The organism is Paraburkholderia sp. 22098 (assembly GCF_052045935.1).
In the GTDB taxonomy this organism is placed as follows: Bacteria; Pseudomonadota; Gammaproteobacteria; order Burkholderiales; family Burkholderiaceae; genus Paraburkholderia; species Paraburkholderia caledonica.
Window position 1 is genome coordinate 57,672 of the sequence record NZ_JBQEPV010000013.1, and the last position, 115,343, is coordinate 173,014.

92 protein-coding genes (2 of these 92 cut by a window edge) are annotated in these 115,343 nt (G+C 62.6%); 67 read left to right on the top strand and 25 right to left on the bottom strand.

Annotation, left to right across the window (positions count from 1 at the left end; all coding sequences use genetic code 11):
• The 3 genes from ACTJLB_RS24680 to ACTJLB_RS24690 form a co-directional block, all read left to right on the top strand.
• Positions 1-1,185: the 3' portion of a 3-(methylthio)propionyl-CoA ligase gene (locus tag ACTJLB_RS24680; protein ID WP_020065921.1), read on the top strand. 501 nt of this gene lie to the left of the window's left edge; the window shows 1,185 of its 1,686 coding nt (coding positions 502-1,686); its start codon lies beyond the left edge, outside the window; the stop codon is at positions 1,183-1,185.
• Positions 1,186-1,369: 184 nt separating this feature from the next.
• Positions 1,370-3,454: a 3-hydroxyacyl-CoA dehydrogenase NAD-binding domain-containing protein gene (locus ACTJLB_RS24685; RefSeq protein WP_440784771.1), complete on the top strand. Its 2,085-nt coding sequence runs from the start codon at positions 1,370-1,372 to the stop codon at positions 3,452-3,454.
• Between the two features lie 126 nt (positions 3,455-3,580).
• Positions 3,581-4,759 (top strand): acetyl-CoA C-acyltransferase, encoded by a 1,179-nt coding sequence (locus tag ACTJLB_RS24690; protein WP_131319717.1) that lies wholly within the window; start codon positions 3,581-3,583, stop codon positions 4,757-4,759.
• A gap of 24 nt (positions 4,760-4,783) precedes the next feature.
• On the opposite strand, the gene ACTJLB_RS24695 is transcribed toward ACTJLB_RS24690, so the two are convergent.
• Positions 4,784-5,299 (bottom strand): LEA type 2 family protein, encoded by a 516-nt coding sequence (locus tag ACTJLB_RS24695; RefSeq protein ID WP_020065924.1) that lies wholly within the window; start codon positions 5,297-5,299, stop codon positions 4,784-4,786.
• 139 nt (positions 5,300-5,438) lie between these two features.
• Positions 5,439-5,795 (bottom strand): hypothetical protein, encoded by a 357-nt coding sequence (locus tag ACTJLB_RS24700; protein ID WP_440784772.1) that lies wholly within the window; start codon positions 5,793-5,795, stop codon positions 5,439-5,441.
• A gap of 226 nt (positions 5,796-6,021) precedes the next feature.
• Here ACTJLB_RS24700 and ACTJLB_RS24705 point away from each other — a divergent pair, with 226 nt between their 5' ends.
• The 5 genes from ACTJLB_RS24705 to ACTJLB_RS24725 all read left to right on the top strand — a co-directional run bounded on the left by ACTJLB_RS24705 (position 6,022) and on the right by ACTJLB_RS24725 (position 11,446).
• Positions 6,022-7,533 (top strand): PLP-dependent aminotransferase family protein, encoded by a 1,512-nt coding sequence (locus ACTJLB_RS24705; RefSeq protein ID WP_440784830.1) that lies wholly within the window; start codon positions 6,022-6,024, stop codon positions 7,531-7,533.
• A gap of 255 nt (positions 7,534-7,788) precedes the next feature.
• Positions 7,789-8,274 (top strand): PaaI family thioesterase, encoded by a 486-nt coding sequence (locus tag ACTJLB_RS24710; RefSeq protein ID WP_020065928.1) that lies wholly within the window; start codon positions 7,789-7,791, stop codon positions 8,272-8,274.
• 138 nt (positions 8,275-8,412) lie between these two features.
• Positions 8,413-9,411, top strand: a complete 999-nt coding sequence (locus tag ACTJLB_RS24715; RefSeq protein ID WP_440784773.1) for an NADP-dependent oxidoreductase — start codon at positions 8,413-8,415, stop codon at positions 9,409-9,411.
• 97 nt (positions 9,412-9,508) lie between these two features.
• Complete coding sequence (locus ACTJLB_RS24720; protein ID WP_440784774.1) at positions 9,509-10,402, top strand: SDR family oxidoreductase; 894 nt, start codon at positions 9,509-9,511, stop codon at positions 10,400-10,402.
• Positions 10,403-10,489: 87 nt separating this feature from the next.
• The gene (locus ACTJLB_RS24725) at positions 10,490-11,446 is read left to right on the top strand and encodes an alpha/beta hydrolase (protein ID WP_440784775.1); all 957 of its coding nucleotides are present in this window, start codon (positions 10,490-10,492) and stop codon (positions 11,444-11,446) included.
• A gap of 13 nt (positions 11,447-11,459) precedes the next feature.
• On the opposite strand, the gene ACTJLB_RS24730 is transcribed toward ACTJLB_RS24725, so the two are convergent.
• Complete coding sequence (locus tag ACTJLB_RS24730; RefSeq protein WP_440784776.1) at positions 11,460-12,329, bottom strand: NRDE family protein; 870 nt, start codon at positions 12,327-12,329, stop codon at positions 11,460-11,462.
• 121 nt (positions 12,330-12,450) lie between these two features.
• Positions 12,451-13,575: a CAF17-like 4Fe-4S cluster assembly/insertion protein YgfZ gene (gene ygfZ, locus ACTJLB_RS24735; RefSeq protein ID WP_440784777.1), complete on the bottom strand. Its 1,125-nt coding sequence runs from the start codon at positions 13,573-13,575 to the stop codon at positions 12,451-12,453.
• 77 nt (positions 13,576-13,652) lie between these two features.
• On the opposite strand from ygfZ, the gene mltG reads away from it, so the two are divergent.
• The 11 genes from mltG to ACTJLB_RS24790 all read left to right on the top strand — a co-directional run bounded on the left by mltG (position 13,653) and on the right by ACTJLB_RS24790 (position 24,959).
• The gene (gene mltG / locus ACTJLB_RS24740; RefSeq protein ID WP_131319728.1) at positions 13,653-14,663 is read left to right on the top strand and encodes an endolytic transglycosylase MltG; all 1,011 of its coding nucleotides are present in this window, start codon (positions 13,653-13,655) and stop codon (positions 14,661-14,663) included.
• On the top strand, positions 14,663-15,283 hold the full coding sequence (gene tmk / locus ACTJLB_RS24745; protein ID WP_440784779.1) for a dTMP kinase: 621 nt from the start codon (positions 14,663-14,665) through the stop codon (positions 15,281-15,283). The genes mltG and tmk overlap by 1 nt, the downstream gene beginning before the upstream one ends.
• Positions 15,284-15,377: 94 nt before the next feature.
• On the top strand, positions 15,378-16,412 hold the full coding sequence (locus tag ACTJLB_RS24750) for a DNA polymerase III subunit delta' (RefSeq protein ID WP_214879523.1): 1,035 nt from the start codon (positions 15,378-15,380) through the stop codon (positions 16,410-16,412).
• Between the two features lie 93 nt (positions 16,413-16,505).
• Entirely contained in the window at positions 16,506-17,030 is a 525-nt protein-coding gene (locus tag ACTJLB_RS24755) for a GNAT family N-acetyltransferase (RefSeq protein WP_408189814.1), read from the top strand.
• A gap of 69 nt (positions 17,031-17,099) precedes the next feature.
• Positions 17,100-17,894 carry a TatD family hydrolase gene (locus ACTJLB_RS24760; RefSeq protein WP_020065938.1) on the top strand — a complete coding sequence of 265 codons (795 nt, stop codon included), beginning with the start codon at positions 17,100-17,102 and terminating at the stop codon, positions 17,892-17,894.
• A 46-nt stretch (positions 17,895-17,940) separates the two neighbouring features.
• Positions 17,941-18,681, top strand: a complete 741-nt coding sequence (locus tag ACTJLB_RS24765) for an ankyrin repeat domain-containing protein (RefSeq protein WP_440784780.1) — start codon at positions 17,941-17,943, stop codon at positions 18,679-18,681.
• 176 nt (positions 18,682-18,857) lie between these two features.
• On the top strand, positions 18,858-19,214 hold the full coding sequence (locus ACTJLB_RS24770; protein ID WP_006048979.1) for a Rap1a/Tai family immunity protein: 357 nt from the start codon (positions 18,858-18,860) through the stop codon (positions 19,212-19,214).
• Positions 19,215-19,475: 261 nt separating this feature from the next.
• Positions 19,476-20,711, top strand: coding sequence for a mechanosensitive ion channel family protein (locus ACTJLB_RS24775; protein WP_087754714.1), 1,236 nt, complete (start codon positions 19,476-19,478; stop codon positions 20,709-20,711).
• 211 nt (positions 20,712-20,922) lie between these two features.
• Positions 20,923-22,335, top strand: a complete 1,413-nt coding sequence (otsA, locus tag ACTJLB_RS24780) for an alpha,alpha-trehalose-phosphate synthase (UDP-forming) (RefSeq protein ID WP_020065942.1) — start codon at positions 20,923-20,925, stop codon at positions 22,333-22,335.
• A gap of 100 nt (positions 22,336-22,435) precedes the next feature.
• The gene (locus tag ACTJLB_RS24785; protein ID WP_440784781.1) at positions 22,436-23,599 is read left to right on the top strand and encodes an AAA family ATPase; all 1,164 of its coding nucleotides are present in this window, start codon (positions 22,436-22,438) and stop codon (positions 23,597-23,599) included.
• Between the two features lie 292 nt (positions 23,600-23,891).
• Complete coding sequence (locus tag ACTJLB_RS24790) at positions 23,892-24,959, top strand: glycosyltransferase family 4 protein (RefSeq protein ID WP_020065944.1); 1,068 nt, start codon at positions 23,892-23,894, stop codon at positions 24,957-24,959.
• 340 nt (positions 24,960-25,299) lie between these two features.
• Here ACTJLB_RS24790 and ACTJLB_RS24795 read toward each other — a convergent pair whose 3' ends face one another.
• From ACTJLB_RS24795 to ACTJLB_RS24805, 3 genes are all read right to left on the bottom strand, one after another.
• On the bottom strand, positions 25,300-25,887 hold the full coding sequence (locus ACTJLB_RS24795) for a BPSL1445 family SYLF domain-containing lipoprotein (protein ID WP_027804292.1): 588 nt from the start codon (positions 25,885-25,887) through the stop codon (positions 25,300-25,302).
• Positions 25,888-26,257: 370 nt separating this feature from the next.
• Positions 26,258-26,710 (bottom strand): membrane protein, encoded by a 453-nt coding sequence (locus ACTJLB_RS24800; RefSeq protein WP_020065946.1) that lies wholly within the window; start codon positions 26,708-26,710, stop codon positions 26,258-26,260.
• A 222-nt stretch (positions 26,711-26,932) separates the two neighbouring features.
• Entirely contained in the window at positions 26,933-27,226 is a 294-nt protein-coding gene (locus ACTJLB_RS24805; protein ID WP_020065947.1) for a PsiF family protein, read from the bottom strand.
• 442 nt (positions 27,227-27,668) lie between these two features.
• Here ACTJLB_RS24805 and ACTJLB_RS24810 point away from each other — a divergent pair, with 442 nt between their 5' ends.
• On the top strand, positions 27,669-27,965 hold the full coding sequence (locus ACTJLB_RS24810) for a YciI-like protein (RefSeq protein WP_020065949.1): 297 nt from the start codon (positions 27,669-27,671) through the stop codon (positions 27,963-27,965).
• 572 nt (positions 27,966-28,537) lie between these two features.
• Entirely contained in the window at positions 28,538-29,932 is a 1,395-nt protein-coding gene (locus tag ACTJLB_RS24815) for a transposase (protein ID WP_440784782.1), read from the top strand.
• Positions 29,933-30,039: 107 nt separating this feature from the next.
• Here ACTJLB_RS24815 and ACTJLB_RS24820 read toward each other — a convergent pair whose 3' ends face one another.
• Positions 30,040-31,629: a mannose-1-phosphate guanylyltransferase/mannose-6-phosphate isomerase gene (locus ACTJLB_RS24820; RefSeq protein ID WP_440784783.1), complete on the bottom strand. Its 1,590-nt coding sequence runs from the start codon at positions 31,627-31,629 to the stop codon at positions 30,040-30,042.
• Between the two features lie 669 nt (positions 31,630-32,298).
• On the opposite strand from ACTJLB_RS24820, the gene ACTJLB_RS24825 reads away from it, so the two are divergent.
• The 10 genes from ACTJLB_RS24825 to ACTJLB_RS24870 all read left to right on the top strand — a co-directional run bounded on the left by ACTJLB_RS24825 (position 32,299) and on the right by ACTJLB_RS24870 (position 45,557).
• Complete coding sequence (locus ACTJLB_RS24825) at positions 32,299-33,696, top strand: undecaprenyl-phosphate glucose phosphotransferase (protein ID WP_408163806.1); 1,398 nt, start codon at positions 32,299-32,301, stop codon at positions 33,694-33,696.
• Between the two features lie 29 nt (positions 33,697-33,725).
• Positions 33,726-35,174, top strand: coding sequence for a UDP-glucose dehydrogenase family protein (locus tag ACTJLB_RS24830; RefSeq protein WP_440784784.1), 1,449 nt, complete (start codon positions 33,726-33,728; stop codon positions 35,172-35,174).
• 56 nt (positions 35,175-35,230) lie between these two features.
• A complete protein-coding gene (locus tag ACTJLB_RS24835) occupies positions 35,231-35,686 on the top strand; it encodes an arsenate reductase/protein-tyrosine-phosphatase family protein (protein ID WP_087754706.1) in 456 nt (151 codons plus the stop codon).
• Complete coding sequence (locus ACTJLB_RS24840) at positions 35,680-36,951, top strand: polysaccharide biosynthesis/export family protein (protein ID WP_440784785.1); 1,272 nt, start codon at positions 35,680-35,682, stop codon at positions 36,949-36,951. The genes ACTJLB_RS24835 and ACTJLB_RS24840 overlap by 7 nt, the downstream gene beginning before the upstream one ends.
• 206 nt (positions 36,952-37,157) lie before the next feature.
• The gene (locus tag ACTJLB_RS24845; RefSeq protein WP_020065956.1) at positions 37,158-39,356 is read left to right on the top strand and encodes a polysaccharide biosynthesis tyrosine autokinase; all 2,199 of its coding nucleotides are present in this window, start codon (positions 37,158-37,160) and stop codon (positions 39,354-39,356) included.
• Positions 39,357-39,413: 57 nt separating this feature from the next.
• On the top strand, positions 39,414-40,346 hold the full coding sequence (locus ACTJLB_RS24850; RefSeq protein WP_027804294.1) for a glycosyltransferase family 2 protein: 933 nt from the start codon (positions 39,414-39,416) through the stop codon (positions 40,344-40,346).
• Between the two features lie 77 nt (positions 40,347-40,423).
• Positions 40,424-41,608, top strand: coding sequence for a glycosyltransferase (locus tag ACTJLB_RS24855; RefSeq protein WP_440784787.1), 1,185 nt, complete (start codon positions 40,424-40,426; stop codon positions 41,606-41,608).
• 3 nt (positions 41,609-41,611) lie between these two features.
• Positions 41,612-43,102: a glucose-6-phosphate isomerase gene (locus tag ACTJLB_RS24860; protein WP_440784788.1), complete on the top strand. Its 1,491-nt coding sequence runs from the start codon at positions 41,612-41,614 to the stop codon at positions 43,100-43,102.
• Positions 43,099-44,328, top strand: coding sequence for a glycosyltransferase family 4 protein (locus ACTJLB_RS24865; protein WP_408417834.1), 1,230 nt, complete (start codon positions 43,099-43,101; stop codon positions 44,326-44,328). The genes ACTJLB_RS24860 and ACTJLB_RS24865 overlap by 4 nt, the downstream gene beginning before the upstream one ends.
• A gap of 62 nt (positions 44,329-44,390) precedes the next feature.
• Complete coding sequence (locus ACTJLB_RS24870; RefSeq protein WP_020065961.1) at positions 44,391-45,557, top strand: glycosyltransferase family 4 protein; 1,167 nt, start codon at positions 44,391-44,393, stop codon at positions 45,555-45,557.
• Positions 45,558-45,704: 147 nt separating this feature from the next.
• Here ACTJLB_RS24870 and gmd read toward each other — a convergent pair whose 3' ends face one another.
• The 3 genes from gmd to ACTJLB_RS24885 form a co-directional block, all read right to left on the bottom strand.
• Positions 45,705-46,748: a GDP-mannose 4,6-dehydratase gene (gene gmd, locus ACTJLB_RS24875; RefSeq protein ID WP_027778326.1), complete on the bottom strand. Its 1,044-nt coding sequence runs from the start codon at positions 46,746-46,748 to the stop codon at positions 45,705-45,707.
• Positions 46,749-46,786: 38 nt separating this feature from the next.
• Positions 46,787-47,437 carry an SGNH/GDSL hydrolase family protein gene (locus tag ACTJLB_RS24880; protein ID WP_227471219.1) on the bottom strand — a complete coding sequence of 217 codons (651 nt, stop codon included), beginning with the start codon at positions 47,435-47,437 and terminating at the stop codon, positions 46,787-46,789.
• 101 nt (positions 47,438-47,538) lie between these two features.
• Positions 47,539-48,636, bottom strand: a complete 1,098-nt coding sequence (locus ACTJLB_RS24885) for an acyltransferase family protein (RefSeq protein WP_440784790.1) — start codon at positions 48,634-48,636, stop codon at positions 47,539-47,541.
• A gap of 795 nt (positions 48,637-49,431) precedes the next feature.
• On the opposite strand from ACTJLB_RS24885, the gene ACTJLB_RS24890 reads away from it, so the two are divergent.
• From ACTJLB_RS24890 to ACTJLB_RS24900, 3 genes are all read left to right on the top strand, one after another.
• On the top strand, positions 49,432-51,633 hold the full coding sequence (locus ACTJLB_RS24890) for a hypothetical protein (protein ID WP_440784791.1): 2,202 nt from the start codon (positions 49,432-49,434) through the stop codon (positions 51,631-51,633).
• 66 nt (positions 51,634-51,699) lie between these two features.
• A complete protein-coding gene (locus tag ACTJLB_RS24895; protein ID WP_440784792.1) occupies positions 51,700-53,166 on the top strand; it encodes a flippase in 1,467 nt (488 codons plus the stop codon).
• On the top strand, positions 53,163-55,628 hold the full coding sequence (locus ACTJLB_RS24900; RefSeq protein WP_440784793.1) for a glycosyltransferase family 4 protein: 2,466 nt from the start codon (positions 53,163-53,165) through the stop codon (positions 55,626-55,628). The genes ACTJLB_RS24895 and ACTJLB_RS24900 overlap by 4 nt, the downstream gene beginning before the upstream one ends.
• Before the next feature lie 220 nt (positions 55,629-55,848).
• Here the strand turns inward: ACTJLB_RS24900 and ACTJLB_RS24905 are convergent, their stop codons facing one another.
• Complete coding sequence (locus ACTJLB_RS24905) at positions 55,849-57,069, bottom strand: acyltransferase family protein (protein WP_440784794.1); 1,221 nt, start codon at positions 57,067-57,069, stop codon at positions 55,849-55,851.
• 239 nt (positions 57,070-57,308) lie between these two features.
• Here ACTJLB_RS24905 and ACTJLB_RS24910 point away from each other — a divergent pair, with 239 nt between their 5' ends.
• Both ACTJLB_RS24910 and galU read left to right on the top strand, forming a co-directional pair.
• Positions 57,309-57,464 (top strand): hypothetical protein, encoded by a 156-nt coding sequence (locus ACTJLB_RS24910; RefSeq protein WP_167455730.1) that lies wholly within the window; start codon positions 57,309-57,311, stop codon positions 57,462-57,464.
• 268 nt (positions 57,465-57,732) lie between these two features.
• Entirely contained in the window at positions 57,733-58,659 is a 927-nt protein-coding gene (gene galU, locus ACTJLB_RS24915) for a UTP--glucose-1-phosphate uridylyltransferase GalU (RefSeq protein ID WP_084690031.1), read from the top strand.
• 222 nt (positions 58,660-58,881) lie between these two features.
• Here galU and ACTJLB_RS24920 read toward each other — a convergent pair whose 3' ends face one another.
• Both ACTJLB_RS24920 and ACTJLB_RS24925 read right to left on the bottom strand, forming a co-directional pair.
• Complete coding sequence (locus ACTJLB_RS24920; RefSeq protein WP_440784795.1) at positions 58,882-61,053, bottom strand: malate synthase G; 2,172 nt, start codon at positions 61,051-61,053, stop codon at positions 58,882-58,884.
• 176 nt (positions 61,054-61,229) lie between these two features.
• Positions 61,230-61,634 carry a heme-binding protein gene (locus ACTJLB_RS24925; RefSeq protein ID WP_020065974.1) on the bottom strand — a complete coding sequence of 135 codons (405 nt, stop codon included), beginning with the start codon at positions 61,632-61,634 and terminating at the stop codon, positions 61,230-61,232.
• Positions 61,635-62,016: 382 nt separating this feature from the next.
• On the opposite strand from ACTJLB_RS24925, the gene ACTJLB_RS24930 reads away from it, so the two are divergent.
• Positions 62,017-62,901, top strand: a complete 885-nt coding sequence (locus ACTJLB_RS24930) for an MOSC domain-containing protein (RefSeq protein ID WP_408189858.1) — start codon at positions 62,017-62,019, stop codon at positions 62,899-62,901.
• A gap of 27 nt (positions 62,902-62,928) precedes the next feature.
• Here the strand turns inward: ACTJLB_RS24930 and cobA are convergent, their stop codons facing one another.
• Positions 62,929-63,708 (bottom strand): uroporphyrinogen-III C-methyltransferase, encoded by a 780-nt coding sequence (gene cobA / locus ACTJLB_RS24935; protein ID WP_408473871.1) that lies wholly within the window; start codon positions 63,706-63,708, stop codon positions 62,929-62,931.
• A gap of 766 nt (positions 63,709-64,474) precedes the next feature.
• On the opposite strand from cobA, the gene nirB reads away from it, so the two are divergent.
• The 4 genes from nirB (at position 64,475) to ACTJLB_RS24955 (ending at position 70,018) form a co-directional block, all read left to right on the top strand.
• Entirely contained in the window at positions 64,475-67,015 is a 2,541-nt protein-coding gene (nirB, locus tag ACTJLB_RS24940) for a nitrite reductase large subunit NirB (RefSeq protein WP_440784796.1), read from the top strand.
• Between the two features lie 202 nt (positions 67,016-67,217).
• A complete protein-coding gene (locus ACTJLB_RS24945; protein ID WP_020065980.1) occupies positions 67,218-68,585 on the top strand; it encodes an MFS transporter in 1,368 nt (455 codons plus the stop codon).
• A gap of 131 nt (positions 68,586-68,716) precedes the next feature.
• Positions 68,717-69,400, top strand: a complete 684-nt coding sequence (locus ACTJLB_RS24950; protein ID WP_440784797.1) for a type IV pili methyl-accepting chemotaxis transducer N-terminal domain-containing protein — start codon at positions 68,717-68,719, stop codon at positions 69,398-69,400.
• Between the two features lie 129 nt (positions 69,401-69,529).
• Entirely contained in the window at positions 69,530-70,018 is a 489-nt protein-coding gene (locus tag ACTJLB_RS24955) for an MgtC/SapB family protein (RefSeq protein WP_087754692.1), read from the top strand.
• Positions 70,019-70,030: 12 nt separating this feature from the next.
• Here the strand turns inward: ACTJLB_RS24955 and ACTJLB_RS24960 are convergent, their stop codons facing one another.
• Complete coding sequence (locus tag ACTJLB_RS24960) at positions 70,031-71,200, bottom strand: porin (RefSeq protein ID WP_440784798.1); 1,170 nt, start codon at positions 71,198-71,200, stop codon at positions 70,031-70,033.
• Positions 71,201-71,470: 270 nt separating this feature from the next.
• Here ACTJLB_RS24960 and aldA point away from each other — a divergent pair, with 270 nt between their 5' ends.
• The 4 genes from aldA to ACTJLB_RS24980 all read left to right on the top strand — a co-directional run bounded on the left by aldA (position 71,471) and on the right by ACTJLB_RS24980 (position 77,379).
• The gene (gene aldA / locus ACTJLB_RS24965) at positions 71,471-72,916 is read left to right on the top strand and encodes an aldehyde dehydrogenase (RefSeq protein WP_440784799.1); all 1,446 of its coding nucleotides are present in this window, start codon (positions 71,471-71,473) and stop codon (positions 72,914-72,916) included.
• A gap of 229 nt (positions 72,917-73,145) precedes the next feature.
• On the top strand, positions 73,146-74,441 hold the full coding sequence (locus ACTJLB_RS24970; protein WP_440784832.1) for an MFS transporter: 1,296 nt from the start codon (positions 73,146-73,148) through the stop codon (positions 74,439-74,441).
• A complete protein-coding gene (locus ACTJLB_RS24975) occupies positions 74,442-75,659 on the top strand; it encodes a mandelate racemase/muconate lactonizing enzyme family protein (protein WP_440784800.1) in 1,218 nt (405 codons plus the stop codon).
• Positions 75,660-75,717: 58 nt separating this feature from the next.
• Entirely contained in the window at positions 75,718-77,379 is a 1,662-nt protein-coding gene (locus tag ACTJLB_RS24980; protein ID WP_440784801.1) for a GMC family oxidoreductase, read from the top strand.
• A gap of 112 nt (positions 77,380-77,491) precedes the next feature.
• On the opposite strand, the gene ACTJLB_RS24985 is transcribed toward ACTJLB_RS24980, so the two are convergent.
• Together ACTJLB_RS24985 and ACTJLB_RS24990 are read right to left on the bottom strand one after the other, a co-directional pair.
• Positions 77,492-78,427 (bottom strand): LysR substrate-binding domain-containing protein, encoded by a 936-nt coding sequence (locus tag ACTJLB_RS24985; protein WP_440784802.1) that lies wholly within the window; start codon positions 78,425-78,427, stop codon positions 77,492-77,494.
• A 232-nt stretch (positions 78,428-78,659) separates the two neighbouring features.
• Positions 78,660-79,025, bottom strand: a complete 366-nt coding sequence (locus tag ACTJLB_RS24990; RefSeq protein WP_020065989.1) for a hypothetical protein — start codon at positions 79,023-79,025, stop codon at positions 78,660-78,662.
• A gap of 212 nt (positions 79,026-79,237) precedes the next feature.
• Here ACTJLB_RS24990 and ACTJLB_RS24995 point away from each other — a divergent pair, with 212 nt between their 5' ends.
• Entirely contained in the window at positions 79,238-79,867 is a 630-nt protein-coding gene (locus ACTJLB_RS24995; RefSeq protein ID WP_440784803.1) for a glutathione S-transferase family protein, read from the top strand.
• A 129-nt stretch (positions 79,868-79,996) separates the two neighbouring features.
• Here ACTJLB_RS24995 and fabV read toward each other — a convergent pair whose 3' ends face one another.
• Complete coding sequence (gene fabV, locus ACTJLB_RS25000) at positions 79,997-81,193, bottom strand: enoyl-ACP reductase FabV (protein ID WP_027778304.1); 1,197 nt, start codon at positions 81,191-81,193, stop codon at positions 79,997-79,999.
• A 169-nt stretch (positions 81,194-81,362) separates the two neighbouring features.
• On the opposite strand from fabV, the gene ACTJLB_RS25005 reads away from it, so the two are divergent.
• Positions 81,363-83,900 carry a penicillin-binding protein 1A gene (locus tag ACTJLB_RS25005; RefSeq protein WP_440784805.1) on the top strand — a complete coding sequence of 846 codons (2,538 nt, stop codon included), beginning with the start codon at positions 81,363-81,365 and terminating at the stop codon, positions 83,898-83,900.
• A gap of 50 nt (positions 83,901-83,950) precedes the next feature.
• On the opposite strand, the gene ACTJLB_RS25010 is transcribed toward ACTJLB_RS25005, so the two are convergent.
• Positions 83,951-85,303, bottom strand: a complete 1,353-nt coding sequence (locus ACTJLB_RS25010; RefSeq protein ID WP_020065993.1) for an MFS transporter — start codon at positions 85,301-85,303, stop codon at positions 83,951-83,953.
• A gap of 278 nt (positions 85,304-85,581) precedes the next feature.
• Between ACTJLB_RS25010 and ACTJLB_RS25015 the strand changes: the two genes are divergently transcribed.
• The 16 genes from ACTJLB_RS25015 (at position 85,582) to ACTJLB_RS25090 (ending at position 102,767) form a co-directional block, all read left to right on the top strand.
• Positions 85,582-85,893: a hypothetical protein gene (locus ACTJLB_RS25015; protein ID WP_020065994.1), complete on the top strand. Its 312-nt coding sequence runs from the start codon at positions 85,582-85,584 to the stop codon at positions 85,891-85,893.
• 390 nt (positions 85,894-86,283) lie between these two features.
• Entirely contained in the window at positions 86,284-86,778 is a 495-nt protein-coding gene (locus tag ACTJLB_RS25020; protein WP_440784806.1) for a DUF4440 domain-containing protein, read from the top strand.
• Between the two features lie 217 nt (positions 86,779-86,995).
• Positions 86,996-87,700 (top strand): GntR family transcriptional regulator, encoded by a 705-nt coding sequence (locus ACTJLB_RS25025; protein ID WP_440784807.1) that lies wholly within the window; start codon positions 86,996-86,998, stop codon positions 87,698-87,700.
• Between the two features lie 84 nt (positions 87,701-87,784).
• Positions 87,785-89,185, top strand: coding sequence for an MFS transporter (locus ACTJLB_RS25030; RefSeq protein ID WP_440784808.1), 1,401 nt, complete (start codon positions 87,785-87,787; stop codon positions 89,183-89,185).
• A gap of 45 nt (positions 89,186-89,230) precedes the next feature.
• The gene (locus tag ACTJLB_RS25035; RefSeq protein ID WP_408414683.1) at positions 89,231-90,109 is read left to right on the top strand and encodes an isocitrate lyase/PEP mutase family protein; all 879 of its coding nucleotides are present in this window, start codon (positions 89,231-89,233) and stop codon (positions 90,107-90,109) included.
• A gap of 529 nt (positions 90,110-90,638) precedes the next feature.
• A complete protein-coding gene (locus tag ACTJLB_RS25040; protein ID WP_408492554.1) occupies positions 90,639-91,928 on the top strand; it encodes a quaternary amine ABC transporter ATP-binding protein in 1,290 nt (429 codons plus the stop codon).
• The gene (locus ACTJLB_RS25045) at positions 91,925-92,806 is read left to right on the top strand and encodes an ABC transporter permease (RefSeq protein ID WP_131319193.1); all 882 of its coding nucleotides are present in this window, start codon (positions 91,925-91,927) and stop codon (positions 92,804-92,806) included. The genes ACTJLB_RS25040 and ACTJLB_RS25045 overlap by 4 nt, the downstream gene beginning before the upstream one ends.
• 103 nt (positions 92,807-92,909) lie before the next feature.
• The gene (locus tag ACTJLB_RS25050; protein ID WP_020066001.1) at positions 92,910-93,785 is read left to right on the top strand and encodes a glycine betaine ABC transporter substrate-binding protein; all 876 of its coding nucleotides are present in this window, start codon (positions 92,910-92,912) and stop codon (positions 93,783-93,785) included.
• A gap of 89 nt (positions 93,786-93,874) precedes the next feature.
• A complete protein-coding gene (gene glyA, locus ACTJLB_RS25055) occupies positions 93,875-95,170 on the top strand; it encodes a serine hydroxymethyltransferase (RefSeq protein ID WP_440784809.1) in 1,296 nt (431 codons plus the stop codon).
• A gap of 37 nt (positions 95,171-95,207) precedes the next feature.
• On the top strand, positions 95,208-96,095 hold the full coding sequence (locus ACTJLB_RS25060) for a dihydrodipicolinate synthase family protein (protein ID WP_440784811.1): 888 nt from the start codon (positions 95,208-95,210) through the stop codon (positions 96,093-96,095).
• 5 nt (positions 96,096-96,100) lie between these two features.
• Positions 96,101-97,432, top strand: a complete 1,332-nt coding sequence (locus tag ACTJLB_RS25065) for an NAD(P)/FAD-dependent oxidoreductase (protein ID WP_440784813.1) — start codon at positions 96,101-96,103, stop codon at positions 97,430-97,432.
• Positions 97,433-97,449: 17 nt separating this feature from the next.
• Positions 97,450-98,943 (top strand): aldehyde dehydrogenase, encoded by a 1,494-nt coding sequence (locus tag ACTJLB_RS25070; protein ID WP_440784814.1) that lies wholly within the window; start codon positions 97,450-97,452, stop codon positions 98,941-98,943.
• Between the two features lie 67 nt (positions 98,944-99,010).
• Positions 99,011-99,781 (top strand): pyrroline-5-carboxylate reductase, encoded by a 771-nt coding sequence (locus ACTJLB_RS25075; RefSeq protein ID WP_440784816.1) that lies wholly within the window; start codon positions 99,011-99,013, stop codon positions 99,779-99,781.
• Between the two features lie 186 nt (positions 99,782-99,967).
• Positions 99,968-100,969 (top strand): LysR substrate-binding domain-containing protein, encoded by a 1,002-nt coding sequence (locus ACTJLB_RS25080; protein ID WP_131319178.1) that lies wholly within the window; start codon positions 99,968-99,970, stop codon positions 100,967-100,969.
• Between the two features lie 194 nt (positions 100,970-101,163).
• Positions 101,164-101,574 carry a cupin domain-containing protein gene (locus tag ACTJLB_RS25085; protein ID WP_310355199.1) on the top strand — a complete coding sequence of 137 codons (411 nt, stop codon included), beginning with the start codon at positions 101,164-101,166 and terminating at the stop codon, positions 101,572-101,574.
• A 41-nt stretch (positions 101,575-101,615) separates the two neighbouring features.
• The gene (locus ACTJLB_RS25090; protein ID WP_310355201.1) at positions 101,616-102,767 is read left to right on the top strand and encodes a branched-chain amino acid ABC transporter substrate-binding protein; all 1,152 of its coding nucleotides are present in this window, start codon (positions 101,616-101,618) and stop codon (positions 102,765-102,767) included.
• A 653-nt stretch (positions 102,768-103,420) separates the two neighbouring features.
• Here the strand turns inward: ACTJLB_RS25090 and ACTJLB_RS25095 are convergent.
• The 3 genes from ACTJLB_RS25095 to ACTJLB_RS25105 are packed head-to-tail and all read right to left on the bottom strand — an operon-like array spanning position 103,421 to position 109,350.
• Entirely contained in the window at positions 103,421-104,890 is a 1,470-nt protein-coding gene (locus ACTJLB_RS25095; protein ID WP_310355203.1) for an efflux transporter outer membrane subunit, read from the bottom strand.
• A complete protein-coding gene (locus ACTJLB_RS25100) occupies positions 104,887-108,096 on the bottom strand; it encodes an efflux RND transporter permease subunit (RefSeq protein ID WP_440784819.1) in 3,210 nt (1,069 codons plus the stop codon). The genes ACTJLB_RS25095 and ACTJLB_RS25100 overlap by 4 nt, the downstream gene beginning before the upstream one ends.
• Positions 108,097-108,108: 12 nt before the next feature.
• Positions 108,109-109,350: an efflux RND transporter periplasmic adaptor subunit gene (locus ACTJLB_RS25105; protein WP_440784820.1), complete on the bottom strand. Its 1,242-nt coding sequence runs from the start codon at positions 109,348-109,350 to the stop codon at positions 108,109-108,111.
• A gap of 338 nt (positions 109,351-109,688) precedes the next feature.
• Between ACTJLB_RS25105 and ACTJLB_RS25110 the strand changes: the two genes are divergently transcribed.
• Positions 109,689-110,429 carry a response regulator gene (locus ACTJLB_RS25110; RefSeq protein ID WP_440784821.1) on the top strand — a complete coding sequence of 247 codons (741 nt, stop codon included), beginning with the start codon at positions 109,689-109,691 and terminating at the stop codon, positions 110,427-110,429.
• Complete coding sequence (locus ACTJLB_RS25115) at positions 110,413-111,660, top strand: ATP-binding protein (protein WP_440784822.1); 1,248 nt, start codon at positions 110,413-110,415, stop codon at positions 111,658-111,660. The genes ACTJLB_RS25110 and ACTJLB_RS25115 overlap by 17 nt, the downstream gene beginning before the upstream one ends.
• A 63-nt stretch (positions 111,661-111,723) precedes the next feature.
• Here the strand turns inward: ACTJLB_RS25115 and ACTJLB_RS25120 are convergent, their stop codons facing one another.
• A complete protein-coding gene (locus ACTJLB_RS25120) occupies positions 111,724-111,900 on the bottom strand; it encodes a hypothetical protein (RefSeq protein ID WP_165572661.1) in 177 nt (58 codons plus the stop codon).
• Between the two features lie 556 nt (positions 111,901-112,456).
• Between ACTJLB_RS25120 and ACTJLB_RS25125 the strand changes: the two genes are divergently transcribed.
• Entirely contained in the window at positions 112,457-113,425 is a 969-nt protein-coding gene (locus ACTJLB_RS25125) for a Dyp-type peroxidase (protein ID WP_440784823.1), read from the top strand.
• 518 nt (positions 113,426-113,943) lie between these two features.
• Positions 113,944-114,570 carry a PilZ domain-containing protein gene (locus ACTJLB_RS25130; RefSeq protein ID WP_164701819.1) on the top strand — a complete coding sequence of 209 codons (627 nt, stop codon included), beginning with the start codon at positions 113,944-113,946 and terminating at the stop codon, positions 114,568-114,570.
• Positions 114,571-114,912: 342 nt separating this feature from the next.
• Here ACTJLB_RS25130 and ACTJLB_RS25135 read toward each other — a convergent pair whose 3' ends face one another.
• Positions 114,913-115,343, bottom strand: partial view of a sterol desaturase family protein gene (locus ACTJLB_RS25135; protein ID WP_020066019.1) — the 3' portion only. It continues 271 nt past the right edge of the window; only the last 431 of its 702 coding nucleotides appear in the window; its start codon lies off the right edge, out of view; its stop codon occupies positions 114,913-114,915.

The window sequence follows — 115,343 nt, forward strand, 5'->3', positions numbered from 1 at the left end:
CAGGACGGCAATTTCGAATGGCCGCCAATCGACGAGCGTCAGGCGTCGTATCTCTGCTATACGTCAGGTACTACGGGCAACCCGAAAGGCGCGCTGTACTCGCATCGATCGACGGTGCTGCATGCGTTCGGCGCATCGCTGCCCGACGCAATGAGCCTGTCTGCGCGCGATTCCGTGCTGCCCGTCGTCCCTATGTTCCATGTCAACGCCTGGGGCATCCCTCACGCCGCGCCGCTCACCGGCGCAAAGCTCGTGTTTCCAGGTAAGGACCTGGACGGCAAGTCGCTGTTCGAACTGATGGAGCGCGAGCGAGTCACTTATTCGGCTGGCGTGCCGACCGTCTGGCTCGGCCTGTTGAACTATCTGCGCGAAGCCGGCGTGCGCTTTTCGTCGCTCGAGCGCACGGTGATCGGCGGCTCCGCATGTCCGCCCGCGATGCTGCGCACTTTCGAGGACGACTACGGCATACAGGTCATTCACGCATGGGGCATGACTGAGATGTCGCCGCTCGGCACGTTGGCGAAGCTCACGTGGGAGCAATCGCAGCGGCCCCTGACTGAGCAGCGCAAACTGCTTGAGAAGCAGGGACATGCGCTTTACGGCGTCGATATGAAGATCGTCGGCGAGGACGGTACGGAGTTGCCGTGGGACGGCGTCGCGTTCGGCGATCTGTATGTGCGTGGGCCTTGGGTGATCGACCGGTATTTCCGCAAGGACGACTCGCCGCTCGTGGACGGCTGGTTTCCGACCGGCGACGTCGCGACTATCGACCGTGACGGCTTTTTGCAGATCACGGACCGCTCGAAGGACGTCATCAAGTCAGGCGGCGAGTGGATCAGTTCGATCGACGTCGAGAACGTCGCGATTGCGCATCCGGCGGTCGCGGAGGCGGCGTGCATTGCATGCGCTCATCCGAAATGGACGGAGCGTCCGCTGCTGGCCGTGGTCAAACGCGCGGGTTTCGACGTGACGCGCGAAGAACTGCTCGCGTTCTACAACGGCAAGGTCGCCAAATGGTGGATCCCGGACGACGTGGTGTTCGTCGACGAACTGCCGCACACGGCCACCGGCAAATTGCAAAAGCTGAAGCTGCGCGAAATCTTCCGCGATCACGTGCTGCCGTCGGCGCTGGAAGCCCAGATGTTCGAGGGAGACTGCCCGCTCGCCAGGGGAAACCCCGGCTGACGATAAATTGAACGAGCGTGCTTTTTTGTGTATTCTGCCTGCTGACACCGGAACGGCCGACCTGAACGTGAGACGAAGGTTGGAGCACTGAAGCCAGACACCAGTCGTCTGGTGGACCCGGACGGGCGGCGCGCGCTGCGCCGCCTCATCTCAAGGATGCGATGCATCGCACGGAGGCAGGCAGATGGCAGTGGACTACACAACCCATGACGGCGTGGCCGTCATCACGCTGAACAATCCTCCCGTCAACGGCCTCGGCCTGTCGACCCGGGCGGGGATCGTCGAGGGCATCGAGCGGGCGCAGAACGATGCGGCCATCAAGGCCATTGTGCTGACGGGCGCGGGCAAAGCCTTTTCGGGCGGCGCCGACATCACCGAATTCAATACGCCGAAAGCCACGCAGGAGCCGACGCTCGCCACCGTCATCAAGACCGTTGAAGGCAGCGCAAAACCGGTTGTGGCGGCGATTCACAGCGTCGCGATGGGCGGCGGGCTCGAACTCGCGCTAGGCGCGCACTACCGGATCGCCGCGCCCGGCGCGCAGATCGCGTTGCCCGAAGTCAAGCTCGGCATCTTGCCGGGCGCGGGAGGCACTCAGCGTCTGCCGCGTGCGATCGGCCTCGAAGCTGCGCTCAACATGATCGTTTCCGGCGCGCCTGTCATGTCGCAGGACCTCGCCCGATCGGGTCTATTCGACGAACTCGTGGACGGCGATCTCGCCGAAGCGGCGCTCGCGTTCGCGCGCAAGGTCGGCGCAAAAGAAGGCCCGCATCCGAAAGTGCGCGAGCGCAAGATCGAGCATCCGAATGCCGAAGGTTTTATCCAGTTCGCGCGCAATAGTGTCGCAACCGTCGCGAAGAATTTCCCCGCGCCGCTCAAATGTATCGACGCCGTTGAAGCCGGCGTGAAAAACGGCTTCGACAAAGGCCTCGCGGTCGAGCGGGAATGCTTCGTCGCGCTCGTGCAAACGCCCGAGAGCCGTGCGCTGCGTCACGCGTTCTTCGGCGAGCGCGCCGCGAGCAAGATTCCCGACGTGCCTGCCGATACGCCAGTGCGCGAGATCCGCCAGGTCGCCGTGATCGGCGCCGGTACGATGGGCGGCGGCATCGCGATGAATTTCATCAGCGCCGGCATTCCCGTCACGCTGCTCGAAACGAAACAGGAGGCGCTTGACCGCGGCCTCGCCACGATCCGCAAGAACTACGAAGCAACGGTGAAGAAGGGCAAGCTCAAGCCCGAAGCGCTCGAAGAGCGGATGGCGCTGATCACGCCCACGCTTTCGTACGGCGACCTGAAGAACGCGGACCTGATCGTCGAAGCGGTGTTCGAGGAACTCGGCGTCAAGGAGCAGGTGTTCAACCGTCTCGACGAAGTGGCGAAGTCCGGCGCGATTCTGGCGTCGAACACGTCGACGCTCGACGTGGACAAGATCGCCGCGTTCACGAGGCGGCCGCAAGACGTGGTCGGCATGCACTTCTTCAGCCCGGCCAACGTCATGAAGCTGCTCGAAGTGGTGCGCGGCAAGGAAACCGCGAAAGACGTGCTCGCCACCGTCATGAGGCTTGCGAAAAAGATCAAGAAGACGGCGGTGGTGTCGGGCGTGTGCGACGGCTTCATCGGCAACCGGATGATCGAGCAGTACATCCGCCAGGCGCTTTTCATGCTCGAAGAGGGTGCGCTGCCCGCGCAAGTCGATCGGGCCATTGAAAAATTCGGCTTTGCAATGGGACCGTTCCGCATGAGCGATCTGGCCGGCAATGACATCGGCTGGGCGATCCGCAAGCGCCGCTATGAAGAACATCCGGAGATGCATTATTCGAAGATCGCCGACCGTCTGTGCGAGACAGGGCGCTTCGGCCAGAAAACCGGCGGCGGCTGGTACGACTACAAGGCGGGCGATCGCACCGCGCATCCGTCGAAACTGGTCGACGACATGATCGTTGCTTACTCGAACGAAACGAACACGCAGCGCCGCAAGATCGGCGACGACGAGATCGTCGAGCGTCTCGTATTCGCGCTCGTCAATGAAGGCGCGAAGATTCTCGAAGAAGGGATTGCATCGAAGCCGTCGGACATCGACATGGTGTATGTGACCGGCTATGGCTTCCCGCTGTATCGCGGCGGCCCGATGCTGTACGCGGACACCGTCGGCCTCTACAACGTCGAGCGCGCAATTCGCCGCTACGCATCGCAGCCGAATGGCGACGCGTGGCAACTGGCGCCCAGCATCGCCGAACTTGCGGCTCAAGGCCGAGGCTTTAACGGCTGACGCCGCGCACGGCACACGCCGCTCATATCGAACGACAGCGGTGGCGCGCGTTATTGCGGCGCGGCGGCGATATCGCCCGCACGGAACGCACGCGCCACCCTCGCCATCTATACGCAGGAGACTCGCATGACTGACGCCGTAATCGTATCGACCGCCCGCACGGGGCTAGCCAAATCATGGCGCGGCGGTTTCAACATGACGCATGGCGCGACGCTCGGCGGGCACGTAACGCACGCCGCCGTCGAACGGGCGAAGCTGGACCCGGCGCGTGTCGAGGACGTGATCATGGGTTGCGCCAACCCCGAAGGCGCGACGGGCATGAACATCGCGCGGCAGATCGCGCTGCGCGCCGGCTTGCCGGTCAGCGTGCCGGGCATGACGGTGAACCGTTTCTGTTCTTCGGGATTGCAAACCATCGCGCTGGCCGCGCAACGCGTGATGGCCGGCGAGGGCGACGTATTCGTCGCGGGCGGCGTCGAATCGATCTCGTGCGTGCAGAACGAGATGAACCAGCACATGCTGACCGACGGTTGGCTCAGCAAGAACAAGCCGGAAATTTACTGGTCGATGTTGCAGACCGCCGAGAACGTCGCGAAACGCTATTCGATTTCGAAAGAGCGTCAGGACGAGTACGGCGTGCGCTCGCAGCAGCGCGCCGCAGCGGCGCTGGAAGCCGGCAAGTTCAAGGACGAGATCGTGCCGTTGACGGTGCTCGCGGGCGTCGCCGACAAAGCGACCGGCCGGCTGTACACGAAAGAAGTGACGGTCAGCAGCGACGAGGGCATTCGCGCGGACACGACGCTCGAAGGCGTATCGAAGATCCGCACCGCGTTGCCGGGCGGCGTCATCACGGCGGGAAACGCGAGCCAGTTCTCAGACGGTGCGTCCGCTTGCGTGGTGATGAACGCGAAAGTCGCGGAGCGCGAAGGGCTGCAACCGCTCGGCATTTTCCGTGGCTTCGCGGTGGCAGGCTGCGAACCGGACGAGATGGGCATCGGCCCTGTTTTCGCCGTGCCGAAATTGCTGAAGCAGGCAGGTCTGAAAGTCGAGGACATCGACCTGTGGGAATTGAACGAAGCGTTTGCGGTGCAGGTGCTGTATTGCGCCGACAAGCTCGGCATTCCGCATGACCGTCTGAATGTCAACGGTGGCGCGATTGCGGTTGGCCATCCGTATGGCGTGTCGGGCGCGCGGCTCACCGGGCATGCGCTGATCGAAGGCAAGCGGCGCGGCGCGAAGCTCGTCGTGGTGACGATGTGTATCGGCGGCGGGCAGGGCGCGGCGGGGCTGTTCGAAGTCGCTTGACGGCGTGGTCGGCAGAGCGCGTGATCAGGGCAGGGCCATGCCCGTCGAGGGCAGGCTCAACGCGCCCTGATCGACGAAGCGCGTCGTGCCGGTCAGGCCGCCGGCGAGCTTGCCTCGCATGATGTACGGAATTTGGCCCGACTGCGCGGTGCTGCCCTGCATCACACCGGCGAACGCGAACGCCTGGCGAACGGCGGAAAATGCGGGCACCGTCAACGGCACATTGACAATGGTTTCGCCGAAGCGCGGCACGGTGCCGCTCTGGTCGCTGACGCCGCTCGCGAACGGCTTGCCGTTCAGTTCCAGATCGAGCGACACGCCATTGAAGCTGATCGCCGAATCGTTCGGATTTTGCACGCGCAGTTTGACGTTGAAACGCATCTCGAAGCCTTGGCTGTCCATCGGTTCGATGCCGGCGACGCTCACGCGCAACGGATCGCCGAAGAATCCGGCGCAGCCGCTCATCGTAAGCGCGAAGACAGCGCATAACGCGGTCATGCGGCACAAACGCGCGCTGAACAGCATGCGGACGAAGGACATGGCCGGCACCTCGAAGAGCGGATGGGGTCATGCATTGTAGCTGGCGAACTCAGGCGCGCGGGCGCCTCTCATGCGGCTTCTTGGGTGAGTCAATCAGGTACCGCTCGTGTTTAGTCTTATCTTCGTCTCATGCTTCGTCTTAAGCAGCGCGCCGCAGCGTCGCTTTCAGGAATGCGGCTAACCAGAGCAGGGTTCGACCTGTCGAGCTGCTGCCTCTGTTTTCAGCAAGAGACGGTTGCACCACGAAGGCAGCGGCCCGCGCATCCGGGGCACTGATCGATATCATGCCGTGTTGCCGCACGACGAAGCACTGGCCCTCGTGCAAGGTGACGGACGTCAACGGAACGGCATCGCCGAGCCACGCAAGCGAATGATCGCGAAACGCCAGTTGCAGATCGCCCTCAACGGCAACGACGGTGCTTCTTGCGCGCACGTCCTGCAGGGTGACTTGGCCGACAGCGAGGCGGGACAGATTGGCGGTGGGGCGAGTTGACATGACCGTTTCCTTAAGACCGTTTGCATGCCATCCAGCATATTGAGCAGGTGCCCTTGAAAACAGCCGCAGTTATCGGCAATCTGAACCGCTACAAGACGGCGGTTAGGCGCGCTGTATCGGTCGAAATGCAAGGAACGTGTATCTGTCGCGGCGCCGCCGCAGTGCGCACCATCGGTTGATGAGCCGATCCACCTACATGCAAACGGACACCCCCATGGATACCGTCATGCAGTCCGAGCAGTCCGAGCGCGCGGACCTCGCGCTTAAGGACGTTTTGCCGGCGAGCGAGCCGCTTTATCGTCAACTGGCCGGCCACTACCGTCGTGCAATCCGCAACGGCGTGCTGCGTCCCGGCGAGCGCATGCCGTCGATGCGCGCATTCATGCAGCGCCACGGCGTAAGTCTCGCGACGGCGACCGAGAGCTACCGCGTGCTCGAACGCGAAGCGCTAATCGAGGCGCGGCCGCGCGCCGGCTACTTCGTGCGCGCTTCGCAACGCGCAGCGTTGCCGGCCGCGTCGGAGCCCGATCTCGCGACCCTGCCGCAGGCCGCTCAGTTCGTCGGTATTCACTCGGCGATCTCGGCGATCGTTTCGCAATATCAGCGCTATCCGGACGCATTCAATCTCGGCGGCGCGACTGCTTCGGCTGACCTTTATCCGACTGACGCGTTGCAAAAAGCCGCGCTGCGCGCGTTGCGCCGACGGCCCACATTGCTGACCGCGGTCGGGCCCGACCAGGGCGACCCGGCGTTGCGCGCGATCATTGCGCGCCGCGCGCTGGAAGCGGGCATTCAGATCGGCGCGGACGACATCATCATGACGCACGGCGGCATCGAAGCCGTCAATCTTGCGTTGCGAGCGGTCACGCAACCGGGCGACACCGTTGCCGTCGAGTCGCCTTGTTTCTTCGGCTTGCTCCAGGCGCTGGAAAGCCTCGGGCTGCGCGCACTCGAAATTCCAGCGAGCCCGACGAGCGGGCTTGCCATCGAGGCGCTCGAATTCGCGTTGCAAACGCATCCCGACATCAAGGCCGTGGTGGTCGTGCCGAATTTGCAGAATCCGCTTGGCAGCGTGATGCCCGATTCGCACAAGGCGAGGCTGGTCGAACTGTGCGCGCGAGCCCGCATCGCGCTGATCGAAGACGACCCGTATCGCGAGCTTGTCGATAGCGCGCAGCCGCTGCGCTCGCTGAAGGCGTGGGACACCGACGGCACCGTCATCCACTGCACGTCGTTCAACAAGACTCTCGCGCCCGGCATGCGGATCGGATGGATCAACGGCGGGCGCTGGCATCCGCGTATCGGCATGCTGAAGTTTGCGCAGTCGCGTCACAACGAACAGCTGTCGCAAGTCGTGCTTGCCGAGTTTCTCGAGACGAACGCGTACGAACGGCATTTGCGGCGTTTGCGCGATCGCTTGAGGCTGCAGCGTGAGCGGATGTCGGCGGCAATCGGCGCCTCCTTTCCCGATGGAACGCGTTTTACGCCGCCCCCTGGCGGTATGTTCTTCTGGATCGAGTTGCCGCACGCGGTGTCGTCGGCCGCGTTGTTCGATGCCGCTTTGAAGCAACGCATTCGCGTGATGCCGGGCACGGTGTTTTCGAACGCGGGCCGCTTCGATCGGTTCATCAGGCTCAGTTGTCCGAGCACGGACCTCGAACTCGCGGATGAAGCGGTGCTCAAGCTCGGCCGGCTTGCGACAGCGATGGCCGCTCGGGCAGCGACGCAAGCGGCATGAGCGCACCGCGCCCGTTGAATACGGTGAGGCCGCTTAACCCGCTTAACCCGCTTAACCCGCTTAACCCGCTTAACCCGCTTAGCCCGCTTAGCCCGCTTAGCCCGTCGAGCCGAAGCGTCGCTCGACACCGCACAGTGCCATAGCGGGTATCATTTCCTCTCCTTTGGCGCGGTGCGTCGTCGCGTGCATGCTGCTGTTTGCACATCATTGCGAGTTGCACCGCCCTCATGTCAAGACAAGTCAACTGAAGCCGCAATGACCGAATCATCTTCATCCACCGCGACGGGCGCGTCGCTGCCTGAGAGTCCCTTTGTCGACCGGCTCGGCGCTGAGTTGGTGTCGGCGGCGGACGGCGTCAGTGAAGTGACGCTGCCTTTGCTGCCCGAGCATATGAACACGTGGGACGTCGCGCACGGCGGCGTAACCATGACGCTGGCCGACGTTGCGCTCGCGATGGCCGCGCGCAGCCTCGCGGGCGACGGTGTCGGCGTGGTCACGGTCGAAATGAAGGTCAACTTCATGCAGCCCGGCCGCGGTGAGTTGCGCGCGACAGGCCGCGTGCTGCACCGCTCCACGACGATGGCGTATTGCGAAGGCGAGATCCGCGATAGCGAAGGGCACTTCGTCGCCAAGGCGCTCGGCACGTTCAAATACATGCGCCGCCTTGCCGTGGGCCGCGACGTGACGCGTCAACGCTTGCGCAGCGACCCATCGGCGAAACCCGGTCCGAGCGACGGCTGAGCACATGCGGCGTTTCGCTCCGCATTGTCCGCGCGCAGGCCGGGTGCACGGCTCGCTGCAACCGTAGCGATATGCACCCGGCAACCTGTAGCCGATCTTCATGATCAGCAGAAGCAGCAAAATTAAGGAGACGATGTCATGCCACAGATCAACCGTCAGTTCGTGCTGGCTTCGCGGCCGCAAGGCGCAGTGACGCCCGAGAACTTCCGCCTCGTCGAAACGCCCCTTGCACCGCTCGCCGATGGAGAAGTGCGCGTGCGTAATCACTATCTGTCGCTCGACCCGTACATGCGCGGTCGCATGAACGACAGCAAGTCGTACGCGCCGCCTCAACCGCTCGACGAAGTGATGATCGGCGGCACGGTCGGCGAGGTGGTCGAATCAAAGAATGAGAAGTTCGCGGTCGGCGACAAGGTCGTCGCAATGTTCGGCTGGCAGGAGTACGGCACGTCGAACGGTACGGGCATTCAGAAAGTCGACGACACGCATGTGCCGCTGTCGGCTTATCTCGGACCGGTCGGCATGCCGGGCGTGACGGCGTGGTACGGACTGAACCGGATCATCGCGCCGAAGGCCGGCGAGACGGTCGTGGTCAGCGCGGCAAGCGGAGCAGTGGGCAGTGTGGTCGGCCAACTGGCGAAAGAAGCCGGCGCGCGCGCAGTGGGCATCGCGGGCGGTCCGCAGAAGTGCCGCTACGTGGTGGAGACGCTCGGCTTCGACGCGTGCATCGACTACAAGGCCGGCAACCTCTATCAGGACCTGAAGGCGGCGACGCCGGACGGCGTCGACGGTTGCTTCGAGAATGTCGGGGGCGAAGTGCTCGACGCGACGCTCGCACGCATGAACCCGTCCGGCCGGATCGCCCTCTGCGGATACATTGCGGGCTACGACGGCCAGCCGGTGCCGCTCAAGCACCCTTCGCTGATATTGACGCAGCGTCTGCTGGTGCAGGGCTTTATCGTCAGCGAGCATATGGACGTCTGGCCGGAAGCGCTCAAGCAGCTGGGCGCGCTGGTCGCGCAGAAAAAGCTGCACTATCGCGAGAGCATCGCGCAAGGGCTCGATGCGGCGCCCGAAGCGTTCATCGGCTTGCTGAAAGGCCAGAATTTCGGCAAACAGCTTGTGCGATTGATCTGATGTGAGGGCATGGCGGCGGCCGGCGGTTGGAAGCGTCTGGGGTCGCCATTGCACCCGCACTTGCAGCCGCGTTTGCAGCACACAAAGGAGTCCACGGATGTTCGAATTTGCAGGCAAGGTCGCGGTCATCACCGGCGCGGCCAGCGGCTTCGGCCTCGCGTTTGCGCAGAAAGGCGCGGCGCTCGGCATGAAGCTCGTGCTGGCCGACGTGAATCCCGACGCGCTCGCGCAGGCCGTCGATACATTGCGCGCGGCCGGTGCCGACGCGATTGGCGTGCCGACCGACGTGTCGAGCGCAACGCAGGTCGAGGCGCTCGCGCAAGCCGCGCTCGATGCGTTCGGCAAGGTGCATCTGTTGTTCAACAACGCGGGCGTGGGCTCGGGCGGCTTGCTGTGGGAGAGTTCCGCCAACGACTGGTCGTGGGTATTCGGAGTCAACGTAATGGGCGTCGCGCACGGCGTGCGTGCGTTTGCGCCAATCATGCTGGCGCAGAACGAGCCAGCGCATATCGTCAACACCGCATCCGTCGCGGGGCTGCTGTCGCCGCCCGCGATGGGCGTCTACAACGCGTCGAAACACGCGGTCGTGTCGCTCACCGAGACGCTGTATCACGACCTGCAGATTGCGCAGTCCGGGCGTGAGGCGAGCCGCCGCGTCGGCTGTTCGCTGCTGTGCCCCGCATTCGTGCCCACGGGCATCGCCGATGCCGAACGCTCGCGGCCCGTTGAACTTCGCAACGAGAGCCGCCCGACACGCTCGCAGATCGCTGCGGGCAAGCGACTGCAGCGCGCGGTGCAATCGGGCAAGCTCAGTGCCGCCGATGTCGCCGGCATCACGTTCGAGGCTATCGCCGAGCGCCGTTTCTATATCATCACGCACCCGGCCATCATGGCGACGGTGAGACTGCGTCACGAGGACATCGAGCGGTTGCGCGATCCCACCGATCCGATGTCGCTGAAACCCGATGTCAGGCAGGCGGATTCCGACTAGCGCCGTTCCGCCGTTCGGTGGGCGCAGTGCCGTGTGCGCCTTTTCAACCTGCGGCGCGTATGCGCCATCTAACGTTACCTGCGTCACATGCCGCTGAACCCGAAGATCGAGCAGGTGCTCGACATGATCGCGCGCGCAAAGCGTCCGAAGCTCCATGAGATGACCGCGCAAGCGGCGCGCGCGTCGTATGAGAAGAGTGCGCCGATTCTCGAGATTGCGAGCGCGCCGATGTTTGCCGTCGAAGACCTGCGCATACCGACGCGCGACGGCGCAACGATTCGCGCGCGTCTTTATCAGGCCGTCGAGCCGAGCTGGGCCGAGCCGGCTCCTGCGTTGATCTACTATCACGGCGGCGGCTTCACGGTCGGCAGCGTCGATACGCACGATGCGCTGTGCCGCATGTTTGCGCGAGACGGAAAATGCGCGGTGCTGTCGGTCGATTACCGGCTCGCGCCCGAACACAAGTTTCCGACCGCCGTCAACGACGCTTTCGACGCGCTCGTCTGGCTGCATGCGCACGCCGCGGAATTCGGCATCGACGCCGGGCGGCTTGCGGTAGGCGGCGACAGCGCGGGCGGCACGCTCGCCACGGTTTGCGCGGTGCTCGCGCGCGACGCCGGCATCGCGCTTTCACTGCAGTTGCTGATCTATCCCGGCACGACCGGCTATCAGGAGACCGATTCGCACTCGCGACTTGCCGACGGGTTCCTGCTGTCGGGCGAGACGATCCAATGGTTTTTCGATCAGTACGTACGCGAGGCGAGCGATCGCGACGACTGGCGTTTTGCGCCGCTCGACGGCACACGCGGCGCACCCGAGTTCGGCGAACTCGCCCCCGCCTGGATTGCGACTGCCGAATACGATCCGTTGAGTGACGAAGGCGATGCCTATGCGCAGAAGCTGCGCGACCATGGCAACGAAGTCACGCTCAGGCGCTATCCGGGCATGATCCACGAGTTCTTCAAGATGGGCGGCTTCGTGCCCGATGTTGCGCATGCGCACGCGGAGGCCGCAGCGGCATTGCGCAGGGCATTCGGCGAGTAATGATTACGCGAGATTACGCGATTTGCGGCTCGACGTTGAATGCGAAGCTGCGCTCGAAGTCGCCCGGGCGCACGATCCGGTGTGAGCCGTTGTCGTCGCTTCGCTCGGCCACCGCCACGCTGATCATCTCCGCGTTCGCAACTACCCGCAGGGCCGTCGTGCCGCGCGTGCCGTACTCCGGCGTTTCGATGAATGCCGCCGACAGCGCCCGCTCGCGTTCGAGCGGAATGCCGGTGGCAGGCAGCTCATCGTCGGGGGCGACGCGCGGGTCGCGCATCAGGTCGATCAGGCGCTCGAGCGGCGGCATCGAGTTGCGCGTTAGGAGCGCGCTCAATTCGGCCCGCTTTCTGACGAGCTTCGGCCACGGGGTGTCGAGCACCGCGTTCGAGATGCCGTGTGTGCCGGGCGTAAGCAGCGCGGGGGCGGCGTTAGAGCGATTGCAATACCAGGCGAGTTCGCGACGCGTCCAGTCGCCGACCAGCAGGTTGAAGCCGTTGTACATGTCGCCGGTCTTCGCCACGCGTTGCAGATAGGCCAGCGGCGTTTCGTGCGGGCCGCCGTTCTCACCGCCGTTCTCCATGCCGTTCCCGCCGGCGCTGCCCGAAGCCAGCCAGTCGCTGACGAGCGTGCCGCGAGTCGGCGCGTCGGCGCGCATCTCGTGCGGCGCGCGGTAGTTGGTCAGCGCAGCAAAACGGCCGTCGCGCGACATGCCGAGCCACGTTCCGCCGCCGAGCAAGTCCCGCCCGGCCAGCACGCCCGGCGCGTCGCTCCACCAGGCGATCGGCTCGGCCGTGCGCCGGAAGAACTCGTCGCGATTCGCGGCAAGCGTGAAGATCGGGCCGTCGACCGCATCGGGTCGCCAGTCGAAGACAATCAGGCACATCGGGGGCGTCTCCCAATTGGGGACTTCTGAAATGGCATGGCAGGCAGAAGTTCAGGCGAGGGTGCAGCGAAGACGCGGCGCGTTTTCGTCGAACAGCGCCGCGTCGCATCTTCGAGCGCGGTCAAACCTCGGTGGGCAGGCCGTACGGAAGCGCGAGGAACTGCAGCGCCGGGCCTTGCGCCTCGCCTAGATGCACCGAGCCGCTTTCGAGCGCCGCCAGCTTGATCTCCACCAGCAGATCGACGCCGCCGTCGCGCGCCGATGCCGCGTTCACCACCATGCCGCACGGCTGGCCTGGATCGTCGGAGTGAAAGAGTTCGGCGCCGGCCTTCGCGGTTTCGAGGTCGCCCGCCACGTTGGCGAGCGACGTGCGCCGCTTGATCGTGCCGCGATACTGGCTGCGCGCCACGACTTCCTGACCGGGATAGCAGCCCTTGCGGAAATTGACCGCGCCGAGCACGTCGAAATTGACCATTTGCGGCACGAATTGCTCGACCACCGGCTGCGTGATGCGCGGCTCGCCTGCGCGAATGTCGAGCCAGTCCCAGACTGCGGGCGAAACCTGCTTCAACTTCTCGCGAAGCTGCGGCAAGTGCGCTTCGACTTGCGCCTTCGGGCCGATCCACAGATAGCGCAAACGCTCGAACGCATCGGGCACGCGGATCAGCGAGCCGGCCGCGCCGTCCACCTTCACGTGAACGCCGTCGGGCAGCGCGTCGAACACGCCGGACAGCGCCTTGCGGACATCGCCCGCGAGGCCGATCACGGCAAGTTCGCTGCTTGCATCCACGAGCTTCGCCTTGGCGCGCAAAACGAACATGGACAGCCGCTTTTGCACCGCCGCCTGCACGTCTTTCGAGACGAGCAGACGGATCGTGTCGCCGCTGCGCCACGTCAGAAACGACGCCAGCAACCGTCCCTTCGCCGAGCAATAACCGGCGAGACGCGCGTTCGCGGCGTCCAGGTGCTGCGTGTCGTTGGTCAACTGCCCGTGCAGGAAGCTCGCGGCGTCGTCGCCGGTGGCGTCGATCACGCCGAACTGCGTGAGTGCCATGTAGGCGCCATGTTCGAGCACTGCGGCGAACTCATCGGCGGACGGACGCGGCAGCACCGGTAGCGCCGTGGCGGAATGCCCCGAGGGCGCGCCGCCGGCGGTGCCAGCAACAGCGCCGGGAGCAGCGCCTGAAGCAGTAGCTGAAGGTGTGCCTGAAGGAGTGCCTGAAGCGGTAGCGAGCGGTGTGTTCATGGATTCCTGGAACAGTCAATTCTGACTTTAGCTAAGGCAAACAAGTATTATATGCAGTCCAACCCAGTCACGTTTTCATGTCCCTCTTCAAGAAATGTTTCGTCGCCGGCTCGATTATCGTCGTGCTGGCTGCAGCCGCGATTGCTGGCGGATACCACTGGGCCAATAGCCCGCTTGAGCTGAACCCCGCGCAACTCGACGTCACCGTCAAACCGCACAGCAGTCTGCGCAGCGTCACGCTGCAGCTGAACCGCGGCGGCGTGCCCGTCGAGCCTGAACTGTTCATCGTCATGACGCGGCTGCTCGGTCTTCAGAGCGAACTCAAGTCGGGCAACTATGAGTTCAAGACCGGCATCACGCCATACGAAGTGCTGCAAAAGATCGCTCGCGGCGACGTCAACGAATACGTCGCGACCGTTATCGAAGGGTGGACGTTCAAGCGCATGCGCCAGGAACTGGACGCCAATCCGGCGCTCAAGCACGACAGCGCCGGAATGAACGACGCGCAGCTGATGAGCGCGATCGGCGCGCCGGAAGCGTCGATCGGCAACGGCGAAGGGCTGTTTTTCCCGGACACCTACCTGTTCGACAAGAACACGAGTGATCTCGACGTGTACCGCCGCGCCTACCGGCTGATGCGCGCGCGCCTCGACGAAGCGTGGGTCGCGCGCTCGCCGGATCTGCCGTACAAGACACCGTATGATGCGCTGATCATGGCGTCCATCATCGAGAAGGAAACCGGCAAGAAATCCGACCGGGCAATGGTCGCCGCCGTCTTCGCGAACCGTCTGCGCGTGGGCATGCCGCTGCAAACCGATCCGACCGTGATCTACGGTATGGGCGAGAGCTATAACGGCCACATCCGCAAGAAGGACCTGCAGACTGACACTCCCTACAATACCTATACGCGGATGGGTCTGCCGCCGACACCTATCTCGCTGCCGGGCGTGGCCTCGCTGCAGGCGGCGATGAACCCTGCGCAAACCAGCGCGTTGTACTTCGTCTCGCGCGGCGACGGCAGCAGCATCTTTTCCGACACCCTCGGCGATCACAACAAGGCCGTGGACAAATACATTCGAGGGCAATAATGGCGCGCGGCAAATTCATTACATTCGAGGGCATAGATGGCGCCGGCAAGACGACGCATCTTGCCTGGTTCCGCGAGCGGCTGGAACAGAAGGTGGCGGCCAGCGGCCGCTCGGTCGTCATGACCCGCGAGCCGGGCGGCACGCCGCTTGGCGAGCAGATTCGCGAGATCGTGCTGCATCAGAAGATGGACCTTGAAACCGAGGCGCTGCTGATGTTCGCGCTGCGCCGCCAGCATCTGGCCGAAGTGATCGAACCGGCGCTCGCGCGTGGCGACTGGGTGCTCTCCGACCGTTTCACCGACGCCACCTTTGCCTATCAGGGCGGCGGCCGCGGGTTGCCGCGCGACAAGCTCGAAACGCTGGAGCGCTGGGTTCAGGGCGGCTTCCAACCCGATCTCACGGTGCTGTTCGACCTCGCGCCCGAAATCGCGAACGAGAGGCGCAGCGCGGCGCGCGATCCGGATCGTTTCGAGAGCGAATCGACCGCATTCTTCGACCGCACCCGAGCCGAATATCTGCGGCGCGCGGAAGAAGCGCCTTATCGATTCGCTATCATTGACTCTTCGCAAACCATTGCGCGAATCCAGAAACAACTTGATGAACTTCTTGCAAGTCTTTGATCGTAAAGCAATATAAGCAATTGTTATTGAGCGACCAAAGCCTCATGCAATACATCGTAAATCGCGTTCAACTGACTGATCAGAAAGAGAAAAGATGATTTATCCGTGGCAAGCCGATGACTGGAACCGCCTGCAGCAATTGCGCGACCACTGGCCGCACGCCTTGCTGCTGCACGGACAGGCGGGCATCGGCAAGCTGCGCTTCGCGCAGCATCTCGCGCAAGGTCTGCTGTGCGAGGACCAGCGGGACAACGGCGAACCGTGCGGCGCATGCGTCGCGTGCAACTGGTTCACGCAAGGCAACCATCCCGATTACCGTATCGTCGTGCCCGAGGCGCTGGCGGCCGAAGCCGGCATTGGCAACGGCGCGGACGAGAAAGCCGAAAAAGCCGATGGCGACGAAGGCAAGAAAACGCGCGCACCGAGCAAGGAAATCAAGATCGAGCAGATTCGCGGCTTGCTCGACTTCGTCGGCGTGGGTTCGCACCGCGGCGGCGCCCGCGTGGTCGTGCTGGCTCCGGCGGAGGCGCTCAACATCGCGGCGGCCAATGCGCTACTGAAAACGCTCGAAGAGCCGCCTGCGGGCGTCGTGTTCCTGATGGTGTCCGCGCGGATCGACCGGCTTTTGCCCACCATCATCAGCCGTTGTCGCCAATGGCCGATGAGTCTGCCCGCGCCCCAGGCCGCGACCCAGTGGCTCGCCGCGCAAGGCGTGGCGGAGGCGCCGGCGCTGCTCGCCGAAGCGGGCGGCGCGCCGCTGACCGCACTCGCGCTGGCTAGCGACGAAAACCGCACGTTGCGCGACTGGACGCTCAAGCAGTTGGCCGCCGGCCCGGAGTGCGACGCCTTCGCATGCGGCGAGGCGCTGCAAAAGCTGCCTGTGCCGCTCGTGCTCGGCTGGCTGCAGCGCTGGATGTACGATCTGCTCGCGCAGCGCACTGCGGGCGCGCCGCGCTATTTTCCGCAGGCGTCGGCGGCGTTGACGCGCTGTGCGTCGCAAGCCGACGCGAGCGCGTTCGCCCGCTTCATGCGCGCCGTAACGCGTCAGCGCGCCGTCGAAAATCATCCGCTGAACGCGCGGCTCGTGTTCGAGGAACTGTTTCTCGGTTACCGCGAGCTTTTTGCATGACGCGAGGCGGAGTTCCCCACGCGCGGCGAGCGTCGTTTCCATCCGATAGCGCTTTACCCGTTAGCCGGTTCTTCAATTCAATCTGAAAGCACCATGAACCTGTCTTACCGCGATGCCACGCTCGACGATCTGCCTGCCATCGTCGCCATTTACAACTCGACGGTGGCCTCGCGTCAGGTGACCGCCGATCTCGAACCGGTCAGCGTAGAAAGCCGTGTTGCATGGTTTCACGCGCATGGGCCGCACAAACGCCCGCTATGGGTTGTCGAAGACGCCGAACAGCCGCACCGTGTGATCGCCTGGCTGAGCTTTTCGGATTTTTATGGCCGTCCCGCCTATCAGCGCACCGCCGAAGTCAGCATCTACCTCGACGAGCGCGCGCGCGGCAAGGGCCTCGGCAAGCAGTTGCTGGCGGCCTCGCTGGCAGCGGCGCCGGCGCTCGGCATCGACACCGTGCTGGGATTCATCTTCGGTCACAATGAGGCGAGCCTGCGTCTGTTCCGCGGCTTCGGTTTCGACACATGGGGCTCGCTGCCGCGCGTGGCCGTGCTAGACGGCGTGGAGCGCGATCTGGTGATCCTCGGCAAGCGCCTCGACGCGCAAGGCGCGGCAGCCTGACCGAGTTGGGCCACGCTTCGGGCCACGCTTCGGGCCATTCCTCGGGCCATTCATTTGCAGGACATGATCATGTTTGTCGATTCGCACTGTCACATCAATTTCGAAGGACTCGCCGACCGCCTGCCGCAGGTGCTCGAGAATATGCGAAGCCACTCGGTCACGCACGCACTGTGCGTGTCGGTGGACCTGGAAACGCTGCCGTCCGTGCTGGATATCGCGAGCCGGCATGAGAACGTGTACGCGTCGGTGGGCGTGCATCCGGATCACGAGGACATGCGCGAGCCAAGCGTCGCGGAACTCGTGGAGCTGGCCGGGCATCCGAAAGTGATCGCAATTGGCGAGACAGGGCTCGACTACTACCGCCTGGAAGGCCGCTCGATCGCCGATATGGAATGGCAGCGCGAGCGTTTCCGCACGCATATCCGCGCCGCGCATGCCACGGGCAAGCCGCTCATCATCCATACGCGCTCTTCGTCGGAAGACACGTTACGCATCATGGCCGAGGAGCGCGCGAGCGAGCCGGGCGGCGTGATGCATTGCTTCACGGAGCCGTGGGCCGTGGCCGAACAGGCACTGGCGCAGAACTTCTACATCTCGCTGTCGGGCATCGTCACGTTCAAGAGCGCGACGGATGTGCAGGACGTCGCGCGCCGCGTGCCTCTGGAGCGCCTGCTGATCGAAACGGATTCGCCTTACCTCGCGCCGGTGCCGTATCGCGGCAAGCCTAATGAACCTGCGTACGTCAGCTATGTCGGACGTTTCATCGCGCAGCAGCGCGGCATGACGGACGAGGCGCTCGCGGCCGCAACCACGCAGAATTTCTTCCGTCTATTCAAGCTTTCCGCGCCGATCGGCGCACTGTGAAAGTGGATAAATATCAAGAGGATAGGGGCCAACCCTAAAGTAAAATATGATCAACAGTTCCAGTTTCTCCGACGCGCGCCAAGCCGCCCAAACGGCCCGCGCCGCATACACGTCGGCGCGCCGCAGCTTCTCGCGCGCCGCGCTGGCGGCCACGGTGGCGTGCGCCGCGCTGAGTTCGCTGATCGCGGCACCGGCCCAGGCCGCGCCGATCGATTCGCTGATCAAATCAGTCAAATTCGACGACGTCGACGGCGTCAAGAAACTGCTCGCCAAGGGCATGGACCCGAACAGCGTCGATAACCAGGGCATGCCGCTGCTGGTGCTGGCCGCGCGCGAGAAGTCCGACAAAGTCGGCGCCGCGCTGCTCGCAAATCCGAAAACCAACGTCGAGATCGAAGACAAGGCCGGCGAAAACGCCATGATGATGGCCGCGCTGAACGGCGACATCGACTTCGTCAAACAGTTGATCGCGAAGGACGCCGAAGTGAACAAGAAGGGCTGGGCGCCGCTGCACTACGCGGCGGCAAACGGCCACGACGACATCGTGAAGCTGCTGCTCGACCATTCCGCCTACGTGGACGCAGGGTCCCCGAACGGCACCACGCCGCTCATGATGGCGGCGCGCGGCGGCCATGTGTCGACGGTGAAACTGCTGCTCGACAACGGCGCGGACCTGACGGTCAAGAATCAGATCGGACTCACCGCACTGGATTTCGCGAAGACCTATAAGGAGCCGGACGTGGTCGAAGGTCTGACCGCGCGTTTGCAGCAGATGCAGCAAAAATAGAGCGCGCGGCGCGCCGGCATGCGCCGGTGTGCGCCGCCCATTGCCTGGAGATCGCGGCTGCCGGCCTGCTGCCGCATCGCAAAACAGTGCAGAATGACGACTTTGTTGCGGCGCGTTCGCGCGCCGTCCGGATGCGGCAACAGACCGCCTGATAAACGACCCTGGAAAGGAACACCATGCTGCGGGCTTTGATTTTCGCCAGCGCGTTTGCCGTACCGTTATCGGCAGCCGCGTTTACGGGGGGCGACCTCAACAAACTGTGCACGAAGACCGACGTCGCGTCGCGCAGTGCGTGCGCCGCATACATCGAAGGCGCCGCTGACGGCATCTTCAACACCATCGACGCGATTGGCGGCACTACGGGACCGCGCGTCGGGCAATACTTCTGCTTGCCTCAGGACGCACGCTCGGCGCAGCTGACCGACGCCGTACGCAAGTACATCGCGGAAAATCCGATTGTCGCGGGCTACAACGCGAGCACGGCAATCTCGCTGGGACTCGGCAAGGCATTTCCTTGCAAAAGCGGAAGTTAGTGTGAGTTCAAAGGACGTGTAGCGTACGACGCACACGTTCTCCCACGAGTCGGACGCCACGCTTCACATGCGCGTCCGGCTCGACAAGCGGAGCGCATTTTCGATTAGCGCGTCCGCCTCGAAGGCGCTTTACGGTGTTTTTCAGTGCTTTTCACGAGCGCGTCCGGCGGGTTCGTCCCGCGGCGCGTGTCACATTGCGCCGTCGCCGCGTTTCATGGCCGCCGGCCTGTCCCCATCCAATCGAAAAGGAGGTTGTCCTTCATGCCTTTTCTAGACGAACTCAACCACCTTGACCGTATCGCCGAAGCGCCGCTGCATACGTGGCTGGGCGCATTCATGATCTCGGTGGTCGTCGTGCTGATCGGCATCGGCATGCACCGCGTGGGCGCACGTATCGTGACCCGAATCGCGCGGCCTTATCCGCTCACCAGTGTCGTGCTTCGCTATATCGACAAGCCTTCGCTGTTCGCGCTCACCATTCTCGCGCTGGAAGCCGTATGGTGGGAGGCGCCCGACACGCTCACGTTCATATCGCCGTTGCGCGACGCCGCCGCGATCGCGCTGATCGGCGCGTTGACCTGGCTGTCGGTGCGCTCGGCGGCGGCCATCGGCGAGGCAATCATTCAGGCCCATCCGCTCGACACCGCCGACAATCTGCAAGCGCGGCGCATCCATACGCAGGCGAGAGTGCTGGCCCGCTCCGTGATGCTCGTGATCGTGATCGTCGGCGTGGGCGGCGCCTTGATGACGTTCCCGAATGTCCGGCAGATCGGCGCGAGCCTTCTTGCATCGGCGGGCGTGGCAGGTCTGGTTGCCGGTATTGCCGCGCGGCCGGTGCTCGGTAATCTGATCGCCGGCTTGCAGATTGCGCTGTCACAACCTATCCGGCTCGACGACGTCGTCGTCATTCAGGGCGAATGGGGGCGCATCGAGGAAATTACCGGCACGTACGTGTCGGTGCGCCTGTGGGACCAGCGGCGGCTCATCGTGCCGCTGCAATGGTTCATCGAAAATCCGTTTTCGAACTGGACGCGCAGCAGTTCGCAAATCATCGGCACGGTGTTTCTCTACGTCGATTACCGGATGCCGCTCGCGCCGCTGCGCGAGGAGCTTGCGCGCATTGTCGCGGCGGCGCCTGAGTGGGACGGGCGCGTGCAGGTTCTGCAAGTCACCGAGGGCACCGAACGCTCGATGCAATTGCGTGCGCTCGTCAGTTCGCTCGATTCGGGCCTCAACTGGGACTTGCGCTGCCGCGTGCGCGAGGGGCTCCTCGACTTCATCCAGAAGCACTATCCGCAGTATCTGCCGCGCGCGCGTGCGGAAGTGTCGGCGGAACTCGAAAACGGCAAGGGCGAGCCGCTCGACTGGGTGCCGCGCGGCGCTCGCACGCCTGCCGGCAGCACGGCGGCGCATACTGAGGCGGACCCGGTGGCGAGCCGGCCCGCTCAGGCGACCGGCGCGGCAGCGCCGTCGCACAAGGTCAAGGAAATGGCCTAGCGGCCACAGGTGTCTGCGTGAAGCTTTTCCACGCGGACCAGAGCCCACGGCGATGCAACCGATCGATCGCTGAAGGGTCGAACCGTCCACTCACACATAAACTCGGCGCGGCATGGCGTGCACCATGCGAAAGTTTGTCGAGGCGCTCGCTGCGTGACGAGCGCCGGCTGCACCCTGGCAGATGCCGCGCGCAACAAGGAGGACTAGCAACATGGGCCGACTGATCGTCGTGTCGAATCGCGTCGCAACGCCGACGGAAACCAAAGGATCGGCTGGCGGCCTCGCCGTCGGCGTGTTCGGCGCGTTGAAGGACGCCGGAGGCGTGTGGTTCGGCTGGAGCGGCGACGTGGTCAGCGAGACCGTCGCCAACGCCGGGCCGACGCTCGAACAGGACGGCGCGGTCACCTTCGCAACGGTGGGTCTTACGCGCAAGGACTACGACCAGTACTACCGCGGCTTCTCGAATGCGACGCTGTGGCCGGTGTTCCACTACCGCAACGATCTCGCGCGCTACGAGCGCGAGGAGTATGCCGGTTACCGGCGCGTCAACGCGTGGCTCGCGCACAAGCTGATCAAGCTGCTCGAGCCAGACGACGTGATCTGGATTCACGACTATCACCTGATTCCGTTTGCCGAAGCGCTGCGCAGCGAAGGCATCACGAACCGCATCGGCTTCTTCCTGCACATTCCGTTTCCCGCGCCGCAGATTCTGCTCAACATTCCGCCGCACGAGGAACTGGTGAAATCGCTGTCGTGCTACGACTTGCTGGGCTTCCAGACGGCGACCGATCAGGAAGCGTTCCACGATTACGTCACTCGCCACGCGCGCGGCTCGGTGTCGAGCGACGGTCTCGTCGAAGCGTTCGGCCGCAAACTGCGTACGGGCGTCTACCGCATCGGCGTGTTTCCAGACGAGATTGCCGAGCAGGCAAAGCGCTACGAGAGCCGTCAGCACGTGCTCGACCTGAAGCAGAGTCTCGAAGGCCGCAAGCTGATCATGAGCGTCGACCGGCTCGATTATTCGAAGGGGCTCGTCGAGCGCTTTCGCGCATTCGAGCATCTACTGGAACGTTCGCCCGAATGGCGCGGCAACGTCACGCTGGTGCAGATTGCGCCGCCCACGCGTTCGGACGTCGCTACGTACCAGAAGATCCGTCAGGATCTGGAGTACGAAGCAGGGCGCATCAACGGGCGCTATTCTGGTCTCGACTACACGCCGATCCGCTATCTGAACCAGCAATACGACCGCTGGAAACTCATGTCGCTGTTCCGCGAGTCGCAGATCGGCTTCGTCACGCCGTTGCACGACGGCATGAATCTCGTCGCGAAGGAATATGTCGCCGCGCAGAATCCCGACGATCCGGGCGTACTCGTGCTGTCCATTTTCGCGGGCGCCGCGGCCGAGCTGACAGGCGCGCTGCTCGTGAATCCGCACGATGCAATAGGCATGTGCGAGGCGTTGCAGCGCGCGCTGCAAATGCCGCTCGACGCGCGTCAGCGGCGTCACGAGATCAACATGGCGGCGCTGCGCAAGAACGATCTTGGCGTGTGGCGCGACAGTTTCCTGCGCGACCTGCGCAGCGTGCCGCTGCAGAAGCCCGCCATGGGCGGCGGGCATAAGTAGTGAGCGGTCCGAAACGGAATGTCGTGCGCGTGTGCAGGCGTGGCACGCCAGGGCGCTTGGCGCCTGCAGCCTGCAGGGTGTCTTATGCACGGATGGCCGCGTGCTGAGCGCGCTCGCCATCGCCGGTTACCGGTCGCTGCGCGAGTTGATCGTGCCGCTTGGGCGGCTCAACGTCATCACGGGTGCCAACGGCAGCGGGAAGTCGAGCGTATATCGTTCGCTGCGTCTGCTTGCCGAAACGGCGCGCGGCGGCGTGATCACATCGCTCGCGCGCGAAGGCGGTTTGCCGTCCACCTTATGGGCCGGCCCGGAGCGTTTTTCCCGGGGCATGCTGAGCGGCGAATTCGCGGTTCAAGGCACGACCCGCAACGCACCGGTCAGTCTGCGTCTCGGCTTCGCGGGCGACACGTTCAGCTATGCGATCGACCTCGGCTTGCCGCATCCGGGTATCAGCAGGTTCGTGCTCGATCCCGTCATCAAGCGCGAGTGCATCTGGAGCGGGCCGGTGCTGCGGCCCTCGGCGTTGCTGGTGGATCGACAAGGAGCGGCGCTGCGCACGCGCGATGAAAACGGCGACTGGCAAACGGTCCCGCAACCCGTCGCGAGCTTTGACAGCATGATGACGGAGTTCGCCGACCCGCGCTGCGCGCCGGAGATGATCGTGGTGCGCGAACAGATCCGCTCGTGGCGCTTCTACGACCACTTCCGCACGGATGTCGACGCGCCCGCGCGCATGCCGCAAATCGGCACGCACACGCCGGTGCTCTCCGACGACGGCGCGGATCTCGCTGCGGCTTTGCAGACCATTCGCGAGATCGGCGACCCCGCTGCACTCGACGCCGCCATCGACGATGCGTTTCCCGGCTCACGGCTCGACGTCGCCACACAGGGCGGCCGCTTCGAAGTGCTGATGCAGCAGCATGGTTTGCTGCGTCCGCTAAAAGGTGCGGAACTGTCTGACGGGACCCTGCGTTATCTATTGCTGGTCGCCGCCCTGTTGACGCCGCGTCCGCCCGCGCTACTGGTATTGAACGAGCCCGAAACGAGTTTGCATCCGGACCTGTTGCCGGCGCTTGCACGGCTGATCACGGGGGTGGCCGCGCACTCACAGGTGCTTGTCGTGTCGCACGCGGCGCGGCTCATCGCGTCACTCGAACGCGAAGACGCGAGCGAGTCGATCGTGCTGGAGAAGCATTTCGGTGCAACGCGTCTCGCCGACGCCGAAGAGCGCGACATACCGGCGTGGAAATGGCCGTCGCGCTGACGCCGACGCGTGCGTGCGGCTCCCATATTTCGATGGTCCTTGCGATGTAAGCTGAATGTAACAGCGCCCAAAAAATGCAATACCGGGCGCTTTTTAGCGCTTGCCAGGGAATAATGCTTCGATGCCTGTGGCGCGCGCGCCGGCCTCAGCGCCATTAATCGAAAGACGGAAGACCTGCCTGCCACCCCGGCGCCTATCGACGCCGGATAAACCTGGCCGGGCCGGGCAGCGCCAGGCCGTGCCGGGCTATGCACAAGCCAGCGCCGCAAGCCGTCAGTTCACGGAGACAACTATGAAGATTGCGCAGATCGCCCCCTTGACCGAATCGGTGCCACCGAAGCTGTACGGCGGCACGGAGCGCGTCGTGTCGTACATCACCGAGGCGCTCGTGGAGCTCGGCCATGACGTGACGCTGTTCGCAAGTGGCGACTCGGTGACGAGCGCGAAGCTGGAGGCCGTGTGGCCGCGCGCGCTGCGCCTCGATCCCGGCATCCGCGATCGCGTGGCGCCGCACATGTTGCTCATGGAACTCGTGCGCCGCCAGGCCGAAGAGTTCGATGTCCTGCATTTTCACCTCGACTACTACTCGTTCTCGGTGTTCAAGCGGCAGGAGACGCCGTTTGTGACGACCATGCACGGCCGGCTCGATCTGCCCGAACAACAGCCGGTGTTCGATACGTTCAACACTGCACCGGTCATTTCGATTTCCAATGCGCAGCGCCATCCGCTGCCGCAAGCGCGCTGGCTGACCACGGTGTATCACGGCTTGCCGGAGAAGCTATATACGCCGCAGCCGGTCGAGCAGAAGTACCTCGCGTTCCTCGGCCGTATCTCGCCCGAAAAGCGCGTCGACACGGCGATTCGCATCGCGGGGCGCTGTGGCATGCAGATCCGCATCGCGGCAAAGGTCGACACTGCGGATCGCGAATATTTCGAGCGCGATATCCGGCCGCTACTGGACTTGCCGCACGTCGAGTTCATCGGTGAGATCGCGGATCATCAGAAGGCCGAATTCTTGTCAGGCGCACATGCACTGCTGTTTCCGATTGATTGGCCGGAGCCGTTCGGCCTCGTCATGATCGAGGCAATGGCTTGCGGCACGCCGGTCGTCGCGTTCAATCGCGGTTCGGTGCCGGAGGTGCTCGAAGACGGCTTGACCGGCTTTATCGTCGAAGACGAGATCGGCGCGGTGGCGGCGGTCAACCGGCTGCACAAGATGCCGCGTGCCGGCGTGCGTCAACGCTTCGAGGAGCGCTTCACGTCGCACCGGATGGCGCAGCAATATGTGGACGCGTATCAGTCGGTGATTCGCGCGCAAAAGCGCTCGCGCTTCAAGGTAGTGGATAGCTCGGGTCGTTGATTTCCGCGAGCGGTTCATGCGGACGGTTCTGGAGGTCTGGCCACGGAATTGACATGTGCACTTGCTCGTTGCAAAAGCTCATGCCGACTGCCCGCGCAACGTTTTCAGAACCTTAAGTTGAACGCATAAAAGTTGGACAGGCCGGCCTCCGCGAACGGAGCCGGCCTGTCGTCAAGTTTCCGCGCACTGCGACACATCGCGCGGCTCACACTGCGCAATCCTCGCGTCCATCCCGGACACCGTTGCGGGAATCAGGCGGACAGCACGCGCAACCCGCATACGTACGGGCGGTTATCGCGATGCGACGTGATGCGAGGCCGCTGGTCCGCCGTCATATTCCTTAGATCTTCAGGCGCGAAACCTTCGTGCCCTGCAGCGACAGATCGCCCATCAACCCGGCATTGGTCAGCACGAATACTTGCACCGGCGCCGTGGCGGTGGTGGTGTCGATTACGCCGTTCGCGCCCATCTTCACGAGCGCGACCGAAGCGTCGCCGCCCACCGACCAGCCGTCGGCATTGCGGAATTTGTCGAGCGCGTCCTGCGTCATGAACAGGAAGATGATGGCCTTCGACTGTGCGCCGGCCTGCAAGCCGAACGAGCCGGAAACCGTGCTGTAGTAGCCCACCGTGCTGCCGCCCACGCGCAGCGAGCCTTCGCCGTACTGCCCGCCGACGATGAAGCCAGCCTGCAGCACCGACGGGAACACGAGCACGCCGCGCGCCTTCGAGACGAGTTCGTGTGAACCCTTCACGGTCGTGTACAGGCGGGACAAGGTGCCGTCGACGCTGGCGTCGATCGACTGACGTTTGGACGCGTCGGTGGACGGTGTGTCGTGGCCGCCGGTGTTGGTGGTACAACCGGCAAGTGCAAGGCCTCCGAAAGCGAGCGCAGCGGTAGTCTTCAACATGAAGTGTCGTCTTTGCATCGTTTTTCTCCGTATGGTTCCTTGGCGCAGCCGCGGAAGTTACGCGGCTGTCTTCTGAGTTATATCACACGGCACGCTAAAAGGCGCCCTCGCACGCGTAGGCGAAAAGCCTTATGTGACGGGGCTTTGCGGGAGATCGCAAGAGCCACGCTGTAAATCTGACCGGCTCGCGCGACGAGGCTCGCCCCGCGCAGAAAGCGTGATCGAACGGGGTCACGGCGTCGCGGATTCGCTCGTGGGTTGACGACCGGCGGCCGCACAGAAACCTAAGCAGATGCCCATTTTTACCGATTCGGATGCGCTGCAATTTGCGCCGCCATCGAACGAAAAGTGTTGTCCCGGCGCCGCACACTCGCGGCTTTGGCGCACGCTATCCGCCGTGGTTTGCCTGGCTCTTGACCGTGGGCGGCCGCCTGAGTGCGCGCCGCACCCCGCCGATCAGCACACCCACGGCAAGCAGCGTGAGCGCCGGCACGATCCAGTAACCGACGAATGCATGCCAGAGGTAAGCCATCAAGGTAGAGCGGCGCACGCTGTATTCGTTGCGGGCGTCCTGCTGGCGCGGCGCGTTGGCGGCCAGCACGTCGGCCGGGCAACCGGCGGCTTGCGCCTCGTCCGGCTTGCCGTGGCAGCGGGCGGGGGCGCCGGCGGCGCGCTGTGCGTCGGTGAAATTCCAGGTGGTCAGCGCGCGCTCGAGGTCGACGGCATTGTAGGCCATCTCCTCGCGAATTTCGCTGACTGCAACGATCGCCACGGGCACGGCCCAAAACACGATGACGACCAGCCACCGCCTCAACCAGCGGTTTTTATGCTTCGATACCATCCTTGCCTCCAATCGATGCTTTCCGGCATCAACGACAAGATGGCGGCCCGTATGGATATTGTGTGGGGTGGGCCGTCTCCGCAGCCATCATAGAAGAAAAACGGCGCGTTCGGGCGGCGGCACGGAGAAGGGCGGGGAAAGCGGGTGACGGAAAAACGCAGACAGCATAATGCGACGATCGAGCGCCGCGAGGTACGCGGCGCTTTCCGGCGATGTCCGGACTCAGTTGGCCGGCGCGGAAGACAGGCAGCTCTTCATGAACGCTTTGCGTTCGTCGCCTTTCTTGCCGGTGGCTTGCACGTTGCACGCCTTCATCTTGTCCTGCTGGCTCATCGGTGCGGCGGCCGGCTTCGCGGAAAGGCAGGTTTTCATGAACGCCTTGCGCTCGTCGCCTTTCTTGTCGGCGGCCTGCTTGTTACAGTCCGCCATCTTGGTTTGCTGGCTGTTCTCTGCAAACGCGGGCGAAGCGAGGACGGCGCCGAGTACCAATGCAGCGATTGTGGATTGGAATTTCATGTGACACTCCCATCGGTGTAGAAACGTTTTTGGTCTTCATGCACGCGGGCGTCTACGCATCCGGCCCTCGGCAGGTCCATTATGGCAAATGCTGTCTGCATCAACGGCCAAAACCGCGTTTGCGTTGACATGCGCACCCGCGTGTTTTCCCTGATGTAGCGGCGCTTGCGGCATTCGCGGCATTCAGAAGGCTCAATTGCGGACAGGCCATTATGTTATGCATTGCAGATTAATTGACGAATGCAGCCGGGCTGTAAATCGGGCTCTTGCCCGCTGCGAGTGGCGGAATAAAAAAATTCGCGCTGAATTGTTCTTTTTGCTGCGCCTGCACACGAATAGCAATTGGTAAGGAAATCCGGACCGAAATTCCGAAATCTTTCTGCCGCGGCGGTGTGCATGGGGCGCCGATGCTGTCGCGTCAGGCAAACCAGAGGAGCATGCGATGCACTATCTGCTGACCTATGACCTTGTGCCCGACTATCTCGAACAGCGCGGCGCGCACCGCGAGCGGCATCTGAAACTTGCGTGGGCTGCGGCGGAGCGCGGCGAACTGCTGCTTGCCGGCGCATTGAACGACCCCGTGGACACCGCCGTGCTGCTTTTCACCGGCGAGTCGCCCGCAGCCGCCGAGGCCTTTGCCAAGGCGGATCCGTACGTGCAAGCGGGCCTTGTGAAACGCTGGCGCGTGCGCGAGTGGACGACCGTGGTCGGCGAGGGCGCAGCCACTCCAGTCCGCTAGAAGAACGCCCGACGAACCCGCGGGCGAGGTGCCTCGCCCGCGCTGTTGCCACGAGGCGCGAGAGCTTTTCTTGCCACATCGATGTCATCAAGCGTCGGCACCTTGAGCTCGATGCGCCCGCAACCAACCGACGCAGCCGGCTACGTCAAAATTTCGAAAAATCTGGAGTGCCGTCGTGACTGCGAAATCGCATAAGTTTATTCGCGGCTTTTTCGAATTCTCAGGCTCGCTACAGAAAAACCGGTGCTATCGCAGCAAGCATTTCCGTTACGGCTTGACGTGAAAAGACGGAATGCGCAAGAGAAGTTTGTTTCTATCCGTAACACTTGTCGCAACGATATTCACGCAAACCCTGGTGGTGGTATGCTTCGTGCACAATTCTCCCATGCACGAGTGAGACCACGTTCTGTGCTTCGCAATAGGGACAAACCGCACTAACACAGGGCGGTATTGATCACCAGACAGAACGTACAAAACATATTTGTGCAACCGAGGGCTACACACGGATCGTGAAAGTTGAATCCGTGGTCAGCCCAAAGCCGCGGCCCGGCCAGGCTGCGTGGAGAAAATCCATGTTTTTCGATGAGCTAAGCAATGACGAATGGGCGCTGCTCTCAGCGCTTGTCTCAGATGAGCCGGCCGTCCGTCTGAACCGACGCGGGCGGCCTCGTGCCGATCCACGTGTCGTGGCGAATGCAGTGTTGTGGATCCTCACCACCGGTGAGCCGTGGTCGAAGCTGCCGGGACGGTATCCGTCGGGTCCTACTTGCCGACGCCGCTTTGAAGAATGGCAGTTGAACGGCACGCTGCTCGAGATGGTTCGGCTCCTGTCCAGGACCGGACGCACGTTCGCGTACGTGCCTCAACCTGCGCCGCTGGTTGCCGCCAAGCCTGCAGGCAAGCCGGCCGCGCAGGTCGCGGAAACCTCGAGATCGCGCGACGACGCTCCGCGCGGTGTGACGTGGAAGAGCCCCGAGTCCTGGCAGGCGCCCGGCACGAGCCGCAACGGCGCGAATGCGCTGCACGCGGCGCTTCCGTCTCACGCGCGCGACTGGCGTTGCGCCGATCCGTTTGCGGACATCACACGTCAGCTGGCGGGTATCGACAATGTCGCGCCAACCGAACAGTCCGCACCGCACACGCCTTATTTACCGCCGGCAGTAGGGCGCGCGCCGGCCTTTCCGACGCCTTCGGTCGCCTATGCGCCGCGCCCTGCGCTGCGCGTGGACCTCGGCGCGATAGGCGAAGCCGGTGCAGTCGGCGCCGCCATGCAGGGTTTGGATTCGGCAATCGCGTCGGCGCGAAAAATGCCCGCAGCGGCGTTGCAGCGCAGCCCGCTGCCGGCAAGTCTCGCACCGCGGGGCCGGCAAGTTGCCGAGCGGCATGGCTACCTGATCTACGTTGCCGCCGAGCGTGTGCCTAACGATATGTATCGCGCATGGGCGGAGATCATGATGGACGGCAGGCGCGTCGAGCGTTCCGGTCTCGTCGGTCCGCGTTTCGCCGATCCCCAGGCCGCCGAGCAGTATGCGTTCGAGTGGGCGGCGCAGTGGGTCGATCGCGAGTGCCGCACGCTGGCCGCAGCGCAAGCCGCGCCCCAGGCCCGCGCGCCGCAACAGCATGCAACGACAATGCAAACGCACAAGCCAGGTTATGCGCCGAATGGACCGGCCACTCATGCGCCGTATGCCGGGGCGCCGGCGCGTCCGTTGCCCGGGCTGCGTCATGTGCCGGAGCCGGTCGCCGCGCATCATGGCGCGCCGTTGCATGGTCCTCTGAATGCGTTTCGCGGACCGCTGCGGCGTTATGCGAGCGAACCGTCCGCCGTGACTACGTCAGTCCCGGCGAATATTGCAAACGCGGTGAATGCGGTGAATGCTGCCGACGCGGCAGCACATGTAGTCACCGAACGCGAAGCAGCAGAGCGTTATCCGTCATACACAGAACTCATCTCCCACGCGGGATGAGCACGCAGTACCCCGCGGCTGTCGGAGCAACCGCCGCAGGTTTCCGCTTCATTCGCTGTGATTCAAGGCTGTGCCTGCAAGTGACTTCGCGTACGTGATTCAGTACTTTACTGGCGTCCGTATGTGTCGTCGAAGCGCACGATATCGTCTTCGCCGAGATACGAACCGGATTGCACCTCGATCATTTCGAGCGGCATCTTGCCGGGATTCTCAAGACGGTGCGTGACACCTAGCGGGATATAAGCCGATTCGTTTTCGGAGACGATAAAGCGCTCTTCACCTCGCGTGACGAGCGCGGTGCCGCGCACGACAATCCAATGTTCGGCGCGGTGATGATGCATTTGCAGCGAGAGGCGAGCGCCCGGCTTCACGACGATACGCTTGACCTGGAAGCGCTCGCCGGAGTCGACGGAATCGTAGTTGCCCCACGGGCGATGCACCTTGCGATGGTTGGCCGCTTCGAGGCCGCCCTCGCTGCGAATACGCGCCACGATCTTCTTGACGTCCTGCACACGCGATTTATCCGCGACGAGAATGGCGTCGGCCGTTTCGACTACGACCAGATCCTGCGTGCCCACGCAGGCAATCAGGCGTCCTTCCGAATGGGCGAACGTGGAAGATGCGCCTTCGAACATCACGCGCCCGCGGCCGACATTCTGCTCGGCGTCTTTCTCGGAGATGTCCCAGATCGCGTCCCACGAACCCACGTCCGACCAGCCGGCCTGCAAAGGCATGACCACGCCCGCGGCTGCGGTCTGATCGTTGCCGAGTTGCTCCATCACTGCATAGTCGATCGAGTTGGACGGCGACGCGCTGAACGCATCGCGCTGCAGCCGGAAGAAATCGCCATCTGATTTGCCGCCCGCATAAGCCGCGTCGCACGCTTCGAAAATGGCGGGCTGAAAGTGGCGGATCGCCTTCAGCCAGGTTGACGCGCGCATGATGAAAATGCCACTGTTCCACCAGTATTCACGCGATTCGACGTAGCGCTGCGCAAGTTCGAGATGCGGCTTTTCGACAAAGCGGTCGAGCTTGTGCGCGGCGATCGGAGCGTTTGCGTCGGCGGCATCCCATGCGACACCTTGCGCGGCATTGTCTGCCCGCGTTTCATCAGGATTGCCAGGCGTAGCGACAGGCGCGCCGATGCGGATATAACCATAGCCCGTTTCGGCGCGCGTCGGCACGATGCCCATCGTGACGATATTGCCCGCCGCTGCATACTGCACGCCTGCGGCGACCGCTGCATGAAATCCGTCGAGGTCGGTTACCGCATGATCCGCGGGCATCACGACCATGATGCCGTCCTCGTCCTGCGCGGCGATTGAAAGCGCGGCCACGGTCAATGCAGGTGCAGTATCGCGGCCCACGGGTTCGAGTATCAGCCTGCTTGGTTTGCCGCTCGTGCGCAACTGCTCGGCGGTCGTGAAGCGCTGTTCCTCGTTGGCCACCACGACGAGTTGGCCGGTCAGCGGATAACCGGCCTCAAGGCCGTCGAGACGGCGCGTGGTGGATTGCAGCAGCGAATCATCGCCGAGCAGGCCGATCAACTGTTTCGGGTGCTGTTCGCGCGACATCGGCCACAACCTCGTGCCGGAGCCGCCCGCCAGAATCACGGGATGGACCTTCAGTTTGACGTGCGTGGACGTCGCTTGCGTGGACCGGGTGTCGGCGGACGTGGCCGTAACCGGAGCTGTCATGATGGACTCCTCGGGGGCTGGTGAATGCATCGAGTTTTATCACGAAGGACGAAATCAATAAAAGCGCGTTAAATGAAAACTATATAAACGAGGCTATAAATTCGACGTCTCGTGAACAAAGAATGTCACCGCCACGGTTGCAAAAATAAAAATTAAGCGCAAAAAACTGACGACCTATTTTTTTAACGCCGACGGATGAGCAGGACCAATCTATCGAGCCGGCAGGGCACGAAGAAAAACTGCGGCTGCGGAACGCCAAAACAGGCGCGCGGGCGGCTCAAAACACCGTGATAACGCATCTTTTCCGGTAAAAAGTTCCGAATAAATTGCACCAAAAATGCAGGAATTTCGACCGATACATTTTGAGATTTTTGCCGCCTTGCGGAGCGAATTTTAATAACGCTTTATCTATACCTGCAGAAGGACATTCACTCATTCCGAGACACGTTTTTCGCTGCGGCCGCGTATCCGGTTTAGCTATGCGGGAAACGGAATTGCAATTAGCACCGCTTCAACTGGTTTCGCGTCGGGCAATTTTTCGCCAACGCGATGACCGGCGTTGGGCGTGCTCTTGCGGGAATGACCAGGCCGCGTATTTCGAACCCTTTCGAACCCACCAGCCGACTAACCGACGGGATGGCACTTGACTGACGAACTGAGGGGCAGCACATGCTGAGCGTTCTATCGAGAATCATCGACATCGCGATGGTTGCGCTCGGCGCCGCGATCGCGGCGGCCGTGCACAACGGGAAAGTGGTGTGGCTGGACGATATGCAAAGCGTGTCGCTTGCCTTCGACGTCCTGCTCGTCGTGGTGTTCTTTCCGGCGCTCGGCATCTACCAGTCATGGCGCGGCAAGCCGCTATACGACCTGCTGTGCCGCGTCGCGGGAGGCTGGGCGATGGTGGAAGTCACCGGCGTGCTCATCAGCTTCACGCTGCATCGCGCGGACAGTCTGTCGCGGCTGTGGCTCGTGTATTGGGCGGTCGCCACCATCGTGCTGCTGATCGTCACGAAGGTAATCGTCTATTCGATTCTGCGCGGACTGCGCCGCGAAGGTTTCAACCAGCGCGCGGTGGCGATCGTGGGCGGCGCGCCGTATGGGCGCTTCCTGATCCAGCAGATGCGCGGCCGTCCGGACGCGGGCTTTAGCCCCGTCGTCGTGTTCGACGAAGACGCCACCGTGAACCCGTACGAAGACCCGGATACGTCCGACGCGATCGAAGGCGTGCCCGTAGAGCGGGACTACCAGCGCATGATCGAACTCGTCCGGCAGCGCGCGATTCGCGAGTTGTGGCTCGCACTGCCGATCTCGAAGGAAAAGGAGATCCATCGCTTCGTGATGGATCTGCGCAACGACTTCGTGAATATCCGCTTCATTCCCGATGTGCGCAGCCTGACTCTTTTCAATCAGCCGATGGTCGAGTTGCTCGGCGTGCCGGCGATCAACCTGGCGGCGTCGCCGATCACCGATTTGCGCGTGCTGCCCAAGCGCATCTTCGACCGGCTCTTTGCGCTCGCCGCCTTGACCGCGCTCGCTCCGGTGATGCTCGTGATCGCGGCGATGGTCAAGCTCAGTTCGCCGGGCCCCGTCTTCTTCCGCCAGAAGCGTAAGGGCATCGACGGACATGAGTTCGAGATTTACAAATTCCGTTCGATGAAAGTGCACAAGGAAGAGGCCGGCAGGATCACTCAGGCGACGCGACGCGATCCGCGTATCACCGCGGTGGGTGCGTTCCTGCGCCGCACGAGCCTCGACGAACTGCCGCAGTTCATCAACGTGCTGCGCGGCGAGATGTCGGTGGTCGGGCCGCGTCCGCACGCGCTCGAACACGACGACATCTACAAGGATCTGGTGAAGGGTTACATGCACCGCTACCGGATCAAGCCGGGCATCACCGGCTGGGCACAGATCAACGGCTATCGCGGCGAAACCGACCGCATCGAAAAGATGATGGGCCGCGTCAAGCTCGATCTCTACTACATGCAGCACTGGACCTTCTGGCTCGACATCAAGATCGTCGTGCTGACGCTGTGGAAGGGCTTTGTCGGCAACAACGCATATTGAACCAACTCCAATTTCCTGCGAGGTAATACATGAACCTGACGATCATCGGTAGTGGCTACGTAGGCCTCGTAACGGGCGCATGTCTGGCCGACATCGGCCACGACGTCTTCTGTCTCGACGTCGATCAGCGCAAGATCGACGTGCTCAACAACGGCGGCGTGCCGATCCATGAACCGGGTCTGCAGGAGATCATCGCGCGCAATCGCAAGGCGGGCCGCCTCACGTTCTCGACCGATGTCGAAGCGGCGGTCGCGCACGGCGACATCCAGTTCATCTCGGTCGGCACGCCGTCCGACGAAGACGGCTCCGCCGATCTGCAATACGTACTCGCCGCCGCGCGCAATATCGGCCGCCATATGACCGGCTTCAAGGTGATCGTCGACAAGTCGACGGTGCCGGTCGGCACGGCGTCGCGCGTGCGCGAAGCGATCGCGCAAGAGCTCGAGACGCGTGGACTGAGCCACATGTTCTCGGTCGTATCGAACCCCGAGTTTCTGAAGGAAGGCGCGGCGGTCGAAGACTTCACGCGGCCCGACCGCATCGTGCTGGGTTGCGATGAGGACGTGCCCGGCGAGAAGGCGCGCGAACTGATGAAGCGCCTCTATGCGCCGTTCAACCGCAACCGCGAACGCACGCTCTACATGGACGTGCGCTCGGCGGAATTCACGAAATACGCGGCGAACGCGATGCTCGCCACGCGGATCTCGTACATGAACGAACTCGCGAATCTGGCCGATCGTGTGGGCGCCGATATCGAGGCCGTGCGTCGCGGCATTGGCTCCGACCCGCGCATCGGCTACGACTTCCTGTATGCGGGCTGCGGCTACGGCGGCTCCTGCTTTCCGAAAGACGTGCAGGCGTTGATCCGCACGGCCGCCGACCACAACGCCAACCTGCGCATTCTCGAAGCGGTGGAAGCCGTCAACGATACGCAGAAGAAGGTGCTTGCGCAGAAGATCGTCGCGCGCCTCGGCGAGGACCTGTCGGACCGCACGTTCGCCGTGTGGGGTCTCGCGTTCAAGCCCAATACCGACGACATGCGCGAAGCGCCCAGCCGTCCGCTGATCGCCGAACTGCTGCGCCGCGGCGCGCGCGTGAAAGCGTATGACCCGGTCGCAATTGACGAATCGAAGCGCGTATTCGCGCTGGATCTGAAGGACGTGCCCCAGCAGCACGCACGCCTTCATTTCGCCAACGAAGAGATGGAAGCTGCCGACGGCGCCGATGCGCTCGTGATCCTCACCGAGTGGAAGGTCTTCAAGAGCCCGGACTTCGACGCGCTGAAAACGATCCTGAAGACGCCGCTTATTTTCGACGGCCGCAACCTGTATGAACCGGACACGCTACTCGAACTCGGCATCGAGTATCACGCAATCGGCCGTCAGCATGCGTTGCGCAATGCGCCCGCGAGAGTCGGCGCAAACGGCCTGCCGCTCACGCCGGCGGACGCGCTCGCGGCAGCGGAGGCGGGCCACTAGGCCGGCTTGCATCCCGCTCGCTGCTGCATCGCCGCGCATCTTCACGGAGCCCCGCCATGTTCGCCAATGTTCTGATCGTCTGTCACGCCAACGTGTGCCGTTCGCCCGCCGCCGAAATGCTGTTCAAGGCACGCCAGGCCGCGCGCTCGCATGCGTCGGCGGGGGCGATCGCGTTTCATTCGGCGGGCGTGCGGGCGATGAACGGTCACGGCATGGACCCGGTCATGCGGCGGCTGCTCGCCGAGCGCGGCGTTGCGTCCGACGCGCATTATTCGCGTCGTCTTGACCGGCAGCTCGTGCGGTCCGCCGACCTCGTGCTCGTGAGCGAGCGCGCGCAGGCGAGCGAAGTCGAAGCCCTCGATCCGGCTTCGCGCGGCAAGGTCTTCCCACTCGGCAAGTGGGAAGACATGCCCGATGTCGCCGATCCGCACGGCGGCGAGGAATCCGCTTACAGGGAGAGTCTCGTGCTCATCGAACACCTGGTCATGGGATGGCTGAAAAAAATATGCTGATGAAAACACACGCTACACAAGCTGCACACGCTACACGCGCATTCGCGAACCGCAACGCTAACTTCAAAGCGAACCTCAGAGCGAACCTCAGAGCCAGGTTCGCCGCCACGCTGCTGCTGACGTCCTTTCTGTCGGCCTGCGCCACCGCACCGGGCAACTATCTCGACACGTCGCGTCTGAAAGACGACGGCCAGCACGAGAGCCAGCCCGCGGAAACCTATCCGGTCCATGTGATCGACGCGAGCGTCGTCGCCGCGCAAGCGCAGGCCGAAGCCAGCATGCCGCCGCGCCCGCTGCCCACGTCGACCTTCAGCGATCCGTCGCAATACGTCTACCGGCTTTCGCCGCAGGACATTCTCGGCATCACCGTGTGGGATCACCCTGAACTGACCACGCCGCAGGGCAGCACGCTGTCGGCGGGCGGCACCAGCACGCAGACCATCGCCGGCGCGTTGCAGCAGCCGTACACGGCCGCGCTGCCGGGCCAGGCCGATCCGTACGGCCAGACCATCGCCGCCGACGGCACCATCTATTTCCCGTTCGTCGGCCGCATCCGGGCTGCGGGCAAAACCATCGGCGAACTGCGCGATCAGCTCGCGACCGGACTCGTGCGCTATATCCGCAATCCACAGGTCGACGTGCGCGTGCTGTCGTACCGCGGCCAGAAAGTGCAGGTCACGGGCGAGGTGAAGACGCCGGGCCCGCTCGCGGTGAGCGACGTGCCGCTCACGCTGGTCGATGCGCTGACGCGCTCGGGCGGCACGACTGCCGACGCCGATATCCAGCGCGTGCGCCTCACGCGCAACAACAAGCTCTATGTGCTCGACGCGAACCGCATGCTGGATGCGGGCGACACCACGCAGAACGTGATGCTGCAAAACGGCGACGTGATCAACGTGCCGGACCGCAGCAACAGCCGCATCTTCGTGATGGGCGAGGTGAAGACGCCGATCCAGTTGCCGATGCTCAAGGGCCGTCTGACGATTGCCGACGCGCTCACGCAAGCGGGCGGCATTCTCGACACGGACGCCAATCCGCGCCAGATCTTCGTGATGCGAGGCATGCGCGAGCATCCGACCACACCGGACGTGTACCGCCTCGATATGACGCAGCCCGACGCGATCATGCTGTCCGCGCAGTTCCAGTTGCAGCCGATGGACGTCGTTTATGTGGGCACCGCCGCATCGACCACGTTCAACCGTGTGTTGCAGCAGGTGTTGCCGAGCGTGCAGACGCTGTTCTACCTGAAGCAGCTCACACGCTAGGCGCGTGAGTCGCCAGGGGTCCCGCGCCGCGCCATCGTCCGGTGGCTGCGGCGCGGGACTGGGGCAAAGGCAGCTAGCACCCGCGAAACAACAGATAAGCCAACGCCGAAGCAGATGCACGCAAGCAACCGCAAAAGCAACCGCGACAGCAACCGCAGAAGCAACCGATACGGGATCGAATCGTGAGCAATCAAATCTCTCCACACATGACCGGGCCGCTCAGGACCGAAGAAGAGGACGTCGTTCTCGGGCAACTGGTGCAAGTGATCCTCGACGACATCTGGTGGCTGATCGCAATCGCCGCGGCGGTCGTCGCGATTGCCGGTGCGTACTGTGTGCTCGCCAAGCCGATCTATTCGGCCGATGCGCACGTGCGCGTCGAGCAGGCCGACAACACGTCGCAGGCGCTCACGCAGACGCAGACCGGCGCCGCGATCACGAGCGGCTCGACCTCGCTGCCGACAGACGCCGAGATCGAGATCATCAAGAGCCGCGGCGTCGTCGGTCCTGTGGTCGAGCAGATGAAGCTGAACTTCAGCGTCACGCCGAAGACGCTGCCGCTTCTCGGCAGCATTGCCGCCCGCATGGCGACGCCGGGCCAGCCGGCGCGGCCATGGCTCGGCCTGTCGTCGTATGCGTGGGGCGGTGAAGTGGCCGACATCGATTCGATCGACGTGCTGCCCGCACTCGAAGGTCAGAAGCTCACCATGAAGGCGCTCGGCGGTGACCGTTATGAACTGCATGCGGAAAACGGCGCGCTCTTGCTGCGCGGACAAGTCGGGCAGCAGGCGCAGGGCGGCGGCGTGACCATGCTGGTGAACAAGCTGGTCGCGCGTCCGGGCGAGGAATTCACCGTGGTCCGCGCGAACGATCTCGACGCGATCAGCGCGTTCCAGTCCGCAATCAGCGTGCAGGAGCAGGGCAAGCAAACCGGCGTGATCCAGATTTCGCTGGAGGACAAGAACCCCGAGCATGCCGCGCTCGTCGCCAATGCGCTCGCGCAGTCATATGTGCGCCAGCATGTTTCCAACAAGCAGGCCGACGCGAGCAAGATGCTCGACTTCCTGAAGAGCGAGGAGCCGCGCCTGAAGTCGGACCTGGAGCGCGCCGAAGCCGCGTTGACCGCGTATCAGCGCCAGTCCGGCTCGATCAATGCGAGCGAAGAAGCGAAGGTGTATCTCGAAGGCAGCGTGCAGTACGAGCAGCAGATCGCGGGCTTGCGTCTGCAGATGGCGCAGCTCATCGAGCGCTACGGCGACGACCATCCGATGCTCAAGGCGGCGCGCGAGCAAATGGCCGAGTTGCAGGCGCAGCGCGCGAAATACGCTGACCGCTTTCGCGATCTGCCGGCTACCGAAGTGAAAGCCGTGCAGTTGCAGCGCGACGCGAAAGTGGCGGAAGACATCTACGTGCTGCTGCTCAATCGCGTGCAGGAGCTTTCGGTGCAGAAGGCCGGCACGGGCGGCAACGTGCATATCGTCGACGCCGCGCTGCGCCCCGGCGCGCCGGTCAAGCCGAAGAAGGCGCTGATCCTGTCGGCGGCGACGATCCTCGGGCTGATCGCGGGCACCGGCTTCGTGTTCCTGCGCCGCAATATGTTCAAGGGCATCGACGACCCGGAGCACATCGAGCGCGCATTCCATCTGCCGGTGTTCGGGCTCGTACCGATGAGCGCCGAGCAGACGCTGCTCGAAAACGGCTTTCAGCGCGGCGGCGAGCGCCTGCGCTCGGTGCTCGCCAACGCGCGGCCGAAGGACGTCACGGTCGAGAGCTTGCGCAGCCTGCGCACGTCGATGCAATTCACGATGATGGACGCGAAGAACCGCATCGTCATGCTCACGGGCCCGATGGCCGGCGTCGGCAAGAGCTTCCTCACGGTCAACCTGGCGGTGCTGCTCGCGCATTCGGGCAAGCGCGTGCTGATGATCGACGGCGACATGCGCCGCGGCGTCCTCGAACGCTTCCTGGGCGGCACGCAGGACAACGGGCTGTCGGAGCTGCTGAGCGGCCAGATCTCGCTGGAGGAGGCGATCCGTGCGTCGGAGATCGAGAACCTGAGCTTCATTTCGTGCGGGCGCCGTCCGCCCAATCCGTCCGAGCTGCTGATGTCGCCGCGTCTGCCGCAATACCTCGACGGTCTCGCGAAACGCTACGACGTGATCCTGGTCGACACGCCGCCGGTGCTCGCGGTGACCGACGCGTCGATCATTGGCGCGTATGCCGGTTCGACCTTCTTCGTGATGCGTTCGGGCATGCACAGCGAGGGCGAGATTACCGACGCGTTGAAGCGTCTGCGGGCAGCGGGCGTGCACGTGCAGGGCGGCATCTTCAACGGCATGCCGGCGCGGGCTCGCGGCGGCTACGACCGCAGCTATGCGGCGGTCCAGGAATATCTGAGCACCTGATCGGGCAGGAGTACACCGACGATGAATCACACAGGACATCGCAACAAGGACATCGCAATGAAAGTGACGGTACTGGTTCCGACTTACCGCCGCCCGGCCGACCTCGCGCGCTGCCTCGCGGCGCTGCAACGGCAGTCGCGCGCGCCCGATGAAGTCGTGGTGGTGGCGCGCGCCGACGACGAGGCGACCCATATGTGTCTGCGCGATCCGGCGGTCACCGGCATGCTGCCGGTCTCAGTCGCGCTCGTCGAAGCACCCGGCCAGGTCGCGGCGCTCAATCGCGGACTCGACGCGGCCAACGGCGATGTGATCGCGATTACCGACGACGACGCCGCGCCTCATCCCGACTGGGTGCAGCGCATTGCAGCCGCATTCGAAAGCGACGCCCGGCTCGGCGCGCTCGGCGGGCGCGACTGGGTGCACGAAAAAGGCCGCGTGCTGGACGGCGAGCGGCCATTGGTCGGCAAGGTCACGGCGCACGGCAAGATCATCGGCAACCATCACCTCGGCGTGGGCAGCGCGCGCGAAGTCGACATTCTGAAGGGCGCCAACATGAGCTATCGGCGCGACGCGGTGCGCAACATCCGCTTCGACGCACGGCTGCGCGGCGCGGGCGCGCAGGTTCACAACGACATGGCGTTCAGCCTCGCGGTAAAGAACGCCGGCTGGAAGCTGATGTACGACCCGCGCGTCGCGGTCGATCATTTCCCCGCCGAACGTTTCGACGACGACCGCCGCGATGCGCAAACCATGGCCGCGTTGCGCAATGCCGCGTTCAATTTCCATCTGATCCTGCGCGACCAGTTGCCGCCGTTGCGCCGCGAGACCGCGTGGTGGTGGTGGACGCTCGTCGGCACACGCGTCTATCCGGGTCTCACGCATGCGGCGCTCGCGCTCGTGTCGAAACAGGCGCGCCTGAAGCTCTCGCGCTGGCGCGCGGTGCGAACCGGCGCGCACGAAGCCCGGCGCGCGCTGTCGCGCACCGCCTGAGCGGGGCGGCCAATGCAACGGGCGCGAGCAGCACGCAGCGCCTCACACGCTGCAGCATCGGCAAAGGGAGTGTCTGCATGAGTACGAAGGTCCACGTTCATCTGTTTTACGGCGCCGATCCGCGTTTCTATCGACCGGGCGACAACATCGGTTGCCTGTACGGCTATCACCACGCCGAATCGGACGCGTTCGCGCTGACCTATTCACAGGACGCTCGCGAAGGTAAGCCGATGCGGCTCGTTCGACGCGCGCTGAAGGCAGTGCTTGGTTTCGACTTCATCCATACGTGGCGCAATCGCGCGGAAATGTTGCGCTCCGATGTGATCTGGACGCACACCGAACAGGAATGGCTGTCAGCCGCGTTGATGCTCCTGCTGAGCGGCCGCAAGGCCGGCGCGGACTCATCGCCGCTTCTGCTCGCGCAAAGCGTGTGGCTGCTCGACAAATGGCCTTCGTATGGAATCGTGCGTAAGTGGCTGTATCGCAAGCTGATGACGCGCGCCGATCAGCTGACCACGCTCGCGAGCGAAAACGCGGCGTTGTGCAAGCGCTATTTCAATCGCGACGCGAAGCCGCTTCTCTACGGTCTGAACACGCGCGACTTTCCGGTTAAAGCGCCGACCGAATGGAAGCCGCATTCGCCGATCCGCATTGCCGCGATCGGCAACGACCGCGACCGCGACTGGGACACGCTCATCGGGGCGTTCGGCAACGACGCGCGCTACACGGTGAAGCTCGCCACGCGCCGCCGCATTCCCGCGTCGCTGCGCGCGCCGAATGTGGAAATCGCGCTGTTCTCGGGCATCAGAAAACAGCACGAACTGTATGACTGGGCCGATGTGATCGTCGTGCCGTTGCGGCCGAACACGCACGCGTCAGGTATTACCGTGATGCTGGAGGCGGCGGCGGTCGGCAAGCCGATGGTCGTGACCGACGTCGGCGCCTTGCAGGATTATTTCCCGGCTGGCGAGGCCGCGTACATTCCGCCATTCAATCCGTCTGCGTTGCGCGATGCGGTTGACCGGCTCGCCGCCGCGCCCGTGGAAGCATTGCGCCAGGCGCAGGCCGCGGCTGCCGGCCTGCTGTCGCGCGATCTGACCACGCAGCACTACGCGATGCAGCATGTGCGGATCACGCAGGAGATGCTGCGCGCTCGCGGCGCCGCGGCACGCGGCCGCGCGGCGCCTTCTGCCGACGCGGACAAGGCGGTGGGCGCTCATGCTCAACGCAGCACCGCGCAAGAATCGCGCGGAGGCCTCTAAGCGATGTCGACGCTTCCGCGAGCCGACCTTTCGCCCACACCCGGCATGCCGGGCAGCGTAGGTGCGTCGCGCAAACGTCGCGAGTGGCTGCCCGCAGCCATGCTGTGGCTCGTCACGGCCGTACTGATCGTCGCGCGTCAGGGCACGGTGCTCACGCTCGCGTTTCCCGTCCTCGCAATCGCAACCGGCCTGTGGCTCTACTTCAAGAGCCCGGCGCGCTATATCGGCTTCATGTGGTGGTTATGGTTCCTGAGCCCTGAAGTGCGCCGCCTTGCCGACTGGTCCAAAGGCTCGTTCACGCCGACGAGCCTGATCCAGGTCGCGCCGCTCGCCGTCACGATGATCAGCGCGTTGTCGCTCGTACGCTACTACAGGCTGCTCGGACAACGGCGCGGACTTCCGGTGCTGCTGATTCTGCTCGGACTCGTCTATGCCTATCTTGTCGGCGTGGTGTCGAGCGGCCCGCTCGCGGCCACCTACGACCTTGCGAACTGGCTGTATCCGATTCTGATCGGCTTTCACATCATGGCGAACACGCGCCAGTATCCGCAGTACCGCGACACCATCGTGAACACGTTCATCTGGGGCATGCTCGTGATGGGCGGCTACGGGCTGATCCAGTTTTTCATCATGCCGCAGTGGGACGCACTGTGGATGCTCGGCTCGCAGATGAACTCGCAAGGCGACCCTGTGCCGATGGGCGTGCGCGTCTTCAGCACGATGAATTCGTCAGGGCCGTTCGCGTTCGCAATGATGGGCGCGATGGTGTACGTGATGGCGGCCACGCATCGCGTGCGCTGGGTCGCCGCGGCGCTCGGTTTCTTTTCGTTCGCATTGAGCCTCGTGCGCTCCACATGGGGCGGCTGGATCATCGCGCTGCTGATCCAGCTGATCAAGTCCAACAACAAGGTGCGGGTGCGCATCGTCGCGAGCGCGGTGTTGCTAGCGGGACTGTGCGTGCCGCTCCTCGCGGTCGGTCCGGTGGCCGAGCGGATGCAGGCGCGCTTGTCCACCATCGTCAATCTGAACGACGACCAGAGCTACGCGGCCCGCAACGAGTTCTATGCGACCTTCGCGAAAACCGCCTTTACCGATGTCTCCGGCGAAGGCATGGGCGCGACCGGCACCTCGACCAAGCTCTCGAACGACGGCGGCCAGCTCGGCCAGTACGGCAACTTCGACAGCGGCGTGATGAACATCCCGTTCGTGCTCGGCTGGCCCGGCACGCTGCTTTACATGTCCGGCATCGTCTGGCTATTGACGCGCGCCGTGCTTGCGTCGATCAGGCTGCGCAACGACAAGTACGTGTCCGCATGCCTGAGCCTGTGCCTCGCGACTTTCGCGATGCTGGTGTTCACCAATTCGCTGGTCGGCACCGGCGGCCTGCTGCTTTTCATGAGCGTTTTTTCGATCCTTTCCGCGGTGCATTACGAAAAAATCAACCGCGCCGGTACGTTATTCCGCACGCAACTTTTCCACGGAGGCACTGATTGAGAGTCGCCATTGTCACGCACGTTGTGCGCCATAACGACGGCCAGGGGCGCGTCAACCACGAGATCGCGCGCGCGGCGCTCGACGAGAATATCGGCGTCACGCTGATTGCCTCGCACGTCGCGCCCGATCTGCTCGTTCATCCGAATGTCCGCTGGGTGCCGATGAAAATCGGCCGCTGGTGGCCGACCAATCTGCTGCGCCAGCAGGTGTTCGCGTTCAAGAGCGCAATGTGGCTGCGCTCCCATCGCCGCGAATACGACGTGCTCCACGTGAACGGCTTCATCACGTGGATGCCCGCCGACGTCAACACGTCGCACTTCGTGCACAGCGGGTGGCTCGGCAGCAAGTACTACCCGTTCGGTCTCACGAAGGGCGCGTGGTCCGCGTATCAGTCGGTATATACGCGCTGCAATGCGTTGCTCGAGCGCTGGGCCTACCGGCGCTCGAGGGTCATTACGGCGGTCTCGCAAAAAGTCGCCGATGAAATCCGCGCCATCGGCCTCACGCCTGATAACCGTGTGGACGTGATCTACAACGGCGTCGATACGCAAGGCTTCGCTGCGGCCACCGGCGATCGCGCGAAATTCGGCTTGCCGCAAGACGCATTCTTGCTGCTGTTCGTCGGCGATCTGCGTACGCCGCGCAAGAACCTCGGCACCGTGCTAGCCGCGCTCAAGCATTTGCCCGAACACGTGCATATCGCAGTGGCGGGCTTTCTGCCGGGCAGTCCGTATCCGGACGAGGCGAAGGCGCTCGGCATCGCGCATCGCGTGCATTTTCTCGGGCTCGTCAAAGAGATGCCGGTGCTGATGCATTCGGTCGATGCGTTCGTGTTTCCGTCGCGTTACGAGGCCATGAGCCTGTCGCTGCTCGAAGCGATGGCGGCCGGGTTGCCGGTCGTGACCGCGCGCACCGCGGGCGGCGCTGAAATCATCACGCCCGAATGCGGGATCGTGCTCGACGATCCGGACGATCCGAAGGCGCTCGCAGGGGCGGTCGCACGCCTCGCCGCCGATGACGACGCGCGTCGCAAGATGGGCGTCGCCGCCAACGAACTCGCGACCGGTTTCGGCTGGGCGCGCATGGCCGCGCAATATATCGCGCTGTATCGGCAGATCGAGGGGCAGCAGAAGAATCGCCGGCGCAAGGAAGCCGAGGCGGCGGTGGTCGCGAAGACCGACGCGCTCACGCTGAACACGCTGGCCGGACACAAGCGCGTCGAATGACGCTACGCGCTAGCGTTCAACACTACTCACCGGATACAAAAAGGCTCAATAAGGCAACGACAATGACGACAAGCTCAATCAAATCGCTGCAGATCGGCATGCACTGGTTCCCGGAGCGCGCGGGCGGCCTCGACCGCATGTATTACTCGCTGGTCGGCGCGCTGCCGGGCGCGGGCGTCGCGGTGCGCGGCGTCGTAGCAGGCTCGCCGAAGGTTGCTGCCGACACCGGCGGTGCGATCAACGGTTTCGGCTCCGCCGGCCAGTCGCTGCCTTTGCGGCTGATGGCCGCGCGTCGCGCGCTGCGCCAGGAAATCAGTACCTCGCGTCCCGACGTGATCTCGTCGCACTTCGCGCTTTATACGTTTCCGGGCCTCGACGTGACGCGCGGCATTCCGCAGGTCTCGCATTTTCAGGGACCGTGGGCCGACGAAAGCCATGTTGAAGGCGCGGATTCGCTCGGTCAGCGCGCGAAGCGTTATCTCGAACAATCGGTCTATACGCGCTCGTCGCGTCTCATCGTGTTGTCGGAGGCGTTCGGCAAGATTCTGACTTCGCGTTATCGCATCTCGCCGGAGCGTGTGCGTGTGGTGCCGGGCTGCGTCGACGTCGAACAATTCAATCTGCCCATCACGCCCGCCGAGGCGCGTCTGAAACTGCAATTGCCGCAGGACAGACCGATCGTGCTCGCGGTGCGGCGTCTCGTGCGGCGCATGGGTCTCGAAGATCTGATCGATGCGATCAGGCTGCTCAAGCCGAGCCACCCCGATGTGCTGCTTCTGATTGCAGGCAAGGGGCGTCTCGCGGACGAATTGCAAGCGCGCATCGACGAGGCCGGCTTGCAGGACAACGTGAAGCTTCTTGGCTTCGTGCCGGATCAGCATCTGGCGGCGCTGTATCGCGCGGCGAATATCAGCGTGGTGCCGACAGTCGCGCTCGAAGGCTTCGGCCTCATCACGGTCGAATCGCTCGCGTCGGGCACGCCGGTGCTGGTTACGCCGGTTGGCGGCTTGCCCGAGGCGGTTGCGGGGCTGTCGCCCGATCTGGTGCTGCCGGAGACCGGCGCAAAGGCGATCGCAGCGGGACTTGCCGGCGCGCTAAGCGGCTCGCTGAAGTTGCCCGATGCCGATGCGTGCCGGCGCTATGCGCGTGAAAACTTCGATAACTCGGTGATCGCGAAACGGGTGGCGTCGGTGTACAGCGAGGCTATTGCTTCGGGCGGGGTGCATTGATCGAGCATTGAATTTTGCGGGACGAAATAAAGAAGGCGCCGGCTCCTGAAGAAGAGAGCCGGCGCCTTTTTCATGTGCCTGCTTTTGTGCTGCCGCCGCTGCATCGCCCCAATGCGGGCGTGCGGGGCGGTTGCTGAGGGTCGCTGATTAAAACGTCTCGTGTTGCTGATTGCGCCCAATGTCCGCATGAACCATCATGTGGCACAGTTGTTCGAGCGTGGTCTGCGCCTGCCAGCCGAGTTTCTCGCGCGCCTTGTCCGCGCAGCCGATCAGCAGATCGACTTCAGCCGGCCGGTAGAACTTCGGATTCACGCGCACGAGCGTCTTGCCAGTCGCCACGTCGATGCCCGTTTCGCGCTCTTCCTTGCCTGACCACTCGATCTGATAATCCGCCGCGGCGAACGCCATGCGCACGAAGTCGCGAACCGTTTCAGTGCGGCCGGTAGCGAGCACGAAGGTGTCCGGCTCGTCGGCTTGCAGCATGCGCCACATGCCTTCCACGTATTCGAGCGCGAAACCCCAGTCGCGTTTCGCGCCGAGGTTGCCGAGTTCCAGCACATCCTGCTTGCCGAGCTTGATCTTTGCGACCGTGTCGGTGATCTTGCGCGTCACGAATTCGCGGCCACGCAGCGGCGATTCGTGATTGAACAGAATGCCGCTGCTCGCAAAGAGACCATACGACTCGCGATAGTTGATCGTCGACCAATGCGCGAACAGTTTCGCGACGCCATAGGGGCTGCGCGGATAGAAGGGCGTGTCCTCGCGTTGCGGCACCGCCTGCACGAGCCCGAACATTTCCGATGTCGATGCCTGGTAGTAGCGCATCTTCGGGTTGAGAATGCGGATGCCTTCGAGCAGATTCAGCGCGCCGATGCCGGTTACCTCGGCGGTCGTCACCGGCTGGTCGAACGATACGCCCACGAAACTCTGCGCGGCGAGGTTATACAATTCGTCGGCCTGCGCGCCTTCGAGCAGACGCAGCGTCGAGCCGAGGTCGGTCAGGTCGTGTTCGACGAGACGCAGATTCGGATGGTCGAGCACGCCCAACTCGCGCATGCGCCAGAAATTCACGGAACTCGTGCGCCGATAGGTGCCGGTGACCTGATAGCCCTTGTCGAGCAACAATCGGGTCAGGTAGGCGCCGTCTTGTCCCGACACACCGGTGATGATCGCTTTGCGTGGTTGGCTCATAGCTTGCCTTCAATATTGGTAAAAGAAAAAAGAGCACCTCAGAGCGTGCCATCGAGAAGCCGCCGCACCAGCGGTTCGACGACCTGAAAATCCTGCTCGGCCTTGAGCCTGTACAAGCCCGGCTTTGGATGCGCGCCGTCGGACATCAACGTCTTCCAGTCCGGCAGACTGCTGATGTACGCGAACTGATCGACGAGCGGCACATGCTGTTCGTCGGCTACGCGACGCGTCATCGCGACCATCGAGGCGAGCCGCGCATTGAGCCGGTTATCGGGCATCGGATTCGATGTCTCCAGCACCGGCTCCTTGCCGAGCGCGCGAGCGGTTTTGACGAGCGCGGTTTGCGCCGTGTAGAACTGCTCGGGCGTCTGGTTCTGCATCACTTCGTTGATGCCGTAGTTGATCAACACGATTCGCGCGGGCGACGCAGCGAGCCGCTCGCGCCATGGCAAACCGGCGGTCGGCCCGGCGCGCCGATTACCCGTGCCGTCGAGCAATTGCATGGCCATCGTGCCGCCCACGCCGTAGTTGGCTACGCGCACGCGGTCGCCGTGATGCGTCTGCAATTCGTCCTGCAGATAAGCCACGGCGTTCTGCGCTTGCGGCGCGCAATGGCCTTCGCTGCATGAAATACCGAGCGTCGTGGAATCGCCGTATGCGTCGATCACGACCTGCGTGTGCGCTTGCATCCGCTCCACTTGAGTGGCTTGAGCACTCGCGCCCGGCGAACACAGAGACAGTCCGGCAAGCGACGCACATATCGCGGCGGCTCGAAGCCGTGCGGGGCATCTCATGCGCGGCTTTGCGGTACTTGCGGCGCAGCGCTCGCCACGCCCGCACTGGTGCCCGCCGTCGCATGCGAGTTGCCGCGAGGACCGAAAATCAGGCGCTTCTCAAATCCGAACCAGGTGAGACTTGCATATGCAATCGTGATAACGAGCGCGAGCGCGGCGGTCACATAGCGGTTCATCTGCAGCGGCCAGAGCGCATACAGCACGCTCAGATGAATCAGATAGATCGTGTAGCTGATCGTGCCGATATACACGAGCACCGGATTGCACAGCAGCCGTTTGACGATGCCCTTGCTTTGCAGGGCGATGACCACGACGGATGTGCAAAGCACCAACGAAATGCTGTAAAGCCCCGCATTGGACAGCGGTGTATTCGCCGCGCGAAAACGCGGAAAGTGCAGATGCAGCCAGGCGAGCGCGGCGAGGGCAGCGATCACGCCCAGCACCGCAACCCCCTTGAACGGTTCGAGTGCGTGACAATCGCGCCGCACAGCGACGGCGAGCAGCGCGCCGGCCGCGAGCAGATCCATGCGAAAGGGCGTCAGGTAATAGATCGGCCAGAACGAATCGAACCATGGCGTGGCCACTGCGCGAAGCACTGGCACGAGCAGGACCAGCGCGGCGGCCACCCACGCGAGCGCACGCTCGGGGACGAACAGAATCACGAACGGCCAGACGATATAAAACTGCTCTTCGACTGCAAGCGACCACAACACATTCAGGCTGTCGTGTCCGCTCTGATTCAGCGCATCGCCAATGTTCGTTGCGAAGAATGCGTACCACTGCCAGTGCTGCGCCCAGCCGAAGCCGAACAGGATCGAGGAGACCGCCATCAGCAGCAGATAGGGCGGCAGAATGCGCCGCGCACGGCGTGCATAGAAGTAGCCGAAGTACGACTGCTCACGTGCCTTGCGTTCGAGCAGGATGCCGGTAATCAGAAAGCCGCTCAGTACAAAGAACAGATCGACGCCCATCCACAGCGGCGCTTTCAACGCGTGCTGCGCGAACACCGCGAGCACGGCGATCGCGCGCAAGCCGTCGAGCTGCACGATGCGGCGTGAATGGGAAGGCGCTGTGGGCAGTGCGCTAACAGTCATGAACCGTCCATGGTGTGGAAGCCGAAGAGCCGCAAGGATCCGCGAGGAGCCGCGAGCCGGGGCAGATATCCAGTCGCGCCCGCTGCGGCCGCGACGTCAGTGCATTTGATTCTAGGCAAAAGAAAATCGTGAAAAAACGGGAATGAAATGGATAAATGAACCAGATTGAAACAGGTTGTTTCGTTATGCATTGGCGCGACGTTTCCATGCTTGTGTCGCGCTCATGACGCCGGGTGAAAATCGCGTGATGAAGTGACCGTCCGCACTGCCCTGTTAGGCGGAAAGAGGAACAAAAGACGAACAATAGACGAACAGCAGCGATGCGCGCATGCCTCATTCGCACGCTGCACGGACATATTTTCTTTTAATGCATTTTTAAAATGATTTCTTTCGCATCGTTTTAAAGTGTCGAATATTTTTGAATTATTTTCGATTTTCGTCGCGGAGTTTTTTACGCGTAATGTGAGCCTTGCGCATTGGGCGTCCTGGGACTGCGCGTGCGCCGCGCACCGCGTTAGTTCGATGTGGCGTACTGCAGCGTGGCGCGGCCTGCATCTTCGAAGCGGAAGAGCGCGTGTGTGTGCTGACGCCGCGCACGACGGCAAGCTTCGCGCTGCGCCTTCATCTTTCACTGAGTCGTCTATGTGCCGATAGCCGCGCGCGTTCATGAATGGCGCTTGCCATCACTCCTGCAACGCTGTTGCCAATGGCGCTCGCGTTAGCACGCTCGCCTGGTCGCGTACCCGGATCACAGTTCTGTCAAAGCATCGGTTTGCATCGACTGGAGGACATACCTTGCCCCGTTTCACGTTCAAAAGCTGGCTCGCGGTATTTGCGTGCGCTGTCGGACTGGCTGTTGCATCGGCCACTTCGGCGGCTCGCGCGGAAACGGCGTTGAACGCGAAGACGTCATGGATCGGCAACACGTTTGGTTTCGGTGACGGCACGTGGGCACAGATCAACATCACGGCGATCGCGGTCGCGCCCGACGGCAAGGTCTATACGAATGCGCCATGGGACGAAAGCGGCGCAGAAGCGAGCGTCTATCAGAACGGCAAAATGCTCGGCTTCGCGGGCGGAACGCATGGGTGGGGTAACAGCGGCGGCAACGCGATCGCGATCAACCGCAAGTACGCCTTTGTTGCTATTGCGGTCGGCAACGAAAAAGGCCGGCTGGTCGAACAGGGCGTGTGGCCGGTAAAAGGCAAGCAGTGGTTCGGCATCTCGCGCCGGCAGATTGCCGATCCAAAACGTGCCGCGCCGTTTCAGCCCGCGGCGAAAGCCGCTGACCCGCATGCGCAACTCGCCGCCGGCTTTCTGATGATGAACGAAGTGCCGACGGGCACGAGCGCCGAGATTGGCGGACTCGCGGCCAGCGACACCACGCTATATGCGGCCAACACGGCGCGAGACCGCATCGAGGTGTACGACGCGGAGTCGATGCAGCAGAAGACCACGTGGAGCGTGCACGAGCCCGGCCGGATCGCGCTTGCGCCGGACGGCACGCTGTGGGTGCTGAGCGGTACGCGCAACGATCGTGCGCCGCATGTCGAGCATTACACGCCGGGCGGCAAGCGGATCGACGAGACGTTCGAACTGCCCGCCGATACGCTCGCCGTCGATATCGCCGTCGATGCGAAAGGCCGCATTCTGATCGCCGACAACGGTCCGCGACAGCAGGTGCTGTTCTTTAGCAAGAGCAATGGCCAATACGCGCAGTCGGGCTCACTGGGCGAGCGCGGCGGAATTTTTAGCGACGTCGCGGGAAGACCGGGTCCCCGACGTTTCAACGGACTAACAGGCGTAGGCGTGGATGCAAGCGGAAACGTCTATGTATCGACCAACGGCATCGGCCCGCGTTATGAGCCGATCGGCGCGGGCCTCGGCGCGACCCTTGAAAGCTACGCGTCTGACGGCAAACAGAACTGGCTCGTGCAGGGACTGCTTTTCGTCGATGGTGCATGGATCGATCCGTCGCGGCCAGACAGCGTGTACACCGGTAACAAGCGTTTCGAGCTCGATTTGTCGAAGCCTGCGGGGCAGGACTGGAAATATGTCGGATTCCTTTCTAACCGCTTCAGATACCCGGACGATCCGGTCTTTCACACCGATCAATATCCGGGCTTGCCGATCGCCCGCAAGCTGAAGGGCCACACCTTTCTATACCTGACCGACATGTATGCGGACCATCTGAAGATCTATCGCTTCGATCCGCAACGCGATGGCGAAACGGCGATTCCGTCCGGCTTTATCGCGGGCCGCGAGCGCGCGGTCGCCAAGGTACCGAACGCGCCGCCGGGCGGCGACTGGATCTGGCGCGACGCGAACGGCGACGGCAAATTCAATAGCGACGAATTCGCCCCGAACACGAGCGGCACGAAGCTCGCGGGCGGTTGGGGCTGGTGGGTGGATAGCGCGGGCGACATCTGGCGAACGCGTGACACCAAGGGCATTTATCGCTTTCGCTTCGGCGGTCTGGATGCGAAGGGCAACCCCATCTACTCGTATTCGGACCTCACGCAGTACCCGGTGCCGCAGCCGTTCACCGAACTGCATCGCGCGATCTACGAGCCCGAGACCGACACGATGTACGTGAGCGGCTATACGCCCGACACGCCGGTCGATCGCGGCTTCTGGAAGGAAGTGGGCCGCGTGCTGGTGCGCTACGACAAATGGTCGAGCGGCAAGCCGGTGCAGCGCTATTCGATCGCGCTGCCGTGGCAGACACAAAACAAGCCCATCGCGACGATCATCGGCCTCACGGTCGAGGGGCAATACATCTTCGGCGTCGAACCGGTGGGCGCGGTGCATGTGTGGGACAAGGACAGCGGCCGTGAACTCGGCGTAATCCGGCCCGGCCCCGAAGTGGGCCGGGCGTCCGGCTGGGTCGACGTACCCAACGGCATCAGCGCGGCGAAGCGAGCCGACGGCGAGTACCTCGTATTCGTCGAGGAAGACGCCCGCGGCAAGGTGCTGATGTACCGCTGGAAACCTTGACGACGCGTCGGCAACACCACGCATGACGAAAAAAACAGGCAATCGTAGTCGAACCCAGGGCATCCGATGGACAAAGGCATTCTCAAGAACGTAGCGATCAATTTCTTCGGACTCGTGCTGCCGACTTTCGTCTCGCTCGTCACCGTGCCGTCGTATATCAGGCTGCTCGGCGTCGAACGCTACGGCGTAATCAGCCTCGTGTGGACGCTGATCGGCTACTTCGGGATTCTCGATCTGGGCATGAGCATGGCCGCGCAGAATCACATTTCGAAGGCGCGCGCGTCGGGCAACAAGGACGAGAGCGCGCGCGTGTTCTGGAGCGCGACGTGGCTCAATCTCGTGACGGGCGTGGTCGGCGGGTTGATCATCTATTTCGGTGCGTTCCTCTACACCGCGTATTTCACGAAGGTCTCGCCGGAACTGCAGCACGAGGTGTATATGGCGCTACCGTGGCTCGCGGTGGCGATTCCGATTGCGAACGTGTCGTGGGTGTTCGCCGGCGCGATCAACGGCGCCGAACGCTTCGGCATCTACAACACGAATCAGACCATTGGCACGTTCCTGTTTCAGTTGCTGCCGCTCGGCGCGGCGCTCTGGCTCGGTGCGAGCTTGCAGAACGTGCTGGCCGCCGCCGTGTTTGCACGTATTCTCGCTGCGATCCTGCTTGGCCGGTCCGCGCTAAAAGTGCTTGAAATACGCAGTGTTCTGCCGCCGCAGCTTGGTGTGGCGAAGGGGCTTTTCAACTTTGGCGGCTGGATGCTGATTGCGAGCGTCACCAACATGATCGCCGAATCGCTCGACCGCGCAATGCTCGGCACGAGCCTCGGTGCGCGCTTCGTCACGTATTACACGGTGCCGCAAAACCTCGTGACGCGCTTGAACATCGTGCCCACCGCCATGGTGCGCACGCTCTTTCCACGGCTTTCCGCTGTGGGCCGCGCGGACGCCGACACTATCACGCAGCAGTCGCTCGAGTTTCTCAACGGCGTGTTCACGCCGGTCGCATTGATCGCGATGCTGGTGCTCGAACCGTTCCTGCACCTTTGGGTCGGCAATGAAATTGCAAGCGTCGCGGCGCCCGTGGGACGCATCATGATCGTTGCGGTCTGGCTCGTGGGCCAGGCGAACGTGACGCGGATCCTGATCCAGTCGCAGGTTAATCCGGCCACGGCCGCGCGCGTCGGTCTGTTCGAATTGCCCTTGTTTGCAGGGGCGCTGTGGTTCGGCATCACGCATTTCGGATTGACTGGCGCGGCGATGGCGGTGGCGGGCCGCGCGCTGTTCGATTACGCGGTGCTGTTGCGGCTTTCGGCGATCCGCGCGCGGCAAATCGCGCTCGACATGCTTGCTCATCTCGCTTTCCTGCTGGCCAGCCTCTGGCTTTCCAGCTTCCTGCCGGGCCTCGCCATGGCGATCATCGCCGGCCTGTTGATGGTGGGCGCGAACATCGCCTGGTCCATCACGATGACACCCGCCTTGCGCGATCTAGCGCGTTCACTGCTGTTGCGACTGAATCCGAGGAAAAGCGCATGAACCACGAAGTCCTTGAAGAAGCCGTGCTGCAAGCTCCGACGCGCAGTGCGCTGGCCGAACTGACCACCGTTCCTACGGCTGACGCGCCGCCGCGGCGTGCCGCACTGCGCGGCGACAAAGCTGTGCGCGTGGCGATCGTGCACGACTGGCTCGTTACGTATGCGGGTGCGGAGAAGGTGCTCGAGCAGATCGTGGCGTGCTTTCCGGACGCGGACCTGTTCAGCCTCGTCGACTTTCTCGACGACCGCAGCTTTTTGCGCGGCAAGCCGGTGACCACATCGTTCATTCAGAAGCTCCCGCTCGCGCGCAGCAAGTACCGCACGTATCTGCCGTTGATGCCGCTCGCGATCGAGCAACTCGATGTATCCGCCTACGACGTGGTGATATCGAGCAGCCACGCGGTGGCCAAGGGCATTCTCACCGGTCCGGATCAGGTGCATATCAGCTACGTGCATTCGCCGATCCGCTATGCGTGGGACTTGCAGCACCAGTACCTGCAGCAGTCGAAACTGACGAGCGGGCCGAAGTCGGCAATGGCGCGGCTCATTTTGCATTACATCCGAAACTGGGACATCCGCACGTCGAACTCGGTGGACGGCTTTATTGCGAACTCCGATTTCATCGCGCGGCGCATTAAAAAGGTTTATCAGCGCGATGCGCAGGTGATCTTTCCGCCTGTCGACGTCGAAGCATTCACGCTGTGCACGCAGAAGGAAGACTTCTATCTGACTGCCTCGCGGATGGTGCCGTACAAGAAAATCGACCTGATTGTCGAGGCGTTTGCGCGCATGCCCGAGAGAAAACTCGTCGTCATCGGCGACGGTCCCGACATGCAGAAGATACGCGCGAAGGCGGGGCCCAATGTCGAGATCATGGGTTACCAGCCGTTCAAAGTGCTGAAGGACCGGATGAGCCGCGCCAAGGCTTTCGTCTTTGCTGCCGAGGAAGACTTCGGCATTTCGGTGGTCGAGGCGCAGGCGTGCGGGACGCCTGTCATCGCGTATGGCAAGGGCGGTGCGCTCGAAACGGTGCGCGATCTGTCGGAGCCGCGCCCGACCGGCATGTTCTTCGACGAGCAGAGCGCGGAGTCGATCATCGCCGCGGTCGAGCGTTTCGATGGACACGTGAAGCGTTTTTCGCCAACCGATTGCCGCGCGAATGCCGAGCGTTTTTCCGCAGCCAACTTCCGGGAACGCTTTTTCGCCCACGTGCGGGCTTCCGTGCCCGCGCTGCGCAACGCGACGCTGCCGCCGTATGTGCCGTATCACGCGGAGCCGGCCGCGAACGCGCCGCGTATTCTCGCTGTCGATCAAAGCGGCGTGCTAGGCGGCGCCGAGCTGTCGCTGCTCGAAATCGTCAAGGCGCTACGCTCCCGCATGCAAGTGGTGCTGTTCGACGACGGCCCATTTCGTACCGCGCTCGATAAAGTGGGCGCCAGTGTCGAGGTGCTCGATGCAGGCGCGCTGCGCAACGTGCGCAAGCAGGGCGGTTCGTTGCCGAAGGGCCAGGCACTGATGGGCCTGATGTCGCTCGTTCGCGCGACGGCCAAACGCGCGCGCAGCGCGCAGGTGATCTATGCGAACACGCAGCGCGCGATGGTGATCGGCGCGGTCGCCGGCAAGCTCGCGAGGCGGCCGGTGGTCTGGCATCTGCGCGACATCGTAAGTCCGGAGCATTTCGGGTCCAAGCAGCTCGCGATCATCAAATGGTGCGCACGCCTCGGCCTCACGCATGTGATCGCCAATTCGGCGGCGTCGGCGCGCGCATTCGCCGACCTCACGCATTTCGACGACAAACGCATCGACGTGGTGTTCAACGGCATTTCGGCGGGACCCTTCGACGCATTGCGCAACGTGCCGCAAGCCACGCTGCGCGAGAAGCTGAACCTGCCGAAAGATGCCTTCCTGGTGGGTTCGTTCAGCCGCCTTGCACGCTGGAAAGGGCAGCATGTACTGCTCCAGGCGCTGGTGCTCAATCCGCACATGCACGCGGTGCTGGTTGGTGCGGCGCTATTCGGCGAAGATCAGTACGAGATCGAATTGCGCGCGTTCGTCGCTGCGCACGATCTCGGCGGCCGCGCGCATTTTCTTGGCTTCCAGCACGATATTCCTGCCTGCATGTGCGCGGTGGATGCGGTGGTGCACACGTCCATCACGCCCGAGCCGTTCGGCCGGGTGATCGTAGAGGGCATGCTTGCGCAACGGCCGGTCGTGGCCGCGCGTGCAGGCGGGGTACTTGAAATTATCGACGACTACGAGAACGGCGTGCTGTGCACACCGGGCGATGCTCATGCATTGGCCGACGTGCTGGCAGAACTGCGCTCGAACGACGAACTGCGCGACAAGCTCGTCAAAAACGGCTACATGACGGCGCTGAACCGCTTCGGTACGTCCAGCTATGTCGAGAGTGTGGAGCGGATCCTGAGGCGTGTGGCGCAGCCGGGCAAGGCTGCCGGCGCATGATCTGCACGAGCAGCACGATCTGTATGAAGCACGAAGGCGGTAAAGGGCGTGGCTTGACGAATCGCGCCCGAGACCGCCGTCGTGCGACGGACAACGCAGCGAGAGGCACTGTCGGGAACATCTGTTAAAGGAACGATTGACGCGGGGTAGGCAGGGACTTGGCCGGTTCCTGTCATTTGGCGCAACGGGGCGAACGTCACTGACATTCGCCCCGCTTTTTTTACGACTTCACGAACGCGCCTTTAGCGGACTTCGGCTTGAAACTGGCGGACCAGTTCATCGCCGGTAATTCGACCAGCCGGTAGAACACGTATGCGGCCGGCACGGCGACCAGCATATAGCCGAACGACGGCCAGATCGACATCTGCAACGAAGAGCGGTAGAGGACCGACGAAAGCAGCACGAAGATCGGCAGATGAATCAGATACAACGAAAAGCTGAAGTCGCCAAAGCGCGACAGAAGCCGCAAGCCCCAACCGTCGCGCTGGTTGACGTTGCCGCGCTCCAGCGCCTTGTAAAGATAGAACGCGAAGCCGATTGCCCAGAGCTGGAACGCGCCGTACTGACCGTAGTGAAATGCGGCGCAACCAAGCGCGATGAATCCAGCGGCGAGCGCATAGAGCCACCGCGGCGAACCGGTCTTCGCGGAGGTGCGGGCTTTCGCGTCGGCAATCCACGCGCCGAGGGTCCACGAAAACCAGTACGACGTGAAAAACTGGATGTCATGCCGTTCCAGCACATACGCAGAAACGACGTTGACTAGGGCGACGATTGCGAGCACGGTGGTCATGCCGATACGTCGACGCAGCGCGAACAGCAACGGATAAATCGCGTAGAACTGCACTTCCAGCGAAAGAGTCCACAGCGCGCCGTTCGATCCATACGTCTTGCCGGCCACGCCTTGCAGCGAGAACAGATTGACGAGAAACGCCTGTACGCCGATCTCGCGAATCTTGTGACTAACCGGCGGCAATTGAAGACTGAACCAGTCGAGCGCGAGCGTCAGCAGCAACGCGGCGAGCAGCACCGGATAGATGCGCGTAAAGCGGCGCACCCAGAAATTGCCTGCGTCGAGCCGGTAAGCCGGGTTGTTGGCAAGGCGTAAGGCGCCGCTGCGGTGAATGCAGTAGCCGCTGATTACGAAAAAAATCGGCACGCCCGCCGATCCCCATGCAATCGGGAAAGTCAGATAAGCCGCAATTGTTTTCAAACTCAACGAATGCCCGGCATTCTGATGAAATGCCTGCATGCCGACCCATTCGATCTGACGGCAATGGAAATACGCGACGAGCAGCGCGGCAAAGCCTCGCATTGCGTCGATCACATGTTCTTTGCCGGCACTGTCGGAACGTGCGTCGCTCTGCACGCGCGGCACGGCGGCTTTCACAGGTGGAGAGAGGGGCAGGGATGAGCCGGCGGCATCCAGTGCTGGGTCGCTCATGCGCGGTCCTTTTATTTGAAGTCATGCAATGCGGATCCGCGCGCGACCTCCGCACGCGATGCATCACATGCTAGTTCACCGCGTCTATAAAAAAATGAATAAAAAATGACAGCCAATGTCTATTTGAGCGGCCTTTGTGACTAAATGTAATTGCGCATAAGCAGATACGGACGATCAATTATTTATCGATTTTGTCGTGCTAATTTACAGCACGGATTCTCCTGATGAGAGGTGAAGTCATGAACCTGCATTTGCTTGCCGGCATTGCCGTGCTACTGATCCTCGTCGCCGCTTCAGCTTATCGCGAGGCGCTGCGCAATGAGCCGATCCGCCGTTTCCGCATCAGTCCGGGCAAGCTGCCGCAACTCGACGAAAACGAGGAAGCACGCCAGTAAATGCCAACGCGCTTGCTAACGGAATCCGCGCGGGGTCCTCTGGCGTGAGTAATTTTTCGGAATCGTCCGCAGATAATTCGGTTTCCGAAAGTAAATGTTTCCTGTGCCCGTGACAAATGGCGCAAATAGTTGTGAGTCGGGCGCATTAAGCATTATTTGTGAAATTCACGCGTGATCTAGCGCAGATTTTTTGTTAGCCTTTCTGGCGACGTCGAGGGCCCAAGCGGCCCGCGAACACCAATTTCTAACCGATCTGGGAATGCCTACCATGCTGAAAGTCACTAAAGCCGTGTTTCCCGTAGCGGGCCTCGGGACACGATTCCTGCCGGCTACCAAGGCAAGTCCAAAGGAAATGCTGCCTATCGTCGACAAGCCGCTGATTCAGTACGCGGTTGAAGAAGCGATTGCCGCCGGTATCACCGAAATGATCTTCGTGACGGGGCGCAGCAAGCGCGCGATTGAAGATCATTTCGACAAGTCGTATGAGATCGAAGCCGAACTCGAGGCACGCAACAAGCAGAAGCTGCTTGACCTCGTGCGCAGCATCAAACCCGCCAACGTCGACTGCTTTTATGTGCGCCAGGCCGAAGCACTCGGCCTGGGCCACGCGGTCTTGTGCGCCGAAAAGCTGGTGGGCGAAAGCCCGTTCGCGGTCATTCTCGCCGACGACCTGCTGCACAGCTCGAAGCCCGTCATGAGCCAGTTGGTCGATACGTTCAATCACTATCACAGTTCGGTGATCGGCGTCGAAACCATCGCGCGCGAAGACAGCCGCTCGTACGGTGTCGTGGACGGCCGTGAGTGGGAAGACAACGTGATCAAGCTCTCGGGTATCGTGGAAAAGCCGGCGCCGGACAATGCGCCGTCGAACCTCGGCGTGGTGGGCCGCTACGTGCTGATGCCGACCATCTTCAAGCATATTCGCGCGCTCAAGCCGGGTGCCGGCGGTGAACTGCAATTGACCGATGCAGTGCAGTCGCTGCTCACCGAGGAGCAGGTGCTCGCATACCGCTACTTCGGCACGCGTTTCGATTGCGGCAGCAAGCTCGGCTACCTGAAGGCGACGGTGGAGTTCGCGCTGCGCCATCCGGAGGTGAAAGAGGAATTCGAAGCGTATCTGCACGCATACATGCGCGCAAATGGACAGGCGAATCCGGAAAGCCTGGAGCCTCAGTACACGGCCGAAGCGGCTTGATCCAGGCCGGGACATCCTGATCGCGCGATTCGTGTAATTCGCGTGATCGGTGTCATCGGCGCATTAGCGCGAGGTTGCATCAGGCATCACGTCGAAGCATCACGCAGAAGCGCGCGAAACATCGCGCGCATTGAAAACGGGCGCCCCGAATCACGCGGGCGCCCGTCCTTTTTTGCCGCGCTCGAATTTGAAACCTCTTCGAGCCGCGGCGCGATATCAAGTTCAGCCGTTCTTCACTTGCAGACGGAACTTGTGCAGCAACGGTTCCGTGTAGCCGCTCGGCTGCTGGCGTCCTTCGAATACCAGTGCTTGCGCGGCCTTGAATGCGATGGTGTCGAACGAGGGCGCCATGGGCCTGTAATTCGGATCGCCGGCGTTCTGCTGATCGACCACTTGCGCCATGCGCTTAAAGGTCTCCTCGACCTGTTCGCGCGTCACCACGCCGTGATACAGCCAGTTCGCAATGTGCTGGCTCGAGATACGCAGCGTCGCGCGGTCTTCCATCAGGCCGATGTTGTGAATATCGGGCACCTTCGAACAGCCCACGCCCTGATCGATCCAGCGCACCACATAGCCCAGAATGCCTTGCGCGTTGTTGTCGAGTTCGGCGCGGATTTCGTCGGCGCTCCAGTTGGCCGTTTCGACGACGGGAATCGTCAGCAGGCCGTCCAGCAGTTCGTCGCGGACGCTCGCATAGTCGGTGCGCTCCAGTTGCTGCTGAACCGCCTGTACGTCGATCTGATGATAGTGCAGCGCATGCAGCGTCGCCGCAGTCGGCGAGGGCACCCATGCGGTGTTCGCGCCGGCCTTGGGATGCGCGATCTTCTGTTCGAGCATGGCGTGCATCAGATCGGGCATGGCCCACATGCCCTTGCCGATCTGCGAGCGGCCGCGCAGGCCCGCGTGCAAACCGACGAGCACGTTGCTACGTTCGTATGCGGCGATCCATGCGCTCGACTTCATGTCGCCCTTGCGCATCATCGGGCCGGCTTCCATCGCGCTGTGCATTTCGTCGCCGGTACGGTCGAGAAAGCCCGTGTTGATGAACGCCACGCGTTCCGACGCTTGGGCGATACACGCGAGCAGATTCACGCTCGTGCGGCGCTCCTCGTCCATGATCCCCATCTTGATCGTGTTACGCGGCAGCTTCAGCAGATCTTCGACGCGCGCAAACAGTTCGCTCGCAAACGCGACTTCGGCGGGGCCGTGCATTTTCGGCTTCACGATATAGATCGAGCCGGTGCGCGAATTCAACTTGTGTTTGCGGTCGTGCAGCGCGCACAGCGTCGTCATGACGGCGTCGAGTATGCCTTCGGGAATCTCGGCACCGTCCTTCGTCAACACAGCCGGATTGGTCATCAAATGACCGACGTTGCGGATGAACAGCAGCGAGCGGCCATGCAGTACGACGGGCGCCGTGCCGTTCGCGGCGACGTACACGCGGTCGTCATTCAGCCGGCGTGTGAACGTCTTGCCGTTCTTCGTGACCTCTTCGGTCAGATCGCCGTTCATCAGACCGAGCCAGTTGCGATAGAGCTGAACCTTGTCATCTGCATCGACGGCTGCAACGGAATCTTCGCAGTCGATGATCGTGCTGACCGCCGCTTCGACCACCACGTCCTTTACGTGCGCGGCGTCGGTCTTGCCGATCGAGTCGTTTGCGTCGATCTGAATCTCGAAGTGCAGCCCATTATGTTTGAGCAGCACTGCCGACGGCGCGCTTGCGTCGCCCTGATAGCCGACGAATTGCGCGGGCGTTTTGAGTTCGCTCGTTCCGCTCTTCAGCGCGGCGACCAGTTTGCCGCCTTCCACGCTGTAGCGAGTCGCATCGGCATGCGAGCCGTTCGCGAGCGGCGCGGCTTCGTCGAGAAACTTGCGGGCATAGGCGATCACCGCAGCGCCGCGCACCGGGTTGAAGGTTTTCTGTCTGTCTGCGCCGTTGGTCTCGGGAATCGCGTCAGTGCCGTAGAGTGCGTCGTACAGGCTGCCCCAGCGCGCGTTCGCCGCATTCAGCGCATAGCGCTGATTCGACAGAGGCACCACGAGTTGCGGGCCCGCCTGTTCGGCGATTTCGGTGTCGACCTGGTCGGTCGTCGCTTTCACGCTCGCAGGCGCCGGCACGATATAGCCGATGCCTTCGAGAAACGCACGATAGGCTCGTAAGTCGCGCACCGGCCCGGGATTGGCGCGATGCCAGTTGTCCAGTTCCGTTTGCAGGCGGTCGCGCTCGGCGAGCAACGCATGGTTTTTAGGCGCCAACTCGTGCACGAGTGCGTCGAAACCTGACCAGAATGCGGCGCTGTCAATTCCGGTGCCGGGCAGGGCTTCGGTTTCGACGAACTGGTCGAGATTGGCGGCGACCTGCAATCCGCCGCGCGGGTTCATCTGAGTCATCGACTGCTCCATCTGTCTGAGTGGGGCCGACGTGGGGACATCGGCCCGCGTTGGGGCTACTGCTGGGACGATCCTGCTTTCGGATTGTTGCGCTTCAGAGGAAAGGGAAAGCCATCACGGCGGCATTCGTAATGGCGCTAGCGTGAACGATGGGCGAAGCCATCGCCGTTCCTGACTCAGACGCCAAGCGCCTGAATGCCGGCCTTGGCGATCTGCGCATCCTGGTCGGACTTCACGCCCGATACGCCGACCGCGCCGACCACCTGGCCTTCGACGATCACCGGCACGCCGCCTTCGAGTGTGCCGAGCAGCGGCGCGCTGAGAAACGCGGTGCGGCCGTTGTTGATCATGTCCTCGTACACCTTGGTTTCGCGCCGTCCAATCGCCGCAGTGCGGGCTTTTTCAGTCGCGATATACGAGCTCGAGGGCGCACTGCCGTCGAGGCGCAGCATGCCGAGCGGGTGGCCGCCGTCGTCGACCACGACGATTGCGACGGCCCACTTGTTTTTCTCCGCTTCCGCGCGCGCGGCTTCGAGGATCCGGGTCGTTTCGGCTACGGTCAACACGGGTTTGCTCAGCATAATCAATTTCCTGTCTCGTTCATTGTAGGGTGCGACGTGCAGGGACCGTGAAGGGCGATCGTTTGCGGCGGGTCCCTTGCGAATCAGCTTGATTGGGGATTCTACGTCCAAGCGCGATGCGAAGAAACGCCATCGTTCAGCGGCGCGATTGGCGGCGTCTTCGGGGATCATCTGTCATGACCGGCGTCGAGCGGCGCATCGGCAGAGCGCCATGCGGGATTACCCGACGCAAAACGGCCCAATTCCGACGCACGGCAGCGCCGTTGCAACACGGTCATGGTGCCGAACCGATTTACAATCGTGCGTTGATTCAGGAGTTGCCATAAAAAACGAGCGAGTGCGTGATCCGGCGCTCGCGAATCCAACGTCCACGCCCCACATCATGCCGACCATCAGCGAGCTCTTTGTCTATCCGATCAAATCCTGCGCGGGCATCGCGCTAAACGAAGCGCGGGTGTTGTCCACAGGTCTCGAATACGATCGCGGCTGGATGGCCGTCGATTCGAATGGCGCAATGCTCACGCAGCGCGCGTATCCACGCATGGCGCTGATCAGGGTCGAGATCGCCGCGCAGGACCTGGTGATTCGCGCGCCAGGCATGAGCGAATTGCGTACGCCGCTCGACGCCGCGCGACTCGGTACGGCGGCCAGCGTCGAGACCACCGTATGGCGCGACGCAGCCTATGGGCTCGACACTGGCGACGAATGCGCGAAGTGGTTCTCCGAATTTCTCGGCATGCCGGTGCGGCTGTTGCGCTTTGATCCCGAGCGCGAGCGCATTGTCGATCCGGCTTATACGGAGAGTGTGGGCCGCTCTACCACGCATTTCGCCGACGGCTTCCCGGTTCTCGTGATCGGCCAGGCGTCGCTCGACGACCTGAACACGCGCCTCAATGCGAAGGGCGCGCCGTCCATTCCGATCGATCGGTTCCGTCCAAACGTGGTGTTAAGCGGGCTCGATGCTTACGAAGAAGACTATCTGGAAACGCTGAGGGTGGACGACGCGACTTCCGATAGCGCACAAGGCGTCGAACTGCGTCTCGTCAAACTGTGTGCACGCTGCCCGATGCCGACCATCGACCAGGCAAAGGGCGAGCGCGATCCCGACTGGCCGAACGAACCGACCGACACGATGAGCGTTTATCGTGCAAACCCGCAGCGAAACGGCGCGGTCACGTTCGGCAATAACGCGCTAGTGACGAGCGGGGCGGGCGCGTTGCTGCGCGTCGGCCAGGCAGTCGAAGCAGAGCTGGGCTTTGGCGACTAGTGAGTCGTGCGACCGCTTGCATCACATTCACGCGGCGCGAGCATGCGCCGCGTCACTGCGCGATGACGCATGTTGCGCCCACTCCGTCTCCATACTTTCACCGATCGCGTTGCCGATCAGAATCACTGCAGGGCTGCCGAAGCCCGCGTCTGTGGCGTCGGCCGCGAGGCGATCAAGGCGCGTCAGCAAGCGCCGCTCATTCGTGCCGCCAGCCCATTGAACGACCGCAGCCGGCGTCTCGGCAGGCAGGCTCGCGAGCAACGCGCTGGCGAGGCTGCCAATACGCCGCATCCCCATATAGATCGCGAGCGTCGTTCGCGTTGCCGCCAGCGCGGCCCAATCCGGTTCGCCGTGATCTTCCGTGTGCGCGGTGACGAACGTGACGCCGTGACAATGACGGCGATGCGTGAGCGAAATGCCGAGCCCCGCCGCGGCAGCGAATCCCGACGAGATGCCATTGACGATCTCCACGGGAATCCCCGCGTCGCGCAAGGCCGCGAGCTCTTCACCGGCGCGGCCGAATAGCAGCGCTTCGCCGCCTTTCACGCGGACCACGTGCAGCCCCTTTTGCGCGTAACGCCGCATCAGGCGCTCGATAAACGCTTGTGGTGTCGAACGGCAGCCACCGCGCTTGCCGACCCGGATCACGCGCGCTTGCGGCGCGAGCGTGACGATCTCGGGATTCGCCAGGTCGTCGAGCAGGACGACGTCCGCAGCAGCGAGGGCTTTCGCGGCTCGCATGGTGAGCAGATCCAGTTCTCCCGGACCCGCGCTCAATAACGTGACCTTGCCGGAGTTCGTGTTCATCGTGATGTCCTTAGCTTCTCTCTGTGGCCGGCGCGTAGGGTTCCGCCGGCGCCAAACAAAAACGGCGTCCGCCCGTGATGATCACGAGGGGACGCCGTTGTCCGATGCTGCTGATTTGCCGCTCCTGGATTCGCAATCTGGCGAGGCACTGCGTTGTGTCTTGCCAGTTGATGCCGTCGATATGCGCCGGCTGCGTCGCCGGAGCGGCATTCATGCGTCCAATGCCGATGCAAGTAGCACGCCAAGATGCGAAGGCGCGACGCTGGCGGCAAGCATTCGGTCGAGTCGAAGCTTCGGCGATGCGCGTTGAGGCACGTTGCGGACGCCCTGCCAGCCGCTGACTAAAAGAGCGCGACGCCGTCACGGCGCTCCTCGTGCGGGACTCTTCTGCACCGGCTACGCGCCCGCTTTTGGCACGCGCAAAGTGCTGCGTCGCACCATCGAAGTGCCGGTCTGCATCGAAATGCGTCGCGCGTGCGAATCGGCACCGACACGCGCAATGCTGCGCGAAGCCCCGTGCGGCGGGGCGCACGCGGACATCTCAGGCGATTGGCACAGCCCTTGCATTTAGTCCCGCCATCGGATCAACGTGGATCCGCCGCGAGCGCCACACGAGGCACTTGCCGCAGTACCAGGTCAGGACAACGGCGTCCCCCGAATTCAGTCATCGACTGGGTTCGCGGGACGCCGTTTTTATTTCCGGCGCCGCATTGCCGATGACGGCATGGCGGCGACCGATGCCCAGCACATTGAGGAAGCCGCGGTCATGAAAATCATCGTTATCGGTCACGGGATGGTCGGTCACAAACTGGTCGAGTGTCTGGCGCAAGATGCCGCGCACGGCCTCGACATCACGGTGCTGTGCGAAGAATCGCGTCCGGCGTATGACCGCGTGCACCTCTCCGAATTCTTCTCCGGCAAGACGGCGGACGACCTCTCGCTTGTGGAACCGGGCTTCTTCGAACGCCGGAACGTGTTGCTCAAGCTCAACGCGAAGGCTGTCTCGATCGACCGCGCCGCGCGCACCGTGACTGTCTCGACTGGCGAGACGCTGCCTTACGACAAGCTCGTGTTCGCGACCGGCTCCTATCCGTTCGTGCCGCCGGTGCAGGGACGCGAGCGCAGCGATTGCTTCGTCTATCGAACCATCGACGATCTGGAGGCGATGCAGGAATGCGGCGCGCGCTCGAAGACCGGCACGGTGGTCGGCGGCGGGCTCCTGGGTCTCGAATGCGCGAAGGCGCTGCGCGACATGGGTCTGCAGACACATGTGGTCGAATTCGCGCCGCGCCTGATGGCGGTTCAGGTCGATGAAGGCGGCGGCCGCGTGCTGCGCACGAAGATCGAAGAACTCGGCGTGACGGTGCACACGCAGAAGAACACCACGGCGATCGTCGACGGCGAAGCGGGCACGCACCGCATGCAATTCGCGGACGGCACGTATCTCGACACTGACATGATCGTGTTCTCCGCGGGCATTCGTCCGCGCGACGACTTGGCGCGCGACAGCGGCCTGACGCTCGGCGCGCGCGGCGGCATCGTGATCGACAACGCATGCCGCACGAGCGATCCGCACATCTATGCAATCGGCGAGTGCGCGCTGTGGAACGGCCAGTTGTTCGGCCTCGTCGCGCCCGGCTACGACATGGCGCGCACGGTCGCGAGGCAACTGCTGGGCGAGCCCGCCGAATTCGCGGGCGCCGACATGAGTACCAAACTCAAACTGATGGGCGTGGACGTCGCGAGCATCGGCGATGCGCATGGCAATACGCCGGGCAGCCGCGCGTATCAGTTCAGCGACGAACGCAAGCAGATCTACAAGAAGCTCGTGGTCTCGGAATGCGGCAAGTATCTGCTGGGCGGCGTAATGGTCGGCGATGCAAGCGAGTACGGCACGCTGCTGCAGATGATGCTCAACCGCATCGAGCTACCGGAGTCGCCCGAATTTCTGATCCTGCCGCAAAGCGACGGCAAGGCGAAGCCGGGACTCGGCGTCGACGCGCTGCCGGACGCCGCGCAGATCTGCTCGTGCAACAACGTGTCGAAAGGCGACTTGTGCGCCGCCGTTTGCGCGGGCGCGACCGACATCGGCGCGCTCAAATGCGCGACTAGCGCGGGCACTTCCTGCGGCGGTTGCGTGCCGCTCGTCACGCAGGTGATGAAGGCCGAGATGAAGAAGCAGGGCCTCGCGGTGAACAACCATGTGTGCGAGCACTTCGCGTATTCGCGCCAGGAGCTGTATCACATCGTGCGCGTGGAAGGCGTTCGCAGCTTCGGCGAACTGCTCGCGAAACATGGCCATGGTCTCGGCTGCGATATCTGCAAGCCGGTGGTCGCCAGCATTCTTGCGTCGTGCTGGAACGAATTCGTGCTGAAGAAAGAGCACGCGTCGCTGCAGGACACGAACGACTACTACCTCGCCAACATTCAGCGCGACGGCACATATTCGGTCGTGCCGCGCATGGCGGGCGGCGAAGTCACGCCCGACGGTCTGATCGCCGTTGCGCAGGTTGCGAAGAAATACGGCCTCTATACGAAGATCACCGGCGGCCAGCGCGTCGACCTGTTCGGTGCGCGCGTCGAGCAACTGCCGTTCATCTGGGAAGAGCTTATCGCGGCGGGGTTCGAGTCGGGCCATGCGTACGGCAAATCGCTGCGCACCGTGAAGTCGTGCGTCGGCTCGACATGGTGCCGCTATGGCGTGGGCGATTCGGTGGGCCTCGCTGTCGAACTCGAGAACCGCTATAAGGGCCTGCGCACGCCGCACAAGATCAAGTTCGGCGTCTCGGGCTGCACACGCGAGTGCGCGGAAGCGCAGGGCAAGGACGTCGGCATCATCGCGACGGACAAGGGCTGGAACCTGTACGTGTGCGGCAACGGCGGCATGAAGCCGCGTCACGCGGAACTGCTTGCCTCAGACCTCGACCGCGAAACGCTCGTGCGCTACATCGACCGCTTTCTGATGTTCTACGTGCGCACCGCCGACCGTCTGCAACGCACCAGCGTGTGGCGCGAGAACCTCGAAGGCGGGCTCCAGTATCTGATCGACGTGGTTGTCGACGACCACCTGGGCGTGGCCGAAGAACTCGAAGCGGACATGCAGCACGTGATCGACACCTACGAATGCGAGTGGAAGAAGGCAGTGACCGATCCCGAAACGCGCAAGCGCTTCCGCCATTTCGTCAACAGCGACGAGTCCGACAGCACAGTGAGCTTCGTCGAGGAACGCGGGCAGATCCGCCCGGCGACACACGATGAACGTCAATCGAAGCTTGCCGCCATTCCGGTCGTAGTGGAAACCGTTTGATTCATTGGCGCCATGGCTCGCGTACTCGCTGGCGCGTATCAGATTCAAGCTTCAAGGAGCACGTAGTTCTGCATCGAAAATCAGGCCCGCATGGCATGGACGTTGCATGAATAGTGCGGGTTTCAACATAGTGATCATTCCGGTGCGTGGCGAAGCATGCAGTGAGCCGGATGGTCGAAAATCAGTTTAGTGAGGATGTCTGATGAAAAACGTGATGAGCTCCCTTAAGAGTGGAGACTGGCGCGCGCTGGTAGCGTGTTTCCTCTATTTCGATACCGGCTTCACGGTCTGGGTTCTATATGGCCCGCTCGCGCCGTTCATCAGCAAGAGCATTGCGATGACTCCGGCACAGCAAGGCCTGCTCGTCGCGGTGCCTGTGCTGTCCGCAGCGATCTTGCGAGTAACGCTCGGCAACCTCTATCAGTCGGCGCATGGCAAGCGCATTGCGTTGCTCGGCGTGCTGCTGTCGGCGGTGCCGACCATCGTGTTGCCGTTGCTACCGTCTGTTCCGTCGTACACGCTGCTGCTGGTGCTGGGCGTGTTCCTCGGCGTCGGCGGTGCGAGCTTCGCTGTTGCATTGCCGATGGCAGGCAGCAACTATCCGCCGAAGGTACAGGGTCTCGTGCTGGGACTCGCCGCCGCGGGCAACATCGGCGCGGTGCTCGACGGTTTCCTGTTCCCGCAACTCGCGACTCACTACGGCTGGCAGACTGCTACGGGCGGTGCGTTGCCTCTGCTCGCTATCGCAGGCATCACGCTGTATTTCTGGGCAAACGACTCCGGCGTGAAGACGGGCAGCGTGCTGCGCGCATTCGGCAGCTTCGTGGTAACGCTTGTCGGCCTGATCGTGCTCGTGCTGCTGGTCGAAGCGGGCATCTTCGGTTCGGGCAAAACGGGCGTGCTGCTGTTGCCGGTGATCGGCGCGCTGCTTGCCATTGCGGTGCTGCCCAAGCGCTATCGCGCGGTGCTGGCGGAGCGCGACACGTGGGTCATCATGCTCGTCTATAGCATCACGTTCGGGGGTTTCGTGGGTATGTCCTCGTATGTGTCGCTGCTGCTCACCAACCTCTATCAACTGTCGAAGATCGACGCGGGTCTTTTCATGGCGCTTCTCGCCGCGACCGGCGCGCTCGTGCGTCCGCTTGGCGGCCTGATCGCCGACAAGGTCTCCGGCGTGCGCGCATTGACCGTGCTGCTCGCCATCATCTCGGTGTGCGACTTCGTGTTTGCCGCGGTCATGCCGACGCTCGCGGGCGGCATTGCGCTGCTGCTGTGCCTGTACCTGGCCTTTGGCCTCGGCAATGGCGCGACGTTCCAGCTCGTGCCGCATCGCTGGGCCGGCCGCACCGGCCTGATGTCGGGCATCGTCGGCGCGGCGGGCGGCATCGGCGGTTTCTATCTGCCTGTCGTGATGGGCATGGCGAAGGAAAGCACTGGTTCATATCAGATGGGCTTTGCCACCTTCGGCGCGCTGGCCGCGTGTGCGTTTGTCGCAATCGTCGCGCTGCGCCGGCCGTGGATGGCGTGGTCGATGCAATCGGGCGTGATGCACGCTCATGCAACCGAGTAACGCATCTGGCTAACGGAAAGCAGTCACTCAGCGCATCAACGGACGTATCAACGGGCGCGCCAACGGACGCGTCGACGTGCAAGCAACAGCACGCCGGCGCAACCCGCCGATCTGGATCTTCCGAAGTAGATATGCTCACAACGATAGAACGGCTCACGCCGCAAGTGGACGTGTCCAGCGAAGTGTTGAGTTCGTTGATCAACATGGCAGGACGTCAACGGATGCTTTCGCAGCGCATCGTCTTCAAGGCGATGCTCGCGCTGCGTCGTAGCGACGGCGCGCTCGCCATCGCACAGGAGACATTGCGCACCTTCGCGGACAGTCACGCGGCACTGGTGCAAGGCCGCGATGGTCTGCCGGGACTCTTTTCGCCCGCTCTGCGCGAGGCTTTTCATGGAAGCGGCAACGGTAGCAGCAGCGGACACGTGGAGAAGAGGATCACGAACTTCATCGCCCTGGCGCACGCGGCGCTCGACGCCATAGCGCGCGAGGCTTCGAACGCCGAAAGTGCTCTAGAAGTCCTGATCGCGTCGGCGGACCCGTTGCTCGGCGACTTACATGGCGTCACAGCGGTCTACGAACAGGAAAGCCGCCGTATTGCGCGTGCCCAGAAGAAAGAGCAGCAGCAGTTGATCGATCGCATCAAGTCGATCGCGAAAGAAGCGCATATCGTGTCCTTCAACGGTCAGATCGTGGCCAGCCGCACGAACGTGACCGGTCGCGAGTTCGCGGTCGTGGCCGGTGTCATGACTTCGATCACGAAGGAACTGGAGGCAGTGGTCAGCGCATTCGTGAAGAAAGTCTCGGGCGCCTGATACGTCACGCGTGCTACGTAGTTCGCGCAACGCGCAGCGCTTCAACACTGATCGCTGATCTCGGCCCACCTGCCCACGCGTGCTCATCCCGGCTATGCTTGGCGTTTTCTCAAACGTCGGGGCAATTACATGAACAGTGGATGGCAGGCCGTGTGGGCAACGGCCAAGGCAGAATTCTCAGATCTCGGGGATCCAGCCGATGTAACGCAGGTGCTGATGCGTCTCGGGCTCGCGTTGATACTGGGCGGCGTGCTCGGTTTCGAGCGGGAAATGTCGCAGCGCGACGCCGGTATGCGAACGCACATGATGGTGGCGGTGGGCGCGGCCCTGTTCGTCGTCGTGCCGCTGCAAGCCGGCTTCTCACAAGACAACATGAGCCGCGTGCTGCAAGGGCTCGTGTCCGGCATCGGCTTTCTCGGTGCGGGCGCCATCATGAAGCTCAGTGCGCAGCGCGAAGTGCGCGGCCTGACGACGGCGGCAAGCCTTTGGCTCAGCGCCGGTGTCGGTGTGGCCGCGGGCCTCGGACGCGAGGCCACGGCGATCCTCAGCGTGGTGATTGCGTTGCTGATCCTGTCGAGCGCGCGCCTTGTGAAAGGCAACATGCCCGACGGCAAATAGCGAGAGCGTGCGTTAGAACTTGTGCCTCAGCGCAACGCGCACGGCGACCTGCGTGCCCGTCGACGAAGGCGCCTGCACACCGGGAATAAACGCGTTGTCGAGAATCGAATGGGTCGAGTCTCCCGTGACCTTCTGGTACTCGCCCTGCACATAGACGTCTGTGCGTTTTGACACGTTGTAGTCCGCCATCAGTCCGACCGAGTGGATTTTCGGCTTCACGCTGCCTGACGATGCATCATAGTTCTCGATCGTGTACACGTACTGAGCACCGACGAAAAATGCGGGCGTGAACTGATATTTGCCGTTCACTTCGAAGTTCTGATACTTGAGCGTGTTCAATTCGACGCCTGGCGCGGCGAGCGGAATGCCGATATAGCCGTTGCCGGTCGGACTCTTGTACGTGGAGTTCGTATAAGCGAAGCCGACGGTAGCCGGGCCGAACGTGTAGTTAATGCCGCCGCCGAAAACGCGCATGCGTGCGGCGATAAAGCTTGCGTCGTTCGCGGTGATCGCGCCAGTTGCTCCCATGCCGGGATTATTTGCCTGCAAATAGGCCGCCGCGATCAGCAGACCGCCGGTTGCATACTGGGCGCCAAAGCTGTACGCACGGTTATTGGCGAAGTTGGTGTCGTTGCTGAAGCTGTAGACGCCCCCGAACTGCAGGCCTGCTATTTCGGGGCTCGTGTACTTCACGCTGTTGCCGAGCCGGAACGAGTTGTCGGTGTTGTCGTTGTCGTACGGATGCGCGAACAGGTAGCCGGCCCAGTTGCCGTTAGCCGTGGTCTGCGCGAGGTAATCCACCACCGAATCGTACTGGCGACCGAACGTGAGCGTGCCGAAGCGGCTGTCGCTCAATCCCACATATGCCTGCCGGCCGAACATGCGGCCACCCTGACCGAGCCGCCCGGAGTTCACGTCGAAGCCGTTTTCCAGCTGAAACACGGCTTTCATGCCGCCGCCCAGATCCTCGGAACCCTTCAGGCCCCAACGGCTGCCCTGCGCGTAGCCGCTTGCCATTTCCCACACTGCGCCATGTCCGGCGTTGTTCGTGTAGTCGAGGCCTTCGTCGAGCACGCCATAGAGCGTCACGCTGCTTTGTGCGAACGCGCACGGAGCGGCCAGTGACGCAAGGGCTGCGAGGGCACTGAGGGTAGCGGTGGCGGACAAGGTCGTTTTTATCATCGAGAGCTCCAGACGTTGGTAATGAGCGGCGTGTGGCCGAGGCCCGGCGCGGCCGCTGCTTTTTGGCGAAGCCCGGATTCTGCAATTCGTGAACCGGTTCTCGAATGAGGCACATCCCTGGATAAACGTGATTTTTTCGAATGTTTGTCCCGCGAATTATTCGCTTGTGGCCGGTCCTGACCCAGACAAAAATTCCGTCCATGCACTTTCGCATGTAGCCGGATACGACTGGCCATGCGCTTCCAGCACAGCAAGAAGAAGGAGACAAACATGCGACTCGACCGGAACTTTGCCAATGGCCGTTTCCTCGAACCCGCCGCCGGTTCTGCCGATCACGAATTGATCGCCGTCTACAACCCCGCCACCGAAGCGCTGATTGCGCACGTCACGGCCGCGAGCCACGCCGACGTCATTGCAGCAGTCGACGCCGCGGCGGTCGCCCAGAAGGCGTGGCGCAAGCTGCCTTCCGCGGAGCGGGGCGCGTATCTGCATAAGCTCGCCGACACATTGACCGAATGCGCGCCGGACATTGGCGCCGCGCTTGCGCTGGAGTCGGGCAAGAGCGTCGCCGATGCAACCAGCGAGGCCGTCTACGCCGGTCAGATCACGCGTTACCACGCAGAGTGGGCACGCCGCATCGAAGGCGAGGTGATTCCAAGCGATTCGCCCGATGAAAACCTCGTGCTGCATCGGGAGCCCATCGGCGTGGTCGCGTGCCTGATTCCGTTCAATTATCCGGTCTATACGTTCATGCGTAAGGTGGCGCCTGCGCTGATCGCCGGCAACACGGTGGTTGTTCGCCCGAGCAACAACACGCCGACCTCCGCATTCGAAATCGCGAAGGCAGTCGAGAAGGCCGGCCTGCCCGCGGGCGTCGTCAATATCCTGGCCATGAACCATGCGACTGCCGAGGCGCTTTGCACGCATCCCAGGATCGGCATGATCACGCTGACGGGCAGCGTCGGCGCGGGTCGCAAGGTGCTCGAGTACTGCAAGGAGAACATCGCCAAGCCGTCGCTCGAACTGGGCGGCAAGACGCCCGCCATCATCGAGGCCGATGCCGATCTCGAAAGAGCCGCGCGTGAACTGGTCGCCTCGAAGACCACGCATTGCGGGCAGCTTTGCACGGCGATCGAACGTGTCTACGTGCACGAAAGCGTGCACGACCGCTTCGTCGCGCTGCTCAAACGCCACATGAGCGCGGTCGAATTCGGCGACCGCAGCGAGCAACCTTCGCTGATGGGTCCGCTCGTCAATGAAGCGTCACGTCAGTCGATCCACGCGATGGTCGAGCGGGCGATCGCAGCCGGCGCCACGCTGGAAACGGGCGGCAAGCTGCCGGCGTCGGCCGAGGGCAAAGGCTTTTTCTATCCGGCCACGCTGCTGTCGAACTGCCGTCAGGACATGGAGATCGTGCAGGAGGAGACGTTCGGTCCGGTCATGCCGGTCGTCAAATACCGGACGCTCGACGAAGCGCTCGACATGGCCAACGACCACCAGTTCGGCTTGTCGTCAGTGCTCTATACGGAGAACTACCGAAACGCGATGAAAGTCGCCAACGGTATCGAGGCCGGCGAACTCTATGTGAACCGCACGCCGGCCGATCCGTATCAGGGCTTCCACGCTGGCTGGAAACGCTCGGGGCTCGGCGGCGACGACGGCAAGCACGGCATGCTCGAATTCACGCAGACCCGTCTCGTCGTCATGAAGTACTAAGGCCGAACCGGCGCGCGCCGCGCCGTGCATAGCAGTCCGCAAGGCACGGCGTGCGTTTGCCTTGCTTCGTCCAGAGAGAGCGAAGCGCTGCCTCTCATAACAAAACATATTGGAGACGCACAGGCCGCTCAGTCGGCGCTGTGCCTGTCAGGAGGCTCACGTGTCATCTCAACCCGTTCAATCGTCTTCGACCCCGGCTGCGCTCGCATTAGGCGAGAGGGAAGCCGGCATGAAAGCCGACGCGCAAGCCGCGCTGCAACAAACAAAGGGGCGCCGCTATACGCAGCTGATGTTGCTGGTGCTCGCCGCCGGCGCGATCTATCCGATTCTGTATCTGCGGCAGGTCTATCAGCCGACCATGCTCGAAGTGTTCCATATCACCGATAGCCAGCTCGGCTATCTGTACTCGTCGCTCGGTACCATCTTCTTGCTGAGCTATCTGCCGAGCGGCTGGCTCGCGGATCGCTTCGCGCCACGCATGCTGATCTGTTTCTCGCTGATCGCAACGGGTGCGCTAGGGCTGTGGTATTCGAGCGCGCCGTCGTTTCCCATGCTGATGTTGATCTTCGGCGGCTGGGGCCTGTCTACCGGTCTTACGTTCTGGGCGGCAGTCATCAAGCGCGTCACGATGATTGCCGGTACGAACGAGCAAGGCCGCTTCTTCGGTCTGCTCGACGGCGGGCGCGGTCTCATCGAAGCGATGCTCGCCACGATCGCGATCACGCTGTTCGCGTGGGCGACGCAGACGAAAGGAGAGACGGCCGCAGCCGGCTTCCGGATGGTCGTCTACCTGTACGCGTTCCTGTGCATCGCGCTGGGCGTCGTGCTCGTGCTCGTGAAGGATCCGCAAGGCGAGCAGGGCGCCCGCGCCGACGCCGCGAATCGCGCAGCGCGTCAGCGCAGCAACGTGCTCGCCGATCTCGCAACGCTCGCGAGAATTCCCGAACTGTGGCTCGTCGCAGCCATTGTGTTCTGCGGCTATCAGGTGTTCTGGGCAACCTACAGCTTTTCTGCCTATCTGCACGAAGGCGATATTGGGCTCACGGTCGTAATGGCCGGCACGATCACCACCCTGAAGCTGTGGATGCGACCCATCGGCGGCATTGGCGGCGGCTTTCTCGGCGACCGTTACTCGAAGGTGTCCGTGCTGGTTATCGCGCTCTTCCTGGCTGCGCTGTCGCTCGTCGGACTGATGGCCGCACCGCGTATTTCGAGCCATGTGCTGCTGGTCTTTCTCGTGCTGTTCATCGGCATTCTGACCTACGCGATTCGCGGGCTTTACTGGTCGCTGCTGGATCGCTGCAACATTCCGGTTTCCACGATGGGCCTTGCAATCGGTCTCATCTCCGTACTTGGCTATTCGCCCGATGTGTTTCTGCCGCTCATCAACGGTTATCTGACGCAGACGTTCCCGGGCGTATTCGGCTATCAGCTGTACTTCGGCTATGTGGCCGCGATGGCGGCGCTCGGCGGTTTCGCCGGACTCGCGCTAAGAAACATGCTCAACAGGAAAGAGGTTGCGTAAATGAAAGTTGTCTCGCTCGAAACGCATGTCGTTGCCGTACCGCCGCCGCACGTCGGCGGCATGTACTGGATTTTTGTCAAACTGAAGACCGATTGCGGCATTGAAGGCGTCGGCGAAATCTATTCGGCCACATTCCATCCGAAAGCAATGATGCATATCGTGGACGATGTCTTTTCCCGCTACCTGCTCGATCACGATCCGCATCATGTCGAGCGGCTCTGGCGCGAAGCGTATTCGAGCGGTTTCACGCAACGCCCCGACCTGACGATGATGGGCGTGGTGAGCGGCCTCGAAATGGCGTGCTGGGACATCATCGGCAAGGCCGCCGGCAAGCCGGTGTACGAGTTGCTCGGCGGCATGGTCAATCCGCGCCTGCGTTCGTACACATACCTGTACCCGAAGAACAGCCGCGGCGAATACGATTACGACGATCCCGACCTCGCCGCCGAATGCGCCGCCGAGAACGTGAAGCGCGGCTTCACGGCGGTGAAGTTCGATCCGGCGGGGCCGTACACGGCTTACTCGGGGCATCAACTGTCCATGGAAGTGCTCGACCGTTGCGAGACGTTCTGCCGCCGCGTGCGTGAAGCGGTGGGCAGCAAGGCCGATCTGCTATTCGGCACGCATGGGCAGATGGTGCCTTCGTCGGCGATCCGGCTTGCGAAGCGCCTCGAAAAATACGATCCGCTCTGGTTCGAAGAGCCGGTGCCGCCGGGTCAGGAAGACGCGATGGCGCAAGTCGCGCGGCACACGAGCATTCCAGTCGCAGCGGGCGAGCGCCTCACTACGAAATACGAGTTCTTCAAGCTGCTGCAAGCGGGTGCTGCGTCTATTCTGCAATTGAACGTGGCGCGCGTGGGCGGACTGCTCGAAGCGAAAAAGGTTGCTGCACTGGCCGAGGTGTACTACGCGCAGATCGCGCCGCATCTGTACAACGGTCCGATCGGCGCGGCGGCGAGCATTCAGCTGGCCGCATGCACGCCGAACTTCCTGATCCAGGAAAGCATCGGCACATGGGACGGTTTTCACGCCGCCGTGCTGAAGAAGCCGCTTCAGTGGGAAGACGGCTACATCATTCCGTCGCGCGAGCCTGGCCTCGGCGTCGAACTGAACATGGAAGTGCTCGCGCAGCACACGCCATATACGGGCGAGCGTCTGCACCTGCAAATGGCCGCGCAACCCGTCGACGTGAAAGATCTCGCGCCGGCCAAGGGCTGAACGCCGCGCGGCCTTCTACAAGCATTCAATGGATTGAGCGCCACTCTGGCGATATAGCATGAACTACGACTACATCATCGTCGGCGCCGGGTCGGCGGGCTGCATTCTCGCCAATCGCCTGTCGGCGTCGGGCGAATACTCGGTGCTGCTGCTGGAGGCGGGCGGCAAGGACAGCTCGTTCTGGTTCAGGGTACCGGTGGGTTTCACGAAGACGTATTACAACGAAACCTACAACTGGATGTACTACAGCGAACCGGAAAAGGAGCTCGATAACCGGCCTATTTATTGCCCGCGCGGCAAGGTGCAGGGCGGCTCCGGTTCGATCAACGCGATGATCTACGTGCGCGGCCAGCCGCATGATTTCGACGATTGGGCGGCAGCCGGAAATCCAGGCTGGGCATTTCGCGATGTCCTGCCGTATTTCCGCAAGCTCGAATCGCATCCGCTCGGCGATACGGAATATCACGGCGCTGACGGCCCGATCCGCATTTCGCCGATGAAAGACGCCGTGCATCCGATCTGTCATGTGTTCCTGAAGGGCTGCGATCAGGCAGGCTACCGGCGCAGCGACGACTTCAACGGCGCACAGTTCGAAGGTGCCGGTATTTACGATGTCAACACGCGCAACGGCCAACGCTCGTCGAGCAGTTTCGAGTATCTGCATCCGGCGCTCGCGCGCAAGAATCTCACGGTCGAACACAACGTGTTGGTCAATCGCGTTCTGTTCGAGGGCAAGCACCGCGCTATCGGCGTGAGCGTCACGCAGAACGGCGTCGCCCGGCGTTTCATGGCGAAGCGCGAGGTGATTCTCGCTGCCGGCGCTGTCGATTCGCCGAAGCTGCTGCAACTGTCCGGCCTCGGCGATAGCGCACTGCTCGCGAAACACGGCATTACGACGATCAAGGAATTGCCCGCAGTTGGCCAGAATCTGCAGGACCACCTGTGCGTGAGCTTCTATTACCGCGCGAACGTGAAGACGCTGAACGACGAACTGCGGCCGCTGTTCGGCAAGCTGAAGCTCGGGTTGCAGTATTTGCTCACGCGCAAGGGGCCGCTTGCGATGAGCGTGAATCAGTCGGGCGGTTTCTTCAGAGGCAGCGAGCGCGAGGCGCAGCCTAACCTGCAGCTTTACTTCAATCCGCTGTCGTACCGCATTCCGAAGAGCAACAAGGCGAGTCTGGAGCCGGAACCGTATTCGGGTTTCCTGCTTGCATTCAATCCTTGCCGGCCGACGAGCCGCGGCTCGATCGAAATCGCGTCGAACCGTGCGGAAGATGCCGCGAAAATCCGCCTGAACGCGCTGACTACGGAAAAGGATATCGACGAGGTGATCCAGGGCTGCGAGCTCGTGCGCAAGGTGATGGCATCGCCCGCATTAAAGGAAATCACGGTCGAGGAAATCTCACCTGGGCCGCAGGTAACGAGCCGCGAAAGCTTCCTGCAGTACTTTCGCGAGCAGTCCGGCTCGATCTATCATTTGTGCGGCTCTTGCGCGATGGGCAATGATCCGCGCACGTCCGTGGTGGATGCGCGTTTGCGCGTGCATGGCGTTGCCGGATTGCGCGTGGTCGATGCGTCGGTCTTTCCGAACATCACTTCCGGCAACATCAATGCGCCCACAATGATGGTCGCGGAGAAGGGCGCTGACATGATTCTCGACGACGCGACCGCGCACGCCGCGCACGAGCCTTATGTGGCGGAGTTCGCCACCGCCGCATGATGCTCGTTGGCACCTTCAGAAGGTGCTTGAAACGCCGCGCCGGTCAGTCGATCGGCGCGGCTTTTTCATATCCGCAATGTCGACGCCGACGCCACCATCTACAGCGCGGCTGTCACGATACGTCGCCCAACGGCACCGCCTCGGACGACTCGAAAGCCCGTTCACCCAGCCAGATTTCCTGCTGCAACCAGTTGCGAAACAGTGTGACGTGCGGCAGTTCGTCCTGCCCGGCGCGGGTGACGAGCCAGTACGACTGGTGGCCGTCGACGTGCACGTTCAACACTTGCACCAGCCGGCCTTCGGCGAGTTCGCGCGCGATCATGTTGCGGTCTGCAATCGTCACGCCGAGACCGTCGATGGCCGCGCGAATCGCGTGGTCGAGCAGATCGAATTCATAACCGCCGCGCGTATCCACGTTCTCGATTCCGGCGGCCTTCAGCCAGTGTTGCCAGGTCAGGTAACGCTGATCCGCGCTGGCCAGCACATGCAGCAGCGTGAACTCGTTGAGGTCGATAGCGGCGCGGCCAGCCTGCCGCGCGAGCAGTGCCGGCGCGCAGACAGCGACATGCCGTTCGTTCATCAACAGACGATTATCGAAACCTTCCCACTCGCCGTTGCCGAAGCGGATTGCGCAGTCGAGCACGCCTGACTCCGCGAGTTTGTCGTCGAGGCGCGTGGACAGGCTCACTTCGAGGTGCGGATGCGCGTCGCGCAGACGGCCGAGGCGCGGCATCAGCCAGCGGCTCGTGAAGGTGGGCGGCGCGTTGATGCGCAGGCGATTGCGATGCGTTTTCTCCTGCAGGCTGCGCACCGTGAGTTCGATACGGTCGAACGACTGCTGCAGCGCTTGCAACAGCACGCGGCCGGCGGCCGAAAGCTCGAGATGGTGATGATGGCGTTGCAGCAACGTCTCGCCGATCTGCGCCTCCAGTTGGCGCACTTGCCGGCTCACCGCGCTTTGCGTGACGTTCAACAATTCCGCGGCGCGTGTGAAGCTGCCCGTGCGGCCAGCCACTTCAAAGGCTTTGAGCGCATTCAGCGCGGGCATTTTGCGTTTCAAGGTGTTCGACCGGAGAAGAAGGCGCGCGAGTGCGCGCTATGCCCGGCATTCTAGCGTTTGGGTGCGCGAAGCGATGCACGCCGCATGAGGGTTTTGAGCCGGTTTCCGGTTTCTCTGCTTCCCGGCTGAGCGCGGAGCCCGGCCGGTGCGCGGAGGATTCGTTCAACCGTTGTGGTCGAATCGTTAAGCGGCCACGTCAACCCAGGTTTTACTGGAAAAGTTAATCCGCGGTCCGCCGGTCCGCCAGCGCCTTCTCGCAGTCCGCAAGAACCTGCCGTACGAGCCGGGCTTGAGGGTCGAGTTCGTCGGTGTCCAGGATTTCTTCGACGGCGTCGCGCGCCCAGTCGGTGTCGACAAAGCGCGCGTGGCGTCGCGCAATCTCCAGCGCGGTCGCCGACAACTTCGCAATGGAAAGCCAGTCGGCCTCACGTGCGCGCCGGTCGAGCCATTTGTGGGCGGCCTGTACGTGGAACGCCGCGTCGGGCCAGTCCTCGTTGAGGTAATAAGCGCCGAGGCTGCCGCATGTGAGCCAGCACAACAGCTCCAGGCGGTCTCGCGGACTCAGATGGTGGCGTACATCACTCATGGCGACGCTCGCTGCGGTAAAGTGCTTTCCGGGGGAGGCGGCGTGCGGCCGTCCTCCGCATTTATTAACAATATCACGCAGAATTCACCAGCGGCAATTCCCGGGCGTACCCTGGCGCACGCTGCACGGCGCCGCCGGCGCTGCACGAGCAGCGGAAAATCCCGTGACGCGCTAACGTAGCCATTTTCCCCGACTACCGTATCCGACGTCCTATGCTGCAAATCCTCGGCAAGACTTCATCCATCAACGTGCGCAAGGTGCTGTGGACCTGTGCCGAACTCGGCCTTGCGTTCGAGCAGGAAGACTGGGGCGCAGGATTTCGCCCGACCAGCGACCCGCAGTTTCTCGCGCTCAATCCGAACGCAATGGTTCCCGTCATCAAGGACGGCGACTTCGTACTGTGGGAATCCAACTCGATCATCCGCTACCTCGCCGGCCGCTATCGAGATCGCGGCGAGTCGCTCTATCCGGCCGACCCGTGCGAGCGCGCGCGATGCGACCAGTGGATCGACTGGCAGGCGAGCGAACTGAACCGTTCGTGGAGTTACGCGTTCCTCGCGCTCGTGCGGCAGTCGCCCGCGCATCGCGACGCGCAGCAGATCGAGTCGTCGCGGGCGAACTGGGCGAAGCACATGGCGATCGTCGAAGGGCAGTTGCAGCGAACCGGCGCGTTCATCGCGGGCAATGCGTTCTCGCTCGCGGACATTCCGATCGCGCTGTCGATCAACCGTTGGCTCGAAACGCCGATTGAGCACGACGATCTACCCGCCGTCGCCGCTTATATGACGCGTCTCGCGGAACGAGACGGTTATCGCGAATACTGCCGCAACGGCACGCCGTAGGCGCGGTCGCGAGCAGAGAAGAAGAACAGAGGAAGAAAAGAGGAAGAAGACCAACCGGACAAACGACGCGGGGCCACAACGGCCCCGCAACACAAACACAGACGCAAACGCGGTCGCTACCGCAACCGCTCAAACCTGCACGAGCCGCGGAATCTGCACGTCCGGATTGACGTCGGCCTCGTAGTCGACACCTGCGATCTCGAATCCGAAAAGACGCAGAAAATCCGTCTTGTAACCGCTGAAATCGGTAAGTTCGTAGATGTTGTCGTTCGTGACCTTGTCCCACAGCGCCTGAACCTCGTTTTGCACGTCGGGGGCCAGTTCCTTGTAGTCCGCGCGCAAGCGTCCTTCGTCGTCGATGTGCGGCGCCGAACCGTACAGACTCTCCTTGTAGAGGCCGTAGACCTGCTCGATGCAGCCCTCGTGCGTGCCTTTTGCCTTCATCACCTTGAAGAGCAGCGACAGGTAGAGCGGCATCATCGGAATCGCGGAACTCGCTTGCGTGACGACCGCCTTCAGCACCGAGACGCGCGCGTCGCCGCCTTTGGCCGAGAGCTTCTCGCGAATGCCGAGCACTTTCTGGTCGAGGTCTTTCTTGGCCGCGCCAATCGAGCCGTTCCAGTAGATGTCGTGCGTGATTTTTTCGCCGAGGTAGGTGAACGCGGTCGTCTTCGCGCCGTCTGCGAGCACGCCGGCTTCCAGCAGCGCGTCGATCCACATTTGCCAGTCTTCGCCGCCCATGACGGCGACCGTGTGATCGATTTCGGTTTGCGTGGCGGGTTCGAGCACGGTTTCCTTGATGACTTCCTTGTCCGTGTCGATGCCGCGCAGCTTGACCGCCTTGCCGACCGGTTTCAACGTGGAGTTGAACACTTCGCCGGTTTTCGGATGCGTGCGCTTGGGCGCGGCGAGGCTGTACACGACGAGATCGACCTGGCCGAGATCGCGCTTGATGACCTCGATCGTGCGTGCCTTTACTTCGTCCGAAAATGCGTCGCCGTTGATGCTCGTCGCGTACAGGCCTTCTGCGTTCGCGAATTTCTCGAATGCCGCGCTGTTGTACCAGCCGGCCGTGCCCGCCTTGGTTTCGCTGCCGCCGCGCTCGAAGAACACGCCGAGCGTGTCCGCGCCGCTGCCAAACGCCGCCGTGATGCGCGCGGCAAGTCCGTAGCCCGTGGATGCGCCGATCACGAGGACCTTTTTGGGACCGTTCGCGATGGGGCCGCGTGCCTTGACGTATTCGATCTGTTCCTTGACGTTGGCCTCGCAGCCCGTCGGATGGGTGGTGACGCAGATGAATCCACGCACGCGCGGTTTGATGATCATGAAGCACCTCTTGTCGGAATTGGCGACATTATAGTGGCCCGCGCGGCTCCTGGCGTGGCGCGCGGGATCGGTCAAGGGGCGCGCCGGGCGGGCCGCCATGCAAGCCGGAAATCGGACGGCTTCGCACATCTTGGTAGGATTCAGCCTTTTCGAGCAGACGGTAACCGGTGTGAAGCGTTTTATTTCCCTGATTCTGGAGACCCTCGACCGAGGTCTGACCCGCGCGAACCCGCTCGTGACCGGGGCGTTGCGGCACCTGCGCCATCCGACCCGCCGCGGCGTGCTGAGGGCCTGCGCGGCGCTTCCGCTGTTGTTCGTGCTGTATGTGCTGCTGCTGATTCCGTTCACGCCGGGCATCGGCGATATTCGCAAGGCCAAGATCGAGCAGCCCGCGCGCATTCTCTCGGCCGACGGCAAGCTGCTCGCCGAGTTCAAGCCGTCCAACCGCGAGTGGGTCAAGCTCAAGGACATCTCGCCGAATGTGGTCAATGCGCTGATCGCCACCGAAGATCATCGCTTCTATGAGCATTTCGGGCTGGACTGGCGGCGCACCGCATCGGCCGCGCTGCATACGTTTTCCGGCGACCGGCAGGGCGGCTCGACGATCACGCAGCAACTCGCGCGCAATCTTTATCCGGACGAAATCGGCCGTGCGCCGACGCTAAACCGCAAGCTGAAGGAGGCGATCACCGCCTTCAAGATCGAGGCGCTCTACACGAAGGACGAGATCCTCGAAACGTACCTCAACACGGTGCCGTTTCTCTACAACGCGTACGGCATCGAGATGGCGGCGCGCACGTATTTCGACAAGTCGGCGTCGGACCTGAACGTGCTCGAAAGCTCGACGCTCGCGGGCATGCTGAAGGGCAACAGCTACTACAACCCGGTGCTCAACCCGGAGCGCGCATTGCAGCGGCGCAATACCGTGCTCGCGCAGATGGTGAAGTTCGGCAAGCTCACGCCCGCCGCGTTCGAGACGCTCAGGAAACGCCCGCTGCGCATCGACTTCGAGCGGCAGACCGAGCCGCCTGGACCCGCGCCGCACTTCGCGCAGCAACTGCGCAAGTGGCTCGCGGCGTGGGCCGATCGCAACGACTACAACATTTATTCTGACGGCCTCGTGGTGCGCACCACGATCGATTCGCGCCTGCAGACCATGGCCACCCAGGCGGTGATCCTGCAGGGCAACCAGTTGCAAGGCATCGCCAATGCGGCGTGGGGCAGCCGCGCCGGTTGTTCGAACGGCAAGGAACTGCTCGCAACCTTCCTGCGCGAAACGCCGGACTTTCGGGCCGCGAAAGACATGGGCCTGACCGACGACGATGCGCTCAAGCGCGTGTCGTCCGACCGCAACCTTGTGCAATCGCTCTGCGAATCCAAGACCCGCGTGCAGGCGGATTTTCTCGCGATGGACCCGCGCAACGGCCAGATCAGGGCGTGGGTCGGCAGCCGCGACTTCAGTCAGGATCCGTTCGACCACGTGCAGCAGGCGCGCCGTCAGCCCGGCTCGACGTTCAAGCCGTTTGTCTACGCAGCCGCCTTCGAGGCGGGTGCGAAGCCGACCGACACGCTCGTCGATCAGCCGGTCGAAATACAGCTCGCGGGCGGAGAAGTCTGGCGTCCGAGCGACGAAGACGAGCCGAGCGAGCGGGCAATCACGCTGCGCGACGGGCTCGCCTATTCGCGCAACCGCATCACCGCGCAACTGATGCAAACGGTCGGCCCGAACAAGGTCGCGCGGCTCGCCCGCGCCATGGGCGTGCGCGACAGCCCGCTCGACGCCGTGCCGTCGCTCGCGCTCGGCACGAGCCCGGTCACGCTGAAGGAGATGGTCTCGGCGTACGGAACGATTGCCAACCTCGGCGGATACGTGGAGCCGGTGATGGTCACGCGCATCGAGGACCGCAACGGCGAAGTGCTCGCCGACTTCGCGCCGGCGCAGCCGCAACAGGAACTGCCTGCGGACGCCGCCCGCACGCTCGTCGACGTGATGCGCGACGTCGTGAACCGCGGCACGGGATCGGCGATACGCGGACGCTTCGGCGTGCGCGGCGACGTAGCGGGCAAGACCGGCACGACGCAGGGCAACGCAGACGGCTGGTTCATCCTGATTCATCCGCAACTCGTGGCCGGCGCGTGGGTCGGTTTCAACGACAGCCGCGTGACGTTGCGCAGCGACTACTGGGGACAGGGCGCGCATAGCGCGTTGCCGATCGTCGGCGACTTCTTCCAGCGCGCGCAGCGCTCGAAGCTGGTCGACACACGCGTGCGGTTCGCGACCGAGCAGCAGCCGGGCTGGTTCGCCGAGCGTTCCGAGCGGCTGCGGGAATGGTTCCAGCATCTCTTTCCGTCGTCGACGGTGAAGTCTCAGACGGCCATGACGGCTCGCAACACGACGCGACGTGCGCCTGTGGCGACAGCTTCGCCGGGGGCGGTGACAGAGGGTGCGAGCGCCGAGGCTGCCGCCAGTGCAGCAGCGGCAGCCAGCGCGGAATCGCGGCCGTTACCGCCGCTTCTTTCCACGCCCGGCGACGCCACGGCTTCCGGTTCGTCAGCGACTTCGGTGTTCGGCAGCGAGCCCGTCCACGGCGACGCGCAGGGCGCCGGCGCAGCGGCGTTGGCGCCTACGCCCACGCCGGACGACGTCGTGCCGCCCGACGCGGTGGGCGCCGGAAGTCAGGCTGGCGCCGCGAACGGCTCGCCTTGAGCGCGACCGGGCTAGGGACGACCCGGCGCCGTGTCGCCGCGTCCCGTTAGCTAGTATTCCGCGACTGGGGGCCCCGCGGACGCGTCGCGTCGCGCGGTGCCCGCCGACGCTTCCAGCGCCGGGTCGTGATGCAGCAGCAAAGCGGCCGCCGCCCCGACGAGGCCCGCGCCTGCTAGGCAGAGCAGGCCCGCTCCGAAACCGCCGGTGCTGTCCTTGATCCAGCCCATCGCGTAAGGTCCGAAGAATCCGGCTAGGTTGCCGAGCGAATTGATCGCCGCGATGCCGCCGGCAGCCGCGGCGCCCGACAGGAACGCAGCCGGTAAAGTCCAGATAACCGGCAGACAGCCGAAGATACCGAAGCCCGCAATCGACAGCGCAATCATTTTCTGCACGGGATTGTCGAGCCCGGCCGACGCCGCGATGCCGAGCGCCGCGACCGTCAGCGCGATCGCCACATGGCGTTTGCGTTCCAGCTTGCGGTCCGAATGACGTCCCCAGTAAACCATGCTGATGACGCCGACGATATACGGCAGCGACGTCACGAAGCCCGTCTGCAAGTTAGTCAGACCGAAGGCCTTGACGATCTGCGGCAGAAAAAAGCTCAAGCCGTAATTCGTTGCATTGGCGCCGAAGTAGATGAGCGCGATGGCAAGCACGCGCCGGTTCAAAAGCGCTTCTTTCACACTAAAGGCATGCACGGCTTCGCGATGCTCGCGTTCCTGCTTCTGACGTGCGACCAGCCAGTCGCGTTCATCGGCGGCTAGCCAGGTGGCGTCGGCCGGTTTGTCGGTCAGGTAGAACCACACCGCGAACGCGAGAATCAGAGCGGGCAGCGCTTCGATCAGATAGACCCATTGCCAGCCGGCGAGACCGGCGAAGCCATCCATGGAAAGCAGGGCGCCCGAGATCGGTCCGCCGATCACCGTCGACAGCGGAATCGCCGCCATGAAATAGCCGACCACACGGCCTCGATACGCGGCGGGAAACCACAATGTGAGCAGGAAGATGACGCCTGGGAAGAATCCCGCTTCGGCCACGCCTAGCAGAATGCGTAAGCCGTAGAACACATGAGCCGCGGACAACCCGGTGTATTGCGCGATATGTGGGATATACGCCATCGCACCGGCAAGCAAACCCCACGTGAACATGATTCTCGCGATCCAGCGGCGCGCGCCGAATTTTTCGAGCAGAAGATTGGACGGCACTTCGAAGAAGAAGTACGCAATAAAGAAAATCCCCGCGCCGAAGCCGAATGCACTTGCGGAAAGACCGAGCGCCTTGTTCATCTGGAGCGCGGCGAAGCCGACATTGACGCGGTCCAGATAGGCGATGAAATAGCAGACGATCAGGAACGGCACGAGCCGAACCGTCACACGTTTCATGGTACGTGCTTCGAGTTCCATCGATGTCTCCTCCAGTTCATTGTCCGGATGGTTTGAAGATTTCGTTAAAGACTAATCGCTCGGCCGCGATTCGGGAAGCGCTTTAAACAGTTCCAGCGCGCCAATGCGTCGATGCTGCGCCTGCACAGATTGTTCAGGTGAGGGCAACAGTGTTTTCGAGCCGTGAGGCTGATCTCGCACGCGTATTTCCGGATAATTGCGGCTGCGATACAACCCACCGACCGCCCCGTAACGACTCCATGCGCGGTCATGAAACTATCAGACAATCCAGGTGCATCATGTTGAACAAGCTTCGCGATTGGTCTCGCGTCGCCATTGCGGCGCTCGCGACAGGAGGCGCGCTTGCCGGCTGCGCGTCCTCGACGCACGTCGTCGCAACCGATAAACCCGGCACCTACACAGTCGCGGCAAGCGCGACGGGCGGACGCATGGCATGGGCGCGCGCGCACGGCGAGGCACTGAACGAGGCGCGCGAATACTGCGAGCGGCGCGGCATGCAGAGCAGCATCAATGTGGAAACGGTGAGCGGGGTGGAGATGCTGACGACGCATGGGTCGTCGGTCAACTTCGAATGTCATCCGAAGTTCTAGTACAGAGACCACGCGTTATTCGCCACAGCTACAGCGCCTGTGCCGTTATTTTGTGTCGAAGGTCGCGAGCGTAGTGTCTGTGATGTGCGCCCCGACGATTGCGAGGCGCCGGGCGGGTTCTGCGTCGCGCATGTTTGCATTGCCGCGCAATACAGCTTGCAGTGCAGACGAGTAGCAGAAAGTGTTCGCTAGCGCACAGACCCGCCCCGTAGTGCTTGTTCAACTTGGCTTGTTTTGTCCGATACGGTCTGTCTGAACTGGCGACGGTGCGTCCTTCTGCGGACGCAGCATTAGATCGGTCACAGGTTATCTCCGCGTCGCCCTCGGACTTGCCGGGAAGAGTCAGCGCGCACGCAACTTCTTCCTGCTCCTGAAGGAAGAGGTGCTGCCATGAGGTCGCTCACTGGTGCTGTCCTCGCGCTGACGCTGACGCTGACGCTCGCCGGATGCGCCTCCGATCACCCATCCTCGAATAATGCGTCGTCGGCGCAGCCCGGCAGTTGCAAGGTCGCGACAGAGGCCGAGATCGCGTCGTTGTTCGATCGATGGAATCAATCTCTGCAGACCGGCGATCCGCACAAGGTGGTCGCCAACTACGCGCCGCGGTCGATCCTGCTCGCAACGGTATCCAGCAAGCCGCGCGTGACGGTTGCGGACAAGGAGGACTATTTCCAGCACTTCCTTCAGGATCGTCCCTCCGGAAAAATCGACATGCGTTTCGTCGACTCAGGCTGCAACTCGGCTGTCGACGCGGGGCTTTACACGTTCACGTTCGCGAGAACCGGCGTCGTTGTGAAGGCGCGTTATACGTACACCTATCGGTGGGACGGCACGCAATGGCTGATTACCAGTCATCACTCGTCGGCGATGCCGGACAAGGAGTGAGATGGGTATGGCTCGTGCCTCCAGCCGCCAATAGACGTTGCCAGCAGCGCCCAGCTTACTGGCCAATCGTTTCGCGTCTACGACACCGACAATCTTCGCTGCCCGCTTGCCTTCCATCTCCGATGGCGTGAGCGCGGCGTCCTGCGGGAAATCCCGACGTTTCGGCGCTGCCATCATTGCATACAATGTGTGAACGTAAGCCGATCTCAGGAACAAAATGGCTCACCAAGAAGCATCATTGCATACAATTCCGCCTGAGCCGCCTCGTTCTGCGGACGACGTCTACACCGCAATCAAGGACGCAGTGACCAGCGCCCAATACGGCCCGGGGCAATATCTGCGTGAGGAACAGCTTGCGAAAAGCCTCGGTGTGAGTCGCACGCCGGTACGCGAGGCCTTGCGGCGTCTCGACGCGGATGGGTGGGTGGAAACGCGTCCGAATTACGGCGTTCGCGTGAAGATGTGGACGCTGCACGACGCCCGCGAGATCTTCGAGGCGCGTCTTCTGGTGGAGCCCTATCTCGCGGGGCGCGCGTCCTTATCCATCGGTGCTTCCGACATAGAACGTCTGCGAACGCTAGCGGATGCGATGCTCGCCATTACGCAGCAGCCATCGACGCCCGAATCCAGCGAAGCCTGGTTCACGGCGAACAGCGAGTTCCACGCAATCATCACAGCCGCGGGGAACAACGCGCGCCTCGACCGCTCGCTCAGGTCGATGAAGGAAACGCCGCTCATCAAGTGGACGTTTGGCACCTATAGCGACGAAGATCGCGTCCGCAGCGCCCGCCAGCATTTCGAAATCGTTCGCGCGCTCGAGCAGCGCAACGCCGCGTGGACGGAAGCCGCTATGCGCTGCCACATTCTCGCCGCTGAAAGTGCGGTGCTCGACCGTCGCGAGGGGGAGCGCCCCACGTCCTGAATCAGCGCGCCAGGAAGCAGCAAGGCACCAGCATCACGAGCAGTCATTCAATAGTCGCGACGACGACAATACTGGAGACGAGACATGCCGAGCACCGATAGATATACCTTGAGCACCGCAAGCGCTGGTGCACGCCTCGATCGGCTGCCGATCTCGCGCTTCCACACGCGCGTGCTGTGGCTGATCGGCGCAGGCATGTTCCTGGATTCGTTCGACATTTATCTTGCCGGCGGCGTGCTCGGCGCGCTCGCCAAAACCGGCTGGTCGACGATGCACCTGAACGCGGCGTTCCTGTCTTCGACGTTCATCGGCATGCTGATCGGCGCGTTCACCGCCGGTGTGCTCGGAGACGCGAAAGGCCGCAAATTCACGTACCAGTTCAATCTCGCAGTGTTCGGCCTCGCGTCGCTCGCGGGCGCGTTTGCGCCGAACATGACGTGGCTGATCGTGTGCCGCTTCTTCATGGGACTGGGCCTCGGCGCGGAGATCGTCGTCGGTTATGGATCGGTCGGCGAATTCATGCCGCCTGCCGTGCGTGGGAAGTGGTCCGCGTATCTGTCGCTCATCACGAACTCCGCACTATTCTTTTCAACGTTTCTCGGGTATCTGATCATCCCGTCGATCGGCTGGCGCGCCATGTTCGCAATCGTCGGGGTCGGCGCGATGATCGTGTGGGTGCTTCGCAAGAAGATGCCCGAGTCACCGCGCTGGCTCGAATCGAAAGGCCGTTACGCCGAAGCCGAAGCGATCCTGCGCGAAGCAGAAGAGGAGTCGGCGCGCAATGGGACGCTGCCGCCCGTCGTCGATGCGCCGCGCACCGTCACGAGGAAAACCACGCTGCTCGAACTCTTTGGGCCGGCGCAGATTCGCCGCACGTTCCTTTCCATCGTGGTGCAGATTGCCGTCAACATGGTGATCTACGGCTTCATCGTGTGGGTGCCGACGTTTCTGATGAAACAGGCGCTCGGCATGGCATCGTCGCTCGGCTATACCGCACTGATGGCGCTCGGCGGACCGGCAGGGGCGCTGCTAGGCGTACTGCTCGCCGACAGGATCGGACGCAGGAAAGGGCTCATCGCGGTGTCGGTGCTCACGGCAGTTATCGGCTGGTTGTACGGGCATTCGACCGGCATCGAAATGGCGACGCTGCTCGGCTTCCTGCTCTTCACGCTCACGTACCTGATGGTCGCGCTGGGCATTGCGACGTACATCCCGGAACTCTTCGCCACGGAGAATCGCATGCGCGCAAACGGCATCGCGGGTTGCGCCGGGCGCATCACGGGCATCTGCGCGCCGCAACTCGTCGTCATGATGTACGCGGCGGGCGGCGTGAAGGACGTGCTGACGATGATCATCGGCACGCTGGTCGTGTTGGCGGTAGTCCTTGCAGCGTTCGGTATCGAGACGAATCGACGCTCGCTCGAGGACATTGCGCCTTCCATCGACACGAACGATCCGCTGCCGGCCTCATCGCTTTCACAATGATCGGCAACGTTCAAATTTCCACTTCCTTCGTTAAACAGGACACGTATGAGCGTCACACAGCAAAGCAGGCGTCAAGCGTTGAAAGCGCGGTTTGCACGCAAGGAGATTGTCACTGCGCCTGGCATCTTCGACATGATCTCCGCGAAGATGGCCGACTCGATGGGCTTCGACTGCCTCTATATGACGGGCTTCGGCACAGTAGCGTCGTACCTCGGTCTGCCGGATGCGGGGCTCGCCACCTACACGGACATGGTCAATCGCGTCGCGGCGTTCTGCGGCGGCACGAACACGCCGATGATCTGCGACGGCGACACCGGTTATGGCGGATTGCTGAACGTCGCGCATACCGTGCGGGGTTATGAGCACGCGGGGGCTGCAGGCATACAGCTGGAGGATCAGGAATTCCCGAAGAAATGCGGCCATACGCCGGGCCGGCGGGTGATCCCGGTCGAGGACATGGTGCGCAAGATTCAGGTCGCCGTGGAGAGCCGCAACGATAGCAATTTCCAGATCGTCGCGCGCACCGATGCGCGGACGTCGCTCGGTCTCGATGAAGCGCTGCGTCGTGGCGAGGCGTATGCGAAGGCCGGTGCAGATGTGCTGTTCATCGAATCGCCGGAGAGTATTGAGGAGCTCGAAACGATCGGGCGCACGTTCGATATGCCGTTGCTCGCAAATGTGGTTGAAGGTGGGCGGACGCCGCAGCTTGAGCCCTCTGAGTTGCAGAAGCTCGGCTTTTCTCTGGCCATCTATCCAGCGTCGGGTTTCTTATCCGTCGCGAAGGCGCTCAAAGATGTCTACGGGCAGATTCTTGCGCACCGGAGCACGGAAGCCGCCACTGACTCGATGTATCCGTTTTCCGATATGTGCGAGTTGATGGGATTCCCCGAGGTGTGGGCGTTCGATCGCGCGCACGCGGACTAGAAGAGCGACGCGGCTTAACGTTTGGTTGTGCTCGCTGGCATCCGCGACGCTCAGCGACTAACCACCTCGCAGAAGTAACAAACGAAACCTGCGTTGCCGCGCGAAACAGGAAAGGGATAGACCGACCTGGGACTATCCCTACAAAGCCATTCGAAAGGCGCCCAGCCGCCGTGATCTGGAGCAACGCGGCTCTACGCCGCCATCGCCCGCAAATCCCCGTCCGTTCAGGAACCTCGAGTCTCGCCCGAAGCAAATGGCCAACTCGTGGTCTCGACTCTCGGCTTCTTCCATTACCAGAGGTATGGAAAAGCGCGCAGAAAATGTAGCTAGTCGAAGCAAATTGGCTTGATACGCTGCACTTCATGCATTAAGCCCGCGGTTCACCGGATGTGACGCACGACTCTTCTGCCCGTCAGAAGACAGGCGGCATGTTGCGCGGAAAGACCCGGGTTCGCAATCGAGTGCTGCCGCATCTAGCAAACGCAATGCGCGGCGCCGATTTCCTGAACTCGCCAGTTGGGATGACAGAATGACGCCAAACCTGACATTCGCGCCGGACAGCATGGTCCATCCGGGTACCTTCGGAGCGGACGACGTTTCCGCAGCGGCGAAGCCCGTCGCTATCTCCGGGACCGATATTCTCACGGTCAAGAACCTGTCGAAAATCTTCGGTCCCAAGCCCGAGCGTGCCGCCGAACTGATCAGGCAAGGTCTCGGCCGAAACGAGATCTTCGAGCAGACGGGCAACATGGTTGCCGTCAACGACGTGAGCCTGAGCGTCAAGGCAGGCGAGATTTTCGTCGTGATGGGCCTGTCCGGTTCCGGCAAGTCGACGCTCGTGCGTCTGCTGAACCGCCTGATCGAGCCGACCTCGGGTCAGGTCATTCTCGAAGGCCGCGACATCGCGCCGATGTCCACGCCCGAACTTCGCGACGTGCGCCGCAAGAAGATGGCGATGGTGTTCCAGTCGTTCGCGCTGCTGCCGAACCGCACGGTGCTCGACAACATCGCGTATGGACTCGAAGTTGCGGGTCTGAAAAAAGCCGAGCGCTACGACATTGCACGCGCCGCGTTGACGCGAGTCGGTCTGGGTTCGTATGAAAAGTTGCTGCCGGGCGAACTCTCCGGGGGCATGCAGCAACGCGTCGGCCTCGCTCGCGCGCTCGCCGTGAATCCTTCCGTGCTGCTGATGGACGAAGCATTTTCGGCACTCGACCCGCTGATTCGCTTCGAAATGCAAAGCGAGCTTCTGCGGCTTCAGAAAGAAGAGCAGCGCACGATCGTTTTCATCTCGCACGACATTGAAGAAGCGATCAAGATCGGCGGCCGTATCGGCATCATGAAAGACGGTTGTCTGATTCAGGTCGGCACGCCCGCTGAGTTGATCCAGTCACCCGCCGACGACTATGTGCGCGACTTCTTCCGTAATGTCGATGTATCGCGCTTTCTGAAAGCGTCGAGCCTGATGACGAGGGTGGAACGCGAACTGATCTCCTGCGATGTGGCCGCGCCCTCCGAGCGCTACCTGAATCAGCTAATCGATAGCGGCGCCGATTGCGGCTACGTATGTGATGAGGCAGGCCGATATCAAGGCTGCGTCACGCCCGCTTCACTGAGCAAGACGGGTGCGCATTCCATCAGGGAGGCGTTCGTGAACGACGTGAATGCGGTGCCGCTCGACGCGGATCTGCATCAACTGGCCACGATTGCATTGAACCAGCAACACGACGTCCCCGTCACCGATACAGCGGGCCGGCTCGCAGGCATCGTGTCATGCCGGGCGATTCTCAAGCAGGTCATGGAACGGAGAGCAGCATGAACTCGTCAGTCATCGGGAAATTCGCGGAAAACGCGGTCAATTTTCTCTTTCAACATTTCCGTGGCGGCTTCGACGCTTTTTCTGCCGCATTGGGCGCAGTCATCAAGCTGCTGGAAGACGGACTCGCCGCCATTCCGTTCATTGCGATGCTCGTGCTGCTCGTCGCATTTGCACTGTGGCGGCGCGGGGTCGTGTTTTCGGTGTTCGTTGGTGTTGCGCTGATGGCGATCCATTACATGGGACTCTGGGCGCAGACCGTTTCGACGCTCGCGCTAGTGATGGCGGCGACGGTGTTCAGTCTTGTGATTGGTGTTCCGCTCGGTATCTGGGGCGCGCGGAACAAGCGCGTCGAAATGGTTCTGCGCTCGCTGCTCGACTTCATGCAGACAATGCCGGCGTTCGTCTATCTGATCCCCGCCGTGATCCTGTTCGGTCTGGGCCGCGTGCCTGCCGTGATTGCAACCATCGTGTTCTCGATGCCGCCTGTGGTCCGTCTCACCACTTTGGGTATTCGGCAGGTACGCGAAGAACTGCTGGAAGCGGGGCGGTCGTTCGGCAGCACGGATGCGCAACTGCTCTGGAAAATCCAGTTGCCGAATGCGCTGCCTTCGATCATGGCGGGCGTGAATCAGACCATCATGATGGCGCTTTCGATGGTCGTGGTGGCCTCGATGATCGGCGCGGGTGGACTCGGCGAATACGTGCTGAGCGGCATCCAGCGGCTCGACATCGGCATCGGCTTCGAGGGCGGGTTGGGTGTCGTGCTGCTTGCCATCGTGCTCGATCGTCTCACGGAGAGTTTCGGCGTGAAGGCGAAGAAAGCAAAGCGCACGGTACGAACCGCAAAGCCAGGCACGAGCGCGGCCGTGCGCACCTGACGACGACGCACGCCGTCATCTTCATCTCGCGGTAAAACAAGAGCAAACCACATCGCTAAGCTTGTTCATTTCGAAAATTTTCATAATCGCGTAGGAGTACTGTATGAAAACTAATCTGTTCAAATCGCTCGTTGCGAAACTGACTGTATCGACAGTCGTGGCGATGGGCGCCGCGCACGCCGCGGCGGCCGAACCGATCAAGATGGCCGTGACCAACTGGGCCGATGTGCTCGCCGTCGCCAACGTGGCCAAGTACGCGCTCGAAACCGGCCTCAAGCAACCTGTCCAGTTTGTGCAGGCGGACATCGGTATCCAGTATCAGGGCGTGGCGCGCGGCGACCTCGACATCATGGTCGGCGGATGGCTGCCCGTCACACACGGCGCCTACTACGCGAAGTACAAGAACGACATGGAAGACGTCGGCGTAATTTATACGGGCGGCAAGAACGGCTGGGCCGTGCCTGCCTACATTCCGGAGTCGCAGGTCGCAACGATTTCCGACCTCGAAAAGCCGGATGTGAAGAGCAAGCTGAACGGCACCATTCAAGGCATCGAACCCGGCGGCGGTCTGATGCAGGCATCGGAAAAGGCGCTCAAGGCGTACGACCTGAATGGCTACAACCTGCAATCGTCGAGCGAGGCGGGCATGCTCGCTGGCGTATCGCGTGCCTATCAGTCGAAACAATGGGTCGTCGCTACGGTCTGGAGCCCGCACTGGCTGTTCCAGAAGTGGCAGATGCGCTACCTGAAAGACCCGAAGGGCGCGCTGGGTGGCGAAGAACAGGTACACGCGTTTGCATCGAAGCAGTTCGCAACGAAGTTCCCCCGTGCTGAGGTGTTCTTCAAGCACTTCAAGCTGACGCTCGCCGACGTCGAAGCGATCGAATTCGAAGGCAACAGCACGAACGACTACGCAACGGCCGCAAAAAAATTCGTCGATGCGCATCCGGAAAAGCTGAAGGCCTGGTTGCAGCAATAAGCCATTAAGCCGCACACCACCGCACATTGCATGAACCGGTTGTTGCCGTCCCGCACTACATGCTTCACGATTTTTCCCGGAGTGACCACGTGAACGAGAACTCGCGCTTTTTTGCAGAACCGCTCCAGAGCCGCGATCCTGTCATCGCATCGGAGATTGCGCTGGAGTTGCGCCGCCAGCAAACGCAGATCGAACTGATTGCTTCAGAAAACATTGTGTCCGCAGCGGTGATGGAAGCGCAGGGCACCGTGCTGACCAACAAATACGCGGAGGGCTATCCGTCAAAGCGCTACTACGGCGGTTGTGAACATGTGGACCGCGTCGAAGCGCTCGCCATTGACCGCGTGAAGGCACTATTCGAAGCCGAGTTCGCCAATGTGCAGCCGCACTCGGGCGCACAGGCGAACGGCGCGGTAATGCTCGCGCTCGTCAAGCCCGGCGACACGGCGATGGGCATGTCACTCGATGCGGGCGGGCACCTGACGCACGGCGCGCGTCCCGCGCTGTCCGGCAAGTGGTTCAACGCGGTTCAATATGGCGTGAATCCGCAGACGTATCGCGTCGACTACGAGCAAGTGCGGCGGCTGGCTGAAGAGCATCGGCCGAAGCTGATTATCGCTGGCTATTCGGCGTATCCGCGCGCGCTCGACTTCGCCGCATTCCGCGATATCGCCGATAGCGTAGGCGCGCTGCTGATGGTCGACATGGCGCACATCGCCGGTATCGTCGCAGCGGGCCGGCACGAGAACCCCGTGCGGTTCGCCGACGTCGTGACGTCCACCACGCACAAGACGCTGCGCGGGCCGCGCGGCGGCTTCATCCTGACCAACAACGGCGACATCGCGAAGAAAATCAATTCTGCGGTTTTCCCCGGCTTGCAGGGCGGCCCGCTGATGCATGTGATCGCGGGCAAAGCGGTCGCGTTCGGCGAAGCGCTTCGGCCGGAGTTCACCGCGTATATCGACCAGGTATTGCGCAACGCGCAGGCGCTCGGCGATGTGCTCAAATCGGGCGGACTGAGCCTCGTAACGGACGGCACCGACAACCATTTGCTGCTCGTCGATCTGCGCTCGAAGCGCCTGACAGGTACGCAAGCTGAAAAGGCGCTGGAGCGGGCAGGCATCACCTGCAACAAGAACGGCATTCCGTTCGATACGGAGAGCCCGACCGTCACGTCGGGAATCCGACTCGGCACACCGGCAGGCACGACGCGCGGCTTTGGCACCGCGCAATTCGAGCAGATCGGCCAGATGATTCTGGAAGTCCTATCCGCGCTGGAGCAGCAACCTGCGGGCGACGAACAGGTCGAGCGCGCGGTGCGCAGCCGGGTGCGCGATCTCTGCAGCCAGTTCCCCATTTACTCGCATGCCGAAGCGCTTGTGTAAAGCGATTCGCGGATCAACTACTCAAGAGAGAATCGAAATGAGCTTCGAGGGCGTACACACACCGCTCGTCACCCCGTTCAAGGCGGATGGCGAAATCGATCACACTTTGCTCGGCAAGCACGCCGCGAATCTCGCGGGCCGTGTCGCGGGTCTTGGGGTCGGCGGAACGACGGGTGAATACTATGCATTGAGTTTCGACGAACGCGTGCAGACGTTCAACACCGTCGCCGAAGCGGCGGGCGGCAAGACGTATCTGACGGCGGGCATCAACGCGACGACGACGAAAGAGGTGATCCGTCTTGGCCAGGAAGCAAAACGCGCGGGCCTGAATGCGCTTCTGCTTGCCGCGCCGTACTATGCACAGCCTACACAGGACGAACTGCTGAGCCATCTGCTCAAGGTGGACGACAGCCTCGACATGCCCGTCATGCTGTACAACTTTCCGGCGCGCACGGGCACGGACATCGGCGACAACGTATTGTCGAAACTGCTCGAACGGCCCAACTTCATCGCGATGAAGGAAAGTACAGGCGATATTTCGCACCTCCATCATCTCGCCACGCATTTCACGGATCGGCTGGTACTGAGCTGCGGAATGGACGACCAGGCGCTCGAGTTCTTCGTCTGGGGCGCAAAAAGCTGGGTGGGCGGCGCATCCAACTTTTTACCCGAGGCGCACACGGCACTGCTCGATGCCTGCGTGAAGCAAGGCGACTTCGCAACCGGCCGCAAGCTGATGGCGCAATTGCTGCCCGTGCTCGAATTGCTGGAGCGCAGCGGCAAATTCATTCAATACGTTCGATACGGCTGCGAACTGGCGGGCACGCCCGTTGGCGTCGCACGCGCGCCGCTCGGCACGCTCGATGAAAACGAGCGCAGCGGCTTCGCGAAGCTCGTCCGTCCGTTGCTGTCTAACGCTCAGTAACGTGCATGACCTCGAAACTGGAATTCGCGCGGTTTCCCGCATCAGATGGCGTGAACGGATGGTGGGAGAGCCTGCCTTCAGCCGCGCCCGCGGTTGCAGTGTCATCTGAGCGCCGCTATGACTGGGTGGTGGTCGGCGGCGGTATCACGGGCTTGTGCGCGGCGCGGCGTCTCGCCGAGCTGGCGCCCGATGCGTCGATTGCGCTCGTCGAGGCGGACCGTATCGGGCGCACGACGGCCGGTCGCAATTCCGGCTTCTTCGTCGATCTGCCGCACGACATCAGCAGCGAAAGCTATTCGCGCAGCGTCGAAGCGGACAAGGCAGACGTTCGCTTTCAGCGTCACGGCATCGACTACGTTCGCTCGATCGTCAAGCAGCACAACATCGAGTGCGACTGGCGCGACGACGGAAAATTTCATGCATCGGTGAACCGGAAAGGTCATGCGGCGCTCGCGCATTTCGCCGAAGGTCTCGAACGTATCGACGAAGCCTTCGAGTGGCTCGACGAAGCCGCCATCGCGAAGGTAACGGGCACGGACTTCTACGAAGGCGCGCTCTTTACGCCCGGATGCAGCACGGTGCAGCCCGCCGCGCTGATGCGAGGCCTCGCCGCGAGCTTGCCTGCGAACGTGCAGGTGTTCGAGTTGAGCGCAGTGAAGCGGATAGAGGACGAAGGGTTTGCGAAAGTGTTGACCTTCGCCGGCGGCAAGATCGTCGCAAAGCGCGTGGTTCTCTGCACTAACGCCTACGCAGCGACGTTCGGCGGGCATCCGAACGGCTTGCTGCCCGTGTACACGTTCGCATCGATGACGCGCGTGATGAAGCCGGAAGAAGTGCAGCGGCTCGGCGGTGCGCGCTCATGGGCGCTGATTCCCGCCGACCCGATGGGCTCGACCGTGCGCCGCCTGATCACGGACCGCATCTGCGTGCGCAATCACTTCGCGTTCCGGCCGAATCTGGAGGTCTCGCCAGCCGATCTGGCGAAAGCGAAGAACCTGCATCAACGCTCGTTCGACCGGCGCTTTCCGATGTTGAAAGACGTCGAGCTCGAATACACGTGGGGCGGCCCGTTATGTCTGTCGGCGAATAACGGTGCGTTGTTCGGACGCAGGGCCGATGGCGTTTTCGAAGCGGTCGGCTGCAACGGCCTGGGCCTGAGCAGAGGATCGGCGTCGGGCAAGCTGATCGCCGAATACGCGCTCGGCCAGTCCAGCGATCTCGTGCGTCAGCTTTTGAATCAGCCACATCCCCGTTCGCTGCCCGTGCGTCCGATTGCCGATGTCGCGGTATCGGCGGCGATCTGGGTCAAGGAATTTTCGGCCGGGGCCGAGCTTTGAATCTGTGAGGACAGGACATGATGACGTATCAGGAATGGAAACAGAAAGCGGATGCCTTGTCGCTCGACGGCAGGGCGTTTATCGCGGGACAACGCGCGAATGCTGCGTCGAATGAGACTTTTGCGACGCTCAATCCTTCGACGGGAAAAGTACTCGCCGATATCGCGAAGTGCGATACAAAAGATGTCGACCGAGCGGTCGCGGCGGCGCGCGAGGCATTCGAATCCGGCGTGTGGTCGAAGGCCGCGCCCACGCAACGTAAAGCCGTGCTGCAGCGGCTCGCGCAACTGATCGACGATAACGCGGAAGAACTGGCGCCGCTCGAAGCACTCGAAGCGGGCAAACCGATCAGCGAATGCCTGGGGTTGGACATTCCCGAGTCGGCCGCGTGCATCCGCTGGCACGCAGAAGTTACGGACAAAAGATACGACGCGCTGTCGCCATCGGGCGCGAGCGTCGTGAGCATGATTACGCGGGAACCGATCGGCGTCGTCGGCGCGGTGCTGCCGTGGAATTTTCCGGCGCTCATGCTTGCCTGGAAAATCGGCCCGGCGCTATCGGTCGGCAATAGCGTGATCGTGAAGCCGGCTGAGCAGACTTCGCTGTCCACGCTGCGCATTGCCGATCTCGCGCTGGAAGCAGGCTTACCCGCAGGCGTATTGAATGTCGTGACCGGTTTCGGCGAAAGCGCGGGCCAGGCATTGGGCCGTCATGCGGACGTCGATCTGGTGGCGTTCACGGGATCGACGGAAACGGGCAAGCGCTTCCTTCGCTATTCGGCCGATACGAACCTGAAGCGCGTGGTGCTCGAATGCGGCGGCAAGAACCCGCAGGTCGTGCTGCCCGACGTCGCGAATCTCGATGCCGTTGCCGAGCAGGCCGTTGCCGCTGCATTCTGGAACATGGGCGAGAACTGCAGCGCAGGCTCGCGCATTCTGGTTCCATCGTCGTTGAAGGCGAGCCTGCTCGAAAAAGTACTAGCCGTACTCGAAGGCTGGAAAACGGGCGATCCTCTCGACCCTGACGTCAAACTCGGTTCGCTGATCGAAGAGAACCACTTCGACAAGGTGCTTGCGCACATCGAAAAGGCGAGGGCGGAAGGCGCGCGCCTGGTATGTGGCGGCAAGGCGACGCGGACCGACTCGGGCGGCTGGTTCGTCGAGCCGACGATTTTCGACAACGTGACGCCGCAAATGAGCATTGCGCGCGACGAAGTATTCGGTCCTGTGGTGTGCTTCATCGAATACGCGGATGTCGACGAAGCAGTGCACATTGCCAATGACACCTGCTACGGCCTCGCCGCCTCGCTGTGGACCGACAACGTGAACCACGCGCACAAGATCGCAGCGCGGATTCGTGCGGGCACTGTGACGGTGAACTGCTTCGGCGAAGGCGATCTGTCCACGCCGTTCGGCGGCTTCAAGCAATCGGGCTTCGGCGGCCGTGACAAATCGGTCTATGCTCACGACCAGTATTGCGAGTTGAAGACCACCTGGCTGAAGCTGGACTAGCTCTGGTTGAATCCACTGACAGCCCAGCCATGCAGCCTGGGCACGCATCACATTTACGCGAGGCCACATGCGAGCTGGATTCGTCGGAACGGGCACGATCACACAAGCGGTCGTGAAGGGCATGCTCAGATTCGGCGTGCCGTTCGAGCGAATATTGCTGTCGCCGCGCAACGCGCAAACGGCGGCGGAGCTTGCGGCGCTCGACGGGCGTATCCACGTCTGCGAAAGCAACCAGCAAGTGCTGGATAACTCGGATGTCGTCTGTCTTGCCGTCGTGCCGCAAATCGCGGCCGAGGTGCTGGGCGAACTCGAATTCAACGCGCGTCACCACGTCATCAGCTTTATGGCGGGCGTTTCTCTCGACCAGTTGCGCGGCCTGGTCCGCACGAGCGGCAAGATCGCGCGCGCCGTGCCGTTGCCGGCTGTCGCCGAGGGCAAAGGCAGTACCGCGATCTGTCCCGCCGACGACATCGCCAGAGCGATCTTTGCGCCGCTCGGTCAAGCCGTCGAGGTCGACAGTGAAGACAAGTTCGACGCGCTGTCCGCCGTGACGGCGACGATGGCGAGCTTCTACGCGGTGCTCGAAACTGAGGCGTCGTGGCTCGCAAAGCAGGGGATCGACTATGCCGACGCGCGGGCTTTTTTGTCCGGCTACTGTGTAGGACTCGCTCACGACACAACCCGCGGTGTACAGCCGTTCTCGCAGATGGTCGAGCATTCGATGACGCCGGGCGGCATCAACGAGCAGGTGTACGCCGAGCTTTCCCGCCGTGGGGCATACGCTTACTACGACGAAGCGCTCGACGGCGTGCTTCGGCGAATCAGGGGCAACGCATAGCAACGGATAATCGTCGGACACAACCATTGCGGCGTGGGAGCGGGCGCGGCGGGGCGTATGCCGCCACGCACTCGGGTTGCCCGCCATTGCCAGTTGCCAGCGAGACTCGCACACTATTTTTTCCGCGGGAACGCTCCGCCCGACACGTCGCCCCCGCATTGCGCATCCGCTTCACAGGTGAAAGCCATGCAAAAGAAACAGTTGTTCGCCGACCGGTTGCTCGCGCAGATGCCTTCCCTGCGGGCGCTGAGATGCTTTGTCACGGCTGCCCGATACGAGAGCTTCACGCAGGCGGCCGAAGTGCTGTGCGTGACGCAAGCCGCCATCAGCCGGCAGATCAAGGAACTGGAAGATTCGCTCGAAGTGGCGCTGTTCGAGCGGACAGGCAGACATATCGCGCTGACGGATGCCGGCCGCATTCTGTACAACGCGTCGTATCTGTCGATCATGAACATCGCCGAAGCGGCTGAAGCCGTGCGACGCACCGACCGGCACGCGCTGACGGTGTGCGTCTCGCATACGTTTTCGGCGCTTTGGCTGTCGTTCAGGCTACCGGCGTTTCGCAAGCGTTTTCCGGAGATCCGTTTGCACGTGATGGTCACCGAGCACTTCATGGAGATCGACGAGCTCATGCAGCCCGACGTCATCATCACGAAGAATCCGCCGCGCGAGCCGGAGTATGAAATCGAGCCGCTCTTTCATGACGTCGTGTATCCCGTGTGCAGTCCGTCGTTTCATGAACGGCATTTTCACAACCGGTCGTTGAAGCCGCTCGATCTGCTGTCGCATCCCACGCTGAATCTGTCGCTGCTGGGTCGAGCGCAGGTTTGCGAGCATGTCGACTGGCGCGTGTGGCGCAACTGGTTCCAGCAAGGCGACGGTTCGGACCGGCTGGTCGATAACGAGCATCTGGAGAGCAACGATTACCGGCTGCTGGTTTCGCAGGCCGAGGCGGGCGAGGGCACACTGCTGGGTTGGCATCATCTCGTGCATCGACAGGTGGAGCAGGGCCGCTTGGTGCGGCCCGTGCAGGACGCGCTCGAATTCCACGACCGTCATCACTATGTGATCACGCACAAGAATGCGAAGCTGCGGCCCGAATATGTGCAGTTCCGTGAATGGCTAGGCGAGGAAGTCGCCACGATGATGCGCGAATGGCGAAGCGTTGAAACGGAAGCGGCGAAATAAACGGCGACGCGTCTTGCGGCTTTCCCGATGCACCGCATATGGGCCGCGAGTATGGGCCGCGAGTTCAGAAAGAAATTCGGCGAATCGCCCATTGCCTGGCGAGTGGCGCGTGCGCGATGCCGCTCGTCCGTCGCGGCAGAAAACCGAACGTCACGTAACGGCGACGCACATCCCGGCTACAGGAACGAAATGACATGACGACAGTACGACTGACTGATGAAATGGTGCCTTTCGGTCTGAACGTCAAAGGCGCGCGCCGCTGGTATTCGATCGATGAGCGCGACTGGCGCCCAATGAAGATCGGCGACACGGTGCTGCCCGGCTTTTCGTGGATTCCCGTTGCCGACGACGAAGGCGGCGCCTGGAGCAGCTACTGGATGCGCCTGCAGCCGGGCGCGCGCTCGGTCGAGCATCGGCATGATTCGACCGAACTCATCATGATTCTCGACGGCGTATTCACCGACGAAGACGGCACCGACTTCCTGCCAGGAAACACCGTGTGCTACGCGGCCGGCTCGCGGCATAGCACGTCGTCGGCGGAAGGCTGCACGGTGCTGGTGGTCTCTCAGACCGGCTCGACGATCGTGTCAGGCGTACCGGATTGAGAACTGGCGACGCGTGGCACGCCGCCAACAGGAGTCCAACGATGCTCGATAGGTCACGCAAGTTTTTCATCTTCGCGCTGTCTGCCATCGTGCTGACCCTCGCGAGTCACGTCTGCAGTGGGCAGCAGGTCGTCAAGATAGGCGTCTCCGCACCGCTGACGGGTAACGGTGCGGCCAATGGCAAGGACATCGAGAACGGTGTGCGCCTCGCGCTTGAAGAGGCGAACACGCAGCGCATCAAGCTGGGTGGACAGGAAGTGCGTTTCGAACTCGATTCCGTCGACGATCAGGGCGATCCGCGCATCGGCGTGCAGGTCGCGCAGAAACTGGTCGACGACGGCGTGGTGGCGGTTGTCGGCTACTACAACTCGGGGGTTGCACTACCGTCAGCGCCGATCTTCGCCAAGGCGGGCATTCCGCTGATCGATCCTGCAGCAACCAATCCTGCTATCACGCGACAAGGACTCAAGAACGTGTTCCGCATCATTGCCACCGACGCGCAGAACTCCGGCAACGCCGGGAAATATGCGGTGAATGTCACCAAGGCCCAGCGCATTGCGGTGATGGATGACCGCACGGCTTTCGGACAAGGCGCAGCGGACGAGTTCAAGAAAGCGGTGCAGGGGGCGGGCGGCAAGATAGTCGCGTCCGAATTTACGAACGACAAAGCCGTCGAATTCAATGCGCAACTCACGACCATCAAGGCAGCGAATGCCGACCTGCTTTACTTCGCCGGGCTCAACAATCAGGCGGCATTGGTGACCAAACGCATGAAGCAGCTCGGGATGCGAGCGCAGTTCGTCGGCAGCGGCGGGATTGCCGACAGCATCTTTATCAGTGTTGCGGGTACGGCGGCCGAAGGCGCGATGGCGTGGGAGTATGGCCGCCCTGTGGAGTCACTGCCTCAGGGAAGGGCCTTCGCCGAGAAGTTCAAGAAGCGCTTCGGTGCGAACACGCTGACTTATGCGCCTTTCGCATACGACTGCGCGTGGGTAGCTATCGACGCGATGAAGCAGGCAAACTCCGCGAAGCCGGACGTGTTCATGCCAGTTCTGCATGCCACGAAATACGATGGGATCACGGGGAAGATCGAGTTCGATGAATTCGGTGATCTCAAGCGCCCGACCTCGACGCTGTATCAGGTGAAAAACGCGAAATGGGTACCCGTGACGACGATCAGTCCACCGAACTAAAAAGGGAACTCAACATAATGCGAACCTGCGACTTCCTCCGGTCATCAGATCCTCGCGGCTCGCTGGCCGCAAGCGATGCGATTGATTTCGTGAGCCGCGAAGAACTACTTTAGCGGCTATTTTAAGCATGCGCATGTTCCGATCTAAACGGGCCGAGGCTGCAAGTCGCGGTGCGGCAGGTTCTGGCATAAGGCCAAAGACCTATTGGCCCGATACATTCTGTGGGCTAACTTTAAGAAGCGATCGACCAACGACCTGGCAGTTGTGCAACAGGAGCAAGCTCATGGAATTTGTCCTGTTACTCGCAATCTTTTTGACGTCGAGTGGATTTCTGATTGCCGCTCCCCGTACATCGGATCCTCCCGCGACCTTAGCCGTCCCGCCGTCTGCTCAAGGGGCCTGCGAAGGCTGCGGGTTCACATTCCAAGCACCTTCCCAAGCCGCCGGGACGATAGTTCTATCTACCGCGCGCGCTTCTGAGGCAGTGCGGTCGCAGTGACACGAGAATGGCGCCCGCAGTCGCGCCGCCACCGCGAAGCCGTGGCGGCAAAATGCCAGCGGCGCAGGGCGGCATCGTCAGCGCGTAGAAAGTTGCCGCTCTGAAAAACCCGTCCAGGCTTTCTGCTCGCAGCCATTCGTGCACATGCGCGGGGTCAGCCCTCCCAGCCACCGCCCAACACCTTGTATAACGTCACGAGGTTGGACTGCCGCGAGAGAATATCGGTGGCCAGTTGCTGCTGCGCAGTGTAGAGCGTGCGCTGCGCGTCGAGGAAGGTGAGGAAGCTGTCCGTGCCCGTCTTGTAGCGTGCTTCTGCAAGCGTGTAGTAGTTCTGTGCCGAAGCGACGTACTCGCGGTCCGCCTTGATCTGATCCACATAAGTGGCCCGCGCCGTCAGCGCATTCGACACCTCTTTGAACGCCGTCTGGATCGCGCTTTCGTAGTCCGCGACCTCGATCTGCTTTTCGATTCTGGCGACATCGAGCGATGCCTTGTTGCTGCCGTAATCGAAGATTGGCACCGATACGCTCGGCGCGAACGCCCACGCGCCGGTGCCCGCCTTGAACAGATTCGACAGCGTCGAACTCGACGTACCTGCGGTCGCCGTCAGTTCGATCTTCGGGAAAAACGCTGCGCGCGCCGCACCGATGTTTGCGTTCGCCGCCTTCAACGCATGCTCTGCCTGCACGATGTCCGGCCGACGGGTGAGCAGCAGCGACGGAACGCCTGCACCGATGTCTGCGAACATGGACTCGTCGTCGAACTTGCGCGCGGGAGGCAGGTTGTCGGGAATCGGCGCGCCGAGCACGGCCGAGAGGTTGTTGCGGTCTTGCGCGACAGCGCGCCGGTACGACGCGAGATTCGCCTTTGCGCTCGCCAGCGAGTTCTGCGCCTGCTGCACGTCGAGCAGCGATGCATTGCCGAGTTCCTGCACGCGCTTCGTGACATCGTAGGTGGCCTGATCCGACTTGACGGTGTCTTCTGTCAATTGCAGCAGGCGCTCGTCAGCGAGCAATGTCAGATAGTCGCTCGCCACCGTCGCGATCAAGCTGATTTGCGTGCTTTGCCGCGATGCATCTGTTGCGAGATAGTTTTCCAGCGCCTGGCGCTTCAAACTGCGCAGGCGTCCAAAGAAGTCGATTTCCCACGACGTCGTCCCGACGCTGACATCGCTCGAACTTGCAATGGCGCCTTGCGTGCGCTCGCGAGTCATGTTGCCGCTTGCCGTAATGGACGGCGCAAGGGCAGCGCGCGTGATCCGGTATTGGGCTTCGTACTCGGCCACGTTCAGCGCCGCGACGCGCAGATCGCGATTGTTGGCGAGCGCGATTTCGATCAATCGTTGCAGACGCTCGTCGCGAAAGAAGCTGCGCCATGCGGTGTCGACGGCGAGCGGTGCCGTGCTCGGCGTCGCTGCAGAGGCTGCCAGGGACCCGCTCGCGCCCGCATCGGCTGCGGCTTTCGCTGCGGTCGTGCTCTCATATGCGTCGCCTTCCGGATAGGCTGCCGGAATCGGCGCGGCGGGCCGAACATAGTGCGGATCGAGCGTGCAGCCCGTCAGCAGCGCGAGCGCGCATGTGACCGCGCATGTGACCGCGCATGCACCGACTTTGAGTTTAATCATTCAACACCTTCCTGTTGCTGGGCGTTGCCGTGCTCGCCGAACAGGCGGCGCACGACCACAAAGAACACCGGCACGAAAAAGATCGCGAGAACCGTGGCGGCAATCATGCCGCCCATCACACCGGTGCCGATCGCATGCCGGCTCGCCGACCCGGCGCCCGTGCTGATGACAAGCGGCAACACGCCGAACACGAAGGCGAGCGACGTCATCAAAATCGGACGCAGACGCAAACGCGCGGCTTCGATGGTCGCCTCGATCAGGCTGCTACCTTGCGCTTGCAGATCTTTCGCGAATTCGACGATCAGGATCGCGTTTTTCGTGGAGAGCCCGATCGTCGCGAGAAGACCGACCTTGAAATAGATGTCGTCCGACAGGCCGCGAATATGCGCGCCGAGCACCGCGCCCAGCACGCCGAGCGGCACCACGAGAATCACCGCAATCGGAATGGACCAGCTCTCATATAAGCCCGCAAGACAGAGGAACACGACGATCAACGAAATCGCATACAGGTAGATGGCTTGCGAACCGGCCATGCGTTCCTGATATGACTGACCCGTCCAGTCGATGCCATAGCCCGCCGGCAGTTTCTTCACGAGCGCATCGACGGCCGTCATCGCCTCGCCGGTGCTGGCATTCGCGCCGGTCTGAGCGGTCATTTCCATTGCAAGCGTGCGGTTGAAGCGTTCGATCTGCGGCGGCCCGAACGTCCACTTGCCCGTCGCAAATGCGGAGAACGGCACCATCTGGCCGTCGTAGCCGCTGGTCGTGCTGGTGCTTGCGGTGCTTGCGGAACTGCTGCTGGATGTGCTGCCGGATGTGCTGCTGGATGTGCTGCTCGTACCCGATTTCACATACCAGCGTCCCACGTCGGACGGCATCATCCTGTACGGCGCATCGGCCTGCACGTACACCTTCTGGATGCGCCCGGTATCGACATAGTTGTTCACGTACGACGAGCCGAACGCCGTCTGCAGCGTGTCGTTCACATCGGCAATGGAAAGCCCGAGCGCGCTCGCCTTTTCACGGTCGATGTCGACATGGAACTGCGGCGTGTCTTCCAGACCGCCTGGCCGCATCCCGGACAACGCGCTGTCTTTGGCCGCGAGTGCCATCAATTGCTGGCGCGCGGCCATCAGCTTGTCGTGGCCCTGGCCCGCGCGGTCCTCCAGTTCGAAGTCGAGGCCGCTCTGCGTGCCGAGCTCCTGAATCGCCGGCGGATTGACGGCAAAAACCTGCGCTTCGTGCGACGCTGCGAAGTGCATGTTCGCGCGCTGGATCACCGCAGCCGCCGACCCGTTGCTGCCGCGCCGCGCGCTCCAGTCCTTCAACTTGACGAAGGCGAGCGCATTGTTCTGTCCCGAGCCGTTGAAACTGAAGCCCGTCAGCGTGATGAGCTGGTCCACTTCCGGCTGGCTGCGATAGTAAGCCTCGACCTTCTTCACCACTTCGAGCGTCTGCGAGGCGGGCGTGCCGACCGGTGCGGAGACCGACGTGATGATGGTTCCCTGGTCTTCGTCAGGCAGATACGACGACGGCAGCTTCATGAACAGCAGCGCGACCACACCCGCGATCAACGCGTAGATCACCATGTAGCGCATCGGCTTGCCGATTACGTGCGCGACCGCCGAATCGTAGCGGTCCGTGCCGCGCGAGAGCACGCGGTTGAACCACCCGAGCAAGCCGCCCTTCGCGTGATGCTCGACGTCGGAGCGCTTGAGCAGCGTCGCGCACAGTGCGGGCGTGAGCGTCAACGCAAGAAACACGGAGAGCAGCATCGCCGCAACGATCGTGATCGAGAACTGCCGGTAAATTGCGCCCGTCGTTCCGGAGAAGAACGCCATCGGAATGAACACGGCGATCAGCACGGTCGTGATGCCGATCAGCGCGCCGGTGATCTGCTCCATTGCACGGCGCGTGGCTTCGATCGGCGAGAGGCCTTCTTCCGCGATCAGTCGCTCGACGTTTTCCACCACCACGATCGCGTCGTCCACCAGCAAGCCGATTGCCAGCACCATGCCAAACATGGACAACACGTTGATCGAGAAGCCCACCGCCGACATGACGCCGAATGTGCCGAGCAACGCGACGGGCACCACGATCGTCGGAATCAGTGTGGCGCGCAGATTCTGCAGGAACACGTACATCACGACGAAGACAAGCAGCACCGCTTCGATCAGCGTCTTGACCACTTCTTCAATCGAGATGCGCACGAACGGCGTGGTGTCGTACGGATAGTCGACGACGACATTGCGCGGCAGTTGCGGACTCAATTCGTTAAGCTTTGCGCGCACGGCCTTGGCCACGCTCATGGCGTTCGCGCCGCTTGCGAGCTTGACCGCGAGCGATGCGGCGGGCTTGCCGTTCAGACGCGAGTCGGTGCTGTAGTCGTCGGCCCCGACCTCGATACGCGCGACGTCCTTCAACATTACTTTCGAACCGTCGCTATTCACGCGCAGCAGGATCGCACCGAATTGCTCAGGCGTGGTCAGCAGGCTCGACGCGGAAATCGTCGCGTTCAATGCCTGCGTTCTAGTCGACGGCGAGCCGCCGATCTGGCCGACGGAAAGCTGCACGTTCTGATTCGTGATTGCGGTAGTGACGTCGCTGGTGGCGAGGCCGACTGCCTGCAGTTTCACCGGATCGAGCCAGATGCGCATGGCGTGCTGCGCGCCGAAGAGCGTAACGTCGCCGACGCCGTCGATCTGCGTGAGCGGGTCTTCGATCTGCGTCGCGATCACGTTGCCGAGGTCGATGGAACTCATGCTGTTATCGCTCGACGAGAGCGACACGATCATCAGGAACGAGTTGGCCGCCTTCGCGACCTGAACGCCTTGCTCCTGGACGGTCTCGGGCAGCGACGAGGTCGCTTGCTCGACCTTGTTCTGCACCTGGACCTGCGCGATGTCCGCGTTGGTGCCTTGCTGGAACGTCAACGTGATGCGCGCCTGGCCGACCGAACTGCTCGTCGACGACATATAGAGCAGATGGTCGATGCCGCTCAGTTTCTGCTCGATCACCTGCGTTACGGTCGTCGCGACGGTTTCGGCGGACGCACCCGGATACGTCGCCGTGATCTGCACGGAAGCCGGCGCAACGCTCGGATATTGCTCGACCGGTAGGGTCTCGATGGAAGCGCCGCCGATCATCATGATGACAATGGCGATGACCCACGCGAGGATCGGTCGGTTAATAAAGAAACCTGCCATGAGATTCTCGCTTTAGCTATGGGCGGCGGACGCGGCGGCTGCGTTGCCCGCGGTGGCGGGCGCGCCGGGCGTCGCCGGCATCTCGACCGATGCCTCGACCGGCTTCACGACCGCGCCGGTGCGCGCCTGCTGCGAGCCGCTCACGATTACGCGGTCGCCTGCCCTCAGGCCGTTCGTGACGATCCAGTCCGAGCCCGACGCGGTATCCGCGGTAACGGGCGTTTGCGCGACCTTGTTGTCCGCGCCGACCGTGAGCACGCTCGCCGAGCCGTCGGATGCACGCGAGACCGCGATTTGCGGCACTGTGATCGCCTGGTGGTTCACGCCTTCCTCGAGCCGCGCGCGCACGAACATGCCGGGCAGCAGCACGCCGTCCGGGTTCGGAAACACGCAGCGCAGCGTGACGGAGCCGGTCGTAGCGTCGACGGTGATGTCGGAGAACAGCAGCTTGCCCGCGCGTGCATAGGTGCTGCCGTCTTCCATCACGAGATGGACCACGGCGCCGTCGGCGCCCGACGGCTGCAACTGGCCGCTCGCGAATTCCTTCTGCAAGCGCAGCCAGTCGGCGGAAGAACGCGTGACGTCGAGATACATCTCGCTCGTCGCCTGCACGGTGGCGAGCGCGGTGGTTTGTTCCGCGGTGACGAGCGCGCCTTCGGTCACATTCGATTTGCCGATGCGTCCCGAGATGGGCGCGACGACCTTGGTGTAGCCAAGGTTGATCGCGGCGGTTTTCAATGCGGCGCGGTCTGCAAGTACGTCGGCCCTGGCCTCTTCGAGCGCGGCCACGGCGTCGTCGTAGTCCTGACGGCTCACGCCCTGGATCTTCGATAGCTCGGCGTAGCGCGTGGCTTTGGTTTGCGCGGCGTTGGCGGTCGCGACAGCTTTTGCCAGCGTGCCGATCGCCTGATCGTAGGTGGCCTGATAGCTGGTTGCGTCGATCTGATAAAGCACTGCTCCGGCCGCGACCTGCGAACCCTCGGTGAAAAGGCGCTTTCGGATGATGCCTTCGACCTGCGGCCTCACTTCGGCGACACGAATGGCCGACAGCCGGCCCGACAGTTCGGTGTTCGAGACAACGGTATGCGGCTTGATGGTTTCGACACCGACCTCGGGTGTCGTTTGTGGCGGGCCGTGCGGCGCGTTGTCGCCGCAAGCCGCCAGCATCAGCGTCGCGGCGGCAACCGTCGCGACAAGAAGCGCGAAGCGGGGGGCGCGCACCGCCGATGCATACGAGTGGAACAATGTTGGCATGCTCTGGGCATCCTTCGGCTGAATTCGACAAAGGACCGTCTGGCATGCGTCGCCGGTTCGATAGGAGCCACGCAACGCCGCACCAGCGGCAAGGGATGGCCCAGAGAGTAATGAGAGGCGTCTTACGGTGGCTTAGGCAAGCATTACGAGCTGTAACGCAACGCGCACAAACGCTCGCTTGATTGGGGATGGCCGCGAAATGGCGAGCGGCGCAGTAATAGACTGTAAGCTTGCAGAAGAATCCGAAACCGCCTGCGTTGCGCGATTCGCTATATTTCGCTACGACGGGCGAGCGCGCTGCGCTGTCCGCCAACGTAATCATCGAGCAGGGCCCAGCCATGTCAGACACGCCCATCCAGGTGTTACTGGTCGACGACGACTCCGACCTTCGCGACCTGCTGCGAACCTTCTTTCAGCAACGCGGCATTGAAATCTCGGTATTGCACGACGCCAATCAACTGGCGCGGCGGCTGGAACGCGAACGGCCGTCCATCGTCGTGCTCGATCTGATGATGCCGGGCGTGGACGGTCTCAGCGCGTTGCGGCAGCTACGCGCGAGCGGCGACACGATCCCCGTGATCATGCTGACGGCGCGCGCGGAGGGCGTAGACCGGGTGATCGGTCTCGAGCTTGGCGCCGACGATTACCTCGGCAAGCCCTTCATGCCGCAGGAATTGCTCGCGCGCATTCATGCGGTGCTGCGGCGGCACGCACAACCGGCAGCGCCGGCCACCACGCCGGTGGAGAAGCGCGAAGCGCTGCGCTTCGGCAGCTTTCGTCTCGACTTTGCGAGCCGTACGCTGTTTCGCAAGGACGAGCCGCTCAAGCTGACCGGCAGCGAATATGCGTTGCTTGAGGTACTTGCGCAGCATCCCATGCAAACGCTGTCGCGATCGAAGCTCGTCGACCTGTTGCATGGCCCGCACTCGGAAGTGACCGAGCGCGGTATAGACGTGCCCGTGTGGCGGCTGCGCCGCCTGCTCGAAGACGACCCCGCCAACCCAAGACGCATCCAGACCGTGCGCGGCATCGGCTATATGTTCGTGCCCGGCGGCAGCGACGATGAAAAATCCCTTTAACACGCTGTTCGGCCAGCTCGCGTTGATGACGGTCGGTCTGATCGTCATTGTCCATCTCACGTCGCTCGTGCTCGTGGACCGTGATCGTGGCCAGATCGATACGGGGCACGCGCAGCGCGCGCTGCTGCTCGCCGTTCAGTCGCAGCGCGACGGCGCGGTTACCGCTTCACAGGTCTCGGCGGCGCTCGGCGTGTCGGTCATCAACGCGGACAATGCGATCCCGTATGGCTGCCCCGCACCTTGCGAGGACACGACAGGCCCGTTCCAGAACGCGTTACGCGCGAAGCTGCCGCCAGGCAGCGCAGTGGTCGCGGACCCGGAGAGCGGCAATGTCTGGGTGCGCTACGCCGGCAACGCAGGCTGGCTCAAACTCGAGAGCTCGATGCTGCCCGCGCGCCGTTTTATCAGTGCGTCAGCGATGATGCTGGTGTTCGCTGTGATCCTTGCGCTGATCGGCGCATGGCATTTGCAACGGCCGTTGCATCGCCTCGCGATTGCGGCGCGCGAGTTTCGGCTTGGGCATCGCGCGCCGGTGGTGCCCGCGAGCGGTCCGCGCGAAGTGAAGGGACTCATCGACGATTTCAACCAGATGGTGCATGAGCTCGCGCAGGCCGAACAGGAGAGGGCGGTGATGCTCGCAGGCGTCGCGCATGACTTGCGTGCGCCCATCACGCGGATGCAGGTGCGCGCGGATTTGCTGCCGGACGAAGCAAACCGCAGCGGCTTTCTGCGCGACGCGGAGTCGTTGTCGCGCATCGTCACGCAGTTTCTCGATTTCGCGCGCGAGAGCGCGGACAGGTCACCGCCAACGAGCGTGGACGCGCATTGCCGCCGCCATTACGGCGACAGTCTCGAAGACGACGCACTGGTGCGTCTCGACCTCCAGGCGGGCGACGGCTTTGGCTTGCCGCTCGTCGATCTCGACCGGATACTCACTAATCTGATCGAGAACGCGCTGACGTATGGCGAACCACCGGTCGAGATCTCGACGTCGCGGCCCAATGGACGCTACACGCTGACGGTTCGCGATCACGGCAGCGGCATTCCGGGCGGGCAACTGGAGCGCGCATTGCAACCGTTCGTACGACTGGACGAAGCCCGCAGCGGCGACGCACATTGCGGCCTCGGTCTCGCGATCGTGCGGCGACTCGTGCGATACAACGGCGGCGTTTTTCATGCGGACAATGCAGTCGACGGCGGGTTCGTCGTGTCGATGACTTTCCCCGCCTGACGCAAAAAGGGCGGTCATGCTTCTGACCGTCCTTCTTCGACTCACGCTGTGCGCCGATTGGCGTCAGCCCTGCGCGACGTGTCCCGGGACCACGATCGCGCCATGCGGACCGTCGCCATGGCCGCCGCCGGGGCCACCGCCACCGGGACCGCCGCCGCCACCCGGAGGCGGCCCCCACCAGCATCCACTCAGGGTTGCGCTCAGGGCGGCCAGCGCCGCGATTGCCAACAGCTTCTTCATACTTCCTCCTTCAATGGATCTACGGTCACGCGGCGCTGCGGCCTGCAAGCGGAACTGCGACGCCGCGTGTCAGTGGGGAAGTTACCAATCCACGAAAGATCATGTTTTACGGAGCCGTTACAACCCGCGCCTGAAAGACGCCGCTTCGTATGGCGCGCGTGGAGGTCAAAATGCACGTTGCATGGGGCATGCATGGCGTTTTCAGTGCAGAGGGGAAGGGCGTTCGCGCGTTCACGTTTTGTTTGGATATGGAAGCTGGTGTAAGGAGATTTTTGGCGCAAGCCAGCAGACCGCCGTAAGGGCCACCGACCGTCCTACTTGACGCCAATATCGCTAACCTCTACGGTTTGCCCCAATACACGTAATGGCAAACGCGGCCGCGTTAGATCGTCTGCCAGCGCGATATCGCCGCGCCGGACGTCTGCGTTTGAGCGTCTGGCGGGTGAAGCTCGAAATCGCGATCCATTGCGTCGGATGGTCTGCTTTCTGGGGTAGAGGGTTAGAAGCACGCGGTCCGTGGTCGACACGGCCGCGGCGTCACAACAACGGAGTGGATATGACAGGACATGCTTGGGATCGGGTGCCAATCGACGCCCAGAGTATCGAGGCACCGCTTTCGCAGGCCGCGATTTTTCTTGTGGTCGGCGTGAACGAGGGAGCCGACGCCCTCGCCAAGGTTCGCGATTTGCTCGGTGGGATCGACGACCTCGTGAAATCCGTGGGATTTCGCGACCTCTCCGCCCGGCTGTCCTGCATCGTCGGGATCGGTAGCGAGCTGTGGGATCGCATGGGTGCGCCCACGAAGCCTCGCGAACTGAAGCCGTTCGCTGCGGTTGAAGGCACGCGGCACAAGGCGCCGGCTACGCCAGGCGATCTCCTCTTTCACATTCGTGCCGAACGGCCAGATTTCTGCTTTGAGTTCGAGCGAATCCTGCTCCGAACCCTCGGATCGGCGGTGACGATGATCGACGAGGTTTCGGGTTTCAGATACTTCGATGCTCGTGACCTGCTTGGCTTCGTTGACGGCACTGCCAACCCGGTCGGACACGAGATCGGTCACTCCGCGCTTGTCGGCGACGAAGACTCCGACTTTGTTGGTGGCAGCTATGTCGTGGTGCAGAAATATCTGCACGATCTTGCGGCTTGGGGCGAAACCTCGACCGACTTGCAGGAGAAAATCCTCGGCCGAACCAAGATCGACAATATCGAACTCGATGACGACGATGCCCCGCGCAAGTCGCACAAGACGCTGGCTACCATCGTCGATGAGGATGGCAACGAGCACGATATCTTGCGCGACAACATGCCTTTCGGTCGCGCTGGCCACGGCGAGTTTGGCACCTACTTCATCGGATACACCCGGCATTTGTGGGTGATCGAGAAGATGCTGCAGCGGATGTTCGTGGGCGTACCGGCGGGTGCATATGACAGGCTTCTGGACTTCTCCACGGCACATACCGGTACGACCTTCTTTGCTCCCTCCCGATCGATGTTGGCCACGCTGGCAGGCGGAAGTTCATCTTAGCCGCCTGCCTCCAGCGAAGCGTCTTTCGAGTAGCAGGATCTTTCTGATCGAGCCCGGAAAACATCATTGCGGAGGAGGAGGGGCGGGCGGATCGACTTCAGAAAGCGCGCGGGGTCCGTGGAATTTGTGTGACGGAAGAGCGTTGGCGCACGTTTGTGATTCAAGTGCCGCGATACAGTCCGGTGACTCGCGATGATTCGAGCCGCCGCGAAGCAACGGCGCGAAGTCTACTTGTCCAACTCATACCGTCGATCACAATGGCCTTTGTCCAAGTCTGCAGAGGGGACGTCCAACTGGGTGCACCCATCAGATTTTCGATTTACACGGCTAACGGCAGATTGCTCCTGAACCGGGGCTGCTGCATCAGTTCCGAGGCGCAGCTTGAGCGCCTTTTCGATGTCGGCGCATACCGCGACGACAACGGGCCGGGGGCACGAAACGGGAGCGGGTCCGCGCGCAGCATACTGATTTCGAGCGCGAACCATCGTCCAGCGCCGAGCGCCGCTACTGCAATCACGGTGGACTTTCCCGCGCTGACCCAGGCACTCGATTGCTTGCAGCTCACAGTGGAGGGCGTGGACAAACGTTCGGTGCAAACTGCGTATGTCGGCACCGTCAAGGGGAGTGCGCTGATCGTCACAGCGCCAAAGGATGATGAGCTGCTGCAACCTGGGGTCGTCGTCCAGGCAAAAATGATATTCGGGCGAGACGTGTACACGTTCGGCACACGGGTGACCGCACGGCACGCGGCTCCCTCCGATCTCGTCGTGCTCGCGCATCCGGAGAAGGTGGTCAAACACAGGGTGAGGCGCCATCGACGCGTCGAGACCAGGGTGGCCGCCCGCGTCATTCGCAACGATGCCGTCGCCGCGGGATACGATGCGACTGTCGTCAACGTCAGCATCGATGGTCTTCAATTGTCATTGCGCGATACCGCACTGATGCCCGGGGAGCACTTCAAGCTCGCATTGCGTTTGCCGACAGATGGCAAGACGCACGCTGTGCTATGGAATTGCGTCGCCAGAAACGTCAGGCGCAAAAAAGACGGCGTGCTGGTCGGTGCAGAGTTTGGCGCGCGCACCGACGAAGCGAAGGTCCTGCTCAAGGACTTCATCTTCGAGATGGCCACGGGAACCGCATTCTAAGCGCGGCGTTCGTCAACAGACATGCTCGGACCATGCCGGCACAATAGGGTGATCGAGATTCTCGGGCTCTGTCGCAATAGCGCGGTCCGCTATGATGTGCGGTGTGTCCGGTGGTACGTAGCTTATCCGTTGAGTCTGCGCCATCTTGAACAGATGCAGTGTCCTCGCGGACCGCATCGGTCGGACGCTGATCAATTCTACGACCTCGCAATATAAGACCTACAGCACGCAGCCGAGGCGCCCCCTGTCGACGTGGGGCTGCGCCAGATCCTCAGGAGCGTAGGCGAGCCTATGCGTTTCATCGCGAGAAGTCTCAGCAGGCACTGACGGTAGCTATTAGCGCTAGCGACTGCGTTGGAGCGGCTCGCGTGCGGTGTCCGCAACGTCGCTGCGCGTTCCGAACAACATGTCGCAGATGGGAAACGTGAGATTGAAGTTTTGCGTCGCCATCAGCTCCGGATCGTGATGCGTCACGTGAAGCCGGCGCACGGTGTTGACGAACGGCATACGGTCGAGCAAGGGGCTATCGGTGACATGCGAAAGCGTGTGCAGGCCCTCGTACATTAGATAATACGAAGCCATGGTAAGCAGCGCGATGTAGCCAGCATTGCGAGAGAACACATAGCCGATTAGAAGCGCAAACGGCACGGCGGCAAGCACGAACGCCACTGGTGCGAACGGCGGAAAGAGCAGCGCGCGCCAGTGCCTCTGCCCCTTGTACTCGAGCGTGACGTGCGTGAAGAACCGATGATGAACGGCACAGTGCCGCTTGT

Coding starts and splice junctions, on each gene's coding strand:
- ACTJLB_RS25100 (WP_440784819.1), bottom strand. CDS start 108,096: ATGGCAGGTTTCTTTATTAACCGACCGATCCTCGCGTGGGTCATCGCC.
- ACTJLB_RS24990 (WP_020065989.1), bottom strand. CDS start 79,025: ATGAGTGATGTACGCCACCATCTGAGTCCGCGAGACCGCCTGGAGCTG.
- tmk (WP_440784779.1), top strand. CDS start 14,663: ATGGCGCGCGGCAAATTCATTACATTCGAGGGCATAGATGGCGCCGGC.
- ACTJLB_RS24840 (WP_440784785.1), top strand. CDS start 35,680: ATGCTGATGAAAACACACGCTACACAAGCTGCACACGCTACACGCGCA.
- ACTJLB_RS25095 (WP_310355203.1), bottom strand. CDS start 104,890: ATGATTAAACTCAAAGTCGGTGCATGCGCGGTCACATGCGCGGTCACA.
- ACTJLB_RS24950 (WP_440784797.1), top strand. CDS start 68,717: ATGCTCACAACGATAGAACGGCTCACGCCGCAAGTGGACGTGTCCAGC.
- aldA (WP_440784799.1), top strand. CDS start 71,471: ATGCGACTCGACCGGAACTTTGCCAATGGCCGTTTCCTCGAACCCGCC.
- ACTJLB_RS24720 (WP_440784774.1), top strand. CDS start 9,509: ATGTTCGAATTTGCAGGCAAGGTCGCGGTCATCACCGGCGCGGCCAGC.
- galU (WP_084690031.1), top strand. CDS start 57,733: ATGCTGAAAGTCACTAAAGCCGTGTTTCCCGTAGCGGGCCTCGGGACA.
- ygfZ (WP_440784777.1), bottom strand. CDS start 13,575: ATGAACACACCGCTCGCTACCGCTTCAGGCACTCCTTCAGGCACACCT.
- ACTJLB_RS24975 (WP_440784800.1), top strand. CDS start 74,442: ATGAAAGTTGTCTCGCTCGAAACGCATGTCGTTGCCGTACCGCCGCCG.
- ACTJLB_RS24925 (WP_020065974.1), bottom strand. CDS start 61,634: ATGCTGAGCAAACCCGTGTTGACCGTAGCCGAAACGACCCGGATCCTC.
- ACTJLB_RS24800 (WP_020065946.1), bottom strand. CDS start 26,710: ATGGTATCGAAGCATAAAAACCGCTGGTTGAGGCGGTGGCTGGTCGTC.
- ACTJLB_RS24945 (WP_020065980.1), top strand. CDS start 67,218: ATGAAAAACGTGATGAGCTCCCTTAAGAGTGGAGACTGGCGCGCGCTG.
- ACTJLB_RS24885 (WP_440784790.1), bottom strand. CDS start 48,636: ATGACTGTTAGCGCACTGCCCACAGCGCCTTCCCATTCACGCCGCATC.
- ACTJLB_RS24825 (WP_408163806.1), top strand. CDS start 32,299: ATGCTGAGCGTTCTATCGAGAATCATCGACATCGCGATGGTTGCGCTC.
- ACTJLB_RS24980 (WP_440784801.1), top strand. CDS start 75,718: ATGAACTACGACTACATCATCGTCGGCGCCGGGTCGGCGGGCTGCATT.
- ACTJLB_RS25120 (WP_165572661.1), bottom strand. CDS start 111,900: ATGAAGAAGCTGTTGGCAATCGCGGCGCTGGCCGCCCTGAGCGCAACC.
- ACTJLB_RS24930 (WP_408189858.1), top strand. CDS start 62,017: ATGCCGACCATCAGCGAGCTCTTTGTCTATCCGATCAAATCCTGCGCG.
- ACTJLB_RS24755 (WP_408189814.1), top strand. CDS start 16,506: ATGAACCTGTCTTACCGCGATGCCACGCTCGACGATCTGCCTGCCATC.
- otsA (WP_020065942.1), top strand. CDS start 20,923: ATGGGCCGACTGATCGTCGTGTCGAATCGCGTCGCAACGCCGACGGAA.
- ACTJLB_RS25050 (WP_020066001.1), top strand. CDS start 92,910: ATGAAAACTAATCTGTTCAAATCGCTCGTTGCGAAACTGACTGTATCG.
- ACTJLB_RS25045 (WP_131319193.1), top strand. CDS start 91,925: ATGAACTCGTCAGTCATCGGGAAATTCGCGGAAAACGCGGTCAATTTT.
- ACTJLB_RS25030 (WP_440784808.1), top strand. CDS start 87,785: ATGCCGAGCACCGATAGATATACCTTGAGCACCGCAAGCGCTGGTGCA.
- ACTJLB_RS24880 (WP_227471219.1), bottom strand. CDS start 47,437: ATGCAAGCGCACACGCAGGTCGTGATCGACGCATACGGCGATTCCACG.
- ACTJLB_RS25060 (WP_440784811.1), top strand. CDS start 95,208: ATGAGCTTCGAGGGCGTACACACACCGCTCGTCACCCCGTTCAAGGCG.
- cobA (WP_408473871.1), bottom strand. CDS start 63,708: ATGAACACGAACTCCGGCAAGGTCACGTTATTGAGCGCGGGTCCGGGA.
- ACTJLB_RS24730 (WP_440784776.1), bottom strand. CDS start 12,329: ATGTGCCTGATTGTCTTCGACTGGCGACCCGATGCGGTCGACGGCCCG.
- ACTJLB_RS24995 (WP_440784803.1), top strand. CDS start 79,238: ATGCTGCAAATCCTCGGCAAGACTTCATCCATCAACGTGCGCAAGGTG.
- ACTJLB_RS24970 (WP_440784832.1), top strand. CDS start 73,146: ATGAAAGCCGACGCGCAAGCCGCGCTGCAACAAACAAAGGGGCGCCGC.
- ACTJLB_RS25040 (WP_408492554.1), top strand. CDS start 90,639: ATGACGCCAAACCTGACATTCGCGCCGGACAGCATGGTCCATCCGGGT.
- fabV (WP_027778304.1), bottom strand. CDS start 81,193: ATGATCATCAAACCGCGCGTGCGTGGATTCATCTGCGTCACCACCCAT.
- ACTJLB_RS24700 (WP_440784772.1), bottom strand. CDS start 5,795: ATGTCAACTCGCCCCACCGCCAATCTGTCCCGCCTCGCTGTCGGCCAA.
- ACTJLB_RS25085 (WP_310355199.1), top strand. CDS start 101,164: ATGACGACAGTACGACTGACTGATGAAATGGTGCCTTTCGGTCTGAAC.
- ACTJLB_RS24815 (WP_440784782.1), top strand. CDS start 28,538: ATGTTTTTCGATGAGCTAAGCAATGACGAATGGGCGCTGCTCTCAGCG.
- ACTJLB_RS24750 (WP_214879523.1), top strand. CDS start 15,378: ATGATTTATCCGTGGCAAGCCGATGACTGGAACCGCCTGCAGCAATTG.
- ACTJLB_RS24870 (WP_020065961.1), top strand. CDS start 44,391: ATGACGACAAGCTCAATCAAATCGCTGCAGATCGGCATGCACTGGTTC.
- nirB (WP_440784796.1), top strand. CDS start 64,475: ATGAAAATCATCGTTATCGGTCACGGGATGGTCGGTCACAAACTGGTC.
- ACTJLB_RS24710 (WP_020065928.1), top strand. CDS start 7,789: ATGACCGAATCATCTTCATCCACCGCGACGGGCGCGTCGCTGCCTGAG.
- ACTJLB_RS24805 (WP_020065947.1), bottom strand. CDS start 27,226: ATGAAATTCCAATCCACAATCGCTGCATTGGTACTCGGCGCCGTCCTC.
- ACTJLB_RS25015 (WP_020065994.1), top strand. CDS start 85,582: ATGTTGAACAAGCTTCGCGATTGGTCTCGCGTCGCCATTGCGGCGCTC.
- ACTJLB_RS25115 (WP_440784822.1), top strand. CDS start 110,413: ATGAAAAATCCCTTTAACACGCTGTTCGGCCAGCTCGCGTTGATGACG.
- ACTJLB_RS25080 (WP_131319178.1), top strand. CDS start 99,968: ATGCAAAAGAAACAGTTGTTCGCCGACCGGTTGCTCGCGCAGATGCCT.
- ACTJLB_RS24910 (WP_167455730.1), top strand. CDS start 57,309: ATGAACCTGCATTTGCTTGCCGGCATTGCCGTGCTACTGATCCTCGTC.
- ACTJLB_RS24810 (WP_020065949.1), top strand. CDS start 27,669: ATGCACTATCTGCTGACCTATGACCTTGTGCCCGACTATCTCGAACAG.
- ACTJLB_RS25125 (WP_440784823.1), top strand. CDS start 112,457: ATGACAGGACATGCTTGGGATCGGGTGCCAATCGACGCCCAGAGTATC.
- ACTJLB_RS25035 (WP_408414683.1), top strand. CDS start 89,231: ATGAGCGTCACACAGCAAAGCAGGCGTCAAGCGTTGAAAGCGCGGTTT.
- ACTJLB_RS24685 (WP_440784771.1), top strand. CDS start 1,370: ATGGCAGTGGACTACACAACCCATGACGGCGTGGCCGTCATCACGCTG.
- ACTJLB_RS24835 (WP_087754706.1), top strand. CDS start 35,231: ATGTTCGCCAATGTTCTGATCGTCTGTCACGCCAACGTGTGCCGTTCG.
- ACTJLB_RS24845 (WP_020065956.1), top strand. CDS start 37,158: ATGACCGGGCCGCTCAGGACCGAAGAAGAGGACGTCGTTCTCGGGCAA.
- ACTJLB_RS24895 (WP_440784792.1), top strand. CDS start 51,700: ATGGACAAAGGCATTCTCAAGAACGTAGCGATCAATTTCTTCGGACTC.
- ACTJLB_RS24695 (WP_020065924.1), bottom strand. CDS start 5,299: ATGTCCTTCGTCCGCATGCTGTTCAGCGCGCGTTTGTGCCGCATGACC.
- ACTJLB_RS24985 (WP_440784802.1), bottom strand. CDS start 78,427: ATGCCCGCGCTGAATGCGCTCAAAGCCTTTGAAGTGGCTGGCCGCACG.
- ACTJLB_RS25110 (WP_440784821.1), top strand. CDS start 109,689: ATGTCAGACACGCCCATCCAGGTGTTACTGGTCGACGACGACTCCGAC.
- ACTJLB_RS24905 (WP_440784794.1), bottom strand. CDS start 57,069: ATGAGCGACCCAGCACTGGATGCCGCCGGCTCATCCCTGCCCCTCTCT.
- ACTJLB_RS24770 (WP_006048979.1), top strand. CDS start 18,858: ATGCTGCGGGCTTTGATTTTCGCCAGCGCGTTTGCCGTACCGTTATCG.
- ACTJLB_RS24850 (WP_027804294.1), top strand. CDS start 39,414: ATGAAAGTGACGGTACTGGTTCCGACTTACCGCCGCCCGGCCGACCTC.
- ACTJLB_RS25010 (WP_020065993.1), bottom strand. CDS start 85,303: ATGGAACTCGAAGCACGTACCATGAAACGTGTGACGGTTCGGCTCGTG.
- ACTJLB_RS24820 (WP_440784783.1), bottom strand. CDS start 31,629: ATGACAGCTCCGGTTACGGCCACGTCCGCCGACACCCGGTCCACGCAA.
- ACTJLB_RS24790 (WP_020065944.1), top strand. CDS start 23,892: ATGAAGATTGCGCAGATCGCCCCCTTGACCGAATCGGTGCCACCGAAG.
- ACTJLB_RS24765 (WP_440784780.1), top strand. CDS start 17,941: ATGATCAACAGTTCCAGTTTCTCCGACGCGCGCCAAGCCGCCCAAACG.
- ACTJLB_RS24920 (WP_440784795.1), bottom strand. CDS start 61,053: ATGACTCAGATGAACCCGCGCGGCGGATTGCAGGTCGCCGCCAATCTC.
- ACTJLB_RS24795 (WP_027804292.1), bottom strand. CDS start 25,887: ATGCAAAGACGACACTTCATGTTGAAGACTACCGCTGCGCTCGCTTTC.
- ACTJLB_RS24705 (WP_440784830.1), top strand. CDS start 6,022: ATGCAGTCCGAGCAGTCCGAGCGCGCGGACCTCGCGCTTAAGGACGTT.
- ACTJLB_RS24690 (WP_131319717.1), top strand. CDS start 3,581: ATGACTGACGCCGTAATCGTATCGACCGCCCGCACGGGGCTAGCCAAA.
- ACTJLB_RS24900 (WP_440784793.1), top strand. CDS start 53,163: ATGAACCACGAAGTCCTTGAAGAAGCCGTGCTGCAAGCTCCGACGCGC.
- gmd (WP_027778326.1), bottom strand. CDS start 46,748: ATGAGCCAACCACGCAAAGCGATCATCACCGGTGTGTCGGGACAAGAC.
- mltG (WP_131319728.1), top strand. CDS start 13,653: ATGTCCCTCTTCAAGAAATGTTTCGTCGCCGGCTCGATTATCGTCGTG.
- ACTJLB_RS25025 (WP_440784807.1), top strand. CDS start 86,996: ATGGCTCACCAAGAAGCATCATTGCATACAATTCCGCCTGAGCCGCCT.
- ACTJLB_RS25090 (WP_310355201.1), top strand. CDS start 101,616: ATGCTCGATAGGTCACGCAAGTTTTTCATCTTCGCGCTGTCTGCCATC.
- ACTJLB_RS25065 (WP_440784813.1), top strand. CDS start 96,101: ATGACCTCGAAACTGGAATTCGCGCGGTTTCCCGCATCAGATGGCGTG.
- ACTJLB_RS24955 (WP_087754692.1), top strand. CDS start 69,530: ATGAACAGTGGATGGCAGGCCGTGTGGGCAACGGCCAAGGCAGAATTC.
- ACTJLB_RS25075 (WP_440784816.1), top strand. CDS start 99,011: ATGCGAGCTGGATTCGTCGGAACGGGCACGATCACACAAGCGGTCGTG.
- ACTJLB_RS24860 (WP_440784788.1), top strand. CDS start 41,612: ATGTCGACGCTTCCGCGAGCCGACCTTTCGCCCACACCCGGCATGCCG.
- ACTJLB_RS24830 (WP_440784784.1), top strand. CDS start 33,726: ATGAACCTGACGATCATCGGTAGTGGCTACGTAGGCCTCGTAACGGGC.
- ACTJLB_RS24960 (WP_440784798.1), bottom strand. CDS start 71,200: ATGATAAAAACGACCTTGTCCGCCACCGCTACCCTCAGTGCCCTCGCA.
- ACTJLB_RS24760 (WP_020065938.1), top strand. CDS start 17,100: ATGTTTGTCGATTCGCACTGTCACATCAATTTCGAAGGACTCGCCGAC.
- ACTJLB_RS24775 (WP_087754714.1), top strand. CDS start 19,476: ATGCCTTTTCTAGACGAACTCAACCACCTTGACCGTATCGCCGAAGCG.
- ACTJLB_RS24725 (WP_440784775.1), top strand. CDS start 10,490: ATGCCGCTGAACCCGAAGATCGAGCAGGTGCTCGACATGATCGCGCGC.
- ACTJLB_RS25020 (WP_440784806.1), top strand. CDS start 86,284: ATGAGGTCGCTCACTGGTGCTGTCCTCGCGCTGACGCTGACGCTGACG.
- ACTJLB_RS25070 (WP_440784814.1), top strand. CDS start 97,450: ATGATGACGTATCAGGAATGGAAACAGAAAGCGGATGCCTTGTCGCTC.
- ACTJLB_RS25105 (WP_440784820.1), bottom strand. CDS start 109,350: ATGCCAACATTGTTCCACTCGTATGCATCGGCGGTGCGCGCCCCCCGC.
- ACTJLB_RS24715 (WP_440784773.1), top strand. CDS start 8,413: ATGCCACAGATCAACCGTCAGTTCGTGCTGGCTTCGCGGCCGCAAGGC.
- ACTJLB_RS24855 (WP_440784787.1), top strand. CDS start 40,424: ATGAGTACGAAGGTCCACGTTCATCTGTTTTACGGCGCCGATCCGCGT.